Source organism: Rhizobium sp. HT1-10 (assembly GCF_049472505.1).
Classification (GTDB): domain Bacteria; phylum Pseudomonadota; class Alphaproteobacteria; order Rhizobiales; family Rhizobiaceae; genus Rhizobium.
The window spans coordinates 170,054-285,396 of record NZ_JBCEBQ010000007.1 but is presented as its reverse complement, the minus strand read 5'-3'; the positions used below and the strand labels follow the sequence as shown (position 1 = coordinate 285,396).

At 62.4% G+C, this 115,343-nt stretch carries 97 protein-coding genes, 2 tRNA genes, 2 pseudogenes and 1 riboswitch (2 of these 102 running past the window's edge); of the genes and pseudogenes, 39 read left to right on the top strand and 62 right to left on the bottom strand.

All coding sequences use genetic code 11. From position 1 onward, the window contains the following. The 10 genes from VH564_RS18555 to kdpF all read right to left on the bottom strand — a co-directional run. Positions 1 to 1,280 carry the 5' portion of a GNVR domain-containing protein gene (locus tag VH564_RS18555; RefSeq protein WP_423341332.1) on the bottom strand. It extends 919 nt beyond the left edge of the window, so 1,280 of the gene's 2,199 nt are visible here — the first part of the coding sequence; it begins with the start codon at positions 1,278 to 1,280; the stop codon falls past the left edge of the window. Positions 1,281 to 1,284: 4 nt separating this feature from the next. Beyond that, a complete protein-coding gene (locus VH564_RS18550; RefSeq protein WP_423341331.1) occupies positions 1,285 to 2,439 on the bottom strand; it encodes a glycosyltransferase in 1,155 nt (384 codons plus the stop codon). Positions 2,440 to 2,591: 152 nt separating this feature from the next. After that, positions 2,592 to 4,337, bottom strand: a complete 1,746-nt coding sequence (locus tag VH564_RS18545; RefSeq protein ID WP_423341330.1) for an alpha/beta hydrolase — start codon at positions 4,335 to 4,337, stop codon at positions 2,592 to 2,594. A 231-nt stretch (positions 4,338 to 4,568) separates the two neighbouring features. Further along, complete coding sequence (locus tag VH564_RS18540) at positions 4,569 to 5,261, bottom strand: response regulator (protein ID WP_423341329.1); 693 nt, start codon at positions 5,259 to 5,261, stop codon at positions 4,569 to 4,571. Continuing rightward, complete coding sequence (locus tag VH564_RS18535; RefSeq protein WP_423341328.1) at positions 5,258 to 7,969, bottom strand: DUF4118 domain-containing protein; 2,712 nt, start codon at positions 7,967 to 7,969, stop codon at positions 5,258 to 5,260. The genes VH564_RS18540 and VH564_RS18535 overlap by 4 nt, the downstream gene beginning before the upstream one ends. Positions 7,970 to 8,024: 55 nt before the next feature. Then, entirely contained in the window at positions 8,025 to 8,591 is a 567-nt protein-coding gene (gene kdpC / locus VH564_RS18530) for a potassium-transporting ATPase subunit KdpC (RefSeq protein ID WP_423341327.1), read from the bottom strand. A gap of 57 nt (positions 8,592 to 8,648) precedes the next feature. Next, a complete protein-coding gene (kdpB, locus tag VH564_RS18525) occupies positions 8,649 to 10,715 on the bottom strand; it encodes a potassium-transporting ATPase subunit KdpB (protein WP_423341326.1) in 2,067 nt (688 codons plus the stop codon). 43 nt (positions 10,716 to 10,758) lie between these two features. Further along, positions 10,759 to 10,899, bottom strand: coding sequence for a hypothetical protein (locus tag VH564_RS18520; RefSeq protein ID WP_423341325.1), 141 nt, complete (start codon positions 10,897 to 10,899; stop codon positions 10,759 to 10,761). 25 nt (positions 10,900 to 10,924) lie between these two features. Next, complete coding sequence (kdpA, locus tag VH564_RS18515) at positions 10,925 to 12,628, bottom strand: potassium-transporting ATPase subunit KdpA (protein ID WP_423341324.1); 1,704 nt, start codon at positions 12,626 to 12,628, stop codon at positions 10,925 to 10,927. Positions 12,629 to 12,661: 33 nt separating this feature from the next. After that, positions 12,662 to 12,751, bottom strand: coding sequence for a K(+)-transporting ATPase subunit F (gene kdpF / locus VH564_RS18510; protein WP_111221508.1), 90 nt, complete (start codon positions 12,749 to 12,751; stop codon positions 12,662 to 12,664). Between the two features lie 392 nt (positions 12,752 to 13,143). Further along, positions 13,144 to 13,255, top strand: a riboswitch (TPP riboswitch). Here kdpF and VH564_RS18505 point away from each other — a divergent pair. The 5 genes from VH564_RS18505 (at position 13,246) to VH564_RS18485 (ending at position 16,888) form a co-directional block, all read left to right on the top strand. Next, on the top strand, positions 13,246 to 13,854 hold the full coding sequence (locus VH564_RS18505) for a YkoF family thiamine/hydroxymethylpyrimidine-binding protein (protein ID WP_423341323.1): 609 nt from the start codon (positions 13,246 to 13,248) through the stop codon (positions 13,852 to 13,854). It overlaps the preceding riboswitch by 10 nt. Positions 13,855 to 13,895: 41 nt before the next feature. After that, positions 13,896 to 14,666 (top strand): ABC transporter permease, encoded by a 771-nt coding sequence (locus VH564_RS18500; protein WP_423341322.1) that lies wholly within the window; start codon positions 13,896 to 13,898, stop codon positions 14,664 to 14,666. After that, on the top strand, positions 14,663 to 15,430 hold the full coding sequence (locus VH564_RS18495; protein WP_423341321.1) for an ABC transporter ATP-binding protein: 768 nt from the start codon (positions 14,663 to 14,665) through the stop codon (positions 15,428 to 15,430). The genes VH564_RS18500 and VH564_RS18495 overlap by 4 nt, the downstream gene beginning before the upstream one ends. A 2-nt stretch (positions 15,431 to 15,432) precedes the next feature. Continuing rightward, on the top strand, positions 15,433 to 16,437 hold the full coding sequence (locus VH564_RS18490) for an ABC transporter substrate-binding protein (protein ID WP_423341378.1): 1,005 nt from the start codon (positions 15,433 to 15,435) through the stop codon (positions 16,435 to 16,437). A gap of 142 nt (positions 16,438 to 16,579) precedes the next feature. Next, positions 16,580 to 16,888 (top strand): hypothetical protein, encoded by a 309-nt coding sequence (locus VH564_RS18485; protein ID WP_423341320.1) that lies wholly within the window; start codon positions 16,580 to 16,582, stop codon positions 16,886 to 16,888. Positions 16,889 to 16,964: 76 nt separating this feature from the next. Here the strand turns inward: VH564_RS18485 and VH564_RS18480 are convergent, their stop codons facing one another. After that, complete coding sequence (locus VH564_RS18480) at positions 16,965 to 17,417, bottom strand: hypothetical protein (RefSeq protein WP_423341319.1); 453 nt, start codon at positions 17,415 to 17,417, stop codon at positions 16,965 to 16,967. A 105-nt stretch (positions 17,418 to 17,522) separates the two neighbouring features. Further along, on the bottom strand, positions 17,523 to 18,320 hold the full coding sequence (locus VH564_RS18475; protein ID WP_423341318.1) for an NAD-dependent epimerase/dehydratase family protein: 798 nt from the start codon (positions 18,318 to 18,320) through the stop codon (positions 17,523 to 17,525). A gap of 158 nt (positions 18,321 to 18,478) precedes the next feature. Here VH564_RS18475 and VH564_RS18470 point away from each other — a divergent pair, with 158 nt between their 5' ends. The 10 genes and pseudogenes from VH564_RS18470 to VH564_RS18425 form a co-directional block, all read left to right on the top strand. Beyond that, positions 18,479 to 19,219, top strand: coding sequence for a FadR/GntR family transcriptional regulator (locus VH564_RS18470; protein ID WP_423341317.1), 741 nt, complete (start codon positions 18,479 to 18,481; stop codon positions 19,217 to 19,219). A 69-nt stretch (positions 19,220 to 19,288) separates the two neighbouring features. After that, the gene (gene kdgD / locus VH564_RS18465) at positions 19,289 to 20,194 is read left to right on the top strand and encodes a 5-dehydro-4-deoxyglucarate dehydratase (protein WP_423341316.1); all 906 of its coding nucleotides are present in this window, start codon (positions 19,289 to 19,291) and stop codon (positions 20,192 to 20,194) included. A 4-nt stretch (positions 20,195 to 20,198) separates the two neighbouring features. Further along, a complete protein-coding gene (locus VH564_RS18460) occupies positions 20,199 to 21,335 on the top strand; it encodes a mandelate racemase/muconate lactonizing enzyme family protein (RefSeq protein ID WP_423341315.1) in 1,137 nt (378 codons plus the stop codon). A 1-nt stretch (position 21,336) separates the two neighbouring features. Beyond that, a complete protein-coding gene (locus VH564_RS18455) occupies positions 21,337 to 22,200 on the top strand; it encodes an amidohydrolase family protein (RefSeq protein ID WP_423341314.1) in 864 nt (287 codons plus the stop codon). A gap of 213 nt (positions 22,201 to 22,413) precedes the next feature. Then, a complete protein-coding gene (locus tag VH564_RS18450) occupies positions 22,414 to 23,388 on the top strand; it encodes a TRAP transporter substrate-binding protein (protein ID WP_423341313.1) in 975 nt (324 codons plus the stop codon). Positions 23,389 to 23,484: 96 nt separating this feature from the next. Continuing rightward, entirely contained in the window at positions 23,485 to 24,060 is a 576-nt protein-coding gene (locus VH564_RS18445; protein ID WP_423341312.1) for a TRAP transporter small permease, read from the top strand. Beyond that, positions 24,051 to 25,331 (top strand): TRAP transporter large permease, encoded by a 1,281-nt coding sequence (locus VH564_RS18440; protein WP_423341311.1) that lies wholly within the window; start codon positions 24,051 to 24,053, stop codon positions 25,329 to 25,331. Before VH564_RS18445 ends, VH564_RS18440 begins: the two co-directional genes overlap by 10 nt. Positions 25,332 to 25,614: 283 nt before the next feature. Next, positions 25,615 to 25,690: transfer RNA gene (locus VH564_RS18435), tRNA-Val, on the top strand. Positions 25,691 to 25,823: 133 nt separating this feature from the next. After that, positions 25,824 to 26,792: an acyltransferase family protein gene (locus VH564_RS18430; RefSeq protein ID WP_423341310.1), complete on the top strand. Its 969-nt coding sequence runs from the start codon at positions 25,824 to 25,826 to the stop codon at positions 26,790 to 26,792. 85 nt (positions 26,793 to 26,877) lie between these two features. After that, a pseudogene (locus VH564_RS18425) lies at positions 26,878 to 27,093 on the top strand (hypothetical protein); the annotation flags it as partial. Positions 27,094 to 27,137: 44 nt separating this feature from the next. On the opposite strand, the gene VH564_RS18420 reads toward VH564_RS18425, so the two are convergent. From VH564_RS18420 to VH564_RS18405, 4 genes are all read right to left on the bottom strand, one after another. Next, a tRNA-Met gene (locus VH564_RS18420) sits at positions 27,138 to 27,214 on the bottom strand. Positions 27,215 to 27,359: 145 nt separating this feature from the next. Further along, positions 27,360 to 28,559, bottom strand: coding sequence for a tRNA 2-thiouridine(34) synthase MnmA (gene mnmA / locus VH564_RS18415; protein ID WP_423341309.1), 1,200 nt, complete (start codon positions 28,557 to 28,559; stop codon positions 27,360 to 27,362). Between the two features lie 192 nt (positions 28,560 to 28,751). Then, positions 28,752 to 29,147: a hypothetical protein gene (locus VH564_RS18410; RefSeq protein WP_423341308.1), complete on the bottom strand. Its 396-nt coding sequence runs from the start codon at positions 29,145 to 29,147 to the stop codon at positions 28,752 to 28,754. Between the two features lie 268 nt (positions 29,148 to 29,415). Continuing rightward, positions 29,416 to 30,516, bottom strand: coding sequence for a mechanosensitive ion channel family protein (locus VH564_RS18405; RefSeq protein ID WP_423341307.1), 1,101 nt, complete (start codon positions 30,514 to 30,516; stop codon positions 29,416 to 29,418). A gap of 236 nt (positions 30,517 to 30,752) precedes the next feature. Between VH564_RS18405 and VH564_RS18400 the strand changes: the two genes are divergently transcribed. Continuing rightward, positions 30,753 to 31,715, top strand: a complete 963-nt coding sequence (locus tag VH564_RS18400) for a glycosyltransferase (protein WP_423341306.1) — start codon at positions 30,753 to 30,755, stop codon at positions 31,713 to 31,715. An 81-nt stretch (positions 31,716 to 31,796) separates the two neighbouring features. On the opposite strand, the gene serA is transcribed toward VH564_RS18400, so the two are convergent. From serA to VH564_RS18375, 5 genes are all read right to left on the bottom strand, one after another. Next, the gene (serA, locus tag VH564_RS18395; protein ID WP_423341305.1) at positions 31,797 to 33,392 is read right to left on the bottom strand and encodes a phosphoglycerate dehydrogenase; all 1,596 of its coding nucleotides are present in this window, start codon (positions 33,390 to 33,392) and stop codon (positions 31,797 to 31,799) included. Positions 33,393 to 33,475: 83 nt separating this feature from the next. Then, positions 33,476 to 34,654 (bottom strand): phosphoserine transaminase, encoded by a 1,179-nt coding sequence (locus VH564_RS18390; protein WP_423341304.1) that lies wholly within the window; start codon positions 34,652 to 34,654, stop codon positions 33,476 to 33,478. Positions 34,655 to 34,793: 139 nt separating this feature from the next. Next, positions 34,794 to 35,636: an outer membrane protein gene (locus tag VH564_RS18385; RefSeq protein WP_423341303.1), complete on the bottom strand. Its 843-nt coding sequence runs from the start codon at positions 35,634 to 35,636 to the stop codon at positions 34,794 to 34,796. 250 nt (positions 35,637 to 35,886) lie between these two features. Further along, positions 35,887 to 36,735: an outer membrane beta-barrel protein gene (locus VH564_RS18380; RefSeq protein ID WP_423341302.1), complete on the bottom strand. Its 849-nt coding sequence runs from the start codon at positions 36,733 to 36,735 to the stop codon at positions 35,887 to 35,889. Positions 36,736 to 37,088: 353 nt separating this feature from the next. After that, a complete protein-coding gene (locus tag VH564_RS18375) occupies positions 37,089 to 39,725 on the bottom strand; it encodes an MGH1-like glycoside hydrolase domain-containing protein (protein ID WP_423341301.1) in 2,637 nt (878 codons plus the stop codon). A gap of 228 nt (positions 39,726 to 39,953) precedes the next feature. On the opposite strand from VH564_RS18375, the gene VH564_RS18370 reads away from it, so the two are divergent. Together VH564_RS18370 and VH564_RS18365 are read left to right on the top strand one after the other, a co-directional pair. Next, complete coding sequence (locus VH564_RS18370) at positions 39,954 to 41,624, top strand: FAD-dependent oxidoreductase (RefSeq protein WP_423341300.1); 1,671 nt, start codon at positions 39,954 to 39,956, stop codon at positions 41,622 to 41,624. Positions 41,625 to 42,028: 404 nt separating this feature from the next. Beyond that, positions 42,029 to 42,238 carry a cold-shock protein gene (locus tag VH564_RS18365; protein ID WP_111221169.1) on the top strand — a complete coding sequence of 70 codons (210 nt, stop codon included), beginning with the start codon at positions 42,029 to 42,031 and terminating at the stop codon, positions 42,236 to 42,238. An 84-nt stretch (positions 42,239 to 42,322) separates the two neighbouring features. Here VH564_RS18365 and VH564_RS18360 read toward each other — a convergent pair whose 3' ends face one another. From VH564_RS18360 to repA, 4 genes are all read right to left on the bottom strand, one after another. Next, positions 42,323 to 44,191, bottom strand: coding sequence for a DEAD/DEAH box helicase (locus tag VH564_RS18360; RefSeq protein ID WP_423341299.1), 1,869 nt, complete (start codon positions 44,189 to 44,191; stop codon positions 42,323 to 42,325). Between the two features lie 195 nt (positions 44,192 to 44,386). Next, a complete protein-coding gene (gene repC, locus VH564_RS18355; protein WP_423341298.1) occupies positions 44,387 to 45,679 on the bottom strand; it encodes a plasmid replication protein RepC in 1,293 nt (430 codons plus the stop codon). Between the two features lie 153 nt (positions 45,680 to 45,832). Further along, complete coding sequence (gene repB, locus VH564_RS18350; protein ID WP_423341297.1) at positions 45,833 to 46,873, bottom strand: plasmid partitioning protein RepB; 1,041 nt, start codon at positions 46,871 to 46,873, stop codon at positions 45,833 to 45,835. A 2-nt stretch (positions 46,874 to 46,875) separates the two neighbouring features. Beyond that, positions 46,876 to 48,087: a plasmid partitioning protein RepA gene (gene repA / locus VH564_RS18345; protein ID WP_423341296.1), complete on the bottom strand. Its 1,212-nt coding sequence runs from the start codon at positions 48,085 to 48,087 to the stop codon at positions 46,876 to 46,878. Between the two features lie 353 nt (positions 48,088 to 48,440). On the opposite strand from repA, the gene VH564_RS18340 reads away from it, so the two are divergent. Beyond that, positions 48,441 to 48,617, top strand: a complete 177-nt coding sequence (locus tag VH564_RS18340) for a hypothetical protein (protein ID WP_423341295.1) — start codon at positions 48,441 to 48,443, stop codon at positions 48,615 to 48,617. Between the two features lie 157 nt (positions 48,618 to 48,774). Here VH564_RS18340 and VH564_RS18335 read toward each other — a convergent pair whose 3' ends face one another. The 3 genes from VH564_RS18335 to VH564_RS18325 all read right to left on the bottom strand — a co-directional run bounded on the left by VH564_RS18335 (position 48,775) and on the right by VH564_RS18325 (position 52,531). Next, complete coding sequence (locus VH564_RS18335; RefSeq protein ID WP_423341294.1) at positions 48,775 to 49,872, bottom strand: NADH:flavin oxidoreductase/NADH oxidase; 1,098 nt, start codon at positions 49,870 to 49,872, stop codon at positions 48,775 to 48,777. Next, positions 49,869 to 51,086, bottom strand: a complete 1,218-nt coding sequence (locus tag VH564_RS18330) for an MFS transporter (RefSeq protein WP_423341293.1) — start codon at positions 51,084 to 51,086, stop codon at positions 49,869 to 49,871. Before VH564_RS18330 ends, VH564_RS18335 begins: the two co-directional genes overlap by 4 nt. Positions 51,087 to 51,238: 152 nt before the next feature. After that, entirely contained in the window at positions 51,239 to 52,531 is a 1,293-nt protein-coding gene (locus tag VH564_RS18325; RefSeq protein WP_423341292.1) for a flavin monoamine oxidase family protein, read from the bottom strand. Positions 52,532 to 52,826: 295 nt separating this feature from the next. Between VH564_RS18325 and VH564_RS18320 the strand changes: the two genes are divergently transcribed. Then, positions 52,827 to 53,285, top strand: coding sequence for a MarR family winged helix-turn-helix transcriptional regulator (locus VH564_RS18320; RefSeq protein WP_423341291.1), 459 nt, complete (start codon positions 52,827 to 52,829; stop codon positions 53,283 to 53,285). A 329-nt stretch (positions 53,286 to 53,614) separates the two neighbouring features. Next, positions 53,615 to 54,643 (top strand): fatty acid desaturase, encoded by a 1,029-nt coding sequence (locus VH564_RS18315; protein WP_423341377.1) that lies wholly within the window; start codon positions 53,615 to 53,617, stop codon positions 54,641 to 54,643. A 135-nt stretch (positions 54,644 to 54,778) separates the two neighbouring features. Here the strand turns inward: VH564_RS18315 and VH564_RS18310 are convergent, their stop codons facing one another. The 3 genes from VH564_RS18310 to VH564_RS18300 form a co-directional block, all read right to left on the bottom strand. Then, on the bottom strand, positions 54,779 to 55,159 hold the full coding sequence (locus VH564_RS18310) for a DUF6481 family protein (RefSeq protein ID WP_423341290.1): 381 nt from the start codon (positions 55,157 to 55,159) through the stop codon (positions 54,779 to 54,781). A gap of 38 nt (positions 55,160 to 55,197) precedes the next feature. Then, positions 55,198 to 55,410 carry a hypothetical protein gene (locus VH564_RS18305; RefSeq protein ID WP_423341289.1) on the bottom strand — a complete coding sequence of 71 codons (213 nt, stop codon included), beginning with the start codon at positions 55,408 to 55,410 and terminating at the stop codon, positions 55,198 to 55,200. 129 nt (positions 55,411 to 55,539) lie between these two features. Next, entirely contained in the window at positions 55,540 to 55,749 is a 210-nt protein-coding gene (locus tag VH564_RS18300; RefSeq protein ID WP_423341288.1) for a cold-shock protein, read from the bottom strand. A 366-nt stretch (positions 55,750 to 56,115) separates the two neighbouring features. Between VH564_RS18300 and VH564_RS18295 the strand changes: the two genes are divergently transcribed. The 3 genes from VH564_RS18295 to VH564_RS18285 all read left to right on the top strand — a co-directional run bounded on the left by VH564_RS18295 (position 56,116) and on the right by VH564_RS18285 (position 59,843). Further along, positions 56,116 to 57,060 carry a transglutaminase family protein gene (locus VH564_RS18295; RefSeq protein WP_423341287.1) on the top strand — a complete coding sequence of 315 codons (945 nt, stop codon included), beginning with the start codon at positions 56,116 to 56,118 and terminating at the stop codon, positions 57,058 to 57,060. 36 nt (positions 57,061 to 57,096) lie between these two features. After that, positions 57,097 to 57,924 (top strand): transglutaminase-like domain-containing protein, encoded by an 828-nt coding sequence (locus VH564_RS18290; protein WP_423341286.1) that lies wholly within the window; start codon positions 57,097 to 57,099, stop codon positions 57,922 to 57,924. Positions 57,925 to 58,040: 116 nt separating this feature from the next. Then, complete coding sequence (locus VH564_RS18285) at positions 58,041 to 59,843, top strand: adenine deaminase C-terminal domain-containing protein (protein WP_423341285.1); 1,803 nt, start codon at positions 58,041 to 58,043, stop codon at positions 59,841 to 59,843. Between the two features lie 57 nt (positions 59,844 to 59,900). Here the strand turns inward: VH564_RS18285 and VH564_RS18280 are convergent, their stop codons facing one another. The 13 genes from VH564_RS18280 to VH564_RS18220 form a co-directional block, all read right to left on the bottom strand. Further along, positions 59,901 to 62,060 carry a TonB-dependent siderophore receptor gene (locus VH564_RS18280; RefSeq protein WP_423341376.1) on the bottom strand — a complete coding sequence of 720 codons (2,160 nt, stop codon included), beginning with the start codon at positions 62,058 to 62,060 and terminating at the stop codon, positions 59,901 to 59,903. A gap of 208 nt (positions 62,061 to 62,268) precedes the next feature. Then, a complete protein-coding gene (locus tag VH564_RS18275; RefSeq protein ID WP_423341284.1) occupies positions 62,269 to 63,147 on the bottom strand; it encodes a helix-turn-helix domain-containing protein in 879 nt (292 codons plus the stop codon). A 120-nt stretch (positions 63,148 to 63,267) separates the two neighbouring features. Beyond that, positions 63,268 to 65,484, bottom strand: a complete 2,217-nt coding sequence (gene glgB / locus VH564_RS18270; protein WP_423341283.1) for a 1,4-alpha-glucan branching protein GlgB — start codon at positions 65,482 to 65,484, stop codon at positions 63,268 to 63,270. Next, complete coding sequence (gene treS / locus VH564_RS18265) at positions 65,481 to 68,768, bottom strand: maltose alpha-D-glucosyltransferase (protein ID WP_423341282.1); 3,288 nt, start codon at positions 68,766 to 68,768, stop codon at positions 65,481 to 65,483. Before treS ends, glgB begins: the two co-directional genes overlap by 4 nt. Then, a complete protein-coding gene (locus VH564_RS18260; RefSeq protein ID WP_423341281.1) occupies positions 68,769 to 72,026 on the bottom strand; it encodes a maltotransferase domain-containing protein in 3,258 nt (1,085 codons plus the stop codon). A 271-nt stretch (positions 72,027 to 72,297) separates the two neighbouring features. Next, positions 72,298 to 72,519, bottom strand: a complete 222-nt coding sequence (locus VH564_RS18255; RefSeq protein WP_423341280.1) for a hypothetical protein — start codon at positions 72,517 to 72,519, stop codon at positions 72,298 to 72,300. 195 nt (positions 72,520 to 72,714) lie between these two features. Next, the gene (locus VH564_RS18250; RefSeq protein WP_423341279.1) at positions 72,715 to 74,094 is read right to left on the bottom strand and encodes an FGGY-family carbohydrate kinase; all 1,380 of its coding nucleotides are present in this window, start codon (positions 74,092 to 74,094) and stop codon (positions 72,715 to 72,717) included. Then, positions 74,091 to 74,417 carry an L-rhamnose mutarotase gene (gene rhaM / locus VH564_RS18245; RefSeq protein ID WP_423341278.1) on the bottom strand — a complete coding sequence of 109 codons (327 nt, stop codon included), beginning with the start codon at positions 74,415 to 74,417 and terminating at the stop codon, positions 74,091 to 74,093. The genes VH564_RS18250 and rhaM overlap by 4 nt, the downstream gene beginning before the upstream one ends. Beyond that, positions 74,414 to 75,430 carry an ABC transporter permease gene (locus tag VH564_RS18240; RefSeq protein WP_423341277.1) on the bottom strand — a complete coding sequence of 339 codons (1,017 nt, stop codon included), beginning with the start codon at positions 75,428 to 75,430 and terminating at the stop codon, positions 74,414 to 74,416. Before VH564_RS18240 ends, rhaM begins: the two co-directional genes overlap by 4 nt. Next, the gene (locus VH564_RS18235; RefSeq protein ID WP_423341276.1) at positions 75,427 to 76,431 is read right to left on the bottom strand and encodes an ABC transporter permease; all 1,005 of its coding nucleotides are present in this window, start codon (positions 76,429 to 76,431) and stop codon (positions 75,427 to 75,429) included. The genes VH564_RS18240 and VH564_RS18235 overlap by 4 nt, the downstream gene beginning before the upstream one ends. Before the next feature lie 9 nt (positions 76,432 to 76,440). Beyond that, entirely contained in the window at positions 76,441 to 77,976 is a 1,536-nt protein-coding gene (locus VH564_RS18230) for a sugar ABC transporter ATP-binding protein (RefSeq protein WP_423341275.1), read from the bottom strand. 78 nt (positions 77,977 to 78,054) lie between these two features. Then, entirely contained in the window at positions 78,055 to 79,050 is a 996-nt protein-coding gene (gene rhaS / locus VH564_RS18225; protein WP_423341274.1) for a rhamnose ABC transporter substrate-binding protein, read from the bottom strand. 48 nt (positions 79,051 to 79,098) lie between these two features. Continuing rightward, complete coding sequence (locus tag VH564_RS18220) at positions 79,099 to 79,911, bottom strand: DeoR/GlpR family DNA-binding transcription regulator (RefSeq protein ID WP_423341273.1); 813 nt, start codon at positions 79,909 to 79,911, stop codon at positions 79,099 to 79,101. A gap of 198 nt (positions 79,912 to 80,109) precedes the next feature. On the opposite strand from VH564_RS18220, the gene VH564_RS18215 reads away from it, so the two are divergent. After that, positions 80,110 to 82,203 (top strand): bifunctional rhamnulose-1-phosphate aldolase/short-chain dehydrogenase, encoded by a 2,094-nt coding sequence (locus VH564_RS18215; RefSeq protein WP_423341272.1) that lies wholly within the window; start codon positions 80,110 to 80,112, stop codon positions 82,201 to 82,203. Positions 82,204 to 82,206: 3 nt separating this feature from the next. On the opposite strand, the gene VH564_RS18210 is transcribed toward VH564_RS18215, so the two are convergent. Next, the gene (locus VH564_RS18210; protein WP_111221244.1) at positions 82,207 to 82,365 is read right to left on the bottom strand and encodes a YqaE/Pmp3 family membrane protein; all 159 of its coding nucleotides are present in this window, start codon (positions 82,363 to 82,365) and stop codon (positions 82,207 to 82,209) included. Positions 82,366 to 82,447: 82 nt separating this feature from the next. Here VH564_RS18210 and rhaI point away from each other — a divergent pair, with 82 nt between their 5' ends. From rhaI to VH564_RS18185, 5 genes and pseudogenes are all read left to right on the top strand, one after another. Beyond that, on the top strand, positions 82,448 to 83,740 hold the full coding sequence (rhaI, locus tag VH564_RS18205; protein ID WP_423341271.1) for an L-rhamnose catabolism isomerase: 1,293 nt from the start codon (positions 82,448 to 82,450) through the stop codon (positions 83,738 to 83,740). 229 nt (positions 83,741 to 83,969) lie between these two features. Beyond that, positions 83,970 to 86,111 carry a putative bifunctional diguanylate cyclase/phosphodiesterase gene (locus VH564_RS18200; RefSeq protein WP_423341270.1) on the top strand — a complete coding sequence of 714 codons (2,142 nt, stop codon included), beginning with the start codon at positions 83,970 to 83,972 and terminating at the stop codon, positions 86,109 to 86,111. Positions 86,112 to 86,684: 573 nt separating this feature from the next. Further along, positions 86,685 to 88,403: pseudogene (locus VH564_RS18195) on the top strand (PAS domain S-box protein); the annotation flags it as partial. Then, positions 88,398 to 90,413, top strand: coding sequence for a response regulator (locus VH564_RS18190; protein ID WP_423341375.1), 2,016 nt, complete (start codon positions 88,398 to 88,400; stop codon positions 90,411 to 90,413). The pseudogene VH564_RS18195 and the gene VH564_RS18190, both read left to right, overlap by 6 nt. 64 nt (positions 90,414 to 90,477) lie before the next feature. Beyond that, positions 90,478 to 91,218: a dienelactone hydrolase family protein gene (locus VH564_RS18185; protein ID WP_423341269.1), complete on the top strand. Its 741-nt coding sequence runs from the start codon at positions 90,478 to 90,480 to the stop codon at positions 91,216 to 91,218. A gap of 21 nt (positions 91,219 to 91,239) precedes the next feature. On the opposite strand, the gene VH564_RS18180 is transcribed toward VH564_RS18185, so the two are convergent. Together VH564_RS18180 and VH564_RS18175 are read right to left on the bottom strand one after the other, a co-directional pair. Further along, positions 91,240 to 93,042: a M23 family metallopeptidase gene (locus VH564_RS18180; protein ID WP_423341268.1), complete on the bottom strand. Its 1,803-nt coding sequence runs from the start codon at positions 93,040 to 93,042 to the stop codon at positions 91,240 to 91,242. 169 nt (positions 93,043 to 93,211) lie between these two features. Next, the gene (locus tag VH564_RS18175; RefSeq protein WP_423341267.1) at positions 93,212 to 93,964 is read right to left on the bottom strand and encodes a tryptophan 2,3-dioxygenase family protein; all 753 of its coding nucleotides are present in this window, start codon (positions 93,962 to 93,964) and stop codon (positions 93,212 to 93,214) included. A gap of 146 nt (positions 93,965 to 94,110) precedes the next feature. On the opposite strand from VH564_RS18175, the gene VH564_RS18170 reads away from it, so the two are divergent. Next, a complete protein-coding gene (locus tag VH564_RS18170; RefSeq protein WP_423341266.1) occupies positions 94,111 to 94,599 on the top strand; it encodes an Lrp/AsnC family transcriptional regulator in 489 nt (162 codons plus the stop codon). A gap of 228 nt (positions 94,600 to 94,827) precedes the next feature. Continuing rightward, positions 94,828 to 95,358 carry a PAS domain-containing protein gene (locus VH564_RS18165; RefSeq protein WP_423341265.1) on the top strand — a complete coding sequence of 177 codons (531 nt, stop codon included), beginning with the start codon at positions 94,828 to 94,830 and terminating at the stop codon, positions 95,356 to 95,358. 59 nt (positions 95,359 to 95,417) lie between these two features. Here VH564_RS18165 and VH564_RS18160 read toward each other — a convergent pair whose 3' ends face one another. Next, positions 95,418 to 96,155, bottom strand: a complete 738-nt coding sequence (locus VH564_RS18160) for an SDR family NAD(P)-dependent oxidoreductase (RefSeq protein WP_423341264.1) — start codon at positions 96,153 to 96,155, stop codon at positions 95,418 to 95,420. 154 nt (positions 96,156 to 96,309) lie between these two features. Between VH564_RS18160 and VH564_RS18155 the strand changes: the two genes are divergently transcribed. Next, the gene (locus VH564_RS18155; protein ID WP_423341263.1) at positions 96,310 to 96,531 is read left to right on the top strand and encodes a type II toxin-antitoxin system VapB family antitoxin; all 222 of its coding nucleotides are present in this window, start codon (positions 96,310 to 96,312) and stop codon (positions 96,529 to 96,531) included. Continuing rightward, positions 96,531 to 96,920, top strand: coding sequence for a type II toxin-antitoxin system VapC family toxin (locus VH564_RS18150; RefSeq protein ID WP_423341262.1), 390 nt, complete (start codon positions 96,531 to 96,533; stop codon positions 96,918 to 96,920). Before VH564_RS18155 ends, VH564_RS18150 begins: the two co-directional genes overlap by 1 nt. 65 nt (positions 96,921 to 96,985) lie before the next feature. On the opposite strand, the gene VH564_RS18145 is transcribed toward VH564_RS18150, so the two are convergent. The 6 genes from VH564_RS18145 to VH564_RS18120 form a co-directional block, all read right to left on the bottom strand. Then, positions 96,986 to 98,065: an ABC transporter ATP-binding protein gene (locus VH564_RS18145; RefSeq protein WP_423341261.1), complete on the bottom strand. Its 1,080-nt coding sequence runs from the start codon at positions 98,063 to 98,065 to the stop codon at positions 96,986 to 96,988. Further along, complete coding sequence (locus tag VH564_RS18140) at positions 98,062 to 98,994, bottom strand: PfkB family carbohydrate kinase (protein WP_423341260.1); 933 nt, start codon at positions 98,992 to 98,994, stop codon at positions 98,062 to 98,064. The genes VH564_RS18145 and VH564_RS18140 overlap by 4 nt, the downstream gene beginning before the upstream one ends. Continuing rightward, complete coding sequence (locus VH564_RS18135; RefSeq protein WP_423341259.1) at positions 98,994 to 100,007, bottom strand: SIS domain-containing protein; 1,014 nt, start codon at positions 100,005 to 100,007, stop codon at positions 98,994 to 98,996. Before VH564_RS18135 ends, VH564_RS18140 begins: the two co-directional genes overlap by 1 nt. Before the next feature lie 4 nt (positions 100,008 to 100,011). Next, positions 100,012 to 100,857, bottom strand: coding sequence for a carbohydrate ABC transporter permease (locus tag VH564_RS18130; RefSeq protein ID WP_423341258.1), 846 nt, complete (start codon positions 100,855 to 100,857; stop codon positions 100,012 to 100,014). Then, positions 100,857 to 101,741: a carbohydrate ABC transporter permease gene (locus VH564_RS18125; RefSeq protein WP_423341257.1), complete on the bottom strand. Its 885-nt coding sequence runs from the start codon at positions 101,739 to 101,741 to the stop codon at positions 100,857 to 100,859. Before VH564_RS18125 ends, VH564_RS18130 begins: the two co-directional genes overlap by 1 nt. 76 nt (positions 101,742 to 101,817) lie before the next feature. Then, positions 101,818 to 103,071, bottom strand: coding sequence for an extracellular solute-binding protein (locus VH564_RS18120; protein WP_423341256.1), 1,254 nt, complete (start codon positions 103,069 to 103,071; stop codon positions 101,818 to 101,820). Between the two features lie 239 nt (positions 103,072 to 103,310). Between VH564_RS18120 and VH564_RS18115 the strand changes: the two genes are divergently transcribed. Next, positions 103,311 to 104,540: an ROK family protein gene (locus tag VH564_RS18115; protein ID WP_423341255.1), complete on the top strand. Its 1,230-nt coding sequence runs from the start codon at positions 103,311 to 103,313 to the stop codon at positions 104,538 to 104,540. Between the two features lie 15 nt (positions 104,541 to 104,555). Here VH564_RS18115 and VH564_RS18110 read toward each other — a convergent pair whose 3' ends face one another. The 6 genes from VH564_RS18110 to hutI all read right to left on the bottom strand — a co-directional run bounded on the left by VH564_RS18110 (position 104,556) and on the right by hutI (position 111,511). Further along, positions 104,556 to 104,852, bottom strand: a complete 297-nt coding sequence (locus tag VH564_RS18110; RefSeq protein ID WP_423341254.1) for a hypothetical protein — start codon at positions 104,850 to 104,852, stop codon at positions 104,556 to 104,558. Between the two features lie 197 nt (positions 104,853 to 105,049). Beyond that, the gene (locus VH564_RS18105; protein WP_423341253.1) at positions 105,050 to 105,709 is read right to left on the bottom strand and encodes a sulfite oxidase-like oxidoreductase; all 660 of its coding nucleotides are present in this window, start codon (positions 105,707 to 105,709) and stop codon (positions 105,050 to 105,052) included. A 181-nt stretch (positions 105,710 to 105,890) separates the two neighbouring features. Further along, complete coding sequence (gene hutU / locus VH564_RS18100; RefSeq protein ID WP_423341252.1) at positions 105,891 to 107,564, bottom strand: urocanate hydratase; 1,674 nt, start codon at positions 107,562 to 107,564, stop codon at positions 105,891 to 105,893. 12 nt (positions 107,565 to 107,576) lie between these two features. After that, complete coding sequence (gene hutG / locus VH564_RS18095; RefSeq protein WP_423341251.1) at positions 107,577 to 108,380, bottom strand: N-formylglutamate deformylase; 804 nt, start codon at positions 108,378 to 108,380, stop codon at positions 107,577 to 107,579. Between the two features lie 336 nt (positions 108,381 to 108,716). Next, positions 108,717 to 110,252: a histidine ammonia-lyase gene (gene hutH / locus VH564_RS18090; RefSeq protein ID WP_423341250.1), complete on the bottom strand. Its 1,536-nt coding sequence runs from the start codon at positions 110,250 to 110,252 to the stop codon at positions 108,717 to 108,719. Then, on the bottom strand, positions 110,249 to 111,511 hold the full coding sequence (gene hutI, locus VH564_RS18085) for an imidazolonepropionase (protein ID WP_423341249.1): 1,263 nt from the start codon (positions 111,509 to 111,511) through the stop codon (positions 110,249 to 110,251). The genes hutH and hutI overlap by 4 nt, the downstream gene beginning before the upstream one ends. A 121-nt stretch (positions 111,512 to 111,632) precedes the next feature. Between hutI and VH564_RS18080 the strand changes: the two genes are divergently transcribed. Then, the gene (locus VH564_RS18080; RefSeq protein WP_423341248.1) at positions 111,633 to 112,979 is read left to right on the top strand and encodes a formimidoylglutamate deiminase; all 1,347 of its coding nucleotides are present in this window, start codon (positions 111,633 to 111,635) and stop codon (positions 112,977 to 112,979) included. A gap of 39 nt (positions 112,980 to 113,018) precedes the next feature. Here VH564_RS18080 and VH564_RS18075 read toward each other — a convergent pair whose 3' ends face one another. Both VH564_RS18075 and VH564_RS18070 read right to left on the bottom strand, forming a co-directional pair. Continuing rightward, positions 113,019 to 113,141: a hypothetical protein gene (locus VH564_RS18075; protein WP_423341247.1), complete on the bottom strand. Its 123-nt coding sequence runs from the start codon at positions 113,139 to 113,141 to the stop codon at positions 113,019 to 113,021. Positions 113,142 to 113,228: 87 nt separating this feature from the next. Next, a complete protein-coding gene (locus VH564_RS18070) occupies positions 113,229 to 113,378 on the bottom strand; it encodes a hypothetical protein (protein ID WP_423341246.1) in 150 nt (49 codons plus the stop codon). A gap of 342 nt (positions 113,379 to 113,720) precedes the next feature. On the opposite strand from VH564_RS18070, the gene VH564_RS18065 reads away from it, so the two are divergent. The 3 genes from VH564_RS18065 to VH564_RS18055 form a co-directional block, all read left to right on the top strand. After that, positions 113,721 to 114,545 (top strand): transporter substrate-binding domain-containing protein, encoded by an 825-nt coding sequence (locus VH564_RS18065; protein WP_423341374.1) that lies wholly within the window; start codon positions 113,721 to 113,723, stop codon positions 114,543 to 114,545. Positions 114,546 to 114,612: 67 nt separating this feature from the next. After that, positions 114,613 to 115,338, top strand: coding sequence for an ABC transporter permease (locus VH564_RS18060; protein ID WP_423341245.1), 726 nt, complete (start codon positions 114,613 to 114,615; stop codon positions 115,336 to 115,338). A gap of 3 nt (positions 115,339 to 115,341) precedes the next feature. Further along, a protein-coding gene (locus tag VH564_RS18055; protein ID WP_423341244.1) for an ABC transporter permease crosses the window boundary here: on the top strand, positions 115,342 to 115,343 show a 2-nt sliver of it. The gene runs 703 nt beyond the window's last position; just 2 of its 705 coding nucleotides fall inside the window; only part of the start codon is in view: it crosses the right edge, with 2 bases visible at positions 115,342 to 115,343; its stop codon lies beyond the right edge, outside the window.

The window sequence follows — 115,343 nt, the reverse complement described above, 5'->3', positions numbered from 1 at the left end:
ATCCCGGCTGCCAGCATGGGCGTCTTTTTTGGAAAATAGGGCATGACCGGCAGTTCCGCCAGGCTGACGAGCCGCGCCCCGCCGTTCAACGAACGACGCTCGGATTCGAGTTCGCTGGCGCGCTGGTAAAGCTGGGTATAAAGCTGACGCTTCGCCTCGACATCGCGCACCATGCCTTCGATCGACGCCTCGTGCGTCAGTGCGTTGGCAGCATTGTCCTTGGCCTTGGCTGTCTGATCCTTAAGTGCCGTCACAAGATTGGAAGCCGCCTCGTAGTCCTTCTGGGCGCTCGCAGAAATGCGATCGAGCTCGGCATTCAGCTGCTTCTGCAGGAGTTCCATCGATGCTTCCAGCATGCGGCGCTGCGGATGACGCGGCCCGAGCACCGTATTGCTGGCCGCAAGCTGGTTGCCCAGCGTAGCAATCTGCTGGCGGAGATCGGCGACGGTGCGATTGTCCAACGCCAAGGTCGACCCATCCCGGCCGTTGCGGGTGTTACGCACGGCATCCAGCCGGGCCTGCACCTGGGCTTTCGACTGTTCGGCGGCGGCAAGCTGCTGGCTGACGCTGCTGAGGCCTTCGGAGCTGATCGAGGCGGTCGAGCCCTGGACGAGCCCGTTCTGGTGGCGGAACTCCTCGATCTTGGCCAGCTGATCGCGAATTTCCGTGTCGAGATTGGCGATCTCCTGCCACAGCCATTTTGCAGCGACTTCACGGCTGTTGGACTGGCTGCTGCGCTGGTCGTCGAGATAGGCGGTGACCAGCGCATTGGCCATGGTCATGGCGGTTGCCGGCAAGGCCGAGTTGTAGGAGATCGACAGGACGCGCGACCGGCCGACTGCGGCGACGGCGTAATGCTGGGCGACTTTCTCCGCCAGCAGAGGCGCGTCGGCAGCAAGCGTCGCACAGCGATCGCCGGCCTTGCGGCATTCCTCAATGACCGCCTCATAGGCGCCCGGCTGCGACATCGCCACCTTCAGCAGCCGCGAAGAGCGCACGATCATGATCTGGCTTTCAAGGTCGGCGGGGTCGCCCTGCTTCTGGGCATAGACATCGGACGTGCGGGTCGCGGGGTCGTCTTCGGCAACAATGACAGACCCTGTTGCCAGATAGCGCGGCGGAATGACGATGGTGGCAATGAAGGACAGCAACACGACGACGCAAAAGATTGCACACGCCAACAGCCGGTTTCGCCAGATGGCGCTGATCAATCCGCTTCGATCCAGAGCCGTGGGAGCCTCATACGGCCGGTCGTCCGCCACGTCACGCTTGTCGATCATGTGATCATCCGCCTTCCGTCGAGAACCTGTCGCGAGGCACGTAGCCGACGACGGATGACTTATAGGCCGAAATGGTTTCGTTAACGTGTGCACGCAAACCGTCCCGGAAGCGTTCCGGCGAGAATTTTGCCGCCTGGGCCTTGCAGTTTTCAGCGGAAAATTGCCCCTCGAGGCTCAGGAAGCGTCGCACGCAGGCCGCAATCGCCGGCCCTTCCGGCTGATCGAAAAACAGGCCCGTCTGGCCATCGATGACGGTCTCGCAGGAACCGCCGCGACCGAGTGCCAGCACAGGCGTCCCCTCCGACTGTGCCTCTACCGAGATGATGCCAAAATCCTCTTCTGCGGCGAAGACGAATGCCCGCGCCGTTGCCATCAAATCGCGGAGCTTGCTGTCGCTGACGAAGCCGGCGAAGCTGACATTGGCGCCGGCTATCTTTCGCAAGTGAGCGGCCTCTGGCCCGTCTCCGGCAACGATCAGATGCTGGTCGGGAAGCGCCTCGAAAGCTCGCACGATGGCTTCTATGTTCTTGTAAGGCACCAAACGGCTGGCGGCCAGGAAGTGATCGCCCTTGACCGGCGCCTCCGAGCGATCAGACAGATTGGCAGGGGGATAGAGCACAGCGGCCTTCCGCCCATAGACCTTGCGAATACGGCGCGCCACGAAATGGGAGTTGGCCAGCAGCAGGTCCGGCCCGCTCGCAGTCCGCGCGTCCCAGATGCGCAGTCGATGCAGCAGAGGCCGGGCTATCAGGCGCGTCAGCGGGTTGCGGCTGCGAGCGAGATAAGCATGCTGCAGATCCCAGGCGTAGCGGATCGGCGAATGCACATAGGAGATGTGCAGCTGGTCCGGTCCGGCGAGAATGCCCTTGGCCACGGCATAGCTGCTCGAAATGATGAGATCGTAAGCAGACAGGTCGAGCTGCTCGATCGCCAGCGGCATCAGCGGCAAGTAGGCGCGGTGCGCGCGCTGCACGAATGGCAGCTTCTGCAGGAAGCTCGTTCGCGTCTGTTTCAACCCGATCTTTTGACGGTCCTCGGCCGTCAGGAAGTCAAACAGGCAAAAGACGTCGGCATCCGGATAGCATCGCAGGATCTCCTGCAAGACGCGCTCAGCACCGCCGACTGTATATAGCCAATCATGTACAATCGCGACGCGCATAAATAATCCTCTTGTCCCGCATTCACATACAGTGCGACAGCTTAAAAATGGGTTAGGACTTGCCTAGCCGCGTTAACGTCCTGTTAGCCATCAGACGTCGGTGCTCTCCAGCGGAGTGGATCAGCACGAGACGACTTGGTCTTTCGTCAACTTTAGCTTGCGGAAACGGCGCCTGGTTGGCCCAAACCTTCGACCGCAACGACCGCATCGATCAGCGCCTCGAGGATGGCCTGGCGGGCATGGGGGGCCGTCATGTTATGCTCGGCGTTCGAGACTATCCTGACGGTGGCGTGGCCGTAGGCAGCGGCATCGCGTTTGCCGAAATGGCGCGTCAGTTCATCGAGGCCACCGTCGTTCTCGCCGTAGACGAGGAACACCGACACATCGCGGGCCTGCAGCTCCCGCGCCTGGCGACGGATCTCCTGCGTCAGGGTCGAAGAGCCGTCCAGGGCGCCGAACAGGCGGGGAAAGCGTGCCGACAGTTGGGCCTTCACGAGATGCGCGGCCTTGGCGGCCAACAGCCTCAGGGACTTCCGACCGGAGAGAATATCCATGATGGTCTGGAAGGATAAAGCCCGCCGGCGATAATCCGCGACCGAGGAGGTGCCGCCTTTCAGAATGTCTTCGAAGGTTTCATCCGGTGAAAGCCCGAGCCGCACCGTGTTGACGGCAACGAGCCCGCGGATGCGGGGATCGGCGACTGCGGTTTGTACTGCCGCATAACCGCCGCTGCAGCGGCCAGACACCAGGATAGGGCCAAGGCGCATCGCCTCCACCGTCGTCACCGCCTCCATCACATCAAGAGCCTGGGCCTCGACATAATAGGCATGGCCTTCGATCGAGGCCGCATCGCCGATACCGCCTGTGTCGATACGAAAGCTCGCAATGCCTCTTGCGGCCAGCGCGCGGGCGAAATCGACATGCATGCGCGCCCAGCCGATATGATAGTTGTCGCCGGAATTGATAAGCAGGATGGTCGCGCGTGGCGCCTGAGCCTCAGGCAGGCAGAGGATGCCGAACAAGCGCCCGTCCGCTCCGAACAGGAGAGGCTTCTCGCTGTAGCCATCGCCTTGCAGGGCTTGGATGACAGGCTGCGGCTGGGCAGCCGCAGCCCTATTGCCCGGCGGCATCGTGGCGACCAGCCATGACCGCACCTGATCGAAACAGGCAACCGGCGGGACGGAGGCCTGGCTGTAGGATAAAAAGCCGTCAGCGCCTGCATAGATTTCCGTCGAAACCACAAAGCCGGCGGAGGACAGTCGCTGGGGCCATTCGGCAGCACCCGGCGCGCCCGATCGCAGAACCGCCAACAGCGGAATTTCGCTCCCCAGCTGGCTGCCCTCCACGATCCGCAACTCGCCGATTTCCTTGGCCAGCGCGGCGGACATCGAATGGCCGCCGATCTCGATCGTTTCTTTCGATGGGTTACCGGGAAGGCCTAGAAAGGAGCCGATCATGCGGCCGAGAATTTCCAGTTCGCGCATGCCTGCCCTGCCCTGATTCTGCGGCGCCATCTGAACGACGGCCGATGCCGATGTCGATAGGGCGCAATGGGGCGCGATCAGTCCGCCGATGCCATGGCCAAGAAGGACGATCTTCGTAACACCATAGTGTCCGCGCAACAGTTCTGCGGCTGCCCTCACCGCGTCCAGCCAATCGTTGAGGGATATGCCATCACTTGTATTTCCAAGGCTGTCGCCGGCTCCGGGCCAGTCGAACCGGAGGCAGCAATAGCCGGCCTGCGCCAGTCTATCGGCAAATCCAGCCCAGCCCCTGCGGATTGTCATCTCTTCGAAGCCCCATGCCGGCAGCATGACCACTCCGGTCGTACCGCCGCCGTCATGGATGAAGCCAACGCATCCATCAAAGGTTACGGGTGTGCCAAACTCGCGCTTCAAGATTTTCCCTCACCGTGTCTCGCAAAGCAGCCGCGACGTCGGCGTTCGGCAATCGCGTCCCTTGGGGATGGTCGACATTAGAGTGAGCCAGTCTAAATATTTCGTGTGCAGAGGATTGCGTCATTGTAAATAACGCTGCATTTGGCCCGACTTTCCTTAGTATTAGAACATCTCTGTTCAGCCCAAACGTGCCTTAGGCGCAATCTACTGCTGGATTTGTTGTCACGCGCCTCAGTCCGGCTCCCTAAGCCGATAGCCGACGCCTGTTTCCGTGGTGATGTAGATTGGCTGATCAGGCACTTTCTCGATCTTCTGGCGCAATTGCCGAACATAGACCCGCAGATACTGCACGTCGGCCGCCGGGCCCCAGACCTGCTTCAGAACGAACTGATGCGTCAGCACCTTTCCGGCATATTGCGCCAAGACGCGAAGGATGTCGTATTCCTTGGGCGAAAGCTTGACCTCGACATTATCCACCTTGACGATGCGCTTGACGAGATCGATGGTGAGCCCGCCCGTCTGGAAGATCGCCTTTTCGCCCTGCTGCTGAAGCCGATGGCGCAGGGCAACGCGGATGCGGGCAGCGAGCTCGTTGACGCCGAACGGCTTGGCCACGTAATCGTCGGCGCCGGTCTCCAGGGCCTGAACGATTCCCGCCTCGTCGGTACGGCTGGAAAGAATGACAACCGGTATCGTCACCCCCTCCTCCCGCCATTCGTGAAGCAGTTGATGACCCGGCTTGTCCGGCAGTCCCAGATCGAGGATGATGAGATCCGGCGGATCGTTCTTCACCTGGCGCGCGGCCGCGGCCGCATCGGCCGCTTCGACGACATCGTAGCCTTGCGCTGTCAGGCCGACACGCAGCAGGCGGCGTATTGGCGGCTCGTCGTCGACGACGAGGATCGTGATGGGCGCGCCTGTCATTTGAGGTCTTCCAGTTCTGGGATGTCATTGGCCCGAGGCAGACGGATGGTGAAGGTGGCTCCCTGGCGGTCCTGCCGGTTGGCGGCGGTCACGGTTCCTCCCATCGCCTCGACGAAGCCACGGCAGATCGAAAGGCCCAGCCCCGTGCCGGCCCGCACCTGATCTCCTTTGCCGACGCGGTAGAAGGTATCGAACACTCGTTCCAGATCGTTTGCCGGTATGCCCGGACCCTCGTCGGAAATCTCGACGAAGACGTTGTAGGCATTGGCCCAGCTTTTCAGATCGATGGTCGACCCCTCAGGTGCGTATTTGGCGGCATTGTCGAGGAGGTTGAAGAGCACCTGCTCGAGCAGCACCGGATCGACCCGCACCATCGGCAGGTCGGCGGCGATATCCAGATCGATCTGGTGGTGAATGAGGATCTTCGCGCTGCGGCGAAGCGCACTGCCGACGATATCCTCGATGAAATTGGGTGCGCTGTTGGGCTGCATCGCACCCGAGCCGATGCGCGTCATGTCGAGGAGATTGGCGATGAACCGGTTGAGCCGTTCGGACTCGTCGACGATTGTCGAGAGCAGGTCGGTGCGATCCTCCTCGGTCATCGAATCGAGGTAATCGCGCAATGTCCCGGCCGCCCCGAGGATCGCGGCCAATGGCGTCTTCAGGTCGTGCGAGATCGAGGTCAAGAGGGCCGAGCGCAGCCTGCCGGCTTCCACCGTGAGCTTCGCCCTGTCGACGTCGCCGACCAGCTGGATGCGCTCGATCGCCAGGGCGGCCTGGTCCGCGAGCGCATCGAGCAGACGCTGCTGCTCGGGCGTCAGCAGGGGACCGTCGCGACGGTCGCTGTCGAGGCCGATGACGCCGACAGCGGAGCGGCCGGTGCGCAGCGGTACATAAAGCCGCTTGGCGCCGGGCAGGGTATCGGCGCCGCGGCCGGCGGCAAGGTTATGCTCCCAGGCCCAACCCGCCGCCGCGATGTCGGCATCGTCGAGCGTGTCGTCGGGCGGATAGCCGGCCCGCACCGCGATCGTTCCGTCTTCCGGCAGCAGCAGCACGACCCGGACCTTGAGCATCGATGCGAGTTGGAAGGCCGTTGCCCAGAGCACGTCGTCGAGCGTCCCCGTTCCCGCCAGTTTCTTCGAAAAGAGATAGAGATCTTCGGTCGTGCGCGCACGGTGACGGGCGGCGGCGGCCTGCCTCTGCACCGTGGCGGTCAGGTTGCTGGCAATGATCGCAACGCCGAAGAAGAAGAACAGTGCCAGCACGCTTTCCGGGTCGCTGATCGTGAAGGTATAGCGCGGCGGCAGAAAGAAGAAGTTGAAGGCCAGCGATCCGAGAACGGAGGAATAAAGCGCCGGCCGCAGCCCGTGGATAACGGCCGAGGTCAGCACCGCCATCAGGAAGACAAGCGCCAGATTGCGCACATCGAGTATCTGATCCAAAGCCGCGCCGAAGAGCAGTGTTATGGCCACATAACCTGTCGCAAGAAGGTAGGCCTTGAGGTCGAAGGACGTCGCGGCGGCGGCGCTCGCAACACCACGGGGAGCGACAGGCGCATCCTTGTCGTTGCCGGATATGACATGCACGCTGACATCGCCGGCCCCCCGGATCAGCTGGTCGGCGACCGACGCGGTGAAACTGTCGCGCCAGCGCCGCTTGGACGGCGAACCGGTGACGATGTGGGTAACGTTGTTTGCGGCGGCGTGCTGCAGCAGCTCCTCCGCCACACCCCGCCCCGGGAGGGTGATCGCCTCGCCACCCAGATGCTCAGCGAGCCTCAGCGTCGCTGCGATCGTGTCGCGCTGCATTTCGGTGAGGTTGATGGAGCGGTTAGTCTCGACATAGACAGCCGACCAGCGCGCCCGCAGCCGCGACGCCATCCGGGCGCCGTAGCGCACCAGCGATGCCGAGCGCGGATCTTCGTCGACGGAGACGATAATGCGTTCGCCGGCAGCCCAGGGCCCGGCGATCGCATTGGCCTGCATATGCGTCAACAGCTGGTCATCGACGCGCTGGGCGGTGCGGCGGAGCGCGAGCTCGCGCAGCGCCGTCAGGTTGCCCGGCGTGAAATAATTGGTCAGCGCCCGCTCTGCGGTCTTGGCGACATAGACCTTGCCGTCGTGCAGGCGCTTGATCAGGTCGTCCGGCGTCAGGTCGATGATCTCGACATCGTCGGCCATGTCGATGATCGAGTCAGGCACCGTCTCGCGAACCCTGATGCGGGTGATCTGCGAAACGACGTCGTTGAGGCTCTCGACATGCTGGATGTTCAGCGTGGTGTAGACGTTGATGCCGCGGTCGAGCAGTTCCTTGACATCGAGGTAGCGTTTCGGATGGCGGCTGCCTTCGGCGTTGGTATGGGCCAGTTCGTCCACCAGCACCCAGTCCGGCCGGCGGGCGAGGATGGCGTCGAGATCCATTTCCTCCAGCAGCTGGCCCTTGTAGGGCAGCTTCACCCGGGGAACGATCTCGAACCCGGAAATCAACGCCTGCGTTTCCTTGCGGCCGTGGGTCTCGACGACGCCGATGACGACATCGACGCCATCGGCAATCTTTGCCCGGCCGGACAGGAGCATCTCGTAGGTCTTGCCGACACCAGGCGCCGCGCCCAGGAATATCTTCAAGCGACCGCGCGCCTCGGCCTTCGCCTTCTCCAGGAGGGCGTCGGGTGAAGGTCTCAGCATTGGGTCGCGGTCGCCTGCAGACATTACGTCGTTCTTTCCCGCATGGCCTTTGCCATGGGTCCTTTAAGCCCTATTCCTGTCACGTCGCCAGGGCGTCGAGTGCCTGGTTAAGGGCCAGGACGTTCACTGTCGCCTCGCCCAGGATACCGAGCTCGCGGCCCTGAACGACGTTGTCGATCAACGTCTTTACCTTGGCTTCGTCCAAGTTGCGAGCCTTGGCAATGCGCGGCACCTGAAAGTATGCGGCTTCAGGGGAAATCGCTGGATCGAGGCCGCTGCCGGAAGCGGTGACGAGGTCGACAGGCACTTCGGCGTTCGGGTTGGTGGCCTTGGCGGCTTCGTAGTCGGCCTTGACGCGGTCGATCAACTTCTTCGAGGTCGGGCCGAGGTTGGAGCCGCCCGAGCTTGCAGCATTATAGCCGTCGCCGGCGGCCGACGGGCGCCCGTGGAAATAGCGGTCGCTGGCGAAGGCCTGGCCTATGAGGCTCGAGCCGACGACTCTACCATCCTTGACGACAAGGCTGCCGGCCGCCTGCGCGGGAAACAGCGCCTGGGCAGCACCGGTCATTGCCAGCGGATAGAGAAGGCCCGTCAAGGCGGTGGTGGCGACAATCATGACGATGGCGGGGCGGAGCTGGTTCAGCATTTTGATGAACTCCTGGTTGGGTTGAGACGAGAAACCGGCGGCAGCGGACGCGCCGGCTTAGGCAAGGCCAAGGGCCGTGACGATCATGTCGATCGCCTTGATCCCGATGAAGGGGACGATGACACCGCCGAGGCCGTAGATGAGCAGGTTGCGGCTGAGCAGCGCGCCGGCACCGATCGGTCGGTATTTGACGCCCTTCAGCGACAGTGGGATCAGGGCGATGATGATCAGCGCATTGAAGATGATCGCCGAAAGAATGGCGCTCTGCGTCGAGGCCAGCCCCATGATGTTCAGAGCCTTCAGCTGCGGATAGAAGGCAATGAACATGGCCGGGATGATGGCGAAATACTTGGCGATGTCGTTGGCGATCGAGAAGGTGGTGAGCGCGCCACGGGTCATCAGCAACTGCTTGCCGATTTCGACGATCTCGATCAGCTTGGTCGGATCGCTGTCGAGGTCGACCATGTTGCCGGCTTCGCGGGCAGCCACCGTGCCGGTGTTCATCGCCACGCCGACATCGGCCTGGGCGAGTGCCGGGGCATCGTTGGTACCGTCGCCGCACATGGCGACGAGCTTGCCCTTGGCCTGCTCCTCGCGCATCAGCGCCAGCTTCATCTCGGGCGTCGCCTGGGCGAGGAAGTCGTCGACGCCGGCCTCGGCCGCGATCGCTGCTGCCGTCATCGGGTTGTCGCCTGTTATCATGACGGTGCGGATGCCCATGCGGCGCAGTTCGGCAAAACGCTCGCGGATGCCGCCCTTGACGATGTCTTTCAGCTGGATGACGCCGAGCAAGCGGCCGTCGCGGGCAACGGCGAGCGGGGTAGCACCCGACTTGGCGATCTCGTCGGCAATTGCCTGCAGTTCACGCACGACATCATGGCCGGCGCTGCCAGCGGAGGCGCCGGCACCGGTGACATAGGCGAGCACGGAGTCCACGGCACCCTTGCGGATCGACGAGCCATCGACATCGACGCCGCTCATGCGGGTCTGGGCCGTGAAGGGGACGAAGGTGGCGGACAGAGCCGTCATGTCGCGACCCCGGATCGCGTATTTCTCCTTGGCGAGCACGACGATGGAGCGGCCTTCCGGCGTCTCGTCGGCAAGCGAGGCCAGCTGGGCCGCATCGGCGAGTTCCTGCTCGGTGACGCCGCGAACCGGACGGAACGAAGTTGCTTGGCGGTTGCCCAGCGTGATCGTGCCGGTCTTGTCGAGCAGCAGCGTGTCGACGTCGCCAGCCGCTTCGACCGCGCGGCCGGACATGGCGAGCACATTGAAGCGGACCAGCCGGTCCATGCCGGCGATGCCGATGGCCGAGAGCAGCGCGCCGATGGTCGTCGGGATCAGGGTCACGAAGAGGGCGACCAGAATGATGATCGGGATCGAGCCGCCGGCATAGGACGCAAAACTAGGGATCGTGGCTGTCGCCAACACGAAGATCAGGGTCATGCCGGCGAGCAGGATGTTGAGGGCGATCTCGTTCGGCGTCTTCTGGCGCTCGGCGCCTTCGACCAGTGCAATCATTCGGTCGATGAAGGTCGAGCCGGCAGCAGCCGTGATGCGGACCCGGATCTGGTCGGAGAGCACCTGCGTGCCGCCCGTGACGGCCGAGCGGTCGCCGCCGGATTCGCGGATGACGGGGGCGGATTCGCCTGTTATTGCCGCCTCGTTGACGGAGGCAACGCCTTCGATCACCTCGCCGTCGGACGGGATGATATCGCCGGCCTCGACCAGCACGACATCGCCGACCTTGAGGCTGGTGCCCGATACCATGATGTAGGCATCGCGGCTGCCACCCTGCAGCAGCTTGGCCTGGGTTTCCGTCCGCGACTTGCGCAGCGAGGCGGCCTGGGCCTTGCCACGGCCTTCGGCAACGGCCTCGGCGAAGTTGGCAAACAGCACCGTGAACCACAGCCAGATGTTGACCTGCAGCGAGAAGCCGAGATTGCTGCCGCCGGTGAGGAGATCGCGGATGAACAGCACGGTCGTCAGGAGCGAGACAGTTGCCACGACGAACATGACCGGGTTCTTGGACAGCGTCCGGGGGTTCAGCTTTGCGAACGCCCCGCCGATGGCGGGAATAAGGATGCGACTATCGAGGATACTCGCGGATTTTGCCTGGCTCATTGAGAGACTCCAGCGAAAGAGGAAGCGTGATCGGATGGGCCGGTCAGCCGTGAAGGATTTTGAAGGCGGCAAGCGCGACCAGCAGGATGGCCATCATCATCAGGATGACGTCCGTGGCCCGGGTCGTCCCGGCCGGCTCCCGCGCCGGCGAGCCGGAGCGGGAGCGTGTACGTTTGCGAAGCATGTGTCGCAGGATCATCGGACTGGCCTCAGAAGGTCTGGCCAGCGATCATCATCAGGTGCTCGATCACCGGTCCGAGCGCCAGCGCCGGGAAGAAGGTGAGACCCCCGACGATCACGATCGTGCCGACCAGCAGGCCGACGAACAGGGGACCATCGGTGGGAAACGTGCCTGCCGATGACGGCACGCGCTTCTTGGCGACCAGCGATCCGGCGATGGCGAGAGCGGGTATGATGACCAGGAAGCGACCCATCAGCATCGAGATGCCGAGCGTGACGTTGTACCAGGGCGTGTTGCCCGACAGGCCGCCGAAGGCAGAGCCGTTGTTGGCGGCCGTCGAGGTGTAGGCATAGAGGATCTCCGAGAAGCCGTGCGGGCCGGCTGTCCCGATCGCAGCGACCGCACTCGGCAGGACGCTGGCAATCGCCGTAAAGATCAGCATGGCCGTCGGCAGGCAGAGAATGGCGAGGATGGCCATCTTCATTTCCTTGGCCTCGATCTTCTTGCCGAGATATTCCGGCGTGCGACCGACCATCAGACCGGCAACGAAGATCGCGATGATCACGAACAGCACGATGCCGTAGAAGCCCGCGCCGACGCCGCCGACGATCACTTCGCCGAGCTGCATGTTGATGAGCGGGATGAGGCCGCCGAGTGCCGTGAAGCTGCCATGCATCGCATTGACCGCGCCGCAGGAAGCGGCCGTAGTGATGACTGCAAACAGCGAGGACAGAACCACGCCGAAGCGCACTTCCTTGCCTTCCATGTTGCCGCCGCCAAGACCGAAGGCGTGCATCAGCGGGTTGCCGGCAGCTTCAGCCCAGTAGGTCACGCCGACGCCGACGAGGAACAGGATGCCCATCGTGGCGAGGATCGCCCAGCCCTGGCGCTGGTTGCCGACCATCCGCCCGAAGACGTTGGTCAGGGCCGCACCGATGGCGAAGATGGATACCATCTGGATCAGGTTGGAGATCGCGTCAGGGTTTTCGAAGGGATGAGCGGAGTTGGCATTGAAGAAGCCGCCGCCATTGGTGCCGAGCATCTTGATGGCAAGCTGCGAGGCAACGGGGCCGACAGCGATTGTCTGCTGCGCGCCCTCCAGCGTCGTCGCGGTCACATAGGGGCCGAGCGTCTGCGGCACACCGAGATAGACGAAGGCGAGCGTCATGACGATGCAGATCGGCAGCAGGATGTAGAAGGTGGAGCGGGTCATATCGACCCAGAAATTGCCGATCGCCTTTCCGGAAGCGCGAGAAAACCCCCTGATCAGGGCAATGGCGATAGCCATGCCGGTTGCTGCGGACAGGAAGTTCTGAACAGTAAAGCCTGCCATCTGGGTGAGGTAGGACATCGTGCTTTCGCCGCCGTAGTTTTGCCAGTTCGTATTGGTGACAAAGCTGGTGGCGGTGTTGAACGACAGGTCCGACGGCACGGCGGCCATGCCGGCCGGGTTATACGGCAGGACGGCCTGCAAGCGCTGCAGGGCGTAGAGCACGAAGACGCCAAGAAGATTGAACATCAGCAGCGAGAACGCATAGGACGTCCAGTGCTGGTCTTCGCGTTCGCTGGTGCCGGCAACGCGGTAAAGCCCGCGCTCGAGAGGCCCGAGCACGATGGAGAGAAAAGTGCGCTCGCCCGCGAAGACGCGGGTCATGTAACCGCCGAGCGGTTTGACGAGCACGAGGACGATCCCGCAAAAGAGCAGGATCTGGAGCCATCCGTTGAGGGTCATGGGGTTATCTTTCAGTACCCGGCGCTGGGCAGGTCAGAAGCGCTCGGGGCGAATGAGGGCATAGGTGAGATAGACGGTCAGGAAGACGGTCACCGCACCGCTCAAGATGTAATCGAACAGCATGGGTTACTTCTCCTAGAGACGGTCGCAGGCTTTGGTGTAGACGAAGCAAAGCCCGAAAAAGATGATGACGATGGCAAGCATGGCGATATCCATCGCGCGCATGTCCTTCCAGTTTTCGAAAAGCAGGGAGCCACAGGGCTCTCATCCGGCGAGGAAACACGCGTTTCCCGCAACCAGGATATGCACCCGATCCGCATAAAGGTTCGAGACGGAAGACCGGGGTCCGGAATAAAAAAGCCATAAAGATTTTGGCTATCGACCATAGCCGGTCGCGGAGCATTTGCCGAAACGGAAGGGTGGCCGGCGGATCGGCTGGCGCCGGCAATCGATCCCATCAAGCCGATTTTGTTTTACAGACGCCTTGCAATTCCCGCCAAGCTCTGTTCTACCGGTGGCCATTACAGGGGTGCTCCGAAATGCCGGGGCTGAGATGTGGTCGCATGACCACGGACCCTCAAGCTGATCTGGATAATGCCAGCGGAGCGAGGTGAGCAATGTTTTCAGGCGCGCAGATTTCCCTATATCCGATGACCGACGATTTCGTCGCCGTCATCACCAAGGCCCTTGGTGCACTCGATCCCTACCGGGAACGGCTGCGCATTGAGACCGACGACCTCTCGACGCTGCTGGTCGGCACGCCCGACGTCGTGTTTGCAGCCATGCGCGATCTCTTCGTCGCAGCTGCCGCGAGCGGCAAGCATTGCGTCCTGCACGCGACCATCTCTCGCGGCTGCCCGGGCGAGCCGGACGATCCCATGTGCCAGACGCCGGAACTCACCGGCCCGATGGCACCGCTGGCCGAGCGCAAGGCCAAGGCGCTGGCAACCGTCGCCTCCGCCCCTCTCTCCGGCCAGGCCACATCCGCACAGCTGTCGCTTTATACGCTCGGCATCGACCAGCACATGGACGAGATCTATGGCTGCATCGATTTCCTAAAATCGTCGGGTGTTTTCAGCCGCTCTAAGAATTTCTGCACCAAGCTCAGCGGTGACGCGGCAGCGGTATTCGCCACGGTCGGAGAGGCACTGGTGCGCTTCGGGCCGCCCGCCGGCCATGTCACCATCGACCTGACGGTTTCGGCCAACAGCCCGTCGGCGCACTGACGCCAGCGACCGCTCTTCCCTGAATACGCCTGGATATTGTCATGCGAGCCAAGCTTGAGCGCGGTCTGCCCGCGTTGATTTCGATCGCCCTTCTGTTCCTGGCCTGGGAGGCCTATGCGCGACTGTCCGGCATCTCGCCGACCGCCCTGCCCGCCCCCTCCCGCGTTCTTGCCGAAGCATGGCAATACAGGCAGGCGCTGGCCGACAACACGCTTCCGACGCTCATGGCAACGCTGATGGGTTTTGCCCTGTCGCTGGTGGCGGCATTCGTGCTGTCGGTGGCGGTGGATTTCTCGGAACCGCTGCGGCGGGCCTTGTTTCCGATCTTCATCATCAGCCAGACCCTGCCGCTGGTCGCCATCGCGCCGCTGGTGGTGCTTTGGTTCGGCTTTGGGCTCGTTCCGAAGATCCTGCTGGTGGCGCTCGTCACCTTCTTCCCCATGCTGGTGGCGCTCACCCAGGGCTATGCCTCGACGGAAGAGGAAATAGAGCAGCTCCTGGCCTCGATGGCGGCGCCGAAATGGCGGCGCTTCCTGCTCGCGCGCCTGCCGTCGGCGCTGCCATACTTCTTCGCCGGCCTGCGCATCTCCATCACCTATGCCGTGGTCGGAGCGATCTTCGCCGAATATGCGGGGGCCGCCAAAGGTCTCGGCATCTATATCCTCAGCGCCAAGAACAATTTTCGCCCGGACCTGGTGCTTGCCGGGGTCATGGTCAGCTCTGTCCTGACACTCCTGCTATTCGGCCTGTCGCTGCTGGCCGCCTATCTCGTCATGCCGTGGTCGCGGGCAACGAAGGAGCGCAAGCGATGATCCCGCCGCGTCTCGAAATCCGCAACATCGCCAGCAGCTACGACGGCATGAAAGTGCTGAAAGACATCTCGCTCAGCGTAAAGCCCGGCGAATTCGTCTCGATCCTCGGTCCATCGGGTGCAGGCAAATCGACATTGTTCCGGCTGCTCACCGGCACCAAGAGCCCTGATGCCGGCGAGATCCGCGTCGATGGAAAAATGTTGGGCGACGCCTCTCCGGCCTTTGCCTTCATGCCGCAGCGCGATGCGCTGATGCCCTGGCGCAGCATCATCGACAACACGACGCTCGGCCTCGAGGTGCAGGGCATGAGCCGAAAGCAGGCGCGCAGCCGCGTCCAGCCGCTGTTTGCGGAATTCGGCCTTGCCGGCTTCGAGCAACACTATCCGGCGGGGCTTTCGGGCGGCATGCGCCAAAGGGCGGCCCTGCTGCGCACCATCGTGCAGGAACGGCCGATGCTGCTTCTCGACGAGCCCTTCGGCGCTCTGGATGCCCTGACACGGGCCGGCATGCAGCGCTGGCTCGAGGGCATGTGGATGCGCCACGACTGGACGGCAATGCTCGTCACCCACGACGTCCGGGAGGCGGTTTCCCTGTCGGATCGCATCTATCTGCTGTCCCCACGGCCGGCCGAAATCATTCGGGTCGTCGATATCCCGCTTGCGCGGCCGCGCGTGCTCGGCGGCACCGCCGGCGCCGAGGCGGCGGCGATCGAACATTCCATTCTTGAAACCTTGCTCAACCTCACAGAGGACATGAAACCATGAAATTGCCCATGCTCACCCGCCGCGCCACGCTTGCCTCCATGGCCGGGCTTGCGCTCCAGGCTCTGCCCCTCAAAGCCACGGCGGCTGACGCGGGAAAGGTCACGGTTGCGCTGGACTGGACGCCCAACAGCAACCATATCGGGCTCTTCGTGGCGCGCGACCGTGGCTTCTACAAAGAGGCCGGCATCGAGGTGGAAATCCTGCCCTATTCGGATACGTCGGCAGGGACGCTGGTCGCCAATCATGTCGCCGACTTCGGCATCGTCGGCTCGATCGGTCTGCTGACCCAGCATGCCGCCGGAGCCGATCTTGTGGGTACCTATGCTGTCGTTCAGACGGAAACCGGCCGGCTCATCGCCAATGCCGACCGGCCTGACATAACCCGGCCGCGAGACCTCGACGGGCGGCGTTACGGCGGCTTCGGCAGTGCCTGGGAGAATGCCCTGATCGGCTCGATCATTCGCGCCGACGGCGGCAAGGGCGAGTTCGAGACGATCACGCTCGGCACCTCGGCCTATCAGGCGCTGGACAGCGGTGCCGTGGACTTCACGCTAGAGGTTGCCACCTGGGAAGGTGTCGAGGTTGAGCTGAAGGGCATCAAGCAGCAGTCCTTCCGCTATGCCGATTACGGCGTTCCGGATGAACAGACGACGCTGATCGCGTCGAGCGGCCAGTTCCTGCGGGATCGCAAGTCCCAGGCACACGCCTTCGTCGAAGCCACGCGCAAGGGCTACCAATTTGCCGTCGACAATCCCGATCAGGCAACCGACCTGATGATCGCTGCCAACAGTGATTCCCTCACGGATCGTGCATTGGTGCGCAACTCGCTGCAGACGCTGATCGACGGGCACTACTTCCGCAGCGTCGAGGGTGTCATCGGCACCATCGATCCCGCCAAGATGAAAGATATCGGCGCCTATCTGTTCAAGGCGGGGATGCTGAAGGGCGCGGATGCCAAGCCACTCGCCGAATTGCCCGATTTCAGCAGCTACTTCGTCGCTACTTGACGAAACAAAGGGGCGGCAGGGAGGCCCGGTTAGAACTGGCCTTCCTGTTCCGCCACCTGTCTACCTGTCCATCCACACCAATGCACCTTGAACCACTTGGCTCCGGCGACGTTAGTCAGAAAGCGTACGACAGGAGAGACATGTGGCAGACGACAGCACGACAACGATCAAGGCGCTCTTTCAGACCCGGGAGGCTGCCGACCTTGCCATCGAGCACCTGGTGCAGCAGCACGGCATTCGCCGGCCGGACATTTTCGTTCAGTCGACCACCGCTGAGAACACGGTCGGCTCTAAGCCATCGGGCGGCGATGCATCACACGAGGATGGCGCGCGCGACGATGGTGCGCTCGCCGGGGAGATAGAGGTCTCTGCCGACATAGCCAAGGACCAGATTGCCGTGGTTCAGCGCAGCTTCGGTGAAGCAGGAGCCGTGCGGGTGACAAGCAAGTAGCGTTCACGCCTTACCCCGTTGCACGCCTTCAGACCGGCGGCTCCACAACGGAAGCGGCCGGGCCGATCACGTCGCATTAGAGCGTCGCCGGCTTGATCGTATCCTGGAAGAGGGTGCCCTCCAGCACACCGCGCGCGACATCCGCGCGATTACGGTCGATCTCGATAACCGTATAGAGTTTGTCGCTCCTGAAGGCGCTGGCATTGGACGTCGTCACATCAGCGGCAGGCGCGGCGGCCGTCTGCATGAAGTCGAGTTCCGCAGATGCCGCAACGATGCGGGCATCTCCTGAAGTGCGGGCCGCCACGACCACTTCGCCCTGATAAGGGGAGTTCCCCCAGCGGGGATCGTCAGCGGCAGCCGTGGGTACCAGGCGATAAACATTCAGCCGCTCGCCGGGCTCGACAGCAGGCGACGCAAGCTTTGCCGCATCGGCAATCTGCGCCTGGCTTTCCACCGATTGCCCGAAAGTGTTGGCGGTGGTGGCATCGTTCGGCTGGCTTCCGCCTGTCTTGGCAACGTTCGACATGGCTATCTCCTTTATGAAAGAGCCGGCTTTCCGGCTGATAAGGGAGAACGAACGCCATCACGGAAGGTTGCTTCGAGCATGGCGCATCCGGCCACCGCGCTTTGCTCAATCCTCTTCGAAGATCGGATCCTGGGTAAACTGCCCGCCCTGGTAAACGGCGATCGGCGCATCGGGGCCAGGGCGTGGGCCGGCCGCATCGAGTTCTGCGCGAAATCGCTCGGCATTGTCCTTCGGACGCCAGCCGAGAAAGGCGGCGGCGGAATTGTCCCACCAGCGGCTGTCGTTGTCCGACACGCCCCAGATGATCGGGCAACCCAGCATCGGCGCGCGAAACACGCAATCGATCAGACTGGCGAAGTCGTCATAGGACATCCAGGTCGACAGCATACGGTGGTTGGTCGGCTTTTCCATACAGCTGCCGATCCGGACGAGGGCGGTCTCTTGGCTGAACTTGTCGAAATACATGCGCGCCAGCGCCTCGCCGAAGCATTTCGAGACGCCGTATAGACCGTCGGGCCGCATCGGTGCTTCGCTGTCGATATGCTGATCCTGCCGGTAGAAGCCGACGGTGTGATTGGAACTCGCAAACAGGATACGCGGCTGCCCGTGGGCCCGCGCAGCCTCATAGAGGTTATAGAGCCCGAGCAGGTTGGCATTCAGGATCTTTGAAAACTTGTCTTCGACTGAAATGCCGCCAAGATGCAGAATGCCGTCGCAGCCCTCGACAAGGCGATCAACCGCATCCGCGTCGCCGAGGTCGCAGGTCACCTTCTCCTCGTTCGCATTGAGGTCGCCGACATCAACGATATCCGAGAGCCTGATTGTCTCCGCCATCGATGCCACGCGTTTGCGCATCGCGCGGCCCAATCCTCCGGCCGCACCCGTCACCAACAATCGTTTCAAAATCCATCCTCCCATGCACGGATCAGCTTGATCAACTCATCATACATGTTGAGAGATTAGCGTCAACGATCCAGCTTCGCCATGGCGTATGTCGTCAACTTGATATACGGATTTGCGGCAGAGACGTCTTGCAGCGAATAGTTAAGGAAAACGCGGTCGTGGCCATACAGCCGAAGTCACAGACAGAAGCAAAGTCGCAGACACTGGTGGCGCGCCTCAGCGACACCTTGCGACGGGCGATCGCCGCCGGTCAGTTCCCGCCGGGCAGCAAGCTGCCGAGCGAGGCGCAATTGACGGAAGCTCATGGCGTCAGCCGAACCGTCGTGCGCGAAGCCATCGCCGCCCTGCGCGCCGACCGGCTGGTCGAGGCGCAACAGGGCGCAGGCGTTTTCGTGCTCGAGCCGCCGGCATCGCAGATCCCCACCTTCGGAAATCTCGATCAGGCCCGCGTTTCCTCGGTTATCGAGCTTCTGGAGCTTAGAACGGCCGTGGAAGTGGAGGCCGCCGGCCTCGCCGCCTTGCGTCGCTCGCCTGCGCAAGAGGAGGCGATCTTCGAGCGCCACCATGCCGTTCGCGACTGCCTGGATGCTGGCGTCCCCACCAGTGAGGCCGATTTCGCGCTGCACCTGGCGATCGCGGAAGCCACCAACAATCTGCGCTTCCGTGAATTCCTGTCGATGATCGGACCGCGCATCATTCCCCGCGCCGCCATGCGCGACGGAGAACATGAGGCCGACCAGGCAACCTACATCATGCTGATCGACGACGAGCATCAGCAGATCGTCTCGGCCATCTCCGCCGGCGACGAGGAGACTGCAAGGTCGGCCATGCGCCGGCACCTGCGCGGCAGTCAGGAACGCTACCGTGCGCTGTTGCGTGGTCAGCGCAAACCTGTATGATGAGTTGTTGACAATCATTCAGGGTGCCTATAAGACAACTATAGTTGGAGGCGCCTGGAGGGGAACTCGATGACACCGCAAGAAATCAAGACCGCGCTCGGCGCCGGGCTACTGTCCTTTCCTGTCACGCATTTCGATGCGGACGAAAACTTCCAGCCGGAAAGCTATCAGCGCCATATCGAATGGCTGTCGGGCTTTGACGCCCCCGTGCTGTTTGCCGCCGGCGGCACCGGCGAGTTTTTCTCGCTCTCTCCCGATGAAGTGCCTGCCATCGTGCGCGCCGCCAAGGAAGCAGCCGGCTCAACGGCGATTGTCTCCGGCTGCGGTTTCGGCTCCCGGGTTGGCGTCGAAATGGCACAGGCCGTTCAGAAGGCCGGGGCCGATGGCATCCTGCTCCTGCCGCATTATCTGATCGACGCGCCGCAGGAAGGCCTCTTCACCCATATCAAGCGGATCTGCCAGTCGGTCGACATCGGCGTCATGGTCTACAACCGCGACAATTCGGTCCTGTCGGTCGATACGCTGCAACGCCTCTGCGACGCCTGCCCGAACCTCGTCGGCTTCAAGGACGGGACCGGCGAGATCGGCACCGTGCGCCAGATCACCGCGACGCTGGGCGATCGTCTGACCTACCTCGGCGGCATGCCGACGGCCGAACTCTTCGCCGAAGCCTATCTCGGCGCCGGCTTCACCACCTATTCCTCGGCCGTCTTCAACTTCGTCCCGGATCTGGCGGTCGAATTCTACAAGGCGCTGCGCTCTGGCGACCGGGCCCGCTGCGAGACGATCCTCCGGGACTTCTTCTATCCCTTCATGGCCATCCGCAATCGCCGCAAGGGCTATGCGGTCGCTGCCATCAAGGCCGGCGTTCGGCTGCAGGGTTTCGATGCCGGCAAGGTTCGCGCGCCGCTGGAAGACCTGACGCGCGAAGAAGAAGCGATGCTCGAAAAGCTCATTTCGCCCTGGAAGCGCTAGGCCGATGAAGATCGCGGCCGTCCACACGCATCTGCTCGAATACCGGCTGCCGGTGCCCTTCGAAAGCGCCTCGATGCGCTTCGACCGCCGCTCCCATGTGCTGGTCGAGATCGTCTGCGACGACGGCACGATCGGTTGGGGCGAGTGCCTGGGACCCGCAAGGCCGAATGCCACCGTGGTCGCCGCCTATGCGGGCCGCCTGATCGGCGCCGATCCGCTAGAGACGGAAAAGATCTGGGCTGTTCTCTATAATGCCCTGCGCGACCAGGGGCAGCGCGGTCTCTCGATCACCGCCCTTTCCGGCATCGATATCGCGCTGTGGGACATCAAGGGCAAGCATTTCGGCGTGCCGGTTTCGACCCTGCTCGGCGGACGGTTCCGCAACAGCGTCCGTGCCTACGCCACCGGCAGCTTCAAGCGCGACGGGGTTGATCGTGTTTCGGACAATGCGCAGGAAATGGAGGCCCATGCCAAGGCCGGGTTCCATGCCGTCAAGATCAAGATCGGCTTCGGTGTCGAGGAAGACCTGCGCGTCATCCGCGCCGTGCGCGAGGCGATCGGGCCGGACACGCGCCTGATGATCGATGGCAACCACGGCTACGACGTTATCGAAGCTGTTACGGTCGGCAAGCGTGCCGCCGAATTCGGCATCGACTGGTTCGAGGAGCCGGTCGTGCCGGAACAGCTCGGCGCCTACAGGGCGGTGCGGTCAGGCCAGCCGATCCCTGTCGCCGGTGGCGAGACCTGGCACACGCGCTGGGGCATGCAGGAGCCCATCGAGACGCGCGCGATCGACATCATCCAGCCCGATCTTTGCGGCGTTGGCGGATTTACCGAGGCGCGTCGGATCGCCGACATGGCAGCCCTGCACGGCGTGCGCGTGGTACCCCATGTCTGGGGTACGGCCGTCCATATTGCCGCTGCCCTGCAGTTCATGGCGTCGATGATCCCCAATCCGGTTCGCGTCAATCCGATCGAGCCAATCCTCGAATTCGACCGTACCGATAATCCGTTCCGGCAGGCTGTTGTCACGAAGCCAATCGAGCACGTCAACGGCGTCGTCACCATTCCAGACGGTCCGGGTCTCGGCATCGAGATCGATCGGGCGGCGCTGGCCGAATTCCGCATGGGAGACGATTGACATGCTCGTCCGTCCCCTTGCCGGCCGCCCCCTGGACATCACCCTCCCGAAGGGTACGATCGACAGCCAGATGCATGCCTATCTGCCGGGTTTCCCGGCTCTCGATGGCGGACCACCTCTGCCTGCCGGCGACCTGCCGACACCGGCGCAATATCGCCAGTTGATGCAGTGGCTCGGTATCGACCGAGTGGTGATCACCCAAGGCAATTCCCATCAGCGCGACAATGGCAATCTTCTGGCTTGCCTCGCCGACATGGGTGACATCGCCCGGGGCGTGGCGGTGATCGACGCAGAGACGACGGACGCCGAGCTCGATGCCCTGGCTGCGGCCGGTGTCGTCGGCGCAAGGATCATGGATCTGCCCGGTGGCGCGGTCGGCCTCGCCGCCCTCGAAGCGGTCGACGCCCGGGCAAGCGCCCGCGGCTGGATGCTGGCAATCCAGTTCGACGGCAGTGACATCCTCACGCATGAAGCACGGCTCGCGCAGCTGAAATCGCGCTGGGTGTTCGATCACCACGGCAAGTTCTTCTCCGGCGTGACCCCCGACAGCCCCGAGATCGCCGCGCTGAAGCGCCTGATCGATGGCGGCAGCTGCTGGTTCAAATTCGCCGGATGCTACGAGTCGTCAAAAAGCGGCGGGCCGGAATTCTCCGACATTGTCGCCGTGGCCCGGGCAATCGCAGACCACGCGCCAGAGCGGATCGTCTGGGGCACGAACTGGCCCCATAACCTTGCCAGGGAGCAGGACCAATATCCTGACGACGCGGCGCTGACGGACACCGTGCTCGGCTGGCTTGCCGACAGCAACGGCCGGAAGCTCGCCCTCGTCGACAATCCGGAGGCGCTCTACGGCTTTCCGGCCTGAACGGTCGGACGGAAGGTTTCGGAACGAGGAGGTTCGGCCTGGTATTTTTGAGGAGGACGGGGAGGACCGACTGCATCTGCCACTAGGCGCCGCGCCGCGGGTCGGCATCGTCCTTTTCAGCCATGTGATTTCTACGCCTATCCGACGCTGAGTTCTCAGGGAAAAGACAACAGCGACCGGCACCTTGTTTCATATTTGGGAGAGAGAGAAACAATGACACACCGTAAAATCGTCACCGCCGCCTTTGCCGGATTGCTGGCACTCGGCACCTTCGCGCCTGCAAACGCCCGGCAGTTCCGGTCCGCCGACGTACAGCCGCCGGACTATCCGACCGTCAAGGCCGTCCAGTTCATGAGCGACGCGCTCAGCAAGGCGACAGATGGCAAATATACCATCAAGGTCTTCCCGAATTCGCAGCTCGGCAGCGAAAAGGACACCATCGAGCAGGTCAAGCTCGGCGCACTCGACTTCATCCGCGTCAATGCCGGCACGCTCAACACCATCTGCCCGGCGATGATGGTGCCCGTCCTGCCCTTCATGTTCCACGACAAGGCGCAGATGCGCACCGTGCTCGATGGCCCGATCGGCGACAAGATCCTGGCCGATTGCGATGCCCACGGCCTCGTCGGGCTCGCCTTCTACGATTCCGGCTCGCGCTCCTTCTACACCACCAAGCCGGTTCGCAAGATGGAAGACCTGAAGGGCATGAAGATCCGCGTCCAGCAGTCGGATGTCTGGGTCGCCATGATGAAGGCGCTCGGCGCCAACGCCACGCCGATGCCGACAGGCGAAGTCTATACCGGCCTCAAGACCGGCCTGATCGACGGCGCCGAGAACAACTGGCCGAGCTACTACAATTTCCATCATTACGAGCTGGCGAAATACTACTCGCTGACCGAACACTCGATGTCGCCGGATGTCCTCCTGATGTCAAAGCGCGTCTATGACAGCTTCACGCCGGCAGAGCAGACACAGGTCCGCCAGCTTGCCAAGCAGTCCGTCACCTATATGCGCCAGCTCTGGGATGCGATGGAAACCACATCGCAAGAGAAGGTAAAGGCAGCCGGCGTCGAGACCATCACCATCGACAAGGCACCCTTCGAGACAGCCATGAAGCCGATCTACGACCAGTTCGTCACAGACCCGGCGCTCAAGGACATGATCACAGCCATCAAGGCGACCAAGTAACGTCTCCGCCGGCGCATGTGAGTGCGCCGGCCCGACCACCCCGATGAAGGGGACATCGTCCCTTTCGCCTGCCGATCAATATCCGAGGAGACTGACATGGCTGCGCATCCGCATGCACCGCCGATCGATCCCGCACGTTCCGAGGACATCCGCACCACCGTCAACACGACGGGGCCGCTCGGGCTGTTCTTCGCCGTCAATGCCTGGCTGTCGCGCATCTGCCTCAAGTTCGCGGTGCTCGGCACGCTGCTCATCGTCGCCGCCGTCCTCTACCAGATCTTCGGCCGCTATGTGCTGAACGATTCGCCGGCCTGGACGGAGATCTTCGCGCTCGTCGTCATCCTTTACGTCACCTGCTTTGCCGCCGCGGTGGGCGTGCGTGACGGACGCCATATCGGCATGGATTCGCTGCTCAACCTCGCACCTCCCGCCTTTCGCCTGGCGGGCGAGATCATCGTCTATCTCGGCATGATCGTCTTCGGCCTTTCGATGGCCTACAGCGGCGCCGAGCTTGCGGTCGAAATGGCGCCCTACATCAATGCCGGCCTGCCGATCTCGCAGGCCTGGAGCTATGTGCCGCTGGCCGCCGGTGGCCTGCTCATCGCCCTCTTCGCCGTCGAGCGCATCATTGCTGCCGTCCTGAACATCAAGGTGATCCCCTCATGGCATTGATCATTCTCTGCGCCACCTTCGTCATCGGGCTGGTACTCGGCATGCCTGTGGTCTTTGCCATCGGCCTGTCGTCGATCGCCACCGTGCTCTACGAGCAGCTGCCGCTCGCCGTCGTCTTCCAGCGCATGGCCTCGGGCATGGGCACCTTCTCCTTCCTCACCATTCCCTTCTTCATCTTCACCGGCGAACTGATGATGTATGGCGGCATCGCCGACCGCATCATCCGCGCCTCGAAGGCGATGGTCGGCCATGTCCGCGGTGGCCTCGGCATGACCAATGTCGTCGCCTGCACCATGTTCGGCGGCGTCTCCGGCTCGCCGGTGGCCGATGTCTCGGCGATGGGCTCGGCCCTGATCCCGCTGATGAAGCGGGAGGGTATCGACGCCGACTATGCCGTCAACGTCACCACCTATTCCTCGCTCGTCGGCGCGCTGATGCCGACCAGCCACAACATGATCATCTATTCGCTGGCAGCCGGCGGCCTTGTCTCGATGAACTCGCTGATCATGGCCGGCGCCATCCCTGCCCTTATCCTCACCATCGCCAACCTGATGACCGCCTATTTCGTGGCCCGCTCGCGCGGCTATGCGAAGGGCGTCTTCCCCGGATGGACGGAAGTCGGGGTCAGCCTGGCGGCGGCCCTGCCGGGTCTGTTCATCATTGTCATCATCGTCGGCGGCATCCTGTCGGGCGTCTTTACCGCTGCGGAAGCCGGCGCAGTTGCCGTTCTCTATGCCCTGCTGCTGACGATCTTCGTCTACCGCACCCTGTCCTTCGAAAGCTTCCTGAAGGCGGTGGCCAAGGCGACGAAGACCACGGGCGTGGTGCTGCTGCTGATCGGCATCTCGACGATGTTCGGCTATCTCATGAGCATCTATGGCGTTGCCGACATGGCGGGCGATGCGCTCAGCCATATCAGCACGCAGCCCTGGGTGATCTTCATCCTGGTCAACATCGCGCTGTTCATCTTCGGCATCTTCCTCGACATGGCGGCCCATATCCTGGTCTGCACGCCGATCTTCCTGCCGATCGTCACCCATTACGGCATGGACCCCGTCCAGTTCGGCATCATCGTGCTGCTGAACTCGACGATCGGCCTCAACACCCCGCCCGTCGGCGCCGCCTTCTATCTCGGCTGCGCCATCGGCGAGGTGCCGGTCAGCAAGGTGGTCCGCTCGATCTGGCCATTCATGCTGGCCCTCTGGGTGACGCTGATGATCGTGACGCTGGTGCCGGAAACCTCGATGCTGGTGCAGGATCTCTTTCGCTAGCCAAACCATAGCCAACACCGGACCTGTCGCCGCCTGCGCTGTATAGCGCAGGCGGTGTTGATTTACCTGCTGTCCGGAGACACTATACTCACTCAGCAGGGATGGATCTCAACAGGTATGGCCAGTCGGTCCGCACCGGCGCGAGCTTGGCTGGCGGCGCTCAATCCGGCATTTCCGGCTGCCCAAAAAAACAAGAATAATGCACAATCGCTCTTGCGGTTTTTTTTCGCAAAGACTAGAAAGCGGCACCGAACGCGACCCGGGTCATCCCGGTATTGGCGACGGGCGATTAGCTCAGTTGGTAGAGCGCCTCGTTTACACCGAGGATGTCGGCGGTTCGAGTCCGTCATCGCCCACCATTTTCCCAGAAATCTAAATTTGCTGACTTGGAACAAGTGATCGGTTCTGTTGGCATTTTGCCTTGCTGGGTTGAGGGACTGACTGGCGGGTTGGCCGCTATCGCGCATATTCACCCTGGCTTCTGGCATTCGCTTGAAAAAACTGCGTTCCGTACAAACCCTGAGGGCGATTGCCGCACTTCTGGTCCTTTTCTATCACTTGAGCGACGGCGGCTTTATTGCTGGCGGCAGCGGGGTCGATATCTTCTTCCTGATCTCCGGCTTCATCATGGGGACGGTCGGGACAAGGGAGACGCCTCGGGTGTTCCTGACCAGGCGCCTCATCAGGATCGCGCCCCTCTACTGGCTGATGACGTTGGCGATGTGCCTGGCATCGCTCATCGGCCTCCTGGCAAACTTCTCCTTCGATCTCTACCGCCTGACGCTATCCTTCCTCTTCGTCCCCTATGCCGATGCCGACGGGCACATATGGCCGCTCTTCGTGCCGGGATGGACGCTCAATCTGGAAATGCTGTTCTACGCGGTCTTCGCCGTGGCGCTTCTGACGCCGCGTCCGCTGGCCGTAGCCTCGCTGCTGCTCTGCATTCTCGTCGCCCTCGGCTTCCACGACTGGCAGGCGGCGCCGATAATCCAATGGACGACACCGATGCTGCTGGAATTCGTTCTCGGTCTTGGCGTCGCGCGCTTCAGGCACGTCCTTCGCCCTGGTGCGGCATTGCCGCTGTTCGTCCTCAGCATCCTGCTTCTGGCTGCAAGCGCCTTCGTAACAGTCGATCCCACCCCCTACCGAGTCGTGATCTGGGGACTGCCGGCCTGCGCGCTGCTGGCAAGCTGCCTGTCACTGGAAGAGGCTGGCCGCTGGCCTCGACGCTGGTTGGCGCCGCTCGAGAGGCTCGGCGATGCCTCCTATTCTCTCTACCTTACCCATGGCATCGTACTGGCGGCGATCTTCAAGTTTCTGCCGATGGGCATCCTCACGACCCTCGTCGCCGTGAGCCTGGCGCTGGTCGTCGCGCAGCTCAGCTATATGCTGCTCGAACGCCCGATCAACCGGTTCGCGTCCACATTGCGCTGGACGAAGATGCCGGCAGCTAGACCTTGAGGGCTCTCGCCGGGCCTTCCATATTTTTGCCTCGGTAGCGATTTCGGGAAAGGTGTGCGGGACATCGAATGCCCCATCCCACTGGGATGTTCTGGTCTCCAACTGCGGCCGTATCTGCATGCACCGCAGAGATCAGCAGCTCAACCACCATGGCAGACCAGCGCCCGGGACTAGAAAAGTTGCTGACGGCATTGGGCTCGTCAGCTTCCTGCATTATGGTCTGGGATATATCGACTTGAAGCAGAGGACTTTGCAAACCATTGACAGCCCATTCGGCACGACGTTGTCACCCATATCGTAGGGACACCAAGTTACCTATGTCTTCGGTATCAACAATGAGACAAATGGTAGCGGGAGAGGGACTCGAACCCCCGACACGCGGATTATGATTCCGCTGCTCTAACCACCTGAGCTACCCCGCCGCAAGACCTGTGCCGCGCTCGAGAACAGAGGCGAAAGGTCTTATTGGTGAGCGGCTTATAAAACCGCCTTCACCTCAGTGTCAAGCACGCGATCGACAAAAATCGACGCGCGCGATCGCTCGCAAGAGTGTGGGACGCCTCTGTCTCAAGCGGCGACGGCTGGGCGCAGAAGCGCGGCCAGGGATGCCTCCGCTGAAGGCTCCCGTTCCGAGCGTTCGATGAAGCCACCGCCGTAGACCCGGGCGTTGTCGCCGGGCGCCGAGTAGAGGGCACAGGCCTGGCCAGGAGCGACGCCGGCCTCGCCGACGGTCAGATCGACGTAGACGCCGCCGGCATCGGCATGGAGGACCGCAGGCGTCGGCTGGCGGGTGGAGCGGACCTTGGCATAGCAGGCGAACCCCTCTCCCGAGGCCGCGATCTCCAGCGCCTCGTCGCCCAGCCAGTTGACATCGCGCAGATGCACCCGGTGAGTTTCCAACGCCTCCTTGGGGCCGACAATGACGCGACGGGAACGGGCATCGAGAAAGACGACATAGAGCGCTTCGCCTGTGGCGACGCCGATGCCGCGGCGTTGCCCGATGGTGTAGTGCAGGATGCCGTCATGGGTACCTAGCACGCGTCCATCGAGATGGACGATCTCGCCGGCCAGCGCCGCATTCGGCTTCAACTTGTTGATGATGTCGGAATATTTGCCCTGGGGTACGAAGCAGATGTCCTGGCTATCCGCCTTCTTGGCGACGACCAGCCCCATTTCCTCGGCAAGCGCCCGGGTTTCCGCCTTCGGCAAGCCGCCCAGCGGAAATCGGAGGTAGTCGATCTGCTCCTGGGTGGTGGCGAAGAGGAAGTAGCTCTGGTCGCGATCGGCGTCGGCCGGGCGATAGAGCGCCCGCCGCCCTGGATGTTCCGCCGACGGGTTCGGGCGCGAGCGGATGTAATGGCCCGTCGCCAGCGCGTCGGCGCCGAGTTCCTTGGCTGTCGCCAGCAGATCGGCGAACTTTACGGTCTGGTTGCAGGAAACGCAGGGGATCGGCGTCTCGCCAGCAACGTAGCTTTCCATGAAGGGATTGATGACCGTGTCGCGGAAGCGCTTCTCGTAGTCGAGCACGTAGTGGGGAATGCCGATCGTCTCGCAGACGCGACGCGCATCGTCTATATCCTGGCCGGCGCAACAGGAACCGGCGCGGTGGACGGCGGCACCGTGATCGTAAAGCTGCAGCGTGATGCCGAGCACGTCATAACCCTGGCGCTTTAGGATGCCGGCGACGACGGAGCTGTCGACGCCGCCGGACATGGCGACGACGACGCGGGTATCTTCCGGCCGCTTGTCAAAATCGAGTGTATTCACGGTGTTTCCGCCGTTCCTTTGTCGCGCTCGTCAAGGTGTCATGCCGCGCAATCCCCGCGATGCACGGCGGACAAGGTGCTTGCCGGACCGTTGACGGCTCCGGAAACCTGCGCTTTCAGCTGGAGGATATAGAAAGGATTGGCCCTGGACGCAAGAGCCGCCCCTTGCGAGCGAGGCGGAACGCCATGCCACTCATGGATTGGCTCTGCTTCGACGGTAGATCGAATAGTTGTAGGCCATGGCGTAGCTGGTCGAGACCACGAGCGGAATGGCGATCGTCTTGGCGATTTTCGGCGTACCGCCCAGCGTGTGAAGGACGACGAGGATGGCGGCAGAGGCCAGGCAGGCGATGAGGGGCGGCGCCCAAAAAGCCGCCGCTGCAGTTAGCCGTCTGGCCAGGAAGTCGATCGTCACCTTCAAAAACAGGATCAGCAGCGCCGACAGCATTCCCTGGACCAGCCCCGATACCAACGGCTGCGGCATCGGATACTTCCGGTTCGCATAAAATGCCCAACCGCCCATAGCCAGGAAGGCGAGGAGGAAGTGCAAGAGAGCGCTGGACGCGAGCCTGCGCAGAACTGCCGTCATGAGAGAGACCACCGATAACGAATGACAGGGATGGAGATCGACGCCGTAAAGGCGACGGATTCGAGGCGGGCGTTCAATCCTCCATGACCTCTCGAAGTTTATGAAGTCCTGGTGCGCTGATTAGGTTTCGGCACCGGTTTCAATGATCCGCCAAGCTGCGTTGCGCATGATAATAAACGAAGACTGTGCTTGGGCGACCACTTTCGTTGATATGCGGCTACTCGGAGCGATTTCGAACAACTTGGGCAGCAGGACCCGCGCGATAGGCTCAGGCTGGCGAAGCATGGCCTACATTTCCAGGCAGGTCGCGCAAATCCATTCGAAGCTGCGGCAGTGCCTTTGGATATTCGCGCTGGACGAAGTCGATCAGCTTCTCGCGCATCTCACATCTAAGGTCGAAGGTACGACCGGCGCTCGAGGCTGAGACCAGGATGCGGATCTCGAGCACCGTCTCGCGGAAGTCGGTGACGGCAACATTGACGACCCGCCGGTCCCAGAGCGCTGATGCCGCAGCAATGGCTTCAACCTCACTGCGAAGCGCCGAGACCGGAACGCTGTAGTCGAGATAGATCATCACCGTGCCGATCAGCGACGAGCTTTCCCGCGTCCAGTTCTGGAACGGCTTCTCGATGAAGTAACTGAGCGGCAGGATCATCCGCCGCCAGTCCCAAAGCTTCACCACCACATAGGTCGAGGTGATCTCCTCGACATTGCCCCACTCTCCCTCGACCAGCAACGCATCGTCGATGCGGATGGGCTGGGTGATGGCAAGCTGGATCCCGGCAAAGAGGTTCTTCAACACGGGCTGGAGTGCCAGACCGAGCACGATACCGGCAACGCCGGCGGATGCAAGCAGGCTGACGCCATATTGCCGGACCGGCTCGAAGGTCATCAGCGCCGCAGCGATCGCCAGTATGACGATCAGGAGATCGGCGATCCTCTGCATGATCTTCGATTGTGTCACGTGCTTGCGGGCAAGCAGGTTGTCTTCGGCATCGAGCTTGAAGCGCCGAAGATAGACGATCATCCAGATATGCACTGCCGACTTGGTCATCCAGGCAATCAGGGCAATGAAGGCGATCAGCAGGAAATGCCGCAACAGCGAGGACTGCACATCCGTCAGCGGCGCTACCGACACGGCGAAGGACAATGCGGCGACGACAATTGCAAAGCGTGCCGGCCGCTCGGTGCGGGAAATCAGCGACCGCCAGAACAGGTCCCAGGAGGACACCAGCCGCGTCAGCATGTTGAACAGCAGCCGATGCGCGACGAGGCCGACAATGATGGCACCGACGATCAGCACAAAGCCGACGAACCAAGGTGGCAGCCAGTTCAGTCGGTCGTCGAGGTCACTCAGGAATTCCTTCATGCCGTCGAGATAGTGTGCGATGCAGCATGGAAAAGAGCGCGGCGCGAAAAATGCGGGCAGAGCTGTCTCTTTCAGCCTTTCTTTACCAACACACGATGCCGCTTCTCCCGGGCCGCTGATTCCCCGCCCTGGGACGATCGACGCGCACCAAATGTTAAAACCATTGCTCCTAGAACTGCGTGCATGACCGCCGGCAGCTTTACCGGCGTGGAGAAGCCGCGATCGGGAGCCGCCCTATGCCGGAAGTCGCAGAATTCAGACCCTCCGCTGCCGCCTTCGGCAAGAAGCGGATCGCCGTGCTCCTGCCCTGCTACAACGAAGCGGTGACGATCGCCCAGGTGGTCGCCGATTTCCAGATGTCCTTGCCGGGCGCCGCGATCTACGTCTACGACAACAATTCCACCGACGGCACCGGCGCCATAGCAAGGGCTGCGGGCGCCATCGTTCGGATGGAACGGCGGCAGGGCAAGGGCAACGTTATCAGGCGCATGTTCGCCGATATCGATGCCGACATCTATGTCCTTGCCGATGGCGACGGCACCTATTCCGCGCTGTTCGCCCCGATGCTGATCGATGCGCTGATCACCGACGAGCTCGATTTCGTCAACGGCTCGCGCGTTTCGACGCTCAGCAACGCCTATCGCCCCGGGCACCAGTTCGGCAATCGGCTGCTATCCGGCATCGTCCGCTGGATCTTCGGGCCGCAGTTTTCAGACATGCTGTCCGGCTACAAGGTGCTGTCTCGGCGCTTCGTCAAATCCTTTCCGGCAATGTCGAGCGGCTTCGAGACTGAGACGGAGCTGGCGGTGCATGCCCTGGAGCTGCGCATGCCCTGTGCCGAACTTCCGACGCCCTACAGCGAGCGGCCAGAGGGCTCTGTCAGCAAGCTGAACACGGTGCGCGACGGTGCCCGCATCTTGCTGATGATCGTCAAGCTTATCAAGGACGAGCGGCCACTGATGTTCTTCGGTCTGTTCGGCTTGTTCTTCTTCGCGGTCGCGGCGGTGTTGATGGTGCCGGTTCTCGCAACCTATTTTGCGACAGGCCTGGTGCCGCGCCTGCCGACGGCTGTGCTCAGCCTCGGCATGGTCTTGCTCGGCTTTCTCAGCATCTTCACCGCGCTGATCCTCGACATGACGACCCGCGCCAGGCGGGAGATCAAGCGCCTGATCTATCTGTCGGTCGGCCGCATTCTCTGACGATCGAAACCCCAGTCCGCAGATGCAGAAAGCCGGCGCGATTGCTCACGCCGGCTTTCTCTTTGGTTCCCTGGGAGGAAATCAATCGACGTTGAAGACCAGCGGCCGTGCTTGGCGAATGGCGGGGTTCGCCGTCAGCTTTGCCAGCACGTCATCGCTGATGGCGCCATCGACATAAAGCAGCGCGATTGCATCGCCGCCCTGGCTGTCACGGCCGAGCTGGAAGTTGGCGATATTGACATTGGCCGCACCCAGCGTCGTGCCGATGAAGCCGATCATGCCGGGAACGTCGGTGTTGGTGATGTAAACCATGTGCTGGCCGACATCGGCGTCGAGGTTGATGTTCTTGATCTGGATGAAACGCGGCTTGCCGTCGGAGAACACCGTGCCGGCCACAGAGCGCGTCATGCTGCCGGTCTTGACGGTCAGCTTGATGTAGCCATCGTAGACGCCGGTCTTGTCGCGCTTGACCTCGGAGAGCACGATGCCCTTTTCCTTGATCATGATCGGCGCCGAAACCATGTTGACATCAGACACCTGGCTGCGGATCAGGCCAGCCAGCAGCGCCGATGTCAGCGCTTTGGTGTTCATGCCGGCCGTGACGCCGTCATAGAGGATCTCGATCTCTTTGATAGGTTCCTCGGTCACCTGGCCGACGAAGGCGCCAAGCACGTCGGCCAGCCGGATAAACGGCTTCAGCAGCGGCGCTTCCTCCGCCGTGATCGACGGCATATTGATGGCGTTGGAAACAGCCCCCTTCATCAGATAGTCCGACATCTGTTCGGCGACCTGAAGTGCGACGTTTTCCTGCGCTTCGGTGGTGGCTGCACCCAGATGCGGCGTGCAGACGACGTTCGGCAGGCCGAAAAGCGGGCTCTCCTTGGCGGGCTCGACCTCGAACACGTCGAAGGCGGCACCGGCGACATGGCCGGACTTGATGGCTTCGGCAAGGGCTGCCTCATCGACCAGGCCGCCGCGGGCGCAGTTGATGATGCGGACACCCGGCTTGGTCTTCGCCAGCGCGTCCTTGTTGAGGATGCCGCGCGTCTTGTCGGTCATCGGCACGTGCAGGGTGATGAAATCAGCCTGGGCCAGCAGCTCTTCGAGCTCGACCTTGGTGACGCCCATTTCCTCGGCCCGTTCCTTCGACAGGAAGGGGTCGTAGGCGATGACGTGCATCTTCAGGCCGATGGCACGGGAGATGACGATCGAGCCGATGTTGCCGGCGCCGATGACGCCAAGCGTCTTGCCGGTGATCTCGACGCCCATGAATTTCGACTTTTCCCACTTGCCGGCCTGGGTCGAGGCATCGGCCTGCGGCAGCTGGCGGGCAACGGCGAACATCAGCGCGATGGCGTGTTCGGCCGTGGTGATCGAATTGCCGAACGGGGTGTTCATGACGATGATGCCGCGGCGGGAGGCTGCCGGAATATCGACATTGTCGACGCCGATGCCGGCGCGACCGATAACCTTGAGGTTGGTGGCGGCGGCAATCAGCTTTTCCGTCGCCTTGGTGGCGGAACGGATGGCGAGGCCGTCATAATTGCCGATGATTTCGGCGAGCTTGTCCTTGTCCTTGCCGAGCTGCGGCTGGAAATCGACTTCGACGCCGCGATCGCGAAAGATCTGGACGGCGGTTTCCGACAGTTCGTCGGATACGAGAACGCGAGGTGCCATGATGGCCTCCTGAGAATGGGTTCAGCGATGAATTCAAATGGGGATACAGAGGCTCCGCCCTTTCGGCGGAGCCGTGTGCGCGATCAGGCGGCTGCCTTGGCAAGCGTCGCCTTCTGCGTCTCGAATGCCCAGCTGAGCCATGGCATCAGCTTCTGCATGTCCGAGGTCTCGATGGTCGCACCGGCCCAGATGCGCAGACCGGACGGAGCGTCGCGGTAATGGCCGACGTCGAAGGCCACGGCCTCCTTTTCGAGCAAAGCCACGAGGCCCTTCGCAAAAGCGGCCTGGCCATCCTCATCGAGCGCCGAAACTTGCGGATCGACGATGCGCAGGCAGACGGAGGTGTTGGACGCCGTTTCCGGCTTCACCGCTAGGTTGGCAATCCAGTCGTTGGCGGCGATGAAGTCGGCGATAACCTTGGCGTTGGCATCGGCGCGGCCGATCAGCGCGTTCAGGCCGCCGAGCGACTTCGCCCAGAGGAGAGCATCGATATAGTCCTCGACGCAAAGCATGGAGGGCGTGTTGATGGTCTCGCCGGTGAAGATGCCCTCGATCAGCTTGCCGCCGGAGGTCATCCGGAAAATCTTCGGCAACGGCCAGGCCGGCACATAGGTGGTCAGCCGTTCGACAGCGCGGGGCGACAGGATGATGACCCCATGGGCCCCCTCCCCGCCCAGCACCTTCTGCCAGGAGAAGGTGGTGACGTCGAGTTTGGCGAAGTCGAGGTCCTGGGCGAAGGCAGCCGATGTGGCGTCGCAGATCGTCAGGCCCTTGCGGTCGGCAGGAATGAAGTCGGCGTTCGGGACGCGGACGCCTGAGGTCGTGCCGTTCCAGGTGAAGACCACGTCGCGGTCGAAATCGATGCTCGACAGGTCAGGCAGTTCACCGTAGTCCGCTTCCATCTTGCGGGCGTCCTTCAGCTTCAGCTGCTTGACGACGTCGGTCACCCAGCCCGCGCCAAAGCTTTCCCAGGCCACCATGTCGACGCCGCGCTCGCCGAGCAGCGACCACATCGCCATTTCGACGGCGCCGGTGTCGGACGCAGGAACGATGCCGATGCGATAATCCGCCGGCACGTTGAGAACTTCGCGGGTGAGATCGATGGCCTGCTTGAGTTTGGTCTTTCCAACCTTCGCGCGGTGCGAACGGCCAAGCGGCGCGTCGGAGAGAGCATCGAGCGACCAACCGGGGCGCTTCGAGCAGGGGCCAGAAGAAAAATGGGTATTATGCGGACGGATGTCCGGCTTGGCGGTCTCAGTCATTGTGCTATCCTCTCAGATAGAAAGCCCTTCGTTGGGGAAGGGTGTCCCGCCATCGTGGGTAAAGGGCGTCACGACTGATGTCAAGATGCGGTGTCGCGGCGAGAGGAATATTTGTCGTCGCCGCGACCTGTTGCGACAGTTACCAGCTGCTGACACGCAGCCCGACCCGGATCTCCTGGCGCGCCATGCCGCCATTCCGACCCATGGTGCCGCTCGCACCGGCAGCGGTGTCAGCGGCCGAGTAACCGAACATGTCGCCGCCGGCGATATGACTGTAGCGATAGCCGAGGTCGAGCTTGACGTTCGGTGCGACCTGATAAGCGACGCCCGCCATCAGCGCATAGGTCAGACGCCAGTCGGCTTCGCCCGAGCTTCGGGCGCTTGCGGAATCTCCGCTGCCGCAGGCAAGCGCGCTATTGACGCAGGAGGACGTGGTCCTGGCATCGCCCCAGCTTACCCGCGTCGCGCCGAGGCCGGCACCGATATACGGTGTGAAGCCGGCTACGGTTCCGAGATCGACATAGGCATTGGCAAGCAGGCTGCCGGCCTTGAAGGAAGCGGTGGTCTTGCCCGAGCAACCGGTTCCCGCTGATCCACCCGCGCAGGGCGCATCTGTCGAGAACCTGCCGCTGAAATCGCCGCGGAAGAGATCACCTGTGACATCGGCGCGGATGAGATCACTGAACTGGTAGCCGACGCCGAGACCGCCCGAGAAATCATTGCCGCCAAAGCGGCTCGAATCGAAACGCTCGCTGTCGTAGTCGCCGCTCGTCGCATCGTAGGCGCGCGCGCGGGCACCGTGCAGATTGCTGTCGATGGCATAGCCGAGGTCCGCGCGCCCGTAGAAACCACGTGCTTCCTTGACGCTGACTTCGCCCACATTGATTTCGGGCGGGAGATCACCGGCAAAAGCAGTGCCGGCGGTGCCAGCGGCCGCTGCTGTCAGAAGCATGGCCGCCGCGAAAGCGTCAAACCGGATCATTGCAAGCCCTTCCCCACGTGGCCAGACGGCCCGCATTCCAGCCGGACAGAAGCGCAGAGCGCGAATCCGGCGACAGTTCGAATTCATTAACCATAGGGAATTCATGGTTAATGAAGCCTAAACGCCGGACGGTTGATGATCGCTCAGCCGGTGACCTGTGGCGGATTTGTCTCTCTGATTGCGAAGGACGCCGACAAAGAAAAAGCCGCCCGGCGAACCGGGCGGCTTTTCAAGTTGGGAAGCAGGATGCTTACTTGTAGACGGCCGGGGCGACCGGAATATCGGCCGGCGGCATGTAGCTTGCAGTCTCGCAGCCACCGAAGTTGTAGCGGGCGCCGACGCGGGCTTCGTGCAGGTTGAGGCCCTTGTCGTAGCCGGGGCCGCCATTTTCGGCGTAACCGAACATGTCGCCGCCTTCGATGTGGCGGAAGCGGTAGCCGACGTCGGCCTTAAGGTTGCAGGTCAGGTCGATCGCGGTGCCGGCCATCAGCGCATAGGTGAAGCGCCAGCTGCCACGACCATTGTGGGTAACGGTTTCGTCGCAGGAGGAAGAATCCGCGTCGGAGCAGGAGGTGTTGTGCAGCTTGTCCCACTTGATGTAGGTGCCGCCGAGGCCGCCGCCGACGTAAGGCGTGAAGGCGCCGTAATGGCCGATGTCGACATAGGCGTTGGCGAGCAGGCTTACAGCGGTCAGAGACGAACTGTCGCGTGAGGTGGCGGCGACCGCAGTGAAGTCCGGTCCGCAAGCGCCGCACTCACCTTTGGTGGAGCCCTTGAAATCCGACTTGAAGAGATAATCGACCGTCGCGTCTGTGCGCAGATAATCGTTGATCTGGTAACCGACACCGCCGCCGAGCGTGAAGCTGTCATCGAGCTTGGCGGAATCGAAATCTGCCATGTTGCTGTTGGAGCCCTGGAAGTAGTTGGCTCCACGCAGCTTGGTGAAAGCGTAGCCGACATCGCCACGCAGATACCAGCCGCTGGCCTGCGACACGGCAACCTCCGGCGGCGGCGCCTGTTCTGGCTGGTAAAGATCGGCTGAAAATGCCGAAGTCGCGGCCAAGGCTAAGGCAACGGCTCCAATCAAGCTCTTCATCATGTTCGGCTCCACAATTTGTACCGTGGCATGGAGTTGCTACCTGCCAATCGGACTTCATGATGTGGATCATGCAATTAAATGGTTAAAAGCCCATTAAAACACGTGTTGTTTCACTAACAAGCATCGTTAATGAAGGATGAGGATACACCCAACTTCGCCGCAATTTCCGGTTCGAAAAGCAGGAAGCCGTTGAAAGGACAATAAAAACGAGACAAAGCTAATTGCCGATATTTCTACAATTTTTACGGGCTAACTTTGGCGTCATTAATGTTGGGACGCGCGAGATCGTCTTGCTGAGGGGCAGATGCGTGGCAATCTGTACTTGGCAAGTCCTGCGGACCTTTTCCCACCCGCTAACGTCCCACCTCGTCGATCAGGTTTGCAACGAGGGCCGTCCACCCGGTTTGATGGGAGGCACCGAGGCCCTTGCCCGTGTCCCCGTGGAAATATTCGTAGAACAACAGGTAGCCCGCGATGGAATTGCTGGCCGCCGATTGATCGTCCGAAGTCTCCCCCGATAGCGGATCGCGCAGGAACAGGCGGCTGAGGCGGGCGGTGAGTTCGTCCGCGACGGCATCGAGACTGAGGAATGTGCCGGAACCTGTCGGGCATTCGACCACGAAATCTTCGCCGAAATAGGCGTGGAATTTGCGAAGGGCGTTGATCAGCAGGAAATTGACGGGCATCCAGACGGGACCGCGCCAGTTCGAGTTGCCTCCGAACAATCCGCTCTCGGCCTCCCCCGGGGTGTAGGGAACGTCGATGGAGATCCCTTCCGCCTGGAACCGGTAGGGGTTGGACTGGTAGATCTTCGACAGCGACCGAATACCGAACTCGGAGAGGAATTCCTTCTCGTCGAGCATATGCCGGAGCAGCCCCTTCAGCCGGTGGCCGCGTAGCAGCGACAGCAGATGACTTTCGCCTTGCCCATGTTCGGTCCATCGCGAGACCAGCGCGGCAAGCTTCGGGCGGTTTTGCAGCAGCCAGCGCGATCGTCCAGCAAAGGACGGCAGCTTTTGGAAGATGTCGTTGTCGAGCACTTCGACAGCAAAGATCGGAATAAGCCCGACAAGCGACTGGATGCGGATCGGCACCGACGACCCGTTCCTGTGACGAAGCATGTCGTAGAAGAAGCCGTCCTCCTCGTTCCACAGCCCATCGCCCGTTTCGCCGATATCGGCGACCGCGCCGGCGATGAGCAGGAAATGCTCGAAATATTTGCTCGCCATGTCCTCGTAGACGGGATCGCTCAAGGCCAGTTCGATGGCGATCTTCATCAGGTTGAGGGCATACATCGCCATCCAGGCGGTTCCGTCCGCCTGATCCAGGACCATGTTGTCCGGCAGTGCCTCGGAACGGTTGAAAGGGCTGATATTGTCGAGACCGAGAAAGCCGCCCTGGAAGAGATTGCGCCCGTCGGAATCCTTGCGGTTTACCCACCAGGAGAAATTCAGCATCAGCTTGTGCATGATGCGCTCCAGGAAGGATACGTCATCGACCCCCGTCATTCGTCGGTCGATCTCGTAGACCTGCAGCGCCGCCCAGGCCTGAACAGGCGGATTGACGTCGGAGAAATTCCATTCATAGCCCGGCAGCTGGCCTGAAGGGTGCATGTACCAGTCGCGCGTCAGGAGCAGCAGTTGCTGCTTGGCGAAGTCCGCGTCGATCAGCGCCATCGGCACGCAATGAAAGGCAAGGTCCCAGGCGGCATACCAGGGATACTCCCAGGCGTCAGGCATCAGGACGACATCTGCGTTGTTGAGATGGCGCCAATCGGCGTTGCGCGCTTTCTCCCGTCCGGAGGGAGGCGGCGGCAAATTCGGGTCGCCGTCGAGCCAGCGCGGAATGTCCAGGAAGTAGAACTGCTTCGACCACAGCAGTCCGGCAATGGCTTGGCGATGCACGGCGCGTGCCGCATCCGAGCCAATGTCCCTCTGAACGGCCGCATAGAAGGCATCGGCCTCCTGCCGGCGCAGCGCCATGGTGGCGTCGAAATCCGCGAAGGGGTCCGGCGCCGCACCGTCCTCGCGCCAGCGAAGCCGCATCGATACCCGGCCTTTGGCGGGCACGTCGAAAATTCGTCTGGCCGCAACCTTGGTGCCGCCCTTTCGGTCGATGGCGGCTTCCGTTCCCGACACGACGAAGTCGTTGATTCCGTCCTTGAAGGGCCCGTCGGCGGCGACGGAGAACAGCAGCGGCTGGTTGGTATTATTCTCGCAGAACAGCAATTCCGCCGGATCCTCGGCGCTGAGACGCCAGGTCTTCTTGGCCGGCCGGGTTGCTAGTACGTCGCCATTTGCCTGTGCGGCCAGAAGCGGATGCTCCGGCTCATCGGACCAGGCCCAGGTGTTGCGCGCCCAGAGTTGAGGCAGAACATGAAGGCGGGCCGCCTCCTCGGCGGCATTCTCGACGGTAATCAGCATCAGGATGTCGTTCGGACCGGCCTTGGCATATTCGATGCTGACATCGAAGTAGCGATGGTCCGCAAATATCCCGGTGTCGCCGATTTCATATTCCGGTTCCATCCGGGTGCGGGACGCGTTTTCCGTGCGCAGCTGCGCATAGGGAAAGGCCGCCTGCGGATAGCGGTAGATCATCTTCTGGTAGGAATGCGTCGGTGTGGCATCGACGTAATGATAGACTTCCTTGACGTCCTCGCCGTGATTTCCCTCGCCATTGGCAAGGCCGAACAGACGCTCCTTGAGAAACGGGTCCTTTTCATTCCAGAGCGCCAGACCGAGGCACCAGCGCATGCTCTCGTCGCAGAACCCGGCAAGCCCATCCTCGCCCCAGCGATAGGTACGGCTTCGGGCGTGATCGAAGGGAAAGAAGTTCCAGGCATCGCCGTCGGCGCTGTAGTCTTCACGCACCGTGCCCCATTGGCGCTCAGAGACATATGGTCCCCAGCGCCGCCAGGCGACACCCGACTTGATCTCCTGCAGCCGGCGACCTTCTGCCGTTGCACTTACCGCATTCTCAACACTGGACATCGCATTCACCGTACTGAAACGAGCCACCTTGGCGCTCGTTGAACCGCATCAAGGTCGCGTGTGATCCCTAATCCCTCTGCAGGATTCGTCAAGCAAGCAGACGTTGATCAAAGGCGCGCAGGAAGGACGAAGAGCCGCCGGGTCGGCGACGCAGACGAATGCCAAACGCTGCTGACGGCAGCTCGAAGATCGGTCATGATAGAAAGGAAGCCAAACGGGGGATTATTGATGACGGATCTCAGCGCGCGACAGCACCAGATGTTTCCGGTGCTCAATCCACACCAGATGGAGACGGCCAAACGCTTTGCCAGCGGCGAGCCTCAACGCTTCGAGCCTGGCGATCTCATCTATAAGGTCGGTGACCACGCCGCACCCGCCTGGCTTGTGCTGGAAGGATCAATGGACGTCTTCCGTCACGAGGGCCTCTCCCACGAGGCTCCGATTACCACCCACGGTGTCGGCCAACTTTCGGGCGAGGTCAACCAGCTATCGGGCCGGCCGACACTTGCCGGCGCTCGCGCGGGAAGCACTGGATGTACGGCCGTCGCTTTCGACGCCGCCCATCTGCGGGCGCTGGTCATCGGATCGGCCGACGTCGGTGAGATCATCATGCGGTCGTTTATCCTGCGCCGCGTCGGGCTGATCGACGTGGGGGCGGGTTCCGTGCTCGTCGGGACCGCGGGGAACGCCGCACTCTCGCGGCTGCAGGGGTTTCTCGCCCGCAATGCTTTTCCCTATGTCGTGCTCGATGCCGCCAGCGAAGGTGAAGGCCGGGCGTTGGTCGAACGTCTCGGCATTCTGGCCTCGGAACTGCCGCTCATGGTCTGCCCCAATGGCACGGTGCTGAAGCGGCCGACCGATGCGGAGGCCGCTGCTTGCCTCGGAATGACGCCGGAGCTCAAGCCCGGCAAGGTCTATGATGTCGCCGTCGTCGGCGCCGGACCCGCGGGATTGGCGACCGCCGTCTATGCGGCGTCCGAAGGGCTCGAAGTCATCGTCATCGACGAACGGTCCGTGGGAGGCCAAGCAGGCGCTTCGTCGCGCATCGAAAACTACCTCGGATTTCCGACCGGAATCTCCGGCCAGGCGCTCGCGGGCCGCGCCTATAATCAAGCGCTGAAGTTCGGGGCGGAAATGGTGCTGCCGGTCGAGGTCCAAGGGCTGATCACACCCGCCGACGAGCGGGCCCCCCTTGGTCTCGACCTTGCCGGCGACAGGACGGTAGAGGCGCGCTGCGTCGTGGTTGCATCGGGCGCCCGCTATCGGCGACCGGACGTGGCGCGCATCGAGGAATTCGAAGGCAACGGCGTTTCTTATTGGGCGTCGCCGATCGAGGCGAAGCTCTGCGCCGGCGAAGAGATTGCCCTGGTGGGTGGCGGCAACTCGGCGGGGCAAGCCGTTGCCTATCTCGCGCCGCACGTCAAGACGCTGCATCTGGTTGTCCGACGCGCGCTGACGGAAACCATGTCGCAATACCTGATCGATCGAATAGCGGCGTTGCCCAATGTAGAGCTTCACATGGACAGCGAAGTCGTGGGAATCGACGGCGACGCCACAACCGGACTTACATCGGCGACCTTGCGCAGCCGACGCGATGAGAGCGAAAGGCAGCTGCCGCTACACCACCTCTTCCTGTTCATCGGCGCCGACCCAAACGCCAGCTGGCTGGCAGATCGCGTCCACACCGATACCAAGGGCTTCATCGTCACCGGCCGACCATATGATAACGGTGGCCATATCACCCGCATCCCCCTCCCCCTCGAGACCAGCCTGCCGAACGTCTTTGCTATTGGCGACGTGCGAGCCGGTTCAACAAAACGTGTCGCGGCAGCCGTCGGTGAAGGTGCCGCTGTCGTCGCCCAGATTCACGCCGCACTCAGTCTGGTGACCGTGAAATAGGAAGCCCGTACTCTGCTCGTGGGAAAGTGGCAGCGTCATCGCGATGACGAGACTGCATCGGAAGCGCCTGCTCCGAGAGCTTCATAGCTGATCAGGGAATTGATTTTAAATCATCATTGGCCAGAGCAGAACTCAATTGGGCATTAATTTCCGCCATGGCTCGTTAACCATATTTCTTTGACGTCTCATATGCGCCGAGCGCTGTCCGCCCCCGCTACATCCGGGTTGTGTCGTCAATCTGATGCAAATCATCCGTCGCCAGGCGATCTTGCCGACGTAACATGACGCCCTAGTTTTCCATCTGGTCTATTGAGGCGCGTCTAATTATCGACATTGCGCCTCGATATCGGTCACCACGCCGTGTTCCGCACGGTTAAATCAACACGACTAAAGGAAATACCGAAATGGCTTCAGGTACCGTCAAATGGTTCAACAGCACCAAGGGTTTTGGCTTCATCGAGCCTGACAATGGTGGGGCAGACGTATTCGTGCATATCAGCGCAGTCGAGCGCTCGGGTCTTGGCACGCTGAAGGATGGGCAGAAGGTCAGCTTTGAAATCGTTCAGGACAAGCGCTCCGGCAAGTCCTCCGCCGAGCAGCTGCAGGCCCTCTAAGCCACAGCTCTCGCTTGTCGGCTGAAACGAAAAAGAAGGCCGGTTGCCTGGCCTTCTCCGTCTCAGGTGCTCAATGTCTGCCGCTCAGCGCGGCTTGGGTGCGCCCTTGAACTTAGGCTTGCCGCCAGCCGGCTTTGCGCCATCCCGCGCAAAATCCGGCTTCTTGCTCCACGGCTTCTTTTCGCCGGGCGCAGCAGCCGATCCCTCCGACCGCCGCTCGAACTTTGCCGCCGGCTTCGCATCGGAACGCGGGCGGTTGTTCTTTTCGGCGAAGCTGCGCTTGGGTCCATCGTGGCCCTGTCGTCCGGCGTCCGGTGCACTGTCGAGCAGCTTTACGCGGATGCCCTTTTCCAAAGTCTTGTTCGGACCGATGGCGGCCAGGAAACGCTCGGCCGCCTCGCCCGAGAACTCCACGAAAGTCTCTTCCGGCTGCATCCTGATGGCGCCGATGTCGCGCTTGGTCAGCTCGCCGTAGCGGCAGATCATCGGGATGAGCCAGCGCGGTTCGGCATTCTGCTTTCGGCCGACGGACAGCGATACCCACTTGCCGTCGGTGAAGTCGGATCGAACATCCGGCTGCTGATCGTCGCGCGGCGCCGAAAATTCATCGCGGCGCGGCTTCTTGCGGTCATCCTGGACGGCGACGTCAAGAAGATCTTCCGGCGCCGAATGGGCAGAACGGTACTGGCGCAGGAAAGCTGCGGCCACTTGCTCGGCGCTATGTTGCTCAAGCAGCCGCTTGACGAAGTCGATCTCGTCCTCGCGAACGGCCTCGGTGAACAGCGGATCGGCGAGCAGACGCTCGTCGTCGCGGCGCGTGACGTCGTCGGCCGATGGCGGCTTGGCCCATGTCGCGTTGATGCGCGCTGCCTCAAGCAGGCGCTCAGCACGCCGGCGACCGCTGGTCGGCACAATCAGGGCGCTGACGCCCTGACGACCGGCGCGGCCGGTACGACCACTGCGATGCAGCAGCGTTTCCGGATTGGTCGGTAGATCGGCGTGGATAACGAGATCGAGGCCTGGCAAATCGATGCCGCGAGCGGCGACGTCGGTCGCGATACAGACGCGAGCCCGTCCGTCGCGCATCGCCTGCAGCGCATGCGTCCGTTCGCTTTGGCTAAGTTCGCCGGAAAGAGCAACAACGGAGAAACCGCGATTGTTGAAACGTGCCGTCAGGTGGTTGACGGCCGCGCGGGTCGAGCAGAAGACGATCGCATTCGGTGCTTCGTAAAAGCGCAGGACATTGATGATCGCATTCTCACGATCGCTGCCGGCGACGGCAAGAGCGCGATATTCGATATCGACATGCTGCTTGGTTTCTGCAGCTGTGCTGATGCGCACTGCATCCCGCTGATAGCTCTTGGCAAGCGTTGCGATCGACCGGGGAACGGTTGCCGAGAACATCAGCGTACGGCGCTCTGCCGGAGAGTTCTCGAGAATGAATTCCAGATCTTCGCGGAAACCGAGATCCAGCATTTCGTCGGCTTCGTCGAGCACGACCGCCTGCAATTCGGAAATATCGAGCGAGTTACGACGGATATGGTCGCAAAGACGGCCAGGGGTCCCGATGACGATATGTGCGCCGCGATCGAGCGTGCGACGCTCGGTGCGCATATCCATACCGCCAACGCAGGATGCGATGGTCGCGCCGGTCAGCTCGAACAGCCATTCAAGTTCGCGCTGGACCTGCAGGGCCAGTTCGCGGGTCGGCGCAATCGCCAACGCCATCGGCCGCCCAGCCTGGCCGAAGCGCTCGCCCTTGCCAAGCAACGTCGCCGCAAGCGCGAGACCGAAGGCAACGGTCTTGCCCGAACCGGTCTGCGCCGACACGAGGACATCGGAATCGCCGAGCTTCGGATCAAGCATTGCCTTCTGGACGGGAGTGAGCGCTTCATAACCGCGTTTTGTCAACGCTTGCGCAATCGGAGGAACTATGCCTTCGAATTCAGTCATATCTGGTCTTTCGGAATTCGGTGTTCGCGCCGGCAGAAAAAAACCCGGGAGGCGCAGATCGCCGCGGCCAGCACGTCGCGGGCCTCTTCATGAACCCGCTACATACGTGGTCTCCGTCGGAAAGTACAGAGCGCTCCGCCATATAGGCAGTTGCTATCCACTTGATGCTTAATTGCGACCAATTTTCCGCTGCGATCACGCCGATCTCCGTTCTGCACCGCCGTTTGCACGGGCAAGAGCCATGAGCATAGGACCGATGGCGAACTCGCCGCGTTCCGCACGCCGCGTCAGATCGCGGAGATAGCCGCCTGCCGAGTTTATGTGACCCGATCTTTCAAGCACGCAGGCCATCACAGTCGCCGCGTTTTCCGGGCCCATGATCTCGCATGCTTCCTCGTAGGCACTAGCGCTGACCCCGAGCATCGAGCGCACCACGACACCTGCGGTCATCATATCTCGCCAGCTGGCGATTGCCCCTCCGGGCCCATACATCGCGATTTCGGGGCAGGCGCGCAGGACGAGACCGAGCGGAAAGGCCTTCAACCCGTCGACGTGCAACGATTTCGCCGTGCCGGTAGCCCCTGCTGCCCCTGCCCGCCGTTCGACTGCCTTCTCGCCGCTGCTCACATTTCCCGTCATACCGGTGATATTGGATTTTTCGCCCTGCTTTTTTTCGAAAGCCGGTTCAATGTCAGAATTAGATTCGGGATTTGAATTCTGTATGTGCCGCTCGTTTTGAGACTCATTGCCGCTTTCTTTTTGTGTTTTAACACGCATTTCCAAAAGGTTGACCACTTCTTCCCGCAACATGGCCATCTCTTCGAGGATTGGGGCGATATCATCGACCGTGGGTGAACGTGGGATTTGCATCACCAAGCCACGAAAATGCTCGTACACGCCCATCCAGTCACCAGGAATTCCCTCATCGATGGCAGTCTCGATCAGTTTCGACACGTCTCGCCGGCACAGCGTGAGCTTCTCTCGAGTCACGCGCAGGAAAAGCCGATCGGCCACGACCTGCGCTGCCAATGCCTGGATCTCTTCGGAGCGCGCAATCAGCGGCGCAATACTGAAACCGAAGGCCTGCTCCACCGCGCCACTGCCGCTTCGACGAACGTAGCGCTTGCCGTTCGGGCTGTCCCTGCGTATCAGCAAATTCGCTTCGACCAGCGATGCCAAGTGCCGCCGTAAAGTCGCTGGTGCGATGCCATGGGCGCGCAATGCCAGTTGGGCGTTGGAAGGAAACACGACCAGGCCGTGCTCCGACGACAAGACATTGCCCGGATAAAAGCTCAGAAGCGCGTTCAGCACGGCCAGCGCGCGATCCGTGACCCCCAGCACTGGCCTTGCTTCGCACAGTGCCCGAAACAGCTTCCATTTGTCGACCGATGCGTCGGCGCCGATCTCGTCTGCATCATACTGGTTTGCCAGCATGGCAAGCGTCATCGATCGCCCACCGAAGGGCGTCGATATATGTCCGATCTCCATTCTCTCTCACCTTATTCAAGGCAAAAGAAATCCGCTCACCCAATTCGGTGCCAAAGACTCTTGACTAAGATTCGTGGAAATGTGATTCTCTAAGCGCCAACTATGAGAAGGGCTTCCACGACGGCAACGTTTGGGGGCCTTTTTCTTTTGCGGTTAGTCTCCCGTTTCTGACTTGGTTTCGTCTTGAAAGGCCTGATAGAGCCTGTCGAGATTTTTTGTGATGTAGGCGCCGAAGGCCGGGCCATTCTTCGCCTTCAGGGCAATCGTAAACTTCTTCCCGCCGGCCTTGATTTCAGCCTTCGCAGCGCCGTTGTCGCCCAGCCATTCGGACACCGGTTGGGCCGAAGGGACTGTTGCTTTGATAGTGCCCCTGCCCGCCAGAAAGCGGCTCAGCAGATCGAAGCGGTCGTCAGGCACTGCATCGCGGAAATCCTGGGTGGCAATGAATTGCTCGGCTCTCACGGCATTTTCCGCGGCGTCGAAGCGGGTGGCGAGATCGTGCCAGCGATCGCGGCCGACGGCGAGCGCCGGGCCTATGGCATCCACCACCGTCTTGGGGATGCGATTGATCACCGACAGCATCTTGGAAACAGTCGTCTTGTCCGCACTGAGAGCCGCCATGATCGTTTCCCGATCGAAAGTGCGCTCTTCAAGCCGGCCCGCAAACATTGCCCGCTCAATGAAGGAGAGGTCTGCACGAGCACTGTTCTCCTGGCCCTGCGCGATGACATGGTCGCGATCGTCGAGCTTCTTGACGACCGCACGCACGGGCCGCCCCAGCGTCTTCGCAGCCCTCGCACGGCGATGCCCGAAGGCAATCTGGTATTTTCCGGGATGAGCGGGATGCGGCCGCACCAGAATGGGCGAATCCTGACCGCGCAAGCGGATGGCCTCCACCAGTTCCTCGAACTTGCTGTCCAGCTGAACGAGGCGGTCGGAAATGAACGAGTCCTCGATCATGTCGGGATCCAGCTCAATGACCACTTCGCCGGCGGTCAGCTTGGCTTCGATTTCCTTGGCTGCATCTGCTTTTGCCGCCAGTGCGTCTATGCTGCGCGTCACGGCTCCGAGCGCCCCGACCCCCTTGTAGCCGCCGGACCGTTCCGGCGCCGGTGCAGTTTGCGGCGAGTTTACTGCGGTAAACTTCTCGCCCGCTTCGGAGATCAACCCGGAAAGAACATTCTTGCGTGCCATGATCAGCGTCCCCATGCCTTGTGCACAAGACCAGCGATTTCGGCGTTGACGGCTTCCATCGATTCCAGCGCGCGATCATAGGTCGTCCGCGTAAACTGGCTGCGATCCACCTCGTAGAGTGTCTGGTTGGTCAGCGCCGCATCGGAGATTGCGACGCTTCGCAACATCGGGTTGGTGAGCACGTGTTGCTTGAACATGGAGCGCATGAAGGCGACCATCTGCGTCTGCGGGCCATCGGTCGGATCGTAGCGCGTCACCAGATACCGCATCCAGTCGAGGTTCATGTCGGCGCCGGCACCCTTGAGGGTGTTGAGAATCTCGCCCAGCATCTGCAGGAATTGGCACATCGACATCACGTCGAGCATCTGCGGATGAACGGTGATGAGAACGGCAGTGGCAGCGCAGATCGCGCTCATGGTCAGAAAGCCGAGCTGGGGAGGACAGTCGATGACAATGACGTCGTAATCGTCAGACACCGAGGAAAGCGCCTCATCCAGTCGGGCAAAGAAGATCCGCCCGTAGTCATTGCCCTGCCCTTGCGCCAGGATCCGCGGCGTATCGTGCTCGAACTCCATGAGTTCCAGATTGCCGGGCACGATATCCAGCCCGGGGAAATTGGTTTTCCGGATGACTTCCTTGAGCGGCCGCCGCCGTTCGTCGTAGCGGATTGCGGCGTAAAGCGTCTCGTTTTCGTCAAGGTCGAACTCGGGCTGGAAACCGTGAATGGCGGAAAGGCTTGCTTGCGGGTCGAGATCGACCGCGAGCACACGATGGCCGGTCAGCGCCAGATGCTGCGCAAGATGGGCTGCGGTCGTCGTTTTGCCCGAGCCACCCTTGAAGTTGACAACTGCAATGACCTGGAGGTGATCCTGGGTCCGGCGATGCGGGAGATAGCGCTGGCCTGCGCGACCGTTCTGCTCAAGGTAGTGGCGCATTTCGAGCAGCTGCTCGGCAGTGTAGGACCTGCGACCCGATGGTGTAACCTGCGGCAGGGGCCCCTTCGATTCGAGAGACAGATTGCGCAGATGACCGCTGGTGACGCCGAGAAAATGCGCAGCTTCGCTCAGATGAAACTGGCGGAGGGTCTTCTGGGCCGTCGGCGGGAACATTTCCAGCCGGTGCTGCTTCAGCTTGTCGGAAAGCTCGCGGGCCTGACCAATGATCAGTTGGTCCACCTCCGAAATCGGCTGTCCAAACGGTGCTGCCATATTCATGTTAAATTCTCGCAAATGCGGTTTGTAAGCTATCTCGCCAGTCAAATCGCATTTTTGCCCGATTCTCATCCGCGAGCAAGGCCCTATCGTTAACGGCCTGAAGACATACAGACGAACTAACATGCAGTTTACCGCAGTAAACTCGCTCACACCGTTCTTCGGCTTTCTCCCGACGGGCTCATCGCCCGCCAGACCGCTTCTGAATGTGCGGCACCGGACCGTGGGTTTTATTATGAAACAATTGCACCGCTTCGGCATTAGGGAATTGACCCCTCACCCAAAGCTGGTGGACGCAAGCTGCTGCTACTTCGGGTGTACGGCGTCGCCTATTGTAGATATCTACGGAGGATCACATGGAAGAACCGAAGAAGCGCCGGCTTCAGCTGTCGAAAGAGCAAAAGAGACTACTCGCCGAAGCGGCGACCCAGGCGGCCTTTGCAGACACAGAAAAGCGCCGCAAGGAACGTGAAGCCAAGACGGCGCGCTTGCGGGCCCTGCGCCTCGCCCAAGCGCCGGATGCTCGTCAGTAAGACCGTAGCCTAAACCTCAGGCTCCACCAGACGCCTGCGGAAGCGAACCGCCTCATCCCTCTGGGATATTCCGGCACCAAGCCAGACCATTCTCAAAATTTGATAGCAGTACAGTGGCCGAGGGAAATCCCTCGGCCGATGCTCTTTGAAGCGGATGTCAACCGCGACGGAATAGCTTGCTTTGTCCATGCGGCGCGGCGCGGAGATAGGACGGCGGCACTTCAATGGTCGCTCCAAGCTCGGCAGCGGCATGCCACGCCCAGCGCGGATCATAGAGCATCCCCCGAGCCAGCGCGACAAGATCGGCCTTACCACTGGCAATGACGTCTTCGGCTTGGGTCGCCTCCGTGATCAGTCCGACGGCGATGGTTGTCACACCTGTCGCCTGTTTGATCTGCGCCGCAAAAGGCACCTGGTAGCCCGGCCCGGCGCTGATCTGCTGTTCCGGCGAGATCCCGGCGGATGAAACGTCGATAAAGTCGACCCCACGTGCCTGCAGCGCCTTGACGAAGGCGATACTCTGCTCGACGTCCCAGCCGCCATCCATCCAATCGGTCGCCGATAGTCGGACACCAACGGCCTTGTCTGCCGGGAAGGCAGCGCGGACGGCATCGAACACCTCGAGAGGGAAGCGCATCCGGTTTTCCAGAGAGCCCCCATACGCGTCAGTCCGCCGGTTTGAGATCGGTGAGAGAAACTGGTGCAGGAGATAGCCGTGAGCGGCGTGCAGCTCGACACCGTCGAGACCCAGGCGCGCCGCGCGCTCGGCCGTCGAGGCGAAAGCCTGGCGCATGCGGTCGAGGCCCGCAGCATCGAGGGTCGTCGGCGCGCGGTCGCCCTCCGTGTGCGGAATGGGGGAGGGACCGAAATTCTCCCATCCACCGGCGGATAGATCGACGAGTTTGCCGCCCTTCCAAGGCACCGCGCTGGACGCTTTCCGACCGGCGTGTCCCAGCTGCATGACGATAGCGGCCTTCGAGACCAGTCGCATGGCCTTGATGACCGGCTGCAATGCAGCCTCGGTGTCGTCGTTCCATAGGCCGAGGTCACCTGCCGTGATGCGGCCAGCTGCCTCGACTGCCGTTGCCTCGAGAAAAACCATGCTGGCGCCCGAGAGTGCCAGCCCGCCGAGATGCACCTGATGCCAGGCCGTCGCCTTGCCGTTGTCGGCAACATATTGGCACATCGGCGAGACGACGATGCGATTGGGCAAGGTCAAATTGCGGATCTTAAGGGGAGAGAAAAGAGAACTCATGGGCTGTTTCCAATCACGTTAGGGGAGGCGGGCTTGGCGAAGGCGTAGAGAACAGACAGCAACATGGCGCAAAACGACAGCCCTGCCACCATGGCGGAGGCGACGTCGACGGCGAACTTCAGTCCATCAACCGTCGCGATTTCACCGAGCAACAGCGCGGCGATTCCTTGGCCGAGATAGGCCACCAGGAACAGTGCCGACAGGGTGCCGCCCCGATGGTGGGCCGGAGCATTGGAATTGAGCAGACCCAGGCCGCCGGCAAAGAGCAGGCTATAGGCGATGCCGCCGAGCACCAATGACATCGTGAACAGGCCGAGCGAATGCTGGCCGGCAGCAAATACGAGAAGCCCCACAGAGAGAACAGAACTTGTGCCGCCTATGAGGATGGCCGTGCCTGACCGCAGCTTTCTGCCCGGAATGGCGACGATGCCGCCGGCCAGTGCGAAGAGGGCAATTGTCGCGCCGTTGACCAGGACGTTCTGCGAGCCGATGACGTCGTGGGCGATTTGCGCGCCAAGCGACAGGTTGATCGTACCCATGGCATACGAAGCCGTCACCGCCACCGTCGAAGCCGCGAAAATTTTGCGCAGCTCGCGCGGGATGACGATCGGCTTCATGCGCCAGCGACCGGGCGCTTCTGCGCTCGTGTGGCGCGGCAAAAACCATGTCGCTGCGAAAACAGCAGCAAGGACGACCATCAGCACGACGAAATTCAGGCGCGTTGGCAGTGGCGCATACTGGATGAGAAATCCGCCGATCAGTGCGGCGCAGATGAGGCCGGACACCTGCGACAGTGTCGTGATGGCGCTTGCCTTCTGCTCGTCGCCGGGCTTGCTGAATTCGACGAGCGCTGCGGCGGAAGGCCCGGCTGATAGCCCGACGCCGATCCCCATGAAAACGCGGCCGACCAGAACCCAGGCAAGGTCGCGAGCCACGGCAAACAGAAGGACGCCGATGAGCGATGCGGCAAGACCGTACAGCATCGTCCTGCGCCGCCCGATATAATCGGAAATGTCCCCAAAGCAGACAAGGATCAACACCACGGCGATCGGATACACGGCAAAAATCGTGGTGGTGGCAAGTGGCGTCAGTCCCCACTCGCTCGCATAGAGCGGATAGGTCATGGCGGGCGCGGCGCTGGTCCAAAGCGTGTGGGCAACAACGGCGGCAGCCGTCCAGAAACTGGCCCGGCGTCCAAAGGTGTGATGGCTCAACATTATTTTCCTAGAGGCGAGGGAGGCTCTCAAAGAGCAAGGGATGGATTGCGTGGGGGCATAATCACATATGCCACCCGGGTAATGACTGCGGTCCGGGGAGAAATCCCGAATCGCCTAGATTTGCTTGGTGCGCTCTGCATGGGCGGTATCTATGTCGATGAACGGTTCTCCCTGACCGCCCCAACCGTCGATCCAGACGCAGAGGCCACACTGTTCGCGGCAGCGATGCCGGTCTCATAGGCCCCATGGGCGGTGGAGTAGCGAGATAGAGAGCAGGCTTCCCCGGCGAAGAGCAGACGCTCATCGACTGACGCCGCAAGCACGGCCCTTGCGGCGGATGCACCGGGCAGGGCGTAGGCATAGGAGCCGCCAATATGTGGCGATGCTGCCCATCCCGAAATCGCCGCAAACTTCAGATGACGGCGGATATCGCTGCCGAACAACCCGGCAAGCTCCTCGTAGGCAAAGGACAAGGCGGCATCTTCGCCTTCGCTCTCCAATTCCCGCGCCAGCGGTCCGGCAAAGTAAGCTTCGATCGTGGCTGAGCCGAAGGGGCGGATCTGATAGCTACCCGTGGCGCTGCTGGTTGGCGATCCGTAGGCCTGTATGTCCACCGGCATATCGAGTTCAGGCGAAACCGCGAGGAACAGCTTGTTGGCAAGGCCGAGGGGGAGGGAGGCTGCGGCCTCGACTTTTTCCGGCAGTGCCGGCGTGAAGCGGATCGCCTGAGCCGCCAATATGTTCGTCGAGACCGTCACGATCGCCCACTTCGCGCGCAGCGTGCCGCAACTGGTCGTGAGAACCACACTATCGGCCGCCCCGTGATCGATGTGGCTGACGATGGTCTTCAGGCGGATATCCAGGCCTTCAGCATATCGCCCAATCAACGTGCCGTAGCCTTCGCGAACGCGCCAGTCCGGCCCCTCACCAGGCGCGTAGTGCCTGTAGTCGATCAGTGAAGCCTGATCGAGCGATGCGCCGTTCAGATAGGTGCCGATCGCCTCTAGCCGCGCATTCGCCGAATGACCCGGTTCGAGCATCGCCGACAACGGCACGTCGGTTTCAGCGCTGTAACCATCAACACGCGCAAAGAAGGCTTCGATCCCGTCCTCCGCCTCAGGGTCGGATTGGAGGCGCCTGCCGCCTTCGCTCCATGGGGCAGGGGTTTGATCGACCGTCAGGCCAACATCGCCAGCAATTTTCCGCCACGCGTTCGTGCGCGCGCCATGCAGCCAGCCACAACCAAGATCGATGGGCTCGCCCGCCAGCAGCTCCGGTCGCAAGCTGAGCGCGCGACCGCCTATCCGCGATCCGGCTTCAAGGACCAGCACAGACAAGTGCGGACAGATCGTCTTCAATTGGCGGGCGGCGGCCACACCAGCCGCTCCGGCGCCAACGATCGCGACATCGACCTCACTCCGGCTCCGCTCTTGGAATTGCATCAACGTCTCCAAATCTTGTCGTATGACATAATGACTATGAGCACAGTTTCAAATCCTGAACGTCGCCGGCTGCTAATTTCTCTGTCGAGCGATGAGCGTGTGACAGAACAGCGTTACCGGGAGATTCCGCTGCGCTTGCTACGAATGCGCGCCGGGCAAGCGCCAGAACCGACCATCCGCCGCGGTTTCAGCGGCATGAAGCTTATTCCACATCAAAGAAAGCCGCGATGCCGAAAGGCGTTGTCTGTCTCTCTACGATAGTTACAATGGCGCGTATGAGGGGGGGGGTAATGTAATGGCCATCAAGGAGCTACACGAAAGGTTGGGCATCAATCTTGTCCTTCTGGCACGGCTGTATCGCAGGGCGCTCGATAGCGCCCTTAAGCCCTACGCCCTGTCAGAGGCAACCGTTCTGCCAATCCGTTACATTGCCCGGCTTGGGAGTAACATCCGCCAAGGAAACCTCGCCGAAGCCCTGAACCTCGAGGGGCCGACGCTGGTGCGGGTCCTCGATCAACTTGCGGAACTCGGTTACATCGACCGCATCGAGGACGTGCAGGATCGGCGCGTCAAGACGCTTCGCCTGACCCCTGCCGGCGAAGAGTTGAACATGCAACTGAACTCGCTGCTCGCCAACCTCCGCGCCGAACTTTTCGAAGGCGCAAGCGAGGAAGACGTCAACGCCACATTGCGCGTCATGTCTCAACTGGACGTCAACCTTCAGCGCCGACGGCGGCTCGAACTGGCGAGCTGATTCGAGAATCCCGATCCGCTCAAAGCCGTGAGCGGGCATGCCGTTAGCCGGCTATCGATATGCGCCGGTTGTCAAATTGCCCATGCGGCGCAGTCATGAGCTTCGGCGCCGGTGGCCGGTTGGCAGCCACTCGATCTGGTATCACATCCGGAGTTGGAGGCAGAAAATAACATGAAAGCGCCTCAATGATCGAATAGCTTTGGCATCAGAGAACCATTTGCTGTATGCCATGGCCAGATGGCATTTCGCGCTCCGATCTGAAGTGGTCAGGCATCGCCCGTTACCCCTATACCATTTGTGCAGAAAGCTCCACGCCGTTGATCAACGCCATGCCTAAAACCGCGCCCGCTGCTATTTCGAACGAAAAAGCCTGGCTCAAGATTCTTTCCAAGTACCGCCAGCCCCACGCTGCCCGAAGCTCCTTCGAGCTGGCAGTAACGATCATTCCATTCATTGGTTTCTGGGTTCTGTCCTGGATTGCCGTGCATTACAGCTTCTGGCCCGGACTGATCCTGATCGTACCCGCCGCAGGCTTCCTGCTTCGGCTGTTCATGATCCAGCACGACTGCGGCCATGGGTCGTTCTTTGCGCGCCGTCGAATCGACGACTGGACGGGCCGCATCATCGGTATCCTGACGCTCACGCCCTACGACTACTGGCGAAGGGCGCATGCCGAACACCATGCCTCCGCCGGCAATCTCGATGAGCGAGGCGTCGGTGACATCGCCACGCTGACGATCGCCGAATACCAGGCGCTGTCGTTTCGCGGTCGTCTCGTTTACCGGCTGTATCGCAATCCGGTGGTTATGTTCGGTATCGGGCCGATCTGGCTGTTTCTCTTCAAGCAGCGGCTGCCCTTCGGCATGATGCGCTCTGGGCTTCAGCCCTGGGTGTCGACCATGGCCACCAATGCGGCCGTCGCCATCATCGCCGCACTGCTGATGTGGGCGGTTGGCGTCGTGCCCTTCCTGATGGTGCACCTGCCGATCGTGGTCTTGGCCGGTGCCGCTGGTATCTGGCTTTTCTATGTGCAGCATCAGTTCGAGGAAACCCATTGGTCGGAGCCGCCGGAATGGCAGTTTCCGCATGCAGCCCTGCACGGCGCATCCAACTACGACCTGCCGCGTCCGTTGATGTGGCTCACCGCCAACATCGGCATCCACCACGTCCATCATCTGGCCAGCCGCGTTCCCTATTACCGCCTGCCGGAAGTGCTTCGCGACCATCCCGAGCTCCGCAATGTCGGGCGCATCACGATCATGGAAAGCCTGCGTTGCGTAAAGCTCGTCCTCTGGGATGAAAAAACCCGCCGGCTCGTCTCGTTCCGCGACGCCGCCGCGGTTCCAGCGCAAGCCTAGGCTGGCATCGAAGCCAACGTTGGCCCAGGGTGATCTCACATCGCCCTGAGCAAACGGAAGGCTCGGCTCAACGGCCATCAAAACGCAGAAAAGCCGGCCCTTGGAGGCCGGCTTTTTCAATTGCTCAGAGAAAGCTTAGCGCTGGCGCGCCTTGCGGGCGGCATAGCGGCGGTCGCGCTCCGCCTTGCGGGCCGCTTCGTCGGCAGCCATCTGCTCGATGCTCTTGACGGCTTCGGCTTCCTGGGCTTCGGCCTGGGCTTTCGCCTCCGCGCTGGCGGCGGCGGTCCTGGCTGCCGCTTCGGCCAACTGGCGGGCATATTCCTCACGCTTCGCCTGCTCGCGTTCTGAGCGACGGGCTTCGCGTGCTTCGGCTGCCGCCGCGCGCTCGGCGCGCTTGGCGACGACATCTGGGTCGGTCGGCTTCGGCGCCGTGGCGAATTTGGTCAGAAGCTGCTTCTTGGCTTCATTGGCAGCCTTGCGGCGCTCGGCAAAACCATTATCGTTTACATGTCTCAAGCGGTCGTCGTCCTTATAGATGGTTTAGCCCATCGCACTCAGCGATTAGGGGCTGTTTTGGCCTTGCCTACCTGTGGCACAGCATTGGCCTCTCTTTCAAGTCGCAATTCCCGCAGCCGTGCGGTCTTCGCATCCCGGTCAGCGGCAACCACATCGATCTCGGCGTTCGCCCTGGTCCGGGCAAGGTATTCCGTCTGCGTCTTGCTGAAAGCGATCTCAGCCTGCTCGCGGGATTTGGAGTTTTCCGTCACCTGTGATCCTCCTCAAGGCGGGGCTTCGGCATTATGCGAAAAAGGCCAGACACTATGTCTGACCTTCCCTGGGACTAAAGCCGCTGCAACATGCCGGTACATCCGTGGTCATGGCGCCGCTAAAGGCCGTTATGCAGCCTGGAGCTGACCGGCAGACATCTTGCCCGACTTGTTGTCGCGCTCGAGTTCGAAGGACAGCTTCTGGCCCTCGACGATTTCGCGCATGCCGGCACGCTCGACAGCCGAGATGTGAACGAACACGTCCGCACCGCCGTTGTCAGGCTGAATGAAGCCGAAGCCCTTTGTGGAATTAAACCATTTTACTGTGCCGGTGGCCATGACGAACCCTCCCCTTAGCAATATCGTTTCAGCCGGGCGGCGCCCGGCAGGCATAAGTCGATTTTTGAGAGGGGAATTTCGTAAAGAAAGCGTCAACCGCCAGCAAACATAAATATCGCAAACAACTATCGATGCGAAATAAATAGTCCCTTATTGTTTGATTGTCAAGTTTCGGACAATTGACCTCATGGTTGTATACGTGCCCCTGCATTTGCGGTCGCCGGAATTAAACCATATTGACGGATGCCATCTTATTGGCGGACTAGGACTTCCGTTATCCGCGGCGTCAGGGGAAACCACGGAATACGGCAAGCCGCTCGGAGACAATGGAGCGGCTGACAGACGGCTTGCGAAGGGCATACGACGATGACAATTTTTTCCGTAAGGCACATCACGGTCTACCGTTACAAGAAGCCGGTGGCGTTCGGCGAGCACCGGTTGATGTTCAGGCCGCGCGACAGCTTCGACCAGCGGCTTCTCGAGGCAACCTTGATGGTCGAGCCGAAACCGAGCAGCGTCCGCTGGATGCACGATGTCTTCGGCAATTGCGTCGCGCTGGTCGAGATCGATACGCCCGCGCGCGAACTCCGTTTCGAAACGCGCATTCGCCTCGACCATACGCCCCAGGTCGCCCTCAATTTGCAGATCGACGATAGCGCCAAGCAATATCCCTTCGCCTACGACCCCGATGAACTCGCCGACCTCGCGCCGACCATCGAGCGCCACTATCCCGATCCTGAGCGCGAGGTGGAGAAATGGGCGCGGCAATTCGTGCGCATCGGCCAGCCGACCGAGACGGGCCGCATGCTGATGACCATGTGCTTCGCTATCCATGAGAGCTTTGCCTATGCCCGCCGCTCGGCGCGCGGCACGCAACTCCCCATGGAAACCCTGAAGCTGCGCAAGGGCACATGCCGCGATTTCGCGTTGCTGATGATTGAGGCGGCGCGCTCGCTCGGTCTCGCGGCGCGCTTCGTCACCGGCTATGTCTTCGTCCCGAGCCGTGACGATTCCACCATCCGGGGCGGCGGCTCCACCCATGCCTGGTGCCAGGTCTATCTGCCGGGCGCCGGATGGGTCGAATTCGATCCGACCAACGGCATCGTCGGCAATCGCGACCTCATCCGCGTCGCCGTGGCCCGAGATCCGCGCCAAGCCATTCCGCTGACAGGCAGCTATGATGGCGAGGCGGACGATTACGAAGACATGACGGTGCAAGTGAACGTGACAACGGAGCGCCCGACCGATAGGCTGAAGGAAAAGGGCGAAAACGCCATGGAACAGTCTTCTTCCTGCAACGTTCACAGGTGACCCATATCTGGGCTACCCACCAACAAAGGCTAAGTGATGAAAATACGTGCCGGCTTCAGCATCGCGTACGACTGCCCGCAGCCCACTCCCATGCTGCTCTGCCTGAACATTCACCCATCACGCCGCGTCGATCTGCTGACCGATCAGGTCCTGACCTTTGACCGGGACATCGAGGCCTCCGGCTATACGGACGGTTTCGGCAACTCTTGCTCCCGCATCGTCGCTCCCGCCGGCGTGACGACGATTTCGACGGAGTTCGAAATCTACGACACCGGCCTGCCGGACAACATTCCCGAAGATGCCGTCCAGCACGAGATCAAGGATCTGCCGAACGAAGTGCTGGTCTACCTGCTGGGCAGCCGCTATTGCGATACCGATCGCCTGGCGACCTTCGCCTGGTCGCAGTTCGGCAACACGCCCTACGGCTGGGAGCGCGTGAAGACCATCCTGAACTTCGCCCATAACCAGATCAGGTTCGACTACCAGCAGGCCGATTCCACCCGCAGTGCCTTTGGCGGTTTTACCGACAGGGTAGGGGTGTGCCGGGACTATGCTCATCTGGCGATCACGCTCTGCCGCTGCATGAACATTCCGGCCCGCTATTGCACCGGCTATCTCGGCGACATCGGCGTCCCCGTCGATGTCAATCCGATGGATTTCAGCGCCTGGTTCGAGGTCTATCTCGGTGGCAACTGGCACACGGTCGACGCCCGGCACAACAAGCCGCGGATCGGGCGTATCCTGATGGCAACAGGCCGTGACGCCACCGACGTCGCGCTCACCACCAACTTCGGCCCGGCAAATCTCGTCCGTTTCGAAGTCGTCACAGACGAGATTCCGTCGGACGGCGCGCCCCAGCGTTAACCCGAAATCCTGCCTGAAGAAGGCGAATGCGCCGGTACCCGCATTCGCCTCTTTCGTTTGCCAATCCGCTTTCGTAGCATGGTCATCACAGGCCCTCGAATCGTGATTGGATGTACATGACCACGCTCACCCGCTTTTCCGTCAAGCCGCTCTCCACCATGACCCGCAACCTCGCCGATGTCGCCTCGGCCCGGCGCGAACCGGACCTGGTCATCGGTGACGCGCGCGTTCTGTCGACCTATTCCGAGCGCATTCTTCCAGACAGGGAAATCTGGGTATCCGGCGGACGCATCGCCGCCGTCAAGCCGAGCGGCAGCTACAGGGGCAGTGCGGCGAAACGCTACGACGCGCGTGGCGGCATCATCGCCCCAGGCCTGGTCGATCCGCACATACACATCGAATCCAGCATGGTCACCGCCTGCGCCTATGCTGAAGCGGCCTTGCTCAACGGCACGACGACCATCTTCTGCGACAGCCACGAGATCGGCAACGTCATGGACGTGGCCGGCGTCGAAGCCATGCTCGAGGATGCCCGGCAGGCGCCGCTGTCGATCTTCCTGACGGTCCCAAGCACCGTGCCGGCAACCTCGCCACATTTCGAGACGGCAGGCGGCGATCTGACGCCCGGCAAGATCGCAGCCCTGTTCGACAAATGGCCCGAGGCCGTCGCCCTTGGCGAAAAGATGGATTTCGTCCAGGTGGCGATGGGCGACGAGCGCAGCCATGCAATCCTTGCCGCCGCGCTGGAGCGGGGCAGGCCGGTCTCCGGCCATGTCTACGGCCGCGAATTCGTCTCCGCCTACGCCGCCTCCGGCGTCACCGACACCCACGAGGCGATCGATCGCGACATCGCCGACGACATGCTCGAGGCCGGCATCTGGCTGTTCCTGCGCGGCGGACCGCCAACCACGCCGTGGCACAGCCTGCCGCTCGCCATCCGGACGATCACCGAGCTCGGTGCGTCCCATAAACGAATCGCCGTCTGCACCGATGACCGCGACGCCGACGACCTGCTGCTGTTCGGCCAGGACTGGGTGACGCGCGAAGCCGTCAAAGCGGGGATGACGATCGAGCAGGCATGGTCGATGGGCTCCCTGCATGGCGCGACCCGCTTCGGCATGGAAAACGAGATCGGCGGCCTTGGGGGAGGCAGGCGGGCGGACCTGGTTCTGCTGACGGACGAACTGAAGCCAGTCAGCACCTGGTACGGCGGCGAACTGGTGGTCGACGACAGGAAGATCACCTCCGTCCTCGACGAGGCGCTCTCAAAGCCATACCGCTATCCGGAAGCCGCCTACCACACGGTCAAGCTGCCGGCCAATCTCAAGCTGACACCCGATCTGCCGACAGTCCCTGTCATCGCCCACACCATCAAGACCGAGCTTCCGGGCATCACGCTCGGCCACGTAAAACTCAGACTTGAGCCGGCGAACGATTGGCAGACGCACTTCGAGCGCCACGGGCTATGCTTCGTCACGGTCATCGAACGCCACGGAAAATCGGCCGGCAATGTTGCCCATGGGCTGCTGAATAGCTTTGGTCTGAAGAAAGGCGCTGTCGCCTCGTCGGTCGGTCACGACAGCCACAACATCATCGTCGCCGGCACCAATGAAGCGGACATGCAGATCGCACTTGCGGCGATCGAGGAAAAGCAGGGGGGCGTCTGCGTCGTGATGGACGGCAAGGTCACCGCCATGGTGCCTCTGCCGATCGCCGGCCTGCTGTCCGACAAGCGCGTGCACGAAGTTGCCGAGGAAACCAAGCTGCTGAAGATTGAGTGGGAAAAGGCGGAGTGCACCATCGCCTATATGGGCTTCAACCTCATTCCGCTGTCGGTCATTCCGGAAATCCGCATAACCGACAAGGGCCTGGTCCTGGTGCCCGAGATGGAGATCGTTCCCCTGTTCGAGCCAGCCTGATGTTGAAGGACGCCCGGGAATTGAACCTCCCGGGCGTCCAATTCTAAAGGGGCCGACCTACCATTTCTTGCTGAGCTTCAGGGTGAACGTGCGCGCATCGCCATAGCCGCAGGTATTCGCACCGGCGCAGCCCGAAACATATTCCTTGTCGAAGACGTTGGCGACGTTCAGCGAGGCACCCCAGCCTTTCTTTTCGTAGCGAACCGCCGCGTCGAACACAGTGGCCGAGGGCACCCGCAGCGTGTTGGCCGCATCCGCCCAGGACTTGCCCTGGTAGCGCATCCCGGCACCGAGGCTCACGCCTTCGAGCGGTCCGTCGTTCACGGCATAGTCGAGCCAAAGGGCGGCGGTCGAATTCGGCACGAGATAGGGCGAGTTGCCGACGATGCTGCTGTCGAGGTTTTTGGTGACCTCGAGATCGGTGTAGGAATAGGAGCCGAGCAGCTTCCAGTTCTGGTCGAGATTCACCTTGCCTTCCAGTTCGACGCCGCGCGAGCGCACCTCGCCGAGCTGGTATTGCAGGAAGGTGGCCGGATCCGTCAGCGCCATGTTCTTGCGGTTGATGTTGAATATCGAGGCTGTGAACAGGCCGTCGATAAAGGTCGGCTCGTATTTTATGCCGGCTTCGTACTGCTCGCCCTCTTCGGGAACGAGACCCGCGCCAGACGCGGTGGTGCCGATCAACGGATTGAAGAAGGTGCCGACGCTGACGTAAGGCGTGATGCCGTTTCCGAAATCGTAGGCGAGGCCGGCGCGACCGCTGGGCGACTTGCTATTGGAACCGGAGTCCGTCGAGATCCGAGAATCGGCGTTCTCGTCGACGAAGTCGTAGCGACCGTTGAGTGTAACAAGCCAGCCATCGCCGAACTTCATCTGGTCCTGGGCATAGATGCCGAGCTGCTGCTGCGTCATGACCTGATCGAGGTATACGAAGTTGGCGCCCTGCGCGGTGCCGTAGACTGGATTGGTGGCGCTGATCGGGTTCGAGCCGCAGCAGGCCTGGATATTGTCGAGGCGGTAGATCGAGTAGTCCGTGCCGACCATGAAGTTGTGGCTGACGCCTCCAAGGTCGAACTCACGCTGGGCGCGGCTGTCCACCGAGAACGTGTCAACCTTCGAATGCTGGGTAAAGCCAATCCGCGCCAGTTCGTAGCTCGGATCGTTGTAGCCGGCGGCGTTCGGGTCGCCATCGACATAGCCGTTGAGGTAGGGGCCTTCCTCGTCCTTCTTCAAATGGCCATAGCGCAGGTTCTGCGACAGCTTCCAGCCGCCGTCGAATTCATGCTCGATCGAGTAACCGATCATCTCCTGGCTGTAGGTTTCCTTGTCGATGCTTGGCTCGCCGTAGAAGGCCTTACGATCGATCTTGCCGAACGGCGCATCGACCACCGTTCCGACATAGGGGAAGAAGCCGTTGCCGCTGCGCACCTCGTCGAGCCCACTGACATAGGCGTAAAGATTGACCTTCGTCGATTCATCCGGCGAGATGGTCAGCTGCGGCATGACGAAGCCGCGCAGGTCATCGGTGAAATGGCTGTATTGGTCGCCGCCCGCGACCTTGCCGGTCAGGCGGTAGCTCCAGACGCCATCGGCGCTGAGCTTGTCGGAGAAATCAAAGCCGGCGAAGGCGTTGCCGTTGCTGTTGATGCCGATTTCCGTGTAGTAGAGCGGCTGATCGGTCGGCTCCTTGCGGACCATGTTGACGATACCACCCGGATTGGTGCCGCCGTAGGTGACCGACGACGCCCCCTTCAGCACCTCGATGCGCTCGAGCGAGAAGGGGTCGATCTGGAAACCACCGAAGCCGTAGCTGAACAGCGTCAGGCCATCGAGAAAGACGCCCGTCTGGGTCGCGTCGAAACCGCGAATATAGAACCAGTCGGTATCGCCGTCATTGCCAAACGGCTGCGTGTTTACGCCAGGCGTGTAACGCAAGGCCTCGTCGACCTTGTTGGTGATACCGCGATCCTGCATTTCCTGCTGGCCGACCACGGAGACCGACTGGGGAAGCTCCTTGATTGGAATATCCGCCTTCGATCCGGCCGTGGTGGTCTTCGCCACATAACCCTTCACCGGCGCCCGACCGTTCGCCTCGCTGCCGTCGGCAGCGCCTGCCTCGCCACCCTGGACGACCAGCGGCTTCAGCTCGGTCGGCTGCGGTTGCTGTGCCGCTGCCGGCATGGCCATCATCAGGCCCGCGATAGCCACACCCGCCATCCACTGGGCCCTGCGTGTAACCTTATTTGTCAAATACATCATGTCCTGCGCCCCGTCGCGCACCGCATCGTCCCCTGGCGGTGCCACTCAATAAGATGAGCCATTAACTCATATTAACAGGAACGGCTTGTCGTAATTTTTCGAAATAGAATGTTTTTGGGCAAATCTGAGCGGTTGCGGCATTTGCACGATCGCTGTGTCTAAAGCCTCACAGCACGCGGCTTTTCCGCCAGTTCGCCGGCGTCGTGCCGACCGTCTTGCGAAAGACGCGGGTAAAATGTGCCTGGTCCGAAAACCCGGTCGCGACCGCCACTTCGGTTAGCGGCGTGCTGCCGATCATCATCTGCTTGGCCCGCTCCAGCCGCGCCCTTGTCTGCCACTGATGGGGCGGCAGGCCCGTCGAGGCCTTGAAACCATGACTAAACTGCGATTGCGAAAGGTTTGTCAGCGCCGCCAGTTCCTCCAGGCGAATGCTGCGAAGGCAATGTTCTTCGATATAGTCGACCGCACGACGCAACTGCCAAGTGGCAAGCTTGCTGCGCTGGCGCGGAGCCGTGCGCCGCAACTCCAGCACGTCGATCAGCAGCGCGACAGCCAGCCCGTCGCCATAGAGATCATGGAGGGGCTCAGGGTTTCTGCACTCCTCGGCGATGAGATCCGCCAGTGCAAGGACGCGCGGGTCGGAGAACAGCAGCCGGGGATTGTCCAGCTTGGCAGGATCGAGATCCTCCATCAACCGACGGCCGAGCGCATCGGCGCTGAAATGAATGTCGAGATGGCGCACGAAGTCGAGATCGACGAGGTCAGCCCACATCTCCATCTCGCCGGGGATGTAGGTGATCCGCCGCTCGCCGCCCTGATGCAGGCCGGCGTTGTTTGGCGAGAGCCTCAGGCGGCACTGGCCGGCGCCCCGGGTGTCGAGCAGGATGAACAGGCGCGGATCGTTGGAAACATAATAGCCGCCGGCGTAAGGCGCACAGTTTACATCCCAGACATCGGCGACAATGCCGTTCCACGACCGCCGGTGGACCCCGCCGACAACGGAGAACCCTTCGATCTTGTTGTCCATGCGCGGCTGAAACGTCATTACCTGCCTTCGGCAGCCGGGCGTGCCGCCTCGGCCAATACCTAACTCTCTATGTCAGGTATTGGCCATCGTCAATTGCGCACCCTATTGCAGACAAGGGTGATGGACCCCGGCCGTGACTTACGGCTCGGAGGACCAGCGCAGAAACAGGGTCGAGAGCGGCGGCAGCATCACCGACAGAGAGGTGTCCTGGCCGTGCGCTGGGACGTCCTCCGTCCACAAGGTTCCGCCGTTGCCGAGATTGGCCCCGCCGTAGATCGCGGCATCGGAATTCAGCACCTCGGTCCAGCGCCCACCCTTCGGGACACCGACGCGGTAGCCTTCACGCGGAACCGGGGTGAAATTGCAAAGCACCAGCATCACATCCTGCCCGTCGGCCGAGCGACGAAGCATGCCGATGACGGAGTTGACCGCATCGTCAGCCACCGCCCAGGAAAATCCCTCGCTGTGGACATCGCTGAACTGCAGCGACGGCTCTGCCTGGTAAAGGCGATTGAGGTCCCGCACCAGCCGCTGGACGCCGGCATGCTGCGGCCGGTCCAGGAGATCCCAGACGACCGACGCGTCGTGGTTCCATTCCGTGGTCTGGGCAATCTCGCCACCCATGAACATCAGCTTCTTGCCCGGGTGTCCCCAGAGGAAGCCGAAATAGGCGCGGAGATTGGCGAAACGCTGCCAGTCGTCGCCCGGCATCTTGCCGATCAGCGACCCCTTGCCGTGCACGACCTCGTCGTGGGACAGGGGCATCATGAACTTCTCGGTATATTGGTAGATCAACCCGAAGGTGATCGTGCCATGGGCATAGGAGCGGTAGACGGGGTCCTTCTCGATATAATCGAGAGAATCGTGCATCCAGCCCATGTTCCATTTGAAATCGAAACCGAGGCCGCCTTCTTCGGGTGGCTTGGTCACACCCGGCCAAGCGGTCGATTCCTCGGCGATCATCAGCGCGTCCGGGCACCGCTGGTGAACGATGGAATTCAGATGCTTCAGGAAGTCGACCGATTCGAGGTTCTCGCGACCACCATACTTGTTCGGAATCCATTCGTCGGCATTGCGGCTGTAGTCGCGATAGAGCATCGAGGCGACGGCATCGACGCGCAGGCCATCGACATGGTAGCGCTCCAGCCATTCCAGCGCGCTGGAGATGAGGAAGCTCTTCACCTCGTTGCGGCCGAGATTGTAGATCAGCGTGTTCCAGTCGCGGTGGAACCCCTCGCGCGGGTCCTCGTGCTCATAGAGCGCGCTGCCGTCGAAACGGGCAAGGCCCCACGGGTCGGTCGGGAAGTGGGCGGGTACCCAATCGAGAATGATGCCGATGCCGGCCGCATGGGCGCGATCGACGAAATAGGCAAAATCCTCAGGCGTGCCGTAGCGACCCGTCGGTGCGAAAAGACCGAGCGGCTGGTAGCCCCAGGAGCCACCGAATGGATATTCCATGATCGGCAGGAACTCGAGATGGGTAAAGCCCATGTCCCGGGCATAGGGGATCAGCCGTTGGCTGAGCTCGATCCAGTTCAGATGCCGGTTGCCCTCCTCGGGCACGCGCGCCCATGAACTGAGATGGACCTCGTAGACGGACATCGGCGCGTCGTCGTCCTGCCGCGTCTTGCGGGCAGCCATCCACTCCGCGTCATTCCACTCGAATGCCGTGCTGCGGGCGACGATCGAGGCGGTCGCCGGTGCTGCCTCGCTGGCGCGCGCCACCGGATCGGCCTTTTGCGCCAAGACATGGCCCGAGGCGTCGACGATCTCATATTTGTAGTGGTCGCCTGGACCAAGCCGCGGCACGAACAGCTCCCACACCCCGGCGCTTGGCCGCAGGCGCATCGGATGGCGCCGACCGTCCCAGGAGTTGAAATCGCCGACCACAGAGACCCGTCGCGCATTCGGCGCCCAGACGGCGAAGCGCACGCCGGATATGCCGTTCACCGACATCGCCTGCGCGCCGAGGATCTGGCCGAGTTCGTAGTGGTTGCCTTCGGAGAGGAGATGCAGGTCGAGATCGCCAAGCAGGGGACCGAAGGAATAGGGGTCCTCCGTCTCCTGGATGGCGTCCTGCCAATGGATGCGAAGCCGATACTCCGGCCGCCCTTCCACGGCACCGGCAAACAACCCGTTCTGGAACACTGGCTGCAGCTGGGTCAGAAGTTCGCCGCTGCCGACGGCAATGGCTTCGACGGAAACGGCACCCGGAATGAAAGCGCGGATGACGCATCCGCTGCCCAGGCCATGCAGCCCAAGCACGGAGAAGGGGTCGCCGTGGCGCCCTTCGGCGAGGGCATAAAGGGAGTCATGGTCAATTCCCGCCAAAAGATCGGCGTTGGCAAGTGTCATAGGTCATTCTCCAGCAGGCGATCGACAATCATCGACAGGCCGCGCAATGGTATCGGAAGCCACTTCGGTCGGTTGCCCGCCTCATAGGCGATCTCGTAGGCGGCCTTGCCGATCAGGAACAGATCAAGGATGAGGCCCCGCTGCTCGCTCGGCATCGCCAGTTGCGGGCTGCCGGCGGCAGCAGCACAATATTCGTCGAGGAAGCGGACTTCGGCTTCCGCGGTGAACTGGTCGATCATCGCCCGGCGCGTCTCGCCGCCACTTTCGACGACAACCTGCTTGTCGCTGTCTGCGGAGGCAGCGGCGTAGTTGAGCGACCGCAGGAAGCCGGCGACGTCGCGCAATGGGCTGGTCTTGGCGCGGCGTTCCTCGAGGTCGCGGCTGGGTTCGCCCTCGAAGTCGATGATATAGGCGTCGTCCTCCGAGACCAGGATCTGGCCAAGATGGAAGTCGCCATGGATGCGCGTCATCAGCGTGCCGACGGCCGCATCTGAAAGCCTGCCGATGGCGGGAATGATCTGGTCGCGTCGCGCCAGGACGCGATCGGCGAAGGCGGTTGCGGCAGGGTCGAGACCCTCATGAGCGCTAGCGATGATGTCGAGCGCCGTCGACAACTGCGCGAGCACGCTGTCCCGCCATCCGTCGGCTGTGGCCTGATCGACCTTGAGCGGTGCAAAGGCCGGATCGTCGCTTGGCGCGGCAAGGGCCGCATGCAACTCACCAAGCCGGCGCCCGACCGTTGCGGTGAAGTCGCCGAGCGGTCGGAATGGATTTTCGCTCTCGGCATGATGCTCGTCGTCGGAAACCAGCAGCTGGTCCGTCGTGCGGCGCAGCCCGTCGAGCATCCAGTTCCAGGCATCGCCCTGGTTGCGGATGGCACCCTGAACGATGACCAGCGTATAGCGATGGCCGTCGGCGTCGGTGCGGGCGACTTCGCCCAGCAAGGGTGCGCTGTGGGTATAGCCGACGCGCGTCAGGTGACGGGTCATCTCGACTTCAGGATGAACCCCCTCGAAGACATGCCGGATCAGCTTGACCATGGCGAGATCACCGATGATGAGCGAGCTGTTCGACTGCTCGGCCGACAGCCAAACAATCGGCAGATCGTCCTTGAGGGCGATTTCGTCCAGCTGCTCGCTGCCGAGGAAATCCAGCGTGCCGGCCTTGCCTGAAATCGTCGAGCGCTCGGCCAGTGCCAGCATCATGCCCCGGGCCATGCTTTCCATGGCAAAGCCATCGGTCAAAAGACCGACACGGCGGCCCTGACGAACGCGGGCCAGCGCAAGCTGCTGCGCCAGAGCCTGCGGATGAAGGTCGTCCCAGGCAAAGCTCAGCGGCAGGAAGTAGCGCTCGGTGCGGCCTTCGAACTCGACTTCAAGCTCCGAGAGGAGGACTCCGTCGGCAAAGGGCATGGGCGTTGCGGCAACAAGCGAGGCGCTCTTCATCCGCTCTCCCTTGGCGCCGAACCAGCGGCGGCGGGCAAGATAGGATGGCAGGACGTCGCGCGACAGAACGGTGGCGTTGCGACCGTCTTCCATCAGCTCCATCAGATTGTGCTTCAGCACGATGGTGACGAAATCGTCCATCTGCTCGGGCGGAGGCATGCGCCAGGACGGCCCCTCGGTCTCGGCCATCAGCTGGAACCAGAAGAAGCCGTAGGGCTGCAGCGTCAGAAGGTAGGTAAGCTGCCCGATCGGCGGGAAAGCCGACATGCCGGTCATTTCGACCGGGATTCGACCTTCGAACTCGGCCATGTCGAGCTCGACCGCCTGCGGCAGGCGCGAGAGATTGACGACGCAGAGGATCGTTTCGTCCTCGTATTCGCGCAAATAGGCCAGAATCTTGCGGTTGGCCGGCTTCAGGAAGCGGATCGTTCCGCGCCCGAAGGCGGAGTGGCGACCGCGAAGCGCGAGCATTCTGCGCGTCCAATTGAGCAGCGAGTGAGCATCGCTGCTCTGCGCCTCGACGTTCAACGCGCCGTATCCATAGATCGGATCCATGATCGGCGGCAGTACCAGGCGCGCAGGGTCGGCGTGCGAAAAGCCGGCATTGCGGTCGGGCGACCACTGCATCGGTGTGCGAACGCCATCGCGGTCACCGAGATAGATGTTGTCACCCATGCCGATCTCGTCGCCGTAGTAGAGCACGGGCGTGCCGGGCATCGACAGCAGCAGCGCGTTCATCAGTTCGATGCGGCGGCGGTCACGCTCCATCAGCGGTGCGAGACGGCGACGGATGCCGAGGTTGATGCGGGCGCGGCGATCGGAGGCGTAGGTATTCCAGAGATAGTCGCGCTCCTCGTCCGTCACCATCTCGAGCGTCAGCTCATCGTGGTTACGCAGGAAGATCGCCCACTGGCAATTGTCCGGAATATCGGGCGTCTGGCGCAGGATGTCGGTGATCGGGAAACGGTCTTCCTTGGCGATTGCCATATACATGCGCGGCATCAACGGAAAGTGGAACGCCATGTGGCATTCGTCGCCATCGCCGAAATAGTCGCGCGTGTCTTCCGGCCACTGGTTGGCCTCTGCCAGCAGCATCTTGCCGGGATGACTGTCATCCATCGCAGCACGGATCTGCTTCAGGATCGCGTGTGTCTCATCGAGATTCTCGTTGTTGGTGCCCTCACGCTCGACGAGGTAGGGAATGGCGTCGAGGCGGAAGGCGTCGATGCCGGTATCCAGCCAGAAACGCATCGCCTTCATCAACTCGTCCATAACGGCCGGATTGTCGAAGTTCAGGTCCGGCTGGTGCGAATAGAAGCGGTGCCAGTAATATTGGCCAGCTGCCGCATCCCAGGTCCAGTTCGACTTTTCCGTGTCGATGAAGATGATCCGGGTTTCCGGAAACTTCTGGTCCGAATCCGACCAGACATAGAAATCACGCTCCGGCGAGCCGGGTGCGGCCAGCCGGGCGCGCTGGAACCAGGGATGCTGGTCCGAGGTATGGTTGATGACGAGCTCGATGATGACCCGCATGCCGCGCTCATGGGCGCCGGCCACGAAGGCGCGGAAATCGTCCATCGTACCGTAGTCGGGGCTGACATTGGTGTAGTCGGCGATGTCATAGCCATCGTCGCGGCGCGGCGAGGGGAAGAACGGCAGCACCCAGATGGCGGTCACGCCGAGGGCTGCGATGTAGTCGAGCTTCTGGGTCAGGCCCTGAAAGTCGCCGATGCCATCGCCGTTGCTGTCGAAGAACGACTTGATGTGCAACTGATAGATGATGGCGTCCTTGTACCAGAGCGGATCTTGGCCAAGTTTGTCGTTGATGATGGTATCCATTTAGATCTCCCGAACACTGCTACGCCAGATCGAAAAGGGCTCACCCGGCTCTAACCGGAGATGTTGCCGCTTGCCTGTCCAGGTGGTTCTATTTCCATGCATGAGGTCTTCGACGAAAAGGCTGCCGCTGTCGGGAAGGCCCGAGGCCCAGAGGGGGATCTCGACGTCGGCTTCCTGCGCGTTGTGGGGGTCGAGGCTGACAGCCACGAGAACGACGTTGTCGCGGCTTGGCGTCGCCTTCTCGAAGAAAAGAATATTGTCGTTCCAGGCCGGCAGAAGCGTCAGCCCCAGATGCGAATGCAGCGCCGGATTATGCTTGCGGATGCCGTTAAGCCGGGTAATCTCGGCGATGATGTTGCCGGGACGATCCCAGTCCCAGGCGCGGATCTCGTATTTCTCGCTGTCCGCATATTCCTTGCGCTTGGCATCGGGGCGGCCTTCGCAGAGCTCGAAGCCGTTATAGACGCCCCAGAGCCCCGACAGCGTCGCCGCCAGGGCGGCGCGGATCAGATAGGCCGGCCGGGGGGCGTTCTGCAGGAAGTCCGGATTGATGTCGTGGGTGTTGACGAAGAAGTGCGGCCGGAAGAAATCCTTCGGCGCCGTCTCTGTCAGCTCGCGCATATAGGCCTCGAGCTCCCACTTGGCGTTGCGCCAGGTGAAATAGGTGTAGGACTGAGAGAAGCCGACCTTGGCCAGGCGATACATGACCTTCGGCTTGGTGAAAGCTTCAGACAGGAACACCACGTCCGGATGGCGGCTGCGGATGTCGGCAATCATCCACTCCCAGAACGGGAAGGGCTTGGTATGCGGGTTGTCGACACGGAACAGCTTGACGCCGTGGTCGACCCAGAGCTGCACGACATCGCGAAGCGCGATCCAGAGCCCCGGCACCGCATCCTTGGCGTAGAAATCGACGTTGACGATGTCTTCGTATTTCTTCGGCGGGTTTTCGGCGTAGCGCACGGTCCCGTCCGGCCGCCAGTCGAACCAGCCTGGATGCTCCTTCAGCCACGGATGATCAGGCGAGGCCTGGATTGCGAGATCGAGCGCGATTTCCAGCCCATGCTGATGCGCCGCTTCGACCAGCCGGTCGAAATCCTCGAAGTTTCCGAGCTCGGAATGGATGGCATCATGGCCGCCATCCGGCGCGCCGATGGCATAGGGGCTGCCCGGATCGTTCTCAGCGGCGTTGAGGCTGTTGTTCCGGCCCTTGCGATTGGTCTTCCCGATCGGATGGATCGGCGGGAAGTAAAGGACATCGAACCCCATGTCGCGGATGGCCGGAAGGCGTCCGATGACGTCGTCGAAGGTTCCGTGGCGGTTCGGGTCGCCGCTCTGCGAGCGCGGGAAGATCTGGTACCAGCTGGCAAAGCCCGCCGCCTGGCGTTCCGAATCGAGCGGGTATGCGATGCTGCGATGGCCGAACGGTCGGCTATCCGCCTGCTTCATCAGCGTCGATGTGTCCTTGTCGAGCAGGACCCGGACGCGTGATGCATCATCCGCCGTCTCCATGGCGCTCACCAGGCGCTGCAGCCGGGTTGCGACATCGCCGTCGTTCCGGGCAAGCGCTGCCTTGAGCAGATTGAGGCCTTCCTGTGCCTCCAGCTTCAAATCCAGCTTGGCGTCGTTCTTCTTGACCAGCTCGTAGCGGAAAATGGCGAAGGGGTCGCGCCAGGCCTCGATCATGAATTCGTGCCGGCCGATCCGCTGCAGCGGAAATTCGGCCCACCAGCGGTCGTTGCCGATAAGCTGCATCGGCACGTCGGTCCAGTTGTCTTCGTCGACCGCCCGCCAGAGCAAGGATGCGGATAGGGGATCATGCCCGTCGCCGAAAATATCGGCCTCGACGCGGACCGTTTGGCCAACGGCCATCTTTACCGCGAACCGGCCATCGTCGACCGAGGGGGTCACCGCCTCGATCGCCAGCCGTGGTGTCGCGGCAGCCTCCGTCGCTGGGGCAGGGGGGGCCACCAAGATGATCTTGCTGGCACCACCCTTCACATTTCGCACTTCGCCCGGCTGCAGACGGATCGCCTTTTCGATATCGAGCGGCGTGCCGTCCTCCGCCGTCAGCGGCAGAAACCCCGCAGCGCTTTCGGCAAGGCTGCGAACCGGCAGCACGGCGGGGCTGCGCAGGTCGTTGTTGATGACCGTAAGACGCAGCTTGTCGGCGAAACGCGGGTCTTCCGCATCCGACCGGATGAGAACGGACACAGGTACCGATGACGCCACGACCAGCCGGATAGGCTGCTGCTCGAACGAGGCTTCGCGCGTTGCGATGCCCGCATTCGCGGATCTGACGTCACCCGACAAATCCAGCAGGCCCCGCTCCTTGAGGCCGCGCAAGCCGCGACCGTTTCCGAACATGGAGTCCAGCGGGATGGTAGCCCCGAACTCGAAGCCCATGGGGATCATCAGGCTGTCGCCGGCTATGGCAGCGATGTTCAACGCCTGCCGCGCCCTACGCTCGATCATCTCGAGATCCTCGGCGCCATGGGCCACGCGGCGACCGAACGGTGCCTCGGGAAAGGCGATATCGGAGCCGATTGCCCGGTGCACGTCGCGCTCCTCGACAATCCAATCTCCGCGCCGGTCCCACCAGCCGATGGAAGAAAATGCACCTTCGAAGCCGACGGAGGCGAGCGCCTTGCGGGTGGAAAAAGCCGTGCCGGGGGTCCAGGCGAAGAACCCGACATCGGGATTGGTGGCCTTGGCTGCGGCGATCAGCCTTGCCCAATTCTCAGGGGTCGTTCTGTCGATGCCGAGGCAGCGGAAGCCGCTGATTCCAGCCGCAACGAAGTCACTGATCCGGCGTTCCCATTGACGCAGATTGTCTTCCGCAACTTCCGATCCTGCCTGGAAACGCAGGCTATGGCGTGCTTCCGGCGAAATGCGGGGATCGACGACGTCGGCATGGCGGGCATCTTCGCGCGATGCGCGGTCGATCACCAGATCCATCATCAACGTCAGTCCCCGGCGCTTTGCCGAGGTTGCCAGCGCCGCAAGTCCCTGCTGCGCGCCACCAAGGGCGTCCAAAGTGGGCGTCAACCGGTCGAAGTCCCTCGATACGAATATGCTGTCGCCAGGAAATGTCAGAAAGGGAGGTGCGGTCAGGACGGCATCGAAGCCGAGCCCGGCTGCGTGATCGAAGATCTCGTTCCAGGCTTCGATCCCACCGAGCATCAGGGGATGGACATAATAGATACGCGGTGGCTTGGGCGCGGTTTGCTTGTCGTTTTTCAGAATAGGCGCCTGCATCGTTCTCGACCCCGCTGGCCGCGCCTGAGGCGACGACCGGATTTTGGTTGCCGAGGGGAACGGCGACAGAAGTAAGTTGTTCCCGGCGCTGACGTTTAATCGACGGTGCAGCGGGAACACCTAAGAAGACGGGACACAGACAATGGAGCAGGGTGGCTCGAGCCTTCAGCCGAGCGCAAGGCGCGCGTTACATGGTGGGGTAGCTGCCCTACGGCATGATCGCGCGACGAACGCAATCCTGAAGCGGCCTCATGACCGCGACAACGGGGGCTCAGTGGATGATGATGTGGCGATCCGGTCTCATTGCCTCGCAGATGGTCTGGTCCATGTGCTCATCGGCAACCTCAACCAGCGACATAGCGATATCCTCGGCCTTCCAGCCATCATCCAGCGCATCCCGCACGACCTGCTCGACCGCGCGGCGCAGTGCTTCGCGGCAACGCCAGCCATTGTCGTCCGCCAGCAACATCGGATTCTTCAACGGCTTTGTCATAGAATCCCTCCTGTCCCGAGCCTGTGGCTCGCATGATATGCTGGATTGCGGTGTCGGTGTCGGGCGCATCAAGGGCTGCGCTGAATGATTCATTATCTGTGGCACGGGGTCTTCTTGGCAAGGCTCAATGAAGCCCGGAGGCGGGAAATTATCACCCACTAAAAGACGGCGAAATACCACGATGCGCCGCGATGCCTAAGCCCTTGCCCCGGCAATCCAAAGATCCCGGTAGCGGGAGAGAGAGGGGAGGGGCGAAGGTTCTTGTAGACGAGCTGGCGCGGTTTTGGGCACGATACCGGTCAGGAGCGCGGCCCCCAGGCTGGTCCCGGTCGAACCCGGCAGAGCCACGACATCGAGCCCGGTCAGCGCCGCAAGTGCCGCAACGTAGATGCGGTTGAGCGCAAAGGGGCCCTCGACAAGGATGCGGCCGCCGGCACCGATGAGATCGAGGCATGACTGCGTCATCAGGGCCAGGTAAAGGCTCGCAGCCGCTGAACGCTCGGAAGCCGTCGCCCCCTCATCGTTCATCCAGCGCATGGTCCGGCCCGGAAAGGGCCCTGAGCCCGGAACGACGTTCGGCAGCAGCATCAGCCCCCGCTCGACCACCCCCGCCAAAGCCTGCTCCGCCGCTTCGGGCGGAATCTCGCCGATGGTTTTTGTCAGCACCTCGAACTCGCGTCCGCCCATGAACCGCGCCGAGGGGACGGCACGGCCATAGGCATCGACATTGGCCAGCGCGTCTCGGCCGGGATCGAGATGATCCATGTCGCCGCCGACGGCAAAGCTCACCACCCATGTTCCGGTCGACACGACCGCGAAAGGCGCCGAACGGCCAATCAGGTGCGGCAGCAGCGAGGCATTGCTGTCATGGATACCGCAATAGACGGGAACCTCGGCACCGATCCCGATCTGCTGCGCGACCGCGGCTGAGATCGGCCCGAGGGCTTCGAAGGCGGATCGGAGCGGTGCCATGCGGGAGCGGATGCCGATTCGGTCGACCAGAGGCGAATAGGCGGCAGATCTCGGCAGCCAAAGGTCAGTGTGACAGCCGAGCGACGTCACCTCGTTGGCCGCCACGCCGGTCAGCCGAAAGGCCCAGTATTGCGGATAGGTCAGGATCGTGGCGACCCTGGCGAAGGCGTCCGGAAACGCCTTCTTCTGGTAATGAAGCTGGGCACCGAGATTGAGTCCAGCCGAGAGCGACGGCGAAAAGGTTTCGGAAAAATCAGGCCGCAACGACAGGTATTCGGCGCGAATAGCCGGGTCATAGGGATGCTCGTAATCGAGCACCGGCAATGCAAGTATACCATCGGCATCGAGCAGCGCGGCACAGGCGCCATGGGTGGTGATCGACACTGCATCGAAGCCGGGTGCGGCGGCAAAACCGGTGAGCGCCTCGATCGCGAAGTTCCACAGGGCACCTATATCATAATGCGGATAGGGTCCGTCCCGAAGGACAGCATTGCCGATCTTGACGGCGGCGATCTCTGCGCCGCTCTCGGCATCGAGCACGACGACCTTGGCATTGGTCTTGCCGATGTCGAGAACAGCGATGCGTCGGAACGGCGCGGTCATGGCATATGAAACAGCGTTATGAGATCGCTCTGGACGGGAGAATTATCGGGATTGGTCACCATGATATCCCCCATATGCGCCCACCACTTCTGCATCACGGGATGAGAGGGCAGGCTTGCCATCGTGTGGTCCCTCGGCCGGGTCAGCACGCCGAACAGCGTATTGGTCTCGCGGTCGAGGTGGATCGAATAGTCGCTGGCGCCGGAGGCATGCAGCAGGTCCACCAGCTCCGGCCAGATCGCGTCGTGCCGACGCCGGTATTCGGCTTCCATGCCGGGGTGGAGCTGCATCTTGAAGGCGTGTTTTTCGAGATCGCCGGTCATTTTCCGCTCATGGCCTTGATGCGCCGCGCGATGATCGGCAGTGCGATGGTGATGATCAGCAGCAGGCCGATGAAGATCGACATGACGATGCCGGGAACGTTGAGCAGGCCGAGCCCGAAGGTGACGAGGCCCATGACGAAGGCGGCGATGACGACGCCGCCGATCGTGCCGGAGCCGCCGAGGATCGAGACGCCGCCGAGCACCACCATGGTCACCACTTCCAACTCCCAGCCCTGGGCAATCGACGGACGCGTCGAGCCGAGCCGCGACGTCAGGCAGACGGCGGCAAGGCCGCTCATTACGCCGGTCAGGAGAAACAGGATGAACTTGATGCGCTCGACCGGAATGCCGGAAAAGCGGGCCGCGAATTCATTGTTGCCGATGACATAGACCTGCCGGCCGAAATTGGTCGCATGCAGCAGGATGGCGAAGAGTATGGCGAGCACGATGAACAGCACGAACTCGAAGGAGAACACCCAGAAGACATAGCCCTGGCCGAAGAAGGCGAAGTCCTCGGGATAGCCGCCGAAGGCCTGGTCGCCGAGGACGATGTAGGAAATGCCGCGAAACAGGCTCATCGTGCCGATGGTGACGACGATCGACGGCAGTTTCAGTACCGAGACGAGGATGCCGTTGAACAGGCCGCAGAGCAAGCCGACGCCGAGGCCGATGGCGACCAGGCCAACCGTGTCGACGCCCGCCTGGGCGGCATAGCCCATCGCCGTCGAGGCCAGCGCGATAATGGCAGCGACCGAGAGGTCGATCTCGCCGGCGATGATCAGCAGCGCCATGGCGAAGGCGATCATCGCTTTTTCGGTGAAGTTGAAGGTGGCGTCGGAGAGATTGTAGGCGTCGAGGAAATAGGGGGAGGCCAGCGAATTGAAGATGAAGATCAGGATGGCGACGCCGAGCAGCAGCACCTCCCAGCTGGCGATGATGCGCTTGAACGGCGTGCCCAGCCGGTCGGGAATGGCACGGCGCGGCTCGTTTTGCGTCTTAGGAACGGCGCTCATGCTGCCACCTCGTTTGTCAGGCTATCCCGGGCTGCCTTGTCGCGCAGGATGATGCGGCCGCGGTTGCGTTCGCGCCGGGCGTTGAAGACGACGGCGAGGATGATGACGGTGCCTGATATCGCCATCTGCGTGAACGGCGAGATGCCGATGACAGGGAGCGCATTCTTGATGACGCCGAGGAACAGGGCCCCGAGCACGGTGCCCGCCACCGAGCCGACGCCGCCGGCAATCGATATGCCGCCGATGACGCAGGCAGCGACGCTATCGAGTTCGAAGCCGTTGGCGATATCCACATAGGCGACCGCATAGCGCGACACCCAGAGATAGCCTGAGAGCCCCGCCAGCGCGCCAGAGAGGACGAAAGCGAAGAAGCGCGTCCGGCCGACATCGACGCCGGCGTAGACTGCGGCGACCGCATTGCCGCCGGCCGCATAGGCAGCGCGGCCGAAGGGCGTGTATTTCAGGATGAAGTAGATCAGCGCGACGATGGCGATGCCGATCCAGCCGAGCACGGGCAGGCCGAGGAACATGGTGCGCGGCACGTTGAGGAAAACAGGCGTCATCTGGTGGGCGTTGACCCAGGTGCCGCCCGAGAGCACGAAGGCCATGCCGCGATAGATGGTGAGCGTGCCGAGGGTAACGACGATCGGCGGCATCTCCAGCGCCCAGACGAGATAGCCGTTGATGGCGCCGAGCGCTGCACCGATGACGATGGCGACGACCACGAGTGCTACCAGCGGGATGCCGGGAAACGTGGCGTTGAGCATGGCGACAGCCATGCCGGTGAAGGCCAGATTGGCGGCGACGGACAGGTCGATCGACTTGGTGAGGATGACCGTCATCTGCGCCAGCGCCAGGATGATCAGGATCGAGGTGTCGTTGAAGATGTTGGACAGGTTGCCCGGCGCGGCAAATCCGGCCGCGCGGGTGGAAAAGCCGGCGATCATCACCAGAATGATGACGAGGAGCAGCGTTTCGCGCTTTTTCAGAAGACGGGACATGGGCTTATCCTAAACGTTGCCGGTGGCGGCGCGCACCAGCGATTCCGGCGTCAGCGCCTCGCGATCGAACAGGCCGGCAGACAGGCCCTCCTTCATGACCAGCACCCGGTCGGCCATGCCGATGATCTCCGGCAGCTCCGACGAGATCATGATGATGCTGAGGCCTTCGGCGGCGAGTTCCGAGATGAACTGGTGGACGGCCGCCTTGGAGCCGATGTCGATCCCCTTGGTCGGCTCGTCGAGGATGATGACCTTCGGCAGGGTCGCCAGCCATTTGCCGATCACCACCTTCTGCTGGTTGCCGCCGGACAGCGTGCCGACAGGCACGGAGAGGGCGGCGGCGCGCAGATCGAGCCGCTCGGCATATTTGCGGGCCAGCGCCAGCTCGTTGGCGGCCTTGAGAAAGCCTTTGCGCGAGGTGCGCACCAGCGATGGCAGCGACATGTTCTGGTAGATCGGCATCGGCAGCGCCAGGCCGTGTCGCCCGCGCTCTTCCGGCACGTAGACGATGCCGGCCCGGATCGCCTCGAGTGGCGAACGGATTGCGATTTCTTTGCCTTCGAGCGTCAGCCGGCCGGACAGCGGCTTGGTGATGCCGAACAGCGACTGGCAGAGTTCCGAGCGGCCGGCGCCGATCAGCCCGTAGATGCCGAGGATTTCGCCGCGGCGTAGCTCGAAGGAGATGTCTCGGAATTCCGTGGCGTGGCAATAGCGCTCGACGGCAAGGACGGTGGTGCCGATGTTGACGGCCATCTTCGGAAAGGCATCGGCAACGTCGCGGCCGACCATCATGCGGACGATCTCATCCTGTGGCGTGTCCTTCAGCCGTCCATGGCCGACGGCCCGCCCATCCCGGAAGACGGCGAAGTTGTCGGCGATCTCGTAGACCTCGTCGAACTTGTGGCTGATGAACAGGATCGCCTTGCCCTGCGCCTTCAGGCCCTCCACGATGCGGAAGAGATCGTCGATCTCCTTGCGCGACAGGGCGGCGGTCGGCTCGTCCATGATGACGATGCGCGCCTCGATCGACAGCGCCCGGGCAATGGCGACCAGATGGCGCTGGGCGATCGACAGGTCCTTCAGGCGGATCTTTGGATCGATGGCGCTTTCCAGCGATTCCAGCAGCACCTTGGCGCGGCTGTTCATCGTCTTCCAGTCGATGGTTTTCCAGGACGTACGCGGCGCATGGCCGAGGAAGATGTTTTCGGCCACCGTCAGTTCGTCGAACAGCACGGTTTCCTGGTGGATGGCGGTCACGCCGGCGTCGATCGAAGCCTGCGCGCTTGCAAATATGGTGGACTTGCCGTCGACGAGGATCTCGCCCTCGTTCGGCCGGTAGATGCCTGTCAGGATTTTGACCAGCGTCGACTTGCCGGCCCCGTTCTCGCCGATCAGCGCCGTCACCTTGCCGGGATAGAGCGCGATGCTGACGTTATCGAGCGCCTTGACGCCCGGAAAGATCTGCGAAATTCCGCGCATTTCCAGGATCGCCGTGTCACTGACGGGCGGGCTATCCGGGACGGGAAGGTGAAGGGCAGCAGTCATCAGCTTTGTACCAGGTATGGATTTCCAGTCCCGGCAGCTTCTGGAGCCGCCGGGTGGTGATCTGTGGCTGACGGTCGATCAGAAAACTTTCGAGAACTGATCGATATTGGAAGCGTTGTAGACGAAGGGATCGGACATGGCGGCTTCGCCCTTGTCGTCGACCTTGATCTTGCCCATGCGGCCGGCCGGGATTTCGCTGCCAGGGGCACCCTTGGTCTCACCCTTGACGAGGCGATAGGCGATCTGCGTCGCAGAATAGCCAAGGTCGATCGGGTTCCAGATGGCGAATTCCTTGGTGGCGCCGGATTTGATGGCGCCGGCCATTTCCGAGGGAAGGCCGAGACCGGTGACATAGACCTGACCGATCTTGCCGGCATCCTTGACGGCCTGCGACGCGGCGAGCACGCCGACGGTGGTCGGCGCGACGATGACCTTGACTTCAGGATGCGAGGTCAGGATGCCCTGCGCTTCGCGGTAGCTCTTGTCGGACAGATCGTCGCCGTAGACGGTTGTCACCAGGTTCAGGCCCGGAAAGTCCTTCATCTGCTTCTTCATCTCGCCGATCCAGATGTTCTGGTTGGTCGAGGTGGTCGTTGCCGACAAGATGGCGAAATCGCCCTTGCCGCCGTCGAGATGATCCTTGACCAGGGTCAGGCACATCTTGCCGATCAGTTCGTTGGACGACGGGTTCAGCTGCAGGATACGGCCGGCCTTGGCGACGCCGGAATCGAACGAAATAACCTTGATGCCGCGCTGGGTGGCCTTCTTCAGGGCCGGCACGACGGCGTCAGGATCGTTGGCGGAGATGGCGATCGCATCGACGCCCTGGGCGATCAGCGAGTTGATGACTTCGATCTGGCCTTCGGCCGTGGTCGAGGTCGGGCCGGTGTAGATCACTTCCACGCCGCCGAGTTCCTTGGCGGCTTCCTGGGCGCCCTTGTTGGCCGCTTCGAAGAAGCCGTTGCCGAGCGATTTGACCACGAGGCCGATCTTGATGTCCTTGGCGTTCGCCGTTCCGGACATCAAGGCTGCGACCAGCGCAACGCCGATCGCCAGTTTCTTTACGATATGCATGTTCCATCCTCCCAATTTGATTAGTCTCAGTCACGCCCCGCCTGTCGTCTATGCGACCGACGAGGTATCCTCCTTGCCAGACTGTGATGCGGCGCTCGCAATCATGAGCGTCACCCCTGCGTCTTCGATCATCTTGACGGACTCCTCCGAGATGCCGTCGTCGGTGATAACAGTCGTCACGCGGTCGAGCGGGCACAAGATCAGGCTCGACCGGCGATGGAACTTGCTGGAATCGATCATGACCACCAGTTCGTCCGCCTGGTGCATGAGCTTCTGCTCGCTCTGGATGATCAGGGCGTCGGCTTCCATGATGCCGAGCGGGCCGACGCCCTGGGCACCGATGAACATCCGACGGGCGTAGAAATTCCGCGTCGTGTCGTTGTCGAAGGGTGACAGGATCAGGCTTTGCTCGCGATAGATCGCCCCGCCCGGCACCGTCACCGAATTCTTGGAATGTTTGACCAGATGCTCGGCGATGGCAAAGGAATTGGTCATCACCTGCAGCCGATGCGCCGCCATGAAATGCACCATCTGGAAGGTCGTGGTGCCGCCATTGATGATGATCGCATCGCCGGGATCGCAGAGAGCGACGGCCTGGCGGGCGATTGCGCGTTTCTTGTCGATGTTGACGGATTCCGACACGCGGAACGGTCTGCCGGCAAGATTGCCGAGCTGCGGCGGATGCACGGCCTCGGCGCCGCCACGGACGCGGCGGATCTTGCCCTGCACATGCAGCGCAGCAATATCACGGCGGATCGTCGCCTCGGAAGCCTCGGTCAATTCAGCGATATCCTGAATCGTGACGACGGACTTCTCCTGAACTGCGCTGATGATGATGCGGTGGCGTTCGCGTTCGTGCATCGTCTCCTCCTGGCGCCGTTTATTTCTCACCCATGACAATGTGTCAATCAAAAACGCTCATGGTTTTTCATATTGCGATGCAACATAACGGAATATGATCGTTTTCGATTGACAAAGAGAGTTTTCGTGAGCGATACCCTCGCACCAAAGGGCGGAATTTTGCAACGTGACCGCCCGGATATGACATGGGAGGAAGACATGGCTGATATCAGGCTTCTGGATAACCGCTGGGACGACGGTTACGCGGCCAAGCTCGACGAACCGGGCAAGCTGCTCTACCGCTCCAATCTGCTCGGCGCCGACAAGCGCATCACCAATTACGGCGGCGGCAACACGTCAGCCAAGGTGATGGAAACCGATCCGCTGACAGGCGAAAAGGTCAAGGTGCTGTGGGTCAAGGGGTCAGGCGGCGATGTCGGCACCATCAAGCTCGACGGTTTCGCGACGCTGTACCAGGACAAGCTGGAGGGGCTTAAGGGTCTCTACAAGGGCCTCGACGACGAGGACCGCATGGTCGGCTTTCTGCCCCATTGCACCTTCAACCTCAACAGCCGCGCCGCCTCGATCGACACGCCGCTGCATGGCTTCGTGCCCTTCACCCATGTCGACCATATGCATCCGGACGCGATCATCGCCATCGCCGCGTCAAAGAATTCCAAGGAATTGACACAAGAGATCTTCGGCAACGACATCGGCTGGCTGCCCTGGCGCCGCCCCGGCTTCCAGCTCGGTCTCGATCTCAGCGCCTTCGTCAAGGATCACCCTGATGCAAAGGGCGTCGTGCTCGAAAGCCACGGCCTGTTCACCTGGGCGAACGATGCCAAGGCCTGCTACGAGCTGACGCTCGACATCATCAACAAGGCGATCGTCTGGTTTGCCGAAAAGACCGAAGGCAAAACGATTTTCGGCGGCGCCGTGGCTGAAAGCCTGCCTGCTTCCGAGCGTCGTACCATCGCCGCCAGGCTCATGCCGGAAATCCGCGGTCGGATCGGCAAGGCAGAGCGCAAGCTCGGTCACTTCGATGATCAGGACGCCGTCCTCGAATTCGTCAACTCCAAGCATCTTGCGCCCTTGGGCGAGCTCGGCACCTCATGCCCTGACCATTTCCTGCGCACCAAGATCAAGCCGCTGATTGTCGACTTCGATCCGGCGAGGCCCGACGTCGATGCCGTGATATCCGGCCTCGACACGGCACTGGAAGCCTATCGCGCCGATTACGCCAGCTACTACGAGAGCTGCAAGCACGCCAATTCGCCAGCCATGCGCGATGCCAATCCGGTCATCTTCCTCATCCCCGGCGTCGGCATGCTGTCCTTTGCCCGCGACAAGGCCACCGCCCGCATCGCCAGCGAATTCTACGTCAATGCCATCAATGTCATGCGTGGTGCCTCGACCGTCTCCGAATATCAGGGCCTGCCGGCCCAGGAAGCCTTCGACATCGAATACTGGCTGCTCGAGGAAGCTAAGCTGCAGCGCATGCCGAAGCCGAAGAGCCTGGCCGGCCGTGTCGCCTTCGTCACTGGCGGTGCCGGTGGCATCGGTCGCGCCACGGCATCCCGGCTGATCGCAGAAGGCGCCTGCGTGGTGCTCGCCGATATCGACCAGGCAGCGCTGGAGACGACCCAAGCCGATTTCGCAAAGCAGTTCGGTGCTGATGCCGTGCGCGGCGTCCGGCTCGATGTCACCAAGGAGGAGGGGGTGATTTCTACCTTCGCCGAGGCCTGCGTCGAATTCGGCGGCATCGACATCCTGGTCTCGAATGCGGGCATCGCCTCGTCTGCGCCGATCGAGACCACAGAGCTGTCGATGTGGAACCGCAATATCGATATCCTGGCGACAGGCTATTTCCTGGTTTCCCGCGAGGCTTTCCGGCTGTTTCGCAGGCAGAACCTCGGCGGCAACGTCGTCTTCGTCGCCTCCAAGAACGGCCTCGCCTCGTCGCCGGGTGCTGCAGCCTATTGCACGGCAAAGGCGGCCGAGATCCATCTTGCCCGCTGCCTGGCGCTGGAAGGCGCCGACGCCGGTATCCGGGTGAATACGGTCAACCCGGATGCCGTGTTGCGCGGCTCGAAGATCTGGAACGGCGAGTGGCGTGAGCAGCGCGCGGCGTCTTCCAAGATCGAGATCGACGATCTTGAGGAGCACTACCGCAAGCGCTCGCTGCTGAAGCTCAACGTCTTCCCGGAAGACATCGCCGAGGCGATCTACTTCCTGACGTCGGCTGCCTCGGCGAAATCGACCGGCAACATCATCAATGTCGACGCCGGCAACGCCCAGGCGTTCACGCGCTAGATCCTACTTCCGGAGGATGACCCAGAGTGCGTGGATGATCCCCGGAAAGTAGCCGCAGAGCGTCAGCAGGATGTTGAGCCAGAACTGCAGGCCGAGACCGACCTGCAGGAACACGCCAACCGGTGGCAGGAAGATTGCGAGCAGTACGCGTATGATATCCAAGGTCGCCTCGTTCATGAATTGGGAGTTCGGCCGGTAGAACGCAGGGGGAGCCCTTTTGTTCGCCGTGCCAAGGGAGGATTTTATGGTTGAGCTGAAGATCGCGCAGGATACCATTGCGCAGGAGAACGAAAAGCGCGCCGCCGCGCTGAAGGCAGATTTCGATGCCCTCGGCGCCAACCTCGATCGCCGCGGCATCGATATCGAGGCGATCACCCAAAAAGTCTCGGCCTTTTCTGTCGCCGTGCCCTCCTGGGGCGTCGGCACCGGCGGCACGCGCTTTGCCCGCTTTCCGGGGACGGGCGAGCCGCGCGGCATCTTCGACAAGCTCGACGACTGCGCCGTCATCAACCAGTTGACCCGCGCCACGCCCAATGTCTCGCTGCATATTCCGTGGGACAAGATGGATGTGCGCGAGTTGAAGGCCAAGGGCGACAGCCTCGGCCTGGGCTTCGACGCAATGAACTCGAACACCTTTTCCGATGCGCCGGGCCAAGCTCATTCCTACAAATACGGCTCCCTCAGCCATGTCGATGCGGCCACCCGCGCGCAGGCCATCGAGCACAACATCGAATGCATCGAGATCGGCAACGCGCTCGGCTCTAAGGCGCTGACCGTCTGGATTGGCGACGGCTCGAATTTCCCCGGCCAGAGCAACTTCACCAAGGCCTTCGAGCGCTACCTCTCTTCGATGGCGGAAGTCTACAAAGCACTGCCGGACGACTGGCGCATCTTCTCCGAGCACAAGATGTACGAGCCGGCCTTCTACTCGACCATCGTCCAGGACTGGGGCACCAACTATCTGATCGCGCAGACGCTAGGCCCGAAAGCCTTTTGCCTCGTCGATCTCGGCCACCACGCGCCGAACACCAACATCGAGATGATCGTTGCCCGGCTGATCCAGTTCGAGAAGCTCGGCGGCTTCCACTTCAACGATTCCAAATATGGCGACGACGACCTCGATGCCGGCTCGATCGATCCCTATCGCCTGTTCCTGGTGTTCAACGAACTGGTCGATGCCGAGCATCGCGGCGTCAAGGGTTTCCACCCCGCCCATATGATCGACCAGTCGCACAACGTCACCGACCCGATCGAAAGCCTGATCTCCAGCGCCAACGAGATCCGCCGCGCCTATGCCCAAGCCCTGCTGGTCGACCGGGACGCACTCTCCGGCTACCAGGACGCCAATGATGCGCTGATGGCATCCGACACGCTGAAACGGGCCTACCGCGCCGATGTCGAACCGATCCTGGCGGAAGCCCGGCGTCGCGCCGGCGGCGCCATCGATCCGGTCGCCACCTACCGCGCCAGCGGCTATCGCGCTGCAGTCAGTGCAATCAGGCCCGCGTCCACCGGCGGCAGCGGCGGGATCATCTGATCAAATCGTCTGCCTACTCCCCCAGTGCATCCGTAGGCAGGACAGCCCGCGGATGCACTAAAAGAAACTGCTAAAATGCTCATCTTTTGCGCCGCTGCTGTCAATTTAATCAAATAGTTAGTTGGTAAAATCTTCACATTTCGCGCCTACTTTTATGCGTCGATCGGGGACCATCAGACAGGGAACAGGTCTCCAGGGACATGGCAGCGATCGCGTTGGAGCGGGTTCAGTGGGGAAAAACAAGCTATCGAACAGTCTTCCGGCCGGAGCGCCCGTTGGGTCGACCGATGACGATTTCCGTTCGCTGTTTGCCACCCATCCAAGTCCGATGTGGGTCTACGACCCTGTCAGCCTGCGTTTCCTGATCGTCAACGAAGCCGCCGTCGCGCTCTACGGCTACAGTGCGGCGGAATACCTGCAGATGACCGTGCTCGACATCCGCCCAGCGAGCGAGCGTCAACGGATGATCGAAGCCGTGGCCGGTGGCACCGACATGGAGCGGGTCAAGCGCTGGCAGCACCTGAAGGCCAATGGTGATATCTTCGAAGTTGTCACCTACGGTCGCAGCGTCCGCTTCGAGGGATCGGCAGCGATCCTCGCGGTGGTTCAGGACAGAACCGAGGTCAATGCCGCCCACCAGCAGGCAAGCGATACCCAGTCCCTTCTCGACAGCATTGTCGAAAACCTGCCCGTCGGCGTCTTCGTCAAGGACGTGATGGATGAAGGCCGATACGTGCTTCATAATCAGGCAAGCAGCGCCCTGGTCGGCTTGAGTTCGGCCGATATCGTCGGGAAAACCGACAAGGAGCTGTTTTCGCCCTCCCAGTCCAAGCGGTTCAGCGAACAGGACCAGATGACCCTCGACACCGACCAGACATTGACTGTCGAGGAAGAGATGGAAGGCTACGACGGCGAGCGGCGACTGGTGCGCACCTTCAAGCGTGCCCTGCCGTCGCCGGATGGGGTGCGCCCGCGCTATCTTCTCGGCATCACCGAGGATGTGACGGTGTCGCGCGCGGTGGAAGCGAAGATGGCCCACATCGCCATGCACGACGCATTGACCGGACTACCGAACCGCTCGTTCTTTTCCGATCATATCCGCGACCTGATCGACCAGGCGACGGAAGACAATCCTGTCGCGCTTCTCTACTTCGACATCGACCATTTCAAGCACATCAACGACAGCATGGGCCATCCCGCCGGCGATACCCTGCTGCGCGAGGTTGCGACGCGTCTCAGGCGCCTGACCCGCAGCGAAGACCTCATTGCCCGGCTCGGCGGCGATGAATTTGCCGTGGCGCTGCAGGTCGCAGGCGGCATAGCGCGCGCCCGCGATTTTGCCGACCAACTGCTGGCATCTCTTGGGCAGCCGATCGATCTTGACGGCATCCAGGAATATATCAGCTGCAGCATCGGCATTGCCGTCGCCCCGCAAGACGGTGGCGATGCCGAGGTGCTGCTGCGCAATGCCGACCTCGCCCTCTATGCCGCGAAAGCTGCGGGACGGTCGACCTACCGGTTCTACGAGATTTCCATGCGGCTCGTGGCCAAGCGCCGCCACGACCTGATGGTCGAACTGCGCCAGGCAATCGACCATCATCAGTTCGAACTGCACTATCAGCCGATTGTCTCGCTGAAGGACGATCGGCTCGTCGGCTTCGAAGCGCTGCTGCGGTGGCGCCATCCGCAGCGCGGCCTCGTCGCACCCCAGGAATTCATTCCCGTCGCCGAGGAAACCGGGCTGATCACCACAATCGGCGCCTGGGTGCTGCGCGAAGCCTGCAACGCGGCGGCAGGCTGGCCGGACCAATTGAGGGTCGCTGTCAATCTGTCGGTGTGCCAGTTCCGCCACCAGGGCCTGCTGGCAACCATCACATCGGTGCTCGAGGACAGCACGCTCGCGCCAGAGCGATTGGAGATCGAAATCACCGAGTCGGTGTTCATCTCCGACACCGCCCAGAGCGTACCGCTGTTGCACGAGATGAAAGCCCTCGGTATTCGCATCGCGATCGATGACTTCGGCACCGGCTATTCGTCGCTCGGTTATCTCCGGGCCTTTCCCTTCGACAAGATCAAGCTCGACCGCAGTTTCGTCTCCGGTATCGAAACGGATCCCGGCAGCCTTTCGATCGTGCGCGCAGTGGTCGGGATCGGCGTGGGGTTCCGGGCCACGACGACGGCCGAAGGCATCGAGACCGAAGAACAGATGCGCGCGCTGAAGAAAGAGGGATTTGGAGAGGGGCAGGGATACCTGATCGGCCGGCCTATGCCACGCCCGGAAACCGAGGCTTTTATCGAGAACCGTCGCAGCCAGGAGCTGGAGACCGGAAGAAGAGCCGAAAGAGATGCTGTGACGATCAAGGTCGCCTGACGATCCCGGTGCCGATGTAGTAGATCGTCCCGGTCGCCGGAATCAAAAAGGGCCGCTTTGAAGCGGCCCTCCATGAGCTTTGGCCTGTGAAAGACCAGGATCGCAAGCGCGACCCGCAGGAAGGTGGGATCAGAGCGAGGGCTGCCTCGCTTCGTTCTCAACAATTCCCATGTCCATCACGAGTACCGAAATCTCATTAGACATTGGATCACCTTCCTTTCGTTACGTTTCAGATGAATTGAAGATAATCAAAAAAATCCGTTATGCAAGGCAACGGATCGATTTTGTCCGGTAGGGAGCGCTCCCTACCGGACGTCCCGCACATGTGCAGCCTGTCGACACATACAAAGGGCGGCTTGCCGCGCCTGCCGTCGCGCATGGCTTGATCCATTTCACGGGGCTGTCGGACGCGAACGCGTACAACCCATATAATAAAAGATGCAGATACCTTGCCAATCGGCTTCGCCTTCATATTTCAAAGCCGTTGGTACGGCCCGCTGTCGGCAATGACCGGTAGCAAACGGATTAAAATAGAGACTGCGCATGCCTCGGATATCGAGGCGCCGATGAACGATGAGTGAAACGATGGCGAAGACAGCGGAAGCCCCGGGACTGGCATTTCTGTCCGGCGGTGGGCAAGCCGCCGAGATCATGGCCACATTTGCCTGGTCCCAGACAAGTCTCGGCCCCATCGAAGACTGGTCCGAAGGCTTGAAGGCAACCTGTAGCCTCTTGCTGCGCTCGCCTGTTCCGATCGTCACATTGTGGGGCGAGGACGGCATCATGATCTACAACGATGCCTATTCCATATTCGCTGGCAATCGCCATCCGCAGCTGTTCGGCTCGAAGGTGCGGGAAGGCTGGCCAGAAGTGGCCGACTTCAATGACCATGTCGTAAGAACCTGTCTTGCCGGCAAAACTCTGGCCTACCGTGACCAGGAGCTGACCCTCTATCGTAATGGTCGGCCCGAGCAGGTCTGGATGAACCTCGACTACTCGCCGGTGCTTGACGAGGAGGGGCGGCCCATCGGCGTGATGTCGGTGGTTGTCGAGACCACGGACAAGGTGCGGGCCGAGCAGCGTTTGCTGGGCGAGGGCGAGCGGCTGCGCAAGATGTTCGAGCAGGCGCCCGGCTTTGTCGCCACCACCGTCGGTCCGGATCACGTCTTCGAGATCGCCAACAGGGCCTATCACAGCCTGGTCGGCTCGCGGCCCATCATCGGCAGGGCCGTCAGGGACGCGCTGCCCGAAGTCGAGCAGGGCTTTGTCAACCTGCTCGACCAGGTCTTTAGCTCCGGCCAGCCCTTCATCGGCCAGTCGGCGCTGCTCGTCCTGGATCAGGACGACGGCCGACGCACCGAGCGGTACATCGATTTCGTCTACCAGCCGATCTTCGACGAAAATGGCATCGTCACAAGCATCTTCATCCAGGGCAACGACATCACCGATCGCCGCGCAGCCGAGGAAGCGGTGCGCGAGAGCGAAGCGCGCTTTCGACTGATTGCCGAAAATGCGCCTGTCATGCTGTGGATGAGCAACGAGAGCGGCGACAGCGTCTACTTCAACGCCAGCAAGCGAGCCTTCTGGAATATCGACGAAAGCGCCGTCCCGACATTCAACTGGGGCGAGACCGTTCATCCGGACGACCGGGATGCGCTGGTCGCGGTTTTCAGGCAGTCAGTGCGCAACAAGAGCTGCTTTTCGCTCGAGGCTCGCTATCGCAATGCGGCGGGCGACTACCGGCTGATCCGCTCAGAAGCCCAGCCCCGCTACGACGGCAGCGGCGAGTTCGTCGGCGTGATCTGCGTCGATAGCGATATTACCGACATACGCCTGCAGCAGGATCGCCGCACGGCGCTGATCGCCCTTAACGACAGCTTTCGCGAGACCGACGACCCCGACGACATCGCTTTCAACGCCGCAAGGATCCTGGGACAGGCTCTGAATGTGAGCCGGGCTGGATACGGCACCATCGACCCTATCCACGAGACCATAACCATAGCCCGCGACTGGAACGCGCCGGGTATCAAGACTTTGGCAGGTGTGCTGCAATTCCGTGACTACGGCAGCTATATCGAAGACCTGAAGCGCGGTCAGACGGTGGTCTTCGCGGATGCCGAGAAAGATCCTCGCACATCAGCCAATGCGGCCAGTCTGATTGGCATCAGCGCCCAGTCGGTCGTCAACATGCCGATCTCCGAGCAGGGCGGCATCGTTGCGCTGCTCTATCTCAACCACGCGACCGCCAGGGAATGGACCGCAGAGGAGCTCGCCTTCATTCGCGACGTGGCTGAGAGGACGCGCACGGCGGTTGAAAGGCGCCGCGCGGAGCAGGACCTACAGCACCTTGCGAATTCGCTGGAGCGGCAGGTGACGGCCCGCACCGCCGACCTCGATCGCGTATGGCGCAACTCTCGCGATCTCCTTGTTATCCTGGGAACCGACGGGACTATACAGGCCGTCAATCCGGCCTGGCCGGCCGTGCTTGGGCACGCAAAGCCTGAGGTCATCGGCCAGCCGGTGTTCGATTATGTCTGGCCCGACGCGCTGCCCGGCTACCGGCGCGCGCTTCGCGACGCCGCATCCGTTTCGGAGTTGAAGAGTTTTGAATGCCGCTATCGCCACAAGAACGGCTCGGCGCGGTGGCTCTCCTGGCGTTTTTCGCTGCAGGATGAGCGAATCTTTGCCTATGGCCGCGACATAACAGCTGAAAAGGAGCAGGCCGCAGCCCTTGACCAGATCGAGGAACAGCTGCGCCAGGCCCAGAAGATGGAAGCGATCGGCCAGCTGACCGGCGGCGTCGCCCACGACTTCAACAATCTGCTGCAGGTGGTGTCAGGCAATCTCCAGCTGCTGAGCAAGGAAGTCGCCGACAACGAGCGCGCCCGGCAGCGGATCGACAATGCGCTGGCCGGCGTCAATCGCGGCTCGAAGCTGGCAGCCCAATTGCTTGCCTTCGGCAGGCGGCAGGCGCTGGAGCCGCGCGTGATCAATGTCGGCCGCCTCGTAGCCGGCATGGGCGACATGCTGCGCAGCACCCTTGGCGAGGAGATCGAGATCGAAACGATCCAGGGCGGCGGCCTGTGGAATACCTTCGTCGACCCGGCGCAGATCCAGAACGCCATCCTCAATCTCGCCATCAACGCGCGGGACGCCATGGAAGGCAGCGGCACATTGACGATCGAGGTCAACAACGCTTTCATCGACGAGGACTACGCGCGCAAGCACATAGACGTCGAGGCCGGCCAGTATGTCATGGTCGCCGTCACCGACACCGGCAGCGGCATCCCGTCCGCCATCATCGAGAAAGTCTTCGAGCCGTTCTTCTCGACCAAGCCGCTCGGCAGGGGCACCGGCCTTGGTTTGTCCATGGTCTACGGTTTCGTCAAGCAGTCAGGCGGGCACGTCAAGGTCTACAGCGAGGACAGGCAGGGCACGACGATCCGGATCTATTTGCCGCGCTCCATTCAGGCCGAGGACCGTCTGGCCGAGACCGAACACGGCCCGACCAGCGGTGGCACGGAAACCATCCTGGTTGCCGAGGACGATGAGGACGTGCGGGCAACCGTCGTCGAGATGCTGGGCGATCTCGGTTATCGGGTGCTGAAGGCCGTCGACGCAGCGAGTGCCCTGACCGTCATCGAAAGTGGCGTGGCCATCGACTTGCTGTTTACCGACGTCGTCATGCCCGGTCCGCTGAAGAGTGCCGAGCTGGCGCGCAAGGCCAAGCAGCGGCAGCCCGACATGGCAGTCCTCTTCACCTCGGGCTACACCGAAAACTCCATCGTCCACGGCGGCAGGCTGGATGCGGGTGTGGAATTGCTGTCGAAGCCCTATAGTCGCGAAGCACTGGCCCGCCGAATTAGACAACTCCTCGACCAGCGGCAGCTCGACATGATCAACGCGGCGAATGTCGAAACAGCGGCGGCGGTGAACCCGGTCCGATCCCCCCGTCCGCTGAAGATCCTGGTGGTGGAGGACGAGGCGCTGATCCGGCTCGATACGGTCGAACAGTTGCAGGACGAGGGATATGAAGTCGTGGATGCCGGCAGCGCCGAGGAAGCGCTGATTCTCGTCAAGTCCGAGCGCTTCGATATTCTGCTGACCGATCTCGGGCTCCCCGGCATTTCGGGCGATGCGCTGGCCGAGAAGATCCGCGAGCTCTATCCGCAGATCGGCATTGTCTTTGCGACAGGCACGTCCGAGGCGCCAGCAATCGGCGATGGTCCGAAACCGGTGCTCTTGCGTAAACCTTACGACAATCACACCTTGATGCGAGCCATCGCGGCGTCACGGACCTGATCCAGGCCGCTTCATCGATGGGGCACCGGCAATCGGGCGAAGGCCACAAGAGGATAGGAAAGCCATGAAGAAGAGCATCGACATCAGCACCGACGACGGCGTTGCCAAGGCGGCGATCTTCCGCAGCGACAAGCATCCCGACGGAACCTCCGCCCCCGGCATCATCCTCTACATGGACGCCTTCGGCCCCCGGCCGACGCTGGACGGTATGGCGCAGCGGCTGGCCGACCATGGATATCTCGTCCTGCTGCCGGATCTTTTCTATCGATACGGCGCCTATGGGCCGTTCACCTTCGCCTCCTTCTCCGACCCGAAAGAGCGCGACGAGATCATGGGAATGATAAACGGGACGACGCAGGCCATGACGCGCAGCGATACGGCGGCGTTTCTGAAGGTGCTCGATGACGAGGGCGCGAGCGGCGCGGTCGGTACGGTCGGCTATTGCATGGGCGGCGGACGGGCGCTGACGGCGGCCGGCGCCTTTCCCGATCGCGTTGTGGCGGCCGCGAGCTTTCATGGCGGCGGCCTCGCAACGGAGCAGGAAGACAGCCCGCACAGGATGGCCGCCAAGGGCAAGGCGCGGATCTATGTCGGCAATGCCGGCGTAGACGGGTCCTTTCCGCCGGAACAGTCGGCGCGGCTGGCCGAAGCGCTACGCGTCGCCGAAATCGATTACATCATCGAAAACTATGTCGGCGCAGCCCATGGCTGGACCATCCCCGACCGGGACGGCGTCTACGACGAACGGGCCGCCGAGCGGCACTGGAAGAGGCTCCTCGACCTCTTCAGCGAAACCCTGGGCTGATAGGTCCGGTGCCCGGGTGAATCAACGCCTAGCGTGCGGCATATGGCCGTTGAAGACGCCGAACGGTCGGTCCATCGGAAGCTCAGAGGGCGCTGATTCAGTCGGCGGCACGTCGAGATAGCTCATGATGCTATCGACATGATCGACCTGCGAGCGCAGGCTGTCGAGCGACGCCCCCGTGAGGTTGGTGCCCGCCGGCAGCTTGGCGGTCAGCGGGTTCTCGTAGCGGCCGTTGACGCGCAGCTCGTAATAGAGGTGTGGGCCGGTCGAGTAACCCGTCGAGCCGACATAGGCGATCACTTGGCCCTGCTTGACGCGCTGGCCCACCTTGAGGCCTGAAGGCGTCGACGAGATATGGGCATAGGTGGTCTCATACCCGCCATCGTGGCGGATGCGGATATATTTGCCGTATCCGACCTGCGAGGAGATGAGCTCAACGGTGCCGTCTCCGGCCGCCATAATGGGACTTCCCATCGGCGCGCGATAGTCGACCCCGTTGTGGAATTTTCGGACGCCAAGGATCGGATGGATGCGCCAGGCAAAGCCGTCGCCCAGTTTCCCGTTCGGCACCGGCTTGTGGTTCAGCACCTTGGCAACCGAGTGCCCCTTCTCGTCGTAATACTCCGATGTATCCGAGCCATCCTTGTGCAGATAGAAGCGGTGCGCCTCATCGCCGGAGTGGAATTCGATGAACATCAGCTGGTTGCCGCTCTCGTCGGATTTGCGGAACAGCAGGTCGACACTATCAGGCGCACCGTCCGTGCCGACGAGCGGAATGCCCTTGGCCGCGGCAAGTTCTATCAGGTGTTCGCCAGCGTCCTGCGACAAGCCGGCCTTCGACAGGCGTTCGCGCACCGCCGCCTGATCGCCGCTCCCGAGGTCCTTGAGATCGACCGCCGCGACCTCGGAGGAAGACGGCGCATCGGGCTGGCTTTCGCTGTAGAGGGTCGAAAACAGCCGGTCGTCCGACAGAGGCACGAAGCGGTCGGAATCGTTGCGCGCGACAACACGCTCGCTGCCGTCTTCGCCACGCAGCTTGGCCATGATCAGCTTCGGCTGCGCGTCGCCCTTCTCCATCAGCAATTCGAGGCTGTCGCCCGGTGCCACGGCATCCGTCGACAGCGCCTGAACCAACTCGTCGCGATGATCCGTTCCGATGCCGGCGCTCTTAAGGATGTCGGAGAGATCCTGCCGGCTTTTCGGCATCGACACCAGCCGCTGGAACGCATGCTGCGGCTTGGCAACGGCAGGCGTTGCAACGCTGACATTGAGCGGCACGCCCCGGGTCGGGAAGCGGGAGCGCCGCTGCGAGGCAAGGTTTACGGATTGCGTGGAGCCGCCGCCGCTATAGGTCTCGACAGCAGGCGTCGCCGATGCCGTTTCGATCTCGTTCTCGTTGTCGGTCGCGAAGGATGAGGCGGTCTCCGGGCGCTGTTCGGCGTCGCCGTTGAACACCAGCGTCAGCCGGTGATAGGTGAATATGCGCGTCTCGCCGCTTGATGTCTTTTCGGCCACCTGGGCAAACCGGTTGCCGTCGAAATGACGCTTGCCTTCAAGCCGGTTGCCTTTGAGCGCGAGCGGCATCGGCTGGACGATTTCTGCAGGATGGGCAAGGACAGGGAGCGCGACCGCACTTCGCGTGATCAGCGGATAAAGCACGGCCGCCATCAACGCAATGGAGCCGGCACTGGCAAGCGTCAGCCCGATCAGATGGCGCGCATGGGCCGAGCGCGGCAGGAACGGCAGGTGAAATGTCTCATGATGCGGCTGCGCCGGTATCGCCGCTTCCGCGGGAAACTGGACATATAGCGGACCTTCAGTCATGAAAACGGATAGCCCCTCGGAGTTCGGTCGGCCCCAAACTATGGGAGAACGTGGCCAAAACTAGGCAATCCGCCAGTGACCTTCAATTTCCACAGATCGACGCAACCCTTGCGCAAGGTTCGGATTGCTTCCACCCGCGGCTCCTCACTATCTGTTTTGCAAGCTTGCTCTAGTCGGTTCCACCTTCCGGCTTGGATATGGAATCGCGCACGACGCCGTAGGTGCTGCCCCAGGCGTCGGTCATCGTACAGCGGATATCCCAGAGATCGGGGAAGAAGCGATGGCGGGCGCCGGCCTGCAACAGGTCCACGGGCCTGCCTTTCAGCGACTTCGACCCGAGCCCGATCGACCGGTGGATCAGATAGAGGTGGTGTGCCCGGAACTTCTGGAACAGTTCGTCGAACTCTATCAGCGCCTCGGCGACGACATAGCTGTCTCCATGGTCGTATTTGCCGTCATAGACGTCCTCGACGCTCAGCCCCTTGCCATCGAGATAGGTGGTCTTGAAGGCCCGCCAGAGATCCGGCGGCATGCGCAAGAGTAACTTGAAGCCGGGCGACTCCTGGCCGCTGCCATTGCCAAGCTGCAGGCGAATTTCCTGATATTCCTTGGGCGACATGGTCTCGAGCATGTCGAGCTGACTGGTCATCATCCGCATCAGCCGGTGGACGCGGCCCATCAGCGTGACGATGCGGTTGGCATTGTCTTCCTCGATAAAGCCGATCACTTCGACCAGCGTGTAGGCGATGAGCTTCATCCATAGTTCCTCGACCTGATGGACGATCTGGAACTGCAATTCGTCGGCATTGGCCATGTCGGCCAGCGGTTTCTGGCATGTCAGCAGCTTGTCGCATTGAAGGTAGACGCCGTAGTCCCTCATCTCGGGCGCTTCGATACGGGCCCAGTACTGCTGCTTGTCCATCGGTCGTTCCCCTGAAATTCCCGCGCTTTGGCGTGCTTCGTATGCCTTCAGGATACGGAAGTTTCAGTTGAACATTGTTTCTTTTTGTTATCAGCTGACGGCTGAATGTGGAACGATCGGTGCCAATTTCGATCCCGGAGAGAACGATGACCCTCAGTGCCCTGGACTTGCGCATCATCGCCGCGCTGGAAGACGACGCCCGCATCTCCTTCGCTGCGCTCGCCGAGCATGTCGGACTAAGCAAGACGCCGTGCTGGAAACGCGTCAAGGCCTTGGAAGAGGCGGGGCTGATACGGGGCTATGGGACCTCGCTCGATCCGGCACAACTCGGCTTCGGGCTCGAAGCCTTCGTCCAGGTCTCCATCGACTTCGAGCTGTCCGACGCCTTCGAGGCAGCGGTGCGGCGCAATCCGCTGATATGGCGCTGTCACGCCACGACGGGCGAGGCGGATTACCTGCTGCATGTCCTCGCGGTCGACATGGCCTCGCTCGACCGTCAGTTGCGTCAAGAACTTAGTCGGTTGCCAGGCGTCCGCCGCACGGTGACCTCCATGTCGACGCGGGAGATCAAGACCGACATCTCTTTTGCGGAAGCCGTCAAGCATGCACGGGAGACGGACGGTCGCGGGGATTAGGCCAGATATTGCGGCGATGACGGCCCGAAACGGCAAGATGGGCTCAAGAATGTCGAAACGTGCCGCTGCCGGCGAGCCTCAAGGCCGGCAACATGCGTTCGGCATTCAAAGTTCACAATACTGTGTGTGGCGACGTTGGTGTCTATTGGCGCTTCGCATTATTTTAGCGTACTGTCCCTTGCAGTTGAACGCCCTCGCGCTAGTGTTGTATGAGTTACGGAGGGGGCCATGGCAAGCGAGACGGTTCTAATCCAGCAATCACAGCCATCATCACTGGACTCAGGTGTTTTTACCTGGGACATTGCCACTGACCAGTTCTTCGCTGACAGCGCATTTGCGCGTGTTTTCGGCCTCGATCCCGTGGACACCATGGCGGGGCTGCCGATGGAGCGCTACCTCAATCGTGTCCATCCCGAAGACAAGGCGCGTGTCGCAAAGGCCGTGCACGACGCCGTGGTATCTGGGCATCCATGCCAGCAGAACTACCGTGTCGAGTCAGGCAATGATTTCTACACCGAAATCATGTCCTTCGGTCGCTGCTTTCGCAATACCGACGGAACGCCCGCGCAATATGCCGGCATCGTGTTTCCTGTCGTGCCCGTCGTCCAGGAGAGCGTCACGCTGCAGGACCTTTGCGGCCAAGCGCATCGCGCCGCCCTGAAAAGTGGCAGGCTCGATATTGCCCGAACGCTACGCGACGTGCTGGAAGACCTTTCTGACGAGCCAGCACCAGCCCTGCGACAGCACCATCCCCATTGAGGGCCACGCGAGATCTGGCCGTCCGCCTCGCTTCCCGACGTCTCGAGACTTTCCCGACACTAGGTGAGATTCATCCCGCCGTCGGCCAGCAGGATTTCACCCGTCATGTAATCCGAGGACACAAGCATCCAGACCAGTTGCGCAATGTCCTCGGGCGTCGCCGCGCGGCGCATCGGCGAATGGTCGCGCCAGAGCGTCTGAGCGGCCGTCCAGTCTGCGGTCAGTGGCGTGTCGACCAGGCCGGGGGCCACGGCGTTGACGCGGATGTCGGGCGCGAGAGACAGCGCGAGCAGGCGCGTCGCATGGTTCAGCGCGGCCTTGGCCGCCGCATAGGGTATAGAGGCTCCCTTGGGCCGAACGCCGGCGTGCGAGCTGATATTGACGACACAGCCGGGTCTGCCGGATCGGGCCGCGGCTCGCAGCGCAGGTTCGGCCTCGGCAACCAGACGGAACGGCGCGACGACGTTGACCTCATAGAGCTGCTGCCAGATCGCAGGCGAGGCTGCGGAAAGGTCGGCATGCGGGATGACGTGGCTCATTCCGGCATTGTTGACGAGCACGTCGATCCGACCCCACTGCCCGACGGCCTCCTCGACCAGCCTGACCCTGTCTGCGTCGATAGCGAGATCGGCCTGGATATAGGCTGCCACCGGCAATGCCTCGGCCTGCGCCCGACCGGCATCGACGGACTGGCGAGAATGCAGGACGATCGCATAGCCCTCGCTGCTCAGGCGCTGCGCGATGGCAGCACCGATGCCTGATGTCGATCCGGAAACGAGCGCAACGGGACGGGTCATGATCGATCCTTGCCTTCCAGCGGAGATAAAGCTAGTCCGGCCACCCGAAGCGCCGGGATACCACATCTTCGGCAACCATCATCTGCCTTGCACACGACAGCTTGTCCAGCGCCTTTGCAAGCCGTAACACCGGGGCACCACGAGGGACAATGCCATGCCGCTCTACATCAAGGATGACGCCATCGACCGCCTGGCGCGTCGTTACCAGATGCTGATCCAGGCGCCGTCAAAGACCGAGGCGGTACGCCGGGCGCTGCAGCAGGCGCTCGACGCGGAGCTGTCAAAGCCGGTGCTGGAAGACATTGCCGTCGCCTTCTGCCGAGACCTTCAGGCAAGAGCGAGGGCGCACACCGAAGCCGACGGCGAGGCACGCTGATGTTCGTCGATACATCCGTGATGCTGGCGATGATGACCGACGAAACGGCCGCCCGGGAGTTCTCGCGGCGCATGCAGGCCTCGTCGGTACGCCTGACGTCGCCGATGGCCGTGGCACAGACAGTGATCGGGCTGACGGCACGGCTGGGCCTGCCGCTTGGCGAAGCGACCGACGCGGTGAAGACGTACCTGCAGCTGATGAACATCCAATCGGTCGCCGTGCCGCCGCGCGCCGCATTCCTGGCGATGGAAGCCCGGGCCGCTTTCGGCGATGCACCCGCTGGTCTCGACCTCGACGACTGCCTGACCTACGCCTGTGCCCGCTACTATCGCCAGCCGCTGCTGTTTTCCGGCGGCGGATTTGCCGCCACCGATATCGAGATCGCCTGAGCGGAGATCAGATCTTCCGCCGCGGTATGGCGCAACGAGGAACAGCCCCGTTGGACGGCGGCGCGCTAGGCGATCGCCATGCCGGTCTTCGGATCGAACAGATGGACAGAGTCCTGCTCGAAAAACAGCGTCAACGCGGCACCATCCGTGATCGTCGAGCGCGGCGGCACGCAGGCAGTGAGCCGTTGGCTGCCGATCAGTGCCGTGATCACCAGCTCCGGTCCCGTCAGCTCCGAGACGTCCACCCGGGTCGGCAAGCCAACGCTGGCCGGGCTTGCCTCGGCCAGATCCAGCGCTTCCGGGCGGATGCCGAGAATAAGCAACTGACCGTCCTGCACCTTCCCATGGAATCGGGCAGGCAGAGGCACCGCGGCTTCCGAGCCAGCGATCACAAGCGTCTCGCCACGGACCGTGACATCGATCATGTTCATCGGCGGGGCACCGACGAAGCCGGCGACATAGAGGCTGGCCGGGCGGTCATAGATTTCCGATGGCGTTCCCAACTGCTCGATCCGGCCGTCGCGCATGACGGCGATGCGGGTGGCGAGCGTCATCGCCTCGATCTGATCGTGGGTGACATAGACGACGGTGGTCTTCAGCAACTGGTGCAGCCGCTTCAGCTCGGTGCGCGTCTCCATCCGCAGCTTGGCGTCGAGGTTCGACAGCGGCTCGTCGAACAGGAACACCTGCGGCTTGCGCACCAGCGCCCGGCCGATGGCGACGCGCTGCCGCTGGCCGCCGGAAAGCTGGCCCGGCTTGCGGTCGAGCAGGTTCTCGATCTTCAGCAATTTTGCCGCTTCCAGAACGGCCTTTTCCCGCTCATCGGCCGGTACCTTGCGCATCTCCAGGCCGAAGCCGATGTTGCGACGGACGGTGAGGTTCGGATAGAGCGCATAGGACTGGAACACCATGGCGATGTCACGGTCCTTTGGGTGGGCCTTGATGACCGACTGGCCGCCGATCAGGATGTCTCCACCGGACGCTTCCGCCAGTCCGGCGATGATGTTGAGCAAGGTCGACTTGCCGCAGCCGGAGGGGCCGAGCAGCACCAGGAACTCGCCGCTCTCGAGCGCGATGTCGATGCCCTTGAGGGTGACGACTTCGCCATAGGTCTTCTGGACGTTGCGGATTTCGAGCGCGCTCATCGCGGGGTCTCCTCGGCGGTGGCAAGCGGGCCACTGTAGCTGCGGGGCAGGGTGGAAATCGCCTGCGAGGCGATGCGGGTACCGGCGGTGAGGCAGGCCTGCAGCGGCTCGCCGGCAGACAGCGCCGCCAGGAAGCCGGCGTTGAAGACATCGCCGGCGCCGATCGTGTCGACGACCGTGACGGCGGGGGCAGCTGCTTCCGCCAGCGTACCGTCGGCGTCGATGCCGATCGCCCCGTCGGCGCCGCACTTGACGACGACGATGGCGCCGTCGCGCATCCCGGCCTTGAGGCTGCGGGCGGCCTCGCGCGGATCGGCGAGACCGGCAAGCGTGGTCGTCTCGACCTCGTTCATCAGCACGCCGCCGCAGCGGGCAAGCCAGCCGCGGGTGGCGGCACGGTTGGCCTCCGTCCAGCCGTCGAGCGGCCAGCCGGTGTCGAGCACCACGGTGATGTCGTGACTGTCGGCCCAGTCGAACAGGGCCGGATAGTCGGCCGTCAAATCGTCGGTCAGGAAGCCGCCGCAGAGCAATGCATACCCGCCGGCAAGCTGTGACCCGTCGACGCTATCAAGGACGTCCGCGAGGCAGAAGCGCGGAAGATGGCCGCGGGTGGTGAAAAAGGTCCGCTCGCCATCCGGATGGGTAATCCCCACCGAAAGCGTCGTACCCTCGGGACGCACCGGCCATCTGTCGGCGCGGGCGCCGAACGCCTCGCGCAGCCAGCGGCCGAATTCGTCGCTGCCGACGTTGGCGGCGATGGTGAAATCGACGCCGAGTGCGGCCCAGGCGAGCGCGCTGTTGCCGGCCGAGCCTCCGACGCGCAGTTCATCGTGATCGACGATGATCTCGGTGCCGGGCTTCGGCCAGGGGGCGGCGGGGCCGAGGATCAGGTCGACATTGACATTGCCGATGACGGCAAGAGGCTTCATCATTCGCTCCGGGTAATCTTGGTCGAACGCACCGGCGTCCCGGCATTTTCAGCGCGGGTTGCGGCAAATGCGATCATCAGGCGCTGGGCCACCGGCAGCATGGCAAAGATTGCCGCAAGGTCGGAGGCCGGCTTGAAACGGATGGTCGTCGTGCCGGCCACCGGTGTTTCTCCCGAGCAATCGAAAACGACGACAGGCGCGCCAGCCTCGACAGCGGATGCGGCCATCACGGTGACCAGCGGGGCGGTTGCATCGCTGCCGCGAAACAGCACGACGCCGATCTTCGGTCCGAGCATTTCCATCGGGCCGTGGCGCAGCTGACCGCCCTCGAGCGAGAAGCAGGGCAGGCGCGACAATTCCGTCAGCCCGAGCGCCAGTGCTTCAGCCAGTCCCTGCAGGCGCCGGCCAGAAGTGACGACGGTGGCGACATCGGCGAAAGCTGCTAGCGCCGGCTCGATATCGTTGGCCTCAGGCGCATGCAGCGCCACCAGCGCCGCAGAGGGATCGGCACCGAGTGCCGCCAGGATGGCAAGGTGCAGGGCGAAGGACACAGTCAGGCTGCGTGTCGCGGCAAAAGCGAGCTCCGTGCCGCCGGCGCCGACCAGCGATGGTGCGGCCTTGGCCAGCGACGAACCGGCCTCCAGCGTCAGCCCGAATGTGTCGGGCGTACCGCCAGTCTCGGAAAACCACCGCAGCACCTCGGCGCTTTCGCCGGACTGGGAGGTGACGATGATGGTGCGACCCTCGATCGACAGCGGCTGGCCGAGCTGTTCCGAAAGCGTCACGGCGATCGCCTCGATGCCGAGCGAGCGGTACAGTGGCTCGACCGCGCGGCTGACGGCGTGGGAGCCGCCCATGCCGAGCAGCAGCAGCTTCTTTGTCGCCGTCAACGAGGCGGCGACGCGGGCGGCCATGGCGTGGTTGTCGGCATAGGAGGTCAGTGCATCGGCGTGCTGGCGGGCCATCTCGCGGTCGATGGCCTGCAGGCCGGTCGGGCGGTTGTCGTTGCTCATGGGATCATCCTTTGACGCCGCCGCTGGTCAGCCCGGAAATAAGGGCACGCTGCATGAAAAGACCGATCACCACCGGCGGCAGGGCGGCAAGCACGCCGGCCGCGGCGATCAGTCCGTAATCGGAAACACGCCCGCCGGCCAGATCGGCGATGGCAACCGTGAGGGTCTTGGCGCGCTGGTCCGAAGTGAACAGCAGCGCATAGAAGAATTCGTCCCAGGCAAGCAGGAAAGCAAACAGCGCCGAGGTCGCCATGACGGGCGCCGCCAGCGGCAGGGTGATGATCCTCAGCGTCGCAAACAGCCCGGCGCCATCCATCATCGCCGCCGCCTCGATCTCGCGCGGGATCGAATCGAAGCCCGATTTCATCAGCCAGGTCGTGAACGGCGCCAGGATCGTCAGATAGACCAGGGCCAGCCCGAAGACATTGTTGAGCATGCCGAGATGGGCAAGGCCCATGTAGAGCGGTACGGCCAGCGCCACCGGCGGCAGCATGTAGGTGGCGATCACCATGTAGAGCGACCAAGACACCGACGGCGTGCGCGACACGGCCCAGGCCGACGGAATGGCGAGCGCCAGCCCGGCAATGGTCGCCATTCCGGCAACCTCGATGGAATTCACCAACGACGCCACGAAGGCGGCGCCGGCGCTGTTCTCGGCGGTCGACAGCAGCATGGCGTAGCGCGAGAAATCCATCGTCTGCGGCCACCAGTGCAGCGGCTTGGCGGCGAGATCGGCAGCCGGCGAAATGCTCATCACGAACAGCCAGGCGATCGGCGCCAAGATGACGGCGGCAAGCAGCAGCGCGCAGACATGGATGAAAGCGGAAAACAGCGGGCTCTGGCGTTCCATCAGGCGGCACTCCCGGCGGTCTTGCGGACGATGCCGGCATAGGCGGCAGCCAGCAGCATGACCAGGAGCGTGATCATCAGCGCAAGCGATGCGCCTGAACCTGCCCGCTGGAAGGAGAAGGCCTCCTGATAGACCAGGATCGACAGCGAGCGGGTGCTGTTGGCTGGTCCCCCGCGGGTCATCACCCAGATGATGTCGAACACCTTGAAGGCCTCGATGGTGCGCAGCACCAGAGCCACCATCAGCGGCCCGGCGAGATAGGGCAGGGTGACGAAACGGAAGCGGTTGAACGGCCCGGCGCCGTCGACCAGCGAAGCGGCGACGATGTCGCGCGGCACCGACTGCAGGGCGGCAAGCGCGATCAGCGCCACCAGCGGGAAATTCTTCCAGCAATCGGCGACGATCAGCGCAATCATTGCCGTGCCGGGCTCGCCGAGCCAGGAGCGGTAGGCGTCCATCAGTCCGAGTTGCGTCAGCGCCGCGTTCAGCGCGCCGTATTCCGGATTGTAGATCAGCCGCCACAGCGTCGCGTTGACGACGGTCGGCAGCGCCCAGGGCAGGATCATCAGCGCCCGGAGCACGGTGCGGCCGCGAAACCGCTGGTTCAGCAACAGGGCAGCCAGCACGCCGATCACCATCTCGGCCGCAACGGAGACGACGGCGAACTGGGCCGTCGTCCAGAGCGTCCGCTGGAAGTTCGTGCTCGAGACCATTTTCACATAGTTGTCGACGCCGACGAAGCTGCCGGACGTGCCGACCAGCTTGGCGTCGGTAAAGGACAGGCCGATGGTATCGATCAGCGGCCAGCCGATGACGGCGACCATCACCGCAAGCAACGGCAGCATCAGCAGCCAGGCGCGGGTTGTCATCCAGGTGCCGGACATGGGCGACCCTCTTCAAGCGTCGGAATTAAGGACTATCGGGCGACGGACAGCCGCCGCCCGGGGAGTAGGCGTCGGATCAGAGGCCGCTGTTTTCGGCGGCCGTTTTCAGCGCGTCTTCCGGCTTTGCCTGGCCGAGCAGCGATTCCTGGATCGCCTGCTGCAGCGCCGTCGACATTTCCTGGTACTTCGGGGTCGAAGGACGCGGGAACATGGCGGCCAGCGAATGCTTGGCAGCGCCGATCAGCTCTTCCTGGCCGGCGGTGACGGCCGGGTCATCGTAGGACGATGCCCAGATCGGCAGGCTCAGCTTGGCGTACTGGTTCTGCACGGCCTGCGAGGTCATGAAGGTGATGTACTTCCAGGCCTCGTCCTGATGGGTGCTGCTCGCGGTGATGCCGAGGCCCATCGAGCCGTTGACGGCGGAGAGTTCGCTCTTGCCGGCAACGCCCGGGGCGGGCACGACGCCGACCTTGCCGGCAACCTTGCTTTCCTTCGGATCGTTGGCGAGGTTGTACATGTAGGTCCAGTTCAGCGCGAAAGCGGCATCGCCGTTCTCAAACACCTTGCGGACATCCTCTTCCAGGAATTCCTTGGAATTCGGATTGCTGATGCCCGACGTGTAGCTTGCCACCATATACTTCAACGCATCGAGACCGCCGCCCGACTGGAAGGCAGGCTTGCCGCCATCAAGGAACTTGCCGCCGAAGGCGCTGACCAGGGTCGCGTAATCGCAGATGGCGGCTTCCGCCTGCGACCAGCTCCAGGCGATCGGCGTCGCCAGCAGGCCCTTGTCCTTGATGATCTTGGCATCAGCCGACAGCTCTTCCCAGGTCTTCGGCGGCGTCGCGATGCCGGCCTTGGCCAGGATTTCCTTGTTGTAGAAGAGGTATTTCGTATCGAGGATCCACGGCACGCCGTAGTACTTGTTTTCGTACTGGACCGTCGTCCAGGCGCCGGGCAGCACGCCCTTCTTCATGTCGTCGGTGATACGACCGGAGACGTCGGACAGCACCTTGTTGGTGGCATATTCGGCCGGCCAGATGACGTCGAACAGAGCCACGTCGTAGCCGCCACCGGAGCCCTGCGCCAGCACCGTTTTGTCGTGCAGGCCCTCGTAGGGGACGAATTCGAGATTGACCTTGATATCGGGATTGGCCTTGGTGAAGGCGTCGGTCATCGCCCGGACGTCGGCTTCGCTATAGGCCGCCTGCGCCATGAACAGCGCGCTCAAGGTGGTTTCCGCATGCGCTTCGGCGGCGAAGGAGACGCCGATCAAAGCCGTACCGATAATGTTGGCGCCGACAAGCGCCCTACGCGTGGATTTCAACATTCCTGCCTCCAGTAAATGACGATGGTATCGCCAACTGCGGCGCTCCTCGCCGCAATCGGACCTCGTTGTAAGGTGTCGCGGTTGCGCGGCGCCTGATGTCTCGGAGCGTTGATTCGGTCGCCGCGCTATCCTGCTGCGGCCGTCTGCGTTCCCTGAAGCTCTTGCGGCTTCTTATTAAGTCAATTGTCTTGACTTAATTTGTCGTTCAACACTTAACTGCTGTCAAGGGGAATTTACGAATGAGCGACAAACGTCCGATACGCGCCACATCGGGTACCAATCAGGAAGGCACCAGTGCCCATAACCGGCGGGTGATGATCGACGCGTTGCGCTTGAACGGCCAGCTGTCGCGGGCCGACCTGGCCCGGGCAACCAACCTGTCGAAGCAGGCGGTGTCGAACATTATCGAAGAGCTCCAGCGCGACGGACTGGTCGTTTCGCTTGAGGTTGTGCGCAAGGGCAGGGGGCAGCCCTCAACGCCCTACCAGCTGGTTGCCGGCGGCGCCTTTGCCATCGGATTGCAGATCGACCGACACGTGACCCGGGCCGCCGGTGTTGATCTGCTCGGTTGCGCCTTGGCCAGGGCCGAGGCCAACCTTCCGCAGGGCGGGCCGGCGCAGGGCGTCCAGGTCATTCTCGACCTTATAGAAAATGTCAGGGCGCAACTCATGCAACGGGATGCAGCCTCCGAAAAGCGGCTGGTCGGCCTCGGCGTTGCCATGCCGGGGCCTTTCGGGCTGGAAAGCACGGAAGACGATCCGTGGATGATGGCAGCCTGGCAGAATTTCCCGCTGCTGGAGACGCTGGCAGCCGGGACAGGTCTGCAAGTCGGATTGCAGAACGACGCTGCCGCCTCCGCCACGGCCGAACGCATGGTCGGCGCTGCCCACGGCCTCGACAATGCCGTTTGCCTGTTTCTCGGCTACGGTATCGGCGCGGGCATCATCGTCAACGGCGAACTCTACAGCGGCGCAAACGGCAACGCCGGGGAACTGGGGATGGTTCTCACACCACCGGCCCCCAACGGCGACCGGCTGCAGCCGCTCGAGCACCGCGCCGCGCTGGCCTCGCTTTATCAGCACATGGGGTTAGACCCCGCCGACCCGGACCTTCAGCAAAAACTCGCCGCAGTCGCCACCGCCGACGATGCGCAACGACTGGACGCGTGGATCAGTCACGCTGCCATCGACCTGCGCTGGAGCATCCAGTTGATCGAAACGATCTTTGACCCGCAAACGGTAATTCTCTGCGGCAGCGCGCCGGAGCCCCTCGCCCGCCGCCTGATGGACGCCATCCATCCCCTGCTACCGTCGATCGCCGACCGGCCGACGCGGACCTTGCCCAGACTTCAACTCGGGATGACGGACCCCTGGGCCGTAGCGCTCGGCGCGGCCGCCGAACCGATCAGCCGGGCTTTCGACCCGCGGTTTTCCGCAATCCTCAAGACACGTCTCAACGGCGTATCCTGAGTTGATGTCAGGCGCTTAAGGGCAATCGGACAGCGGTGCGGCGTCAAACGTGTTGGTACGCATGACCGAGGTGGAGGGATTGGAATCGCACTGGATGCGGATCGGCGTGCGATTGGTCGTGCCGATGAAGGCGACCTCACTGTTGATCACGCCATCGGGGCGAATGCCATCCTTCGAGTGGTCGATGATGGCGCTGTAGACCGTCACGACGCGGGGACCTTTCGGAACAACGCGCAGGGTCAGCGGCTCGGCCACGGCGACGCTTGCCATGCTGAGCGCGAGGGCGGAAGCGGCGATAATCTTGAGAAACATCATGCTCTCCTGTCAGTCAGGTTGAATTTTCTGCCAGGAAAACACGCCGCGCGCCGGGAAGTTCCGGCCAAGCCTGCCGATCACGGCGAAATTGAGGAAACAGCGCGAACGAGAGCGGCGGAGGCACATCGCGTCGATCGGGATGGTCCCAGCCGAGCGTCGTACGGATAGGCTGCTGCTTCTCTGAAGCGAGTGGCTCAATCGTCCGAATAGCGTTGTTCGCGCCAGGGATCGCCGTACATGTGATAGCCGTTCTTCTCCCAGAAGCCGGCCTTGTCGGACTTCATCAGGTCGATGCGGCGCAGCCACTTGGCACTCTTCCAGAAATAGAGATGCGGCACGACGAGGCGCATGGGACCGCCGTGGTCACGGCTGAGCGGCTGCCCCTCCCAGGCCGTCGCCAGGATCGCGTCGTCGGCAGCGAAATCGGCCAGCGGTAGGTTGGTCGTATAGCCGTCATAGCTGGTCAGCATGACATAGTCGGCATCCTGCTTAGGCATGGCATGATCGAGCAGATCGCGGGTCGAGACGCCCTGCCATCGGTTGTCGTAGCGCGACCAGGTGGTGACGCAGTGGATGTCGCTCACCTTCTGGCTCTGCTCCAGCGCCTCGAAAGCGGCCCAATCCAGCGACAACGGCGTCTCTACGCGGCCGCCGACCTCGAGCTTCCAGCTGGAGATCTCGATGTGCGGCTGCGTGCCAAGATCGAGCACCGGCCAGTTCGTCACCAGATGCTGGCCCGGCGGCAGGCGTTCGGTTTCCGGCCGGCCGACCCGCCCGGTCAGGAACTTGCCTTCGGCGGCCCAACGGCGCTTTGACGTGGTCAATTTGCTGTCGGGAAGGGGCTCGTCGGCCATGGTTGTATCCTCGCATTACAACGCCCAATAGGCCATCGGCGCCCGGAGCTGTCAAGGAACGTTCTCCTCAGCCCGATAGCGAGATACCTGAGGGCGTCGCTCCCCGAGGCGCGATGCAAGTCGAATAGTCCGTGCGCAGAGGGGGCCGCCGCCGCCATAGGCAGCGGCCCCGTCAGAGGCCTCAGTTGCCGAGAATTCCCGGCAGCCGCAGGCCCTTTTCCTTGGCGCAATCCACTGCGATTTCGTAGCCGGCGTCGGCGTGGCGCATGACGCCGGTGGCCGGGTCGTTCCACAGCACGCGACCGATGCGGCGGGCGGCGTCTTCCGAGCCGTCGCAGCAGATGACCATGCCGGCATGCTGCGAGAAGCCCATGCCGACGCCGCCACCATGATGGATCGACACCCAGGTGGCGCCGGAGGCCGTGTTGAGCAGGGCGTTGAGCAGCGGCCAGTCGGACACGGCGTCAGAGCCGTCTTTCATCGCTTCGGTCTCGCGGTTCGGCGAAGCGACGGAGCCGGAATCCAGGTGGTCGCGGCCGATGACGACGGGGGCCGAGAGCTCGCCGTTCTTGACCATCTCGTTGAAGGCAAGCCCGATCCGGTCGCGGTCGCCGAGGCCGACCCAGCAGATGCGCGCCGGCAGGCCCTGGAAGGCGATGCGCTCGCGCGCCATGTCGAGCCAGTTGTGGAGGTGCGTGTTGCCGGGCGTCAGTTCCTTGACCTTGGCGTCGGTCTTGTAGATGTCCTCCGGGTCACCAGACAGCGCCGCCCAGCGGAACGGGCCGATGCCGCGGCAGAACAGCGGGCGGATATAGGCCGGCACGAAGCCGGGGAAGGCAAAGGCGTTTTCCAGACCCTCGTCCTTGGCGACCTGGCGGATGTTGTTGCCGTAGTCGAGCGTCGGCACGCCGGCGTTCCAGAAGTCGACCATGGCAGCGACGTGGATCTTCATCGAGGCGCGGGCGGCGGCCTCGACTTCCTTCGGCGCCGTCTCCTGCTTCGACTTCCATTCGGCGACCGTCCAGCCGAGTGGCAGGTAGCCGTGCAGCGGATCGTGGGCGGAGGTCTGGTCGGTGACAACGTCCGGGCGGACGCCGCGCTTGTAGAGCTCCGGGAAGATTTCGGCGGCGTTTCCGATCAACGCGATCGATTTCGCCTCGCCGGCCTTGGTCCACGCGTCGATCTTGGCCAGCGCCTCGTCGAGGCTGTGGGTCTTTTCATCGACATAGCGGGTGCGCAGGCGGAAATCGGCGCGGGTCTCGTCGCATTCGACGGCGAGGCAGCAGGCGCCGGCCATGACGGCGGCGAGCGGCTGGGCGCCGCCCATGCCGCCGAGACCGCCGGTCAGAATCCACTTACCCTTCAGGCTGCCGCCATAATGCTGGCGGCCGGCCTCGACGAAGGTCTCGTAGGTGCCCTGGACGATGCCCTGCGCCCCGATATAGATCCACGAGCCGGCCGTCATCTGGCCGTACATGGCGAGGCCCTTCTTATCAAGCTCGTTGAAATGATCCCAGGTCGCCCAGTGCGGCACCAGGTTGGAATTGGCGATGAGAACGCGCGGCGCGTCCTTGTGGGTGCGGAACACGCCGACCGGCTTGCCGGATTGCACCAGCAGCGTCTCTTCCTCGGTCAGCGTCTTCAGCGTCGCGACGATGCTGTCGAAATCTTCCCAGGTGCGGGTTGCCCGGCCGATGCCGCCGTAAACCACCAGTTCGTTGGGGTTTTCGGCGACGTCGGGGTCGAGGTTGTTCATCAGCATGCGCAGCGGCGCTTCGGTCATCCAGCTCTTGGTATTGAGCTCAGGGCCGCGCGGTGCCCGGATTTCGCGGATGTTGTGGCGTGAATTGGGCATGGCAAAGCTCCCTTAGCGGATGAGGTCGAGCGCGATCTGTTCGATGCGCGACAGGATGGATTTGAGCGGAATGCGCAGCGCCTCGGCCTTGGCTGTATCATAGGCAAAGGGTGGGACTTCGGTCGTCAGATGCGTCGCCTGGGCAAGCTCCATCTGGATGGCATGGACGCCGGTCTGGGGCTGGCCGTAATGACGGGTGGTCCAGCCGCCCTTGAAGCGGCCGTTGAGAATGCTGGTGAAACCGGAGGCGCCGGCAATGTCTGTTGCGGCAGCCTCGATCTTGGCTGCGCAAGTCCTGCCCATGTCGGTGCCGATGTTGAAGTCCGGCAGCCGGCCGTCGAACAGGAAGGGAATGTTGGCGCGGATCGAATGGCAGTCGTAGAGCACCGCGATGCCGTGGATCGATTTTACGCGCGCGATTTCGGCCGCAAGCGCCGCATGGTAGGGCGCGTGGTATGCGGCCCGTCGCGCTGCTATGTCGGCCTCGGTCGGCTCGGCACCGGCCTTCCAGATCGCCTTGCCGTCGAAATCTGTCTCGGGGATGAGCCCGGTGGTGTTCTGACCCGGGTACAGGCTCGAACCATTGGGATCGCGGTTGGCATCGATCACATAGCGGTGGAACGTGGCGCGCACCGTCGTCGCATCGGCGATGAGCCCGTCATAGAGCCTGTGGATGTGCCAGTCGGTGTCGGCCAGTATCCGCCCATTGTCGTTCAGCCGCTCCCAGATCTCGACTGGCACATCGGTGCCGGTATGGGGAAAGCCGAGAATGACGGGCGAGGAACCCTGGCGAACCTCGAACACGGGGGCGGTCATTGCATGGTCTCCCTGGAAGTTTTCAGCATGGCATTGAGAGACGCGACGACCACACCTCCCTCATTCCTGTGCTCGTCACAGGAATCCAGCCATCGCACGTCTGCGCGATGAGAGAACCTGTGCGGGACGTAAGATGTCTCCCGCGCCGCAGACGCGGCGCACTGGATCCCTGTGACGAGCACAGGGAAGAGGGGAGTGTGGGGGACGTGCGCAGTCTCAAGGGCGCGGTAAGGGGTGCGCGAACTCTCAAGGGCGCGGCAAGCCCGGCGCATGACGGAGGGCCCTGACGTTTGCGGCCTGCGTGGTGTCAGTCTCGACGATACCTCATGCATCAGCTCAACCCTCCAGCCCCGGCAGGATACCATCCGATACTGCGGCGTTCAGCGTCCCAGATGACACCAGCTCGCTCGCTGCTGCAAGGTCGTTTGCCATGTAGCGGTCCTCGTCGAGCGTCGGGACGACGCGGCGGATGGTGGCGAGGGCGGCTGACAGTTCGGGGCTGGTGACGAGGGGCGCGCGGAACTCGATGCCTTGAGCTGCCGTCAACGCCTCGATGCCGATGATGCCGAACAGGTTGTCGGTCATCTGCAGCAGCCGGCGGGCGCCGTGGCAGGCCATCGAGACATGGTCTTCCTGGTTGGCGGAGGTCGGCGTCGAATCGACGGAGGCCGGATGCGACATCTGCTTGTTTTCCGACATCAGCGCCGCCGAGGTCACCTCGGCGATCATCAGCCCGGAATTGAGGCCGGGCTTACGGGCGAGGAAGGCAGGCAGGCCGTGCGACAGCGCCGGATCGACCAGAAGCGCGATGCGGCGCTGGGCGATGGCGCCGATCTCGCAAACGGCAAGGGCGATCTGGTCGGCGGCAAAGGCCACCGGTTCGGCGTGGAAATTGCCGCCCGAAACCACCGAATTGTCCGAGAGAACAAGCGGATTGTCGGTGACGGCATTGGCCTCGATCTGCAGCGATTTCGCCACCTGGCGCAGAAGATCGAGGCAGGCGCCGTCGACCTGCGGCTGGCAGCGGATGCAATAGGGGTCCTGGACGCGCTCGTCGCCCTCGATATGGCTTTCGCGGATGACTGACTTGTCGAGGAGCGCCCGCAGTGCCGCCGCCGTATCGATCTGGCCCTGATGACCGCGTAAGCGGTGGATGTCGGCATGGAACGGCGCCGAGGAGCCCATGGCCGCATCTGTCGACATCGCACCCGTGATCAGCGCCGCCTGGGCTGCCCGGTGGGCCCGGAAAAGGCCCGCCAGTGCAAGTGCCGTCGAGGTCTGGGTGCCGTTGATCAGCGCCAGGCCTTCCTTGGCGGCAAGCACCATTGGCGTCAGACCTGCCTTTGCCAGCGCCTCGGCGCCGGAGAGCCGTTCGCCCGCGAAAAACGCCTCGCCTTCGCCCATCATCACGGCAGCCATGTGGGCAAGCGGCGCCAGGTCGCCGGACGCGCCGACGGAGCCTTTTTCAGGGATGACCGGAATGACGCCCTTGTCGAGCATCGCCTCGATCAACCGAACCATCTCCAGCCGGACCCCGGAGGCACCGCGGCCGAGCGACACCAGCTTCAGGGACATGATCAGCCGGACAATGTTCTCGGCGAGCGGCTGGCCGACACCGCAGCAATGGGAGAGGATCAGATTGCGCTGCAGCGTCTCCACGTCGGCGCGGTCGATCTTGATCGAGGCCAGTTTGCCGAAGCCGGTGTTGATGCCGTAGACCGGCGCATTGCCTGCGGCGATCTCGGCGATGCGGGCCGCCGCCCGCTCGATGCCGGCATCGAAAGAGCGGTCGAGAACGGCGGGCTCGCCGGTCCAGTAGATCGTTGCGAGTTCGGCAAGGCTTACCGAGCCCGGATGTAGCGTGATGGTCATCGGTCGATCCTCTCGCCCTTGAACAGATGGGCATGCAGCGGATTGAAGCCAATCCGGTAGACAAGTTCGGCCGGGCTCTCGACCGACCAGATGGCGAGATCGGCTGACTTGCCGACCTCGATTGTCCCGGTTTCCGAGAGCAGGCCCAGCGCGCGGGCGCCCTCGCGGGTGGCGCCGGCGATGCACTCGTCGACCGTCAGGCCGAACAGCGTCGCCGACATATTCATGGTGAGCAGCAGCGAGGTCAGCGGCGAGGTGCCCGGATTGCTGTCGGTAGCGATGGCGATCGGCACACGGGCGTCGCGCAGCAACTGCACGGGCGGCTTCTGCTTTTCGTTGATGGCGTAGAAGGCGCCGGGCAGCAGCACGGCCACCGTACCGCTGGCGGCCATGGCCTTCACGCCCTCTGCATCGAGATATTCGAGATGATCGGCCGACAGCGCCCCATAGCCGGCGGCGAGCTTCGCGCCGCCGAGGTTCGAGAGCTGCTCGGCGTGCAGCTTGACCGGCAGGCCAAGCGACCGGGCTGCATCGAAGACCCTCGCGATTTCGGAGGGCTGGAAGGCGATGCCCTCGCAGAAACCGTCGACAGCATCGATCAGCCCCTCGGCCGCCCCCTGCTGCATGCCGGGAAGGACAACCTCGTCGATATAGGCATCGTTGCGCCCCTTGTAGGCAAGCGGCGTCGCATGGGCGGCAAGGTAGGAGGTGACGACGCGCACGGGACGGAGGCGCTCGAAGGCGCGCGCAGCCCGCAGGATGCGCAGCTCGGCGTCGATGTTGAGCCCATAACCCGACTTGATCTCGATCGTCGTCACGCCTTCCGCCAGCAGCGTATCGAGCCGTGGCAGGGCGGCGGCGACAAGACCGTCGATCGAGAGCGCGTTGGTGGCGTTGACCGAAGAGACGATGCCGCCGCCGGCGCGCGCCACCTCCTCATAAGTGGCGCCCTGCAGTCGCATCTCGAACTCGCGGGCGCGGTTGCCGCCGTAGATGATGTGGGTGTGGCAATCAATGAGGCCAGGCGTGACCCAGCGGCCCTCGAGGTCGAAAATATCGGCGGATTCGATGGCGGGGACCGGCAGTTCGCTCTCCGGGCCGGCATAGCAGATGCGGCCGTTCTCCACGACTACGGCACCCTTTTCGACGATTCCGAGGCCTGGCAGCAAAGGGTCGAGCGTCGCCAGACGGGCGTTGCGCAGCAAGCGCGGACGACCTAGAAATGCGGTGCTTGGTTCGGAAAAATTGTTCCCACTCATCAGCTTTGCGCCTTTCATTATGGCCAAACATGTATATACATATTCGCCGGGTGACAAGCGAAATTTATGCGACTTGCGGGAAACCTAGGACGGATCGCCCGCGAAGAGAAGGGGAATGCCGATGACCGGACTCCATGCACAGGCGGCCCTCCTGCCCGGCGGTTGGGCAAAGGACGTGCGCATCGAAATTGCCGGTAGGCGCATCGCCGGCATTACCGTCGGAGTGCCGGCGCAAGCCTCGGATGAACGCCATGCCGCGCTGATCCCGGCCATGCCGAACCTGCATAGCCATGCCTTTCAGCGGGCGATGGCGGGCCTTGCCGAGGTTCGCGGACCCGGAAGCGACAGCTTCTGGAGTTGGCGGACGGTGATGTACAAGTTCGCCCTCTCCATGACTCCTGACGATGTCGAGGCCGTCGCGGCCCAGCTCTACATGGAAATGCTCGAAGCCGGCTTTTGCCGCGTCGGCGAATTCCACTACCTTCACCACGACCGGGACGGCAGTCCCTTTGCCAATATCGCCGAAATGGCCGAGCGCATCGGCGCGGCGAGCGCGGAGGCCGGTATCGGCCTGACGCTGCTGCCCGTGCTCTATGCCCGCTCCGGCTTCGGCGGCGGCGCACCGATAGAGGGCCAGCGCCGCTTCATCAATGGGCCGGACCGCTTCGCCACGCTGATGGATGGCTGCCGTCGGGTGATCGCGTCGCTCGACGGCGGTGTGCTCGGCCTTGCGCCGCACAGCCTGCGGGCTGTCACGCCGGAGGAACTGGCCTTCGCTGTGGATCTCGGTCGGGATGGTCCGATCCACATCCATGTCGCCGAGCAGGTCAAGGAAGTCGAGGACTGCATCGCCTGGTCGGGCGCAAGGCCGGTCGAGTGGCTGCTAGACCATGCCGACGTCGATGCGCGCTGGTGCCTGATCCACGCGACGCATTTGACAGAAGACGAAACCCGCCGGATGGCCAGGAGTGGCGCCGTTGCCGGCCTTTGCCCTATCACCGAAGCCAATCTCGGCGACGGCACGTTTCCGGCGCCGCAATTCCTGGAGGAAGGCGGACGCTACGGCATCGGCTCCGATTCCAACATCCTCATTTCGCTGCCGGAAGAGTTGCGCCAGCTCGAATATTCGCAGCGCCTGGCCCTGCGGGCTCGAAACGTCGTGGCGCCTGCGAGCGGCTCGACAGGGCGCACGCTGTACGATCGGGCAGTGGAGGGCGGCGGGCTTGCGCTGGGGGTGAAGACGGGCCTCAGCGAAGGCAACAGCGCCGATCTGGTTTCGCTCGACGTCTCGGCAGTGCCGTACCTGTCAAGCGATCAGTGGCTGGATCAATGGCTGTTTGCCGGCGGCGTCCGCGTCGACGCCGTGTGGGCACTCGGACGCAAGCAGGTCAGCGGTGGCCGTCACGTGAGGCGCGATGCCATCAGCATGCGCTTCCAGGCCGCCATGCGCCGGCTGCTATCGACCTGACCGCGACGGTCAGAACGACGCTTTTCGGTCAAGGGTAGACTAATGGATGCTGGCTTCGAGCTTGGCTCCCTTGCCTGTCAGCTCTTCGCCGGCTGGCGTCAGCATCGTCAGACTGAGAACGGAGACCACCATGATGGTTACGACGGCTATCATCACTCGCATAAGCGTATTTCCTTGTGAACTAGCCCACCCAACGCGTGGTGGAGCAAGCAGTTCCTCAAGTGGTATCGCCGAACGACCGATACCAGCCTACTGCTGCGAATTTGCACCAGGAGGCTGCGGCGCAAGCGGGTCAGCCTGACGAACGTTGTGGGTCGGATTGACCAACAGGATGCTGAGAATGATCAGCACCAGCGCAAGGATGAGAGTGAGACCGATCAAGAGGGGGCGAATGGCCATCTGGGGCTGTCTCCGTTCATCACCGAAATTTGAGAATCACAGGTCTAGCAGAATTCGATGCCATTTCTGAGGCACTGTCAGCAATTCCTTAAATATAGACGTATGTCGCAGGAAAAGAGGATATCGGCGCGCACTGGATTGCCTATTGATTACGCAGCAGCCAAATTTGCATTTTAATCGTCAGGCGTCTTGCCGCGCCTCCGAAATCTCATATGGTGCCAAAAACACCAGACCACATTCCACACGCAAGCGCGTTGTGCCCGACAAGCCGGCAAAGACCGGCACGGCAGCAACACGCTCCCATTCGACCCCAGAGGAGAGAACATGAAGATCACCACATTGATGCTGTCCAGCGCCGTCGCGCTGGCAACCCTCGCCGGCCAGGCTGCCCAGGCCAAGGACTGGAAAACCGTCACTATCACGCTCGAGGGTGCCTATGCGCCCTGGAACATGACCAATGCCGACGGCACGCTCGGCGGCTTCGAGCCGGAACTGGCCAAGGTGCTCTGCGAGCGCGCCAAGGTCGAGTGCAAGCTGGTCGCCTCCGACTGGGACGGCATGATCCCGGCGCTGAACGCCGGCAAGTTCGACATCATCATGGATGCCCTGTCGATCACCGACGAGCGCAAGCAGGTCATCGACTTCACCATTCCTTATGCCGCCACGCCGGCCGCCTTCGCCGTTGCCAAGGACAGCCCGCTTGCCAACGCCGCCGGCACCGGCAAGACGATCACCATGACACCCGGTCAGACGGGCGTGGCTGAGATCGATGCCCTGAAGACAGCCTTCAAGGGCAAGACGATCGGCATCCAGGCGGCAACGGTCTATGCCAAGTTCGTCTACGACAACTTCGCCGACATCGCCACGATCCGCGAATACAAGACCGGTGCCGACCGCGATCTCGACCTGCAGAACGGCCGCATCGACCTCGGCTTCGACGATGCCGTCTATTTCGAGACCGCCTTCGAGGCCGCCAACGGCGCGCTCGGCTTCTCCGGCCCGCAGATCGCCGGCCCGATCTGGGGTGTCGGCGAAGGCCTCGGCGTACGCAAGGCCGACACCGACCTGCGCGACATGTTCAGCAAGGCCATCAAGTCGGCGCTCGATGACGGCACCGTCAAGACCCTGTCGATGAAGTGGTTCAAGACGGACGTCAGCCCGAAATAAGCCTCCGAACCGACGCTTCCGGCCCCGGCGGTCGGAGGCGTCCCCTCGCGCCGATACGGAATATCAGATGTCGACATTGGAACTGCTGGGCTTCGGTTCGACCGGGTGGGGCGCGCTGCTCCTCGTGGCAACGCTGCTGACGCTTGCCGTAACCGCGACGGCGCTGGCGATCGGCGCCGTGCTCGGCACCATGGTCGCCGCGGCGAAGCTGTCCGGCAACCGGCTGCTCTGGGTGCTCGGCCATGCCTACACCACCGTCTTTCGCGGCGTGCCGGAACTGTTGATCATCTATCTCATCTATTTCGGCGGATCGAGCGCGCTGACTTCGATCGGCAAGGCCTTCGGCTATGAAGGCTTTCTCGGCCTGCCACCCTTTGCCGCGGGCGCCTTTGCCGTCGGTATCATTTCCGGTGCCTATCAGGCGGAAGTCTATCGCGGCGCCTATCTGGCGATCGCAAAGGGCGAACTGGAGGCCGCCTCGGCCATCGGCATGAGCGCCCGGCTGCGCTTCCGTCGCATCGTGATGCCGCAGGTACTGCGGCTGGCCATCCCCGGGCTCGGTAATGTCTGGCAGCTGAGCCTCAAGGATTCAGCGCTGATTTCCGTGACCGGGCTTGCCGAACTCATGCGCACCAGCCAGGTGGCGGCGGGCTCGACGCGGCAGTATTTCCTGTTCTTCATCGCCGGCGGCTGTCTCTACCTCATTCTCACCAGCCTCTCGGACCAGGTGTTCAACCGGGCAGAGCGCCGCGCCAACCGCAGCATGCCGTCAGCGGCGATGGGGAAGGCCTGAACCAT

What these genes read in the sequence shown, in the direction of transcription:
- VH564_RS18550 (WP_423341331.1), bottom strand. Translation starts at nt 2,439, where the DNA reads ATGCGCGTCGCGATTGTACATGATTGGCTATATACAGTCGGCGGTGCT.
- VH564_RS18540 (WP_423341329.1), bottom strand. Translation starts at nt 5,261, where the DNA reads ATGACAGGCGCGCCCATCACGATCCTCGTCGTCGACGACGAGCCGCCA.
- VH564_RS18535 (WP_423341328.1), bottom strand. Translation starts at nt 7,969, where the DNA reads ATGTCTGCAGGCGACCGCGACCCAATGCTGAGACCTTCACCCGACGCC.
- kdpC (WP_423341327.1), bottom strand. Translation starts at nt 8,591, where the DNA reads ATGCTGAACCAGCTCCGCCCCGCCATCGTCATGATTGTCGCCACCACC.
- kdpB (WP_423341326.1), bottom strand. Translation starts at nt 10,715, where the DNA reads ATGAGCCAGGCAAAATCCGCGAGTATCCTCGATAGTCGCATCCTTATT.
- VH564_RS18520 (WP_423341325.1), bottom strand. Translation starts at nt 10,899, where the DNA reads ATGCTTCGCAAACGTACACGCTCCCGCTCCGGCTCGCCGGCGCGGGAG.
- kdpA (WP_423341324.1), bottom strand. Translation starts at nt 12,628, where the DNA reads ATGACCCTCAACGGATGGCTCCAGATCCTGCTCTTTTGCGGGATCGTC.
- kdpF (WP_111221508.1), bottom strand. Translation starts at nt 12,751, where the DNA reads ATGCTGTTCGATTACATCTTGAGCGGTGCGGTGACCGTCTTCCTGACC.
- VH564_RS18505 (WP_423341323.1), top strand. Translation starts at nt 13,246, where the DNA reads ATGTTTTCAGGCGCGCAGATTTCCCTATATCCGATGACCGACGATTTC.
- VH564_RS18500 (WP_423341322.1), top strand. Translation starts at nt 13,896, where the DNA reads ATGCGAGCCAAGCTTGAGCGCGGTCTGCCCGCGTTGATTTCGATCGCC.
- VH564_RS18495 (WP_423341321.1), top strand. Translation starts at nt 14,663, where the DNA reads ATGATCCCGCCGCGTCTCGAAATCCGCAACATCGCCAGCAGCTACGAC.
- VH564_RS18480 (WP_423341319.1), bottom strand. Translation starts at nt 17,417, where the DNA reads ATGTCGAACGTTGCCAAGACAGGCGGAAGCCAGCCGAACGATGCCACC.
- kdgD (WP_423341316.1), top strand. Translation starts at nt 19,289, where the DNA reads ATGACACCGCAAGAAATCAAGACCGCGCTCGGCGCCGGGCTACTGTCC.
- VH564_RS18460 (WP_423341315.1), top strand. Translation starts at nt 20,199, where the DNA reads ATGAAGATCGCGGCCGTCCACACGCATCTGCTCGAATACCGGCTGCCG.
- VH564_RS18455 (WP_423341314.1), top strand. Translation starts at nt 21,337, where the DNA reads ATGCTCGTCCGTCCCCTTGCCGGCCGCCCCCTGGACATCACCCTCCCG.
- VH564_RS18450 (WP_423341313.1), top strand. Translation starts at nt 22,414, where the DNA reads ATGACACACCGTAAAATCGTCACCGCCGCCTTTGCCGGATTGCTGGCA.
- VH564_RS18445 (WP_423341312.1), top strand. Translation starts at nt 23,485, where the DNA reads ATGGCTGCGCATCCGCATGCACCGCCGATCGATCCCGCACGTTCCGAG.
- VH564_RS18440 (WP_423341311.1), top strand. Translation starts at nt 24,051, where the DNA reads ATGGCATTGATCATTCTCTGCGCCACCTTCGTCATCGGGCTGGTACTC.
- VH564_RS18410 (WP_423341308.1), bottom strand. Translation starts at nt 29,147, where the DNA reads ATGACGGCAGTTCTGCGCAGGCTCGCGTCCAGCGCTCTCTTGCACTTC.
- VH564_RS18405 (WP_423341307.1), bottom strand. Translation starts at nt 30,516, where the DNA reads ATGAAGGAATTCCTGAGTGACCTCGACGACCGACTGAACTGGCTGCCA.
- VH564_RS18400 (WP_423341306.1), top strand. Translation starts at nt 30,753, where the DNA reads ATGCCGGAAGTCGCAGAATTCAGACCCTCCGCTGCCGCCTTCGGCAAG.
- serA (WP_423341305.1), bottom strand. Translation starts at nt 33,392, where the DNA reads ATGGCACCTCGCGTTCTCGTATCCGACGAACTGTCGGAAACCGCCGTC.
- VH564_RS18390 (WP_423341304.1), bottom strand. Translation starts at nt 34,654, where the DNA reads ATGACTGAGACCGCCAAGCCGGACATCCGTCCGCATAATACCCATTTT.
- VH564_RS18385 (WP_423341303.1), bottom strand. Translation starts at nt 35,636, where the DNA reads ATGATCCGGTTTGACGCTTTCGCGGCGGCCATGCTTCTGACAGCAGCG.
- VH564_RS18380 (WP_423341302.1), bottom strand. Translation starts at nt 36,735, where the DNA reads ATGATGAAGAGCTTGATTGGAGCCGTTGCCTTAGCCTTGGCCGCGACT.
- VH564_RS18375 (WP_423341301.1), bottom strand. Translation starts at nt 39,725, where the DNA reads ATGTCCAGTGTTGAGAATGCGGTAAGTGCAACGGCAGAAGGTCGCCGG.
- VH564_RS18370 (WP_423341300.1), top strand. Translation starts at nt 39,954, where the DNA reads ATGACGGATCTCAGCGCGCGACAGCACCAGATGTTTCCGGTGCTCAAT.
- VH564_RS18365 (WP_111221169.1), top strand. Translation starts at nt 42,029, where the DNA reads ATGGCTTCAGGTACCGTCAAATGGTTCAACAGCACCAAGGGTTTTGGC.
- VH564_RS18360 (WP_423341299.1), bottom strand. Translation starts at nt 44,191, where the DNA reads ATGACTGAATTCGAAGGCATAGTTCCTCCGATTGCGCAAGCGTTGACA.
- repC (WP_423341298.1), bottom strand. Translation starts at nt 45,679, where the DNA reads ATGGAGATCGGACATATATCGACGCCCTTCGGTGGGCGATCGATGACG.
- repB (WP_423341297.1), bottom strand. Translation starts at nt 46,873, where the DNA reads ATGGCACGCAAGAATGTTCTTTCCGGGTTGATCTCCGAAGCGGGCGAG.
- repA (WP_423341296.1), bottom strand. Translation starts at nt 48,087, where the DNA reads ATGAATATGGCAGCACCGTTTGGACAGCCGATTTCGGAGGTGGACCAA.
- VH564_RS18340 (WP_423341295.1), top strand. Translation starts at nt 48,441, where the DNA reads ATGGAAGAACCGAAGAAGCGCCGGCTTCAGCTGTCGAAAGAGCAAAAG.
- VH564_RS18335 (WP_423341294.1), bottom strand. Translation starts at nt 49,872, where the DNA reads ATGAGTTCTCTTTTCTCTCCCCTTAAGATCCGCAATTTGACCTTGCCC.
- VH564_RS18325 (WP_423341292.1), bottom strand. Translation starts at nt 52,531, where the DNA reads ATGCAATTCCAAGAGCGGAGCCGGAGTGAGGTCGATGTCGCGATCGTT.
- VH564_RS18320 (WP_423341291.1), top strand. Translation starts at nt 52,827, where the DNA reads ATGGCCATCAAGGAGCTACACGAAAGGTTGGGCATCAATCTTGTCCTT.
- VH564_RS18315 (WP_423341377.1), top strand. Translation starts at nt 53,615, where the DNA reads ATGCCTAAAACCGCGCCCGCTGCTATTTCGAACGAAAAAGCCTGGCTC.
- VH564_RS18300 (WP_423341288.1), bottom strand. Translation starts at nt 55,749, where the DNA reads ATGGCCACCGGCACAGTAAAATGGTTTAATTCCACAAAGGGCTTCGGC.
- VH564_RS18295 (WP_423341287.1), top strand. Translation starts at nt 56,116, where the DNA reads ATGACAATTTTTTCCGTAAGGCACATCACGGTCTACCGTTACAAGAAG.
- VH564_RS18290 (WP_423341286.1), top strand. Translation starts at nt 57,097, where the DNA reads ATGAAAATACGTGCCGGCTTCAGCATCGCGTACGACTGCCCGCAGCCC.
- VH564_RS18285 (WP_423341285.1), top strand. Translation starts at nt 58,041, where the DNA reads ATGACCACGCTCACCCGCTTTTCCGTCAAGCCGCTCTCCACCATGACC.
- VH564_RS18280 (WP_423341376.1), bottom strand. Translation starts at nt 62,060, where the DNA reads ATGGCGGGTGTGGCTATCGCGGGCCTGATGATGGCCATGCCGGCAGCG.
- VH564_RS18275 (WP_423341284.1), bottom strand. Translation starts at nt 63,147, where the DNA reads ATGACGTTTCAGCCGCGCATGGACAACAAGATCGAAGGGTTCTCCGTT.
- glgB (WP_423341283.1), bottom strand. Translation starts at nt 65,484, where the DNA reads ATGACACTTGCCAACGCCGATCTTTTGGCGGGAATTGACCATGACTCC.
- treS (WP_423341282.1), bottom strand. Translation starts at nt 68,768, where the DNA reads ATGGATACCATCATCAACGACAAACTTGGCCAAGATCCGCTCTGGTAC.
- VH564_RS18260 (WP_423341281.1), bottom strand. Translation starts at nt 72,026, where the DNA reads ATGCAGGCGCCTATTCTGAAAAACGACAAGCAAACCGCGCCCAAGCCA.
- VH564_RS18255 (WP_423341280.1), bottom strand. Translation starts at nt 72,519, where the DNA reads ATGACAAAGCCGTTGAAGAATCCGATGTTGCTGGCGGACGACAATGGC.
- VH564_RS18250 (WP_423341279.1), bottom strand. Translation starts at nt 74,094, where the DNA reads ATGACCGCGCCGTTCCGACGCATCGCTGTTCTCGACATCGGCAAGACC.
- rhaM (WP_423341278.1), bottom strand. Translation starts at nt 74,417, where the DNA reads ATGACCGGCGATCTCGAAAAACACGCCTTCAAGATGCAGCTCCACCCC.
- VH564_RS18240 (WP_423341277.1), bottom strand. Translation starts at nt 75,430, where the DNA reads ATGAGCGCCGTTCCTAAGACGCAAAACGAGCCGCGCCGTGCCATTCCC.
- VH564_RS18235 (WP_423341276.1), bottom strand. Translation starts at nt 76,431, where the DNA reads ATGTCCCGTCTTCTGAAAAAGCGCGAAACGCTGCTCCTCGTCATCATT.
- VH564_RS18230 (WP_423341275.1), bottom strand. Translation starts at nt 77,976, where the DNA reads ATGACTGCTGCCCTTCACCTTCCCGTCCCGGATAGCCCGCCCGTCAGT.
- rhaS (WP_423341274.1), bottom strand. Translation starts at nt 79,050, where the DNA reads ATGCATATCGTAAAGAAACTGGCGATCGGCGTTGCGCTGGTCGCAGCC.
- VH564_RS18220 (WP_423341273.1), bottom strand. Translation starts at nt 79,911, where the DNA reads ATGCACGAACGCGAACGCCACCGCATCATCATCAGCGCAGTTCAGGAG.
- VH564_RS18215 (WP_423341272.1), top strand. Translation starts at nt 80,110, where the DNA reads ATGGCTGATATCAGGCTTCTGGATAACCGCTGGGACGACGGTTACGCG.
- rhaI (WP_423341271.1), top strand. Translation starts at nt 82,448, where the DNA reads ATGGTTGAGCTGAAGATCGCGCAGGATACCATTGCGCAGGAGAACGAA.
- VH564_RS18185 (WP_423341269.1), top strand. Translation starts at nt 90,478, where the DNA reads ATGAAGAAGAGCATCGACATCAGCACCGACGACGGCGTTGCCAAGGCG.
- VH564_RS18180 (WP_423341268.1), bottom strand. Translation starts at nt 93,042, where the DNA reads ATGACTGAAGGTCCGCTATATGTCCAGTTTCCCGCGGAAGCGGCGATA.
- VH564_RS18175 (WP_423341267.1), bottom strand. Translation starts at nt 93,964, where the DNA reads ATGGACAAGCAGCAGTACTGGGCCCGTATCGAAGCGCCCGAGATGAGG.
- VH564_RS18170 (WP_423341266.1), top strand. Translation starts at nt 94,111, where the DNA reads ATGACCCTCAGTGCCCTGGACTTGCGCATCATCGCCGCGCTGGAAGAC.
- VH564_RS18165 (WP_423341265.1), top strand. Translation starts at nt 94,828, where the DNA reads ATGGCAAGCGAGACGGTTCTAATCCAGCAATCACAGCCATCATCACTG.
- VH564_RS18160 (WP_423341264.1), bottom strand. Translation starts at nt 96,155, where the DNA reads ATGACCCGTCCCGTTGCGCTCGTTTCCGGATCGACATCAGGCATCGGT.
- VH564_RS18155 (WP_423341263.1), top strand. Translation starts at nt 96,310, where the DNA reads ATGCCGCTCTACATCAAGGATGACGCCATCGACCGCCTGGCGCGTCGT.
- VH564_RS18150 (WP_423341262.1), top strand. Translation starts at nt 96,531, where the DNA reads ATGTTCGTCGATACATCCGTGATGCTGGCGATGATGACCGACGAAACG.
- VH564_RS18145 (WP_423341261.1), bottom strand. Translation starts at nt 98,065, where the DNA reads ATGAGCGCGCTCGAAATCCGCAACGTCCAGAAGACCTATGGCGAAGTC.
- VH564_RS18140 (WP_423341260.1), bottom strand. Translation starts at nt 98,994, where the DNA reads ATGAAGCCTCTTGCCGTCATCGGCAATGTCAATGTCGACCTGATCCTC.
- VH564_RS18135 (WP_423341259.1), bottom strand. Translation starts at nt 100,007, where the DNA reads ATGAGCAACGACAACCGCCCGACCGGCCTGCAGGCCATCGACCGCGAG.
- VH564_RS18130 (WP_423341258.1), bottom strand. Translation starts at nt 100,857, where the DNA reads ATGGAACGCCAGAGCCCGCTGTTTTCCGCTTTCATCCATGTCTGCGCG.
- VH564_RS18125 (WP_423341257.1), bottom strand. Translation starts at nt 101,741, where the DNA reads ATGTCCGGCACCTGGATGACAACCCGCGCCTGGCTGCTGATGCTGCCG.
- VH564_RS18120 (WP_423341256.1), bottom strand. Translation starts at nt 103,071, where the DNA reads ATGTTGAAATCCACGCGTAGGGCGCTTGTCGGCGCCAACATTATCGGT.
- VH564_RS18115 (WP_423341255.1), top strand. Translation starts at nt 103,311, where the DNA reads ATGAGCGACAAACGTCCGATACGCGCCACATCGGGTACCAATCAGGAA.
- VH564_RS18110 (WP_423341254.1), bottom strand. Translation starts at nt 104,852, where the DNA reads ATGTTTCTCAAGATTATCGCCGCTTCCGCCCTCGCGCTCAGCATGGCA.
- VH564_RS18105 (WP_423341253.1), bottom strand. Translation starts at nt 105,709, where the DNA reads ATGGCCGACGAGCCCCTTCCCGACAGCAAATTGACCACGTCAAAGCGC.
- hutU (WP_423341252.1), bottom strand. Translation starts at nt 107,564, where the DNA reads ATGCCCAATTCACGCCACAACATCCGCGAAATCCGGGCACCGCGCGGC.
- hutG (WP_423341251.1), bottom strand. Translation starts at nt 108,380, where the DNA reads ATGACCGCCCCCGTGTTCGAGGTTCGCCAGGGTTCCTCGCCCGTCATT.
- hutH (WP_423341250.1), bottom strand. Translation starts at nt 110,252, where the DNA reads ATGACCATCACGCTACATCCGGGCTCGGTAAGCCTTGCCGAACTCGCA.
- hutI (WP_423341249.1), bottom strand. Translation starts at nt 111,511, where the DNA reads ATGAGTGGGAACAATTTTTCCGAACCAAGCACCGCATTTCTAGGTCGT.
- VH564_RS18080 (WP_423341248.1), top strand. Translation starts at nt 111,633, where the DNA reads ATGACCGGACTCCATGCACAGGCGGCCCTCCTGCCCGGCGGTTGGGCA.
- VH564_RS18075 (WP_423341247.1), bottom strand. Translation starts at nt 113,141, where the DNA reads ATGCGAGTGATGATAGCCGTCGTAACCATCATGGTGGTCTCCGTTCTC.
- VH564_RS18070 (WP_423341246.1), bottom strand. Translation starts at nt 113,378, where the DNA reads ATGGCCATTCGCCCCCTCTTGATCGGTCTCACTCTCATCCTTGCGCTG.
- VH564_RS18065 (WP_423341374.1), top strand. Translation starts at nt 113,721, where the DNA reads ATGCTGTCCAGCGCCGTCGCGCTGGCAACCCTCGCCGGCCAGGCTGCC.
- VH564_RS18060 (WP_423341245.1), top strand. Translation starts at nt 114,613, where the DNA reads ATGTCGACATTGGAACTGCTGGGCTTCGGTTCGACCGGGTGGGGCGCG.